This window comes from Vibrio sp. S11_S32 (genome assembly GCF_014694465.1).
GTDB classification, from domain to species: domain Bacteria; phylum Pseudomonadota; class Gammaproteobacteria; order Enterobacterales; family Vibrionaceae; genus Vibrio; species Vibrio algicola.
Genome location: NZ_JAAUWS010000008.1, coordinates 1 through 115,343, shown reverse-complemented (window position 1 = coordinate 115,343; position 115,343 = coordinate 1). Strand labels below are relative to the sequence as shown.

97 protein-coding genes and 9 tRNA genes (1 of these 106 running past the window's edge) are annotated in these 115,343 nt (G+C 43.2%); 33 read left to right on the top strand and 73 right to left on the bottom strand.

What is annotated here, in order from left to right; genetic code table 11:
* The 4 genes from bepA to HC723_RS06850 form a co-directional block, all read left to right on the top strand.
* A protein-coding gene (bepA, locus tag HC723_RS06865; RefSeq protein WP_190338598.1) for a beta-barrel assembly-enhancing protease crosses the window boundary here: on the top strand, nt 1-101 show its final stretch. It extends 1,351 nt beyond the left edge of the window; the window shows 101 of its 1,452 coding nt (coding positions 1,352-1,452); the start codon falls outside the window, past its left edge; its stop codon occupies nt 99-101.
* Between the two features lie 97 nt (nt 102-198).
* Nucleotides 199-549: an arsenate reductase (glutaredoxin) gene (gene arsC / locus HC723_RS06860; protein WP_190338597.1), complete on the top strand. Its 351-nt coding sequence runs from the start codon at nt 199-201 to the stop codon at nt 547-549.
* A complete protein-coding gene (wrbA, locus tag HC723_RS06855) occupies nt 546-1,169 on the top strand; it encodes an NAD(P)H:quinone oxidoreductase (protein ID WP_153447501.1) in 624 nt (207 codons plus the stop codon). The genes arsC and wrbA overlap by 4 nt, the downstream gene beginning before the upstream one ends.
* 179 nt (nt 1,170-1,348) lie before the next feature.
* Nucleotides 1,349-1,777 (top strand): DUF2069 domain-containing protein, encoded by a 429-nt coding sequence (locus HC723_RS06850; protein ID WP_153447502.1) that lies wholly within the window; start codon nt 1,349-1,351, stop codon nt 1,775-1,777.
* Nucleotides 1,778-2,001: 224 nt separating this feature from the next.
* On the opposite strand, the gene HC723_RS06845 is transcribed toward HC723_RS06850, so the two are convergent.
* Both HC723_RS06845 and HC723_RS06840 read right to left on the bottom strand, forming a co-directional pair.
* Nucleotides 2,002-4,080 carry a DUF4962 domain-containing protein gene (locus tag HC723_RS06845; protein WP_190338596.1) on the bottom strand — a complete coding sequence of 693 codons (2,079 nt, stop codon included), beginning with the start codon at nt 4,078-4,080 and terminating at the stop codon, nt 2,002-2,004.
* Nucleotides 4,081-4,337: 257 nt separating this feature from the next.
* The gene (locus tag HC723_RS06840; RefSeq protein ID WP_190338595.1) at nt 4,338-5,264 is read right to left on the bottom strand and encodes a LysR family transcriptional regulator; all 927 of its coding nucleotides are present in this window, start codon (nt 5,262-5,264) and stop codon (nt 4,338-4,340) included.
* Nucleotides 5,265-5,389: 125 nt separating this feature from the next.
* On the opposite strand from HC723_RS06840, the gene HC723_RS06835 reads away from it, so the two are divergent.
* From HC723_RS06835 to HC723_RS06825, 3 genes are all read left to right on the top strand, one after another.
* Complete coding sequence (locus HC723_RS06835) at nt 5,390-6,409, top strand: NADP-dependent oxidoreductase (RefSeq protein WP_153447505.1); 1,020 nt, start codon at nt 5,390-5,392, stop codon at nt 6,407-6,409.
* A 241-nt stretch (nt 6,410-6,650) separates the two neighbouring features.
* Nucleotides 6,651-7,802, top strand: coding sequence for an iron-containing alcohol dehydrogenase (locus HC723_RS06830; protein ID WP_153447506.1), 1,152 nt, complete (start codon nt 6,651-6,653; stop codon nt 7,800-7,802).
* 457 nt (nt 7,803-8,259) lie between these two features.
* A complete protein-coding gene (locus HC723_RS06825) occupies nt 8,260-8,880 on the top strand; it encodes a glutathione S-transferase family protein (RefSeq protein WP_153447507.1) in 621 nt (206 codons plus the stop codon).
* Between the two features lie 55 nt (nt 8,881-8,935).
* On the opposite strand, the gene HC723_RS06820 is transcribed toward HC723_RS06825, so the two are convergent.
* Together HC723_RS06820 and upp are read right to left on the bottom strand one after the other, a co-directional pair.
* Nucleotides 8,936-10,150 (bottom strand): DUF2066 domain-containing protein, encoded by a 1,215-nt coding sequence (locus HC723_RS06820; RefSeq protein WP_190338594.1) that lies wholly within the window; start codon nt 10,148-10,150, stop codon nt 8,936-8,938.
* Between the two features lie 210 nt (nt 10,151-10,360).
* On the bottom strand, nt 10,361-10,987 hold the full coding sequence (upp, locus tag HC723_RS06815) for a uracil phosphoribosyltransferase (RefSeq protein ID WP_153447509.1): 627 nt from the start codon (nt 10,985-10,987) through the stop codon (nt 10,361-10,363).
* A 230-nt stretch (nt 10,988-11,217) separates the two neighbouring features.
* On the opposite strand from upp, the gene purM reads away from it, so the two are divergent.
* Nucleotides 11,218-12,258, top strand: a complete 1,041-nt coding sequence (gene purM, locus HC723_RS06810) for a phosphoribosylformylglycinamidine cyclo-ligase (protein ID WP_153447510.1) — start codon at nt 11,218-11,220, stop codon at nt 12,256-12,258.
* Nucleotides 12,259-12,376: 118 nt separating this feature from the next.
* Entirely contained in the window at nt 12,377-13,033 is a 657-nt protein-coding gene (purN, locus tag HC723_RS06805; RefSeq protein WP_153447511.1) for a phosphoribosylglycinamide formyltransferase, read from the top strand.
* 261 nt (nt 13,034-13,294) lie between these two features.
* Here purN and HC723_RS06800 read toward each other — a convergent pair whose 3' ends face one another.
* Both HC723_RS06800 and lpcA read right to left on the bottom strand, forming a co-directional pair.
* On the bottom strand, nt 13,295-14,128 hold the full coding sequence (locus tag HC723_RS06800; RefSeq protein ID WP_190338593.1) for a class II glutamine amidotransferase: 834 nt from the start codon (nt 14,126-14,128) through the stop codon (nt 13,295-13,297).
* 72 nt (nt 14,129-14,200) lie between these two features.
* Nucleotides 14,201-14,782 carry a D-sedoheptulose 7-phosphate isomerase gene (lpcA, locus tag HC723_RS06795; RefSeq protein WP_153447513.1) on the bottom strand — a complete coding sequence of 194 codons (582 nt, stop codon included), beginning with the start codon at nt 14,780-14,782 and terminating at the stop codon, nt 14,201-14,203.
* 336 nt (nt 14,783-15,118) lie between these two features.
* On the opposite strand from lpcA, the gene fadE reads away from it, so the two are divergent.
* Nucleotides 15,119-17,614: an acyl-CoA dehydrogenase FadE gene (gene fadE, locus HC723_RS06790; protein ID WP_190338592.1), complete on the top strand. Its 2,496-nt coding sequence runs from the start codon at nt 15,119-15,121 to the stop codon at nt 17,612-17,614.
* A gap of 242 nt (nt 17,615-17,856) precedes the next feature.
* Here fadE and HC723_RS06785 read toward each other — a convergent pair whose 3' ends face one another.
* A complete protein-coding gene (locus HC723_RS06785) occupies nt 17,857-18,108 on the bottom strand; it encodes a DUF2999 family protein (protein WP_153447515.1) in 252 nt (83 codons plus the stop codon).
* A 53-nt stretch (nt 18,109-18,161) separates the two neighbouring features.
* Nucleotides 18,162-18,911 carry a DNA polymerase III subunit epsilon gene (gene dnaQ / locus HC723_RS06780; RefSeq protein WP_190338591.1) on the bottom strand — a complete coding sequence of 250 codons (750 nt, stop codon included), beginning with the start codon at nt 18,909-18,911 and terminating at the stop codon, nt 18,162-18,164.
* A gap of 68 nt (nt 18,912-18,979) precedes the next feature.
* On the opposite strand from dnaQ, the gene rnhA reads away from it, so the two are divergent.
* Complete coding sequence (gene rnhA, locus HC723_RS06775; RefSeq protein WP_190338603.1) at nt 18,980-19,450, top strand: ribonuclease HI; 471 nt, start codon at nt 18,980-18,982, stop codon at nt 19,448-19,450.
* Nucleotides 19,451-19,524: 74 nt separating this feature from the next.
* On the opposite strand, the gene tcdA is transcribed toward rnhA, so the two are convergent.
* Nucleotides 19,525-20,337: a tRNA cyclic N6-threonylcarbamoyladenosine(37) synthase TcdA gene (gene tcdA / locus HC723_RS06770; protein WP_153447517.1), complete on the bottom strand. Its 813-nt coding sequence runs from the start codon at nt 20,335-20,337 to the stop codon at nt 19,525-19,527.
* A gap of 119 nt (nt 20,338-20,456) precedes the next feature.
* Entirely contained in the window at nt 20,457-21,548 is a 1,092-nt protein-coding gene (mltA, locus tag HC723_RS06765) for a murein transglycosylase A (RefSeq protein ID WP_407701701.1), read from the bottom strand.
* Between the two features lie 271 nt (nt 21,549-21,819).
* On the opposite strand from mltA, the gene argA reads away from it, so the two are divergent.
* Entirely contained in the window at nt 21,820-23,151 is a 1,332-nt protein-coding gene (gene argA / locus HC723_RS06760) for an amino-acid N-acetyltransferase (RefSeq protein WP_153447518.1), read from the top strand.
* Between the two features lie 300 nt (nt 23,152-23,451).
* On the opposite strand, the gene HC723_RS06755 is transcribed toward argA, so the two are convergent.
* From HC723_RS06755 to recC, 4 genes are read right to left on the bottom strand one after another with little or no spacing between them, the layout of a single operon-like run.
* Nucleotides 23,452-23,913, bottom strand: a complete 462-nt coding sequence (locus tag HC723_RS06755) for a YhcH/YjgK/YiaL family protein (protein ID WP_153447519.1) — start codon at nt 23,911-23,913, stop codon at nt 23,452-23,454.
* Between the two features lie 15 nt (nt 23,914-23,928).
* Nucleotides 23,929-26,229 (bottom strand): exodeoxyribonuclease V subunit alpha, encoded by a 2,301-nt coding sequence (gene recD / locus HC723_RS06750; RefSeq protein WP_190338590.1) that lies wholly within the window; start codon nt 26,227-26,229, stop codon nt 23,929-23,931.
* On the bottom strand, nt 26,229-29,990 hold the full coding sequence (gene recB / locus HC723_RS06745; protein WP_190338589.1) for an exodeoxyribonuclease V subunit beta: 3,762 nt from the start codon (nt 29,988-29,990) through the stop codon (nt 26,229-26,231). Before recB ends, recD begins: the two co-directional genes overlap by 1 nt.
* Nucleotide 29,991: 1 nt before the next feature.
* The gene (gene recC, locus HC723_RS06740) at nt 29,992-33,642 is read right to left on the bottom strand and encodes an exodeoxyribonuclease V subunit gamma (RefSeq protein ID WP_190338588.1); all 3,651 of its coding nucleotides are present in this window, start codon (nt 33,640-33,642) and stop codon (nt 29,992-29,994) included.
* Nucleotides 33,643-33,849: 207 nt separating this feature from the next.
* On the opposite strand from recC, the gene HC723_RS06735 reads away from it, so the two are divergent.
* Entirely contained in the window at nt 33,850-34,746 is an 897-nt protein-coding gene (locus HC723_RS06735; RefSeq protein WP_190338587.1) for a LysR family transcriptional regulator, read from the top strand.
* Nucleotides 34,747-34,801: 55 nt separating this feature from the next.
* On the opposite strand, the gene HC723_RS06730 is transcribed toward HC723_RS06735, so the two are convergent.
* A complete protein-coding gene (locus tag HC723_RS06730) occupies nt 34,802-35,545 on the bottom strand; it encodes an alpha/beta hydrolase (RefSeq protein ID WP_190338586.1) in 744 nt (247 codons plus the stop codon).
* A 107-nt stretch (nt 35,546-35,652) separates the two neighbouring features.
* On the opposite strand from HC723_RS06730, the gene HC723_RS06725 reads away from it, so the two are divergent.
* Complete coding sequence (locus HC723_RS06725; protein ID WP_190338585.1) at nt 35,653-35,877, top strand: hypothetical protein; 225 nt, start codon at nt 35,653-35,655, stop codon at nt 35,875-35,877.
* A 55-nt stretch (nt 35,878-35,932) separates the two neighbouring features.
* On the opposite strand, the gene HC723_RS06720 is transcribed toward HC723_RS06725, so the two are convergent.
* Entirely contained in the window at nt 35,933-36,316 is a 384-nt protein-coding gene (locus HC723_RS06720) for a cytochrome b562 (RefSeq protein WP_190338584.1), read from the bottom strand.
* A 196-nt stretch (nt 36,317-36,512) separates the two neighbouring features.
* On the opposite strand from HC723_RS06720, the gene HC723_RS06715 reads away from it, so the two are divergent.
* The 8 genes from HC723_RS06715 to HC723_RS06680 all read left to right on the top strand — a co-directional run bounded on the left by HC723_RS06715 (nt 36,513) and on the right by HC723_RS06680 (nt 45,153).
* On the top strand, nt 36,513-36,815 hold the full coding sequence (locus HC723_RS06715; RefSeq protein ID WP_190338583.1) for a YebG family protein: 303 nt from the start codon (nt 36,513-36,515) through the stop codon (nt 36,813-36,815).
* A 139-nt stretch (nt 36,816-36,954) separates the two neighbouring features.
* Nucleotides 36,955-37,596, top strand: coding sequence for a MarC family protein (locus tag HC723_RS06710; protein WP_190338582.1), 642 nt, complete (start codon nt 36,955-36,957; stop codon nt 37,594-37,596).
* A 237-nt stretch (nt 37,597-37,833) separates the two neighbouring features.
* The gene (gene dapD / locus HC723_RS06705; RefSeq protein WP_153447528.1) at nt 37,834-38,865 is read left to right on the top strand and encodes a 2,3,4,5-tetrahydropyridine-2,6-dicarboxylate N-succinyltransferase; all 1,032 of its coding nucleotides are present in this window, start codon (nt 37,834-37,836) and stop codon (nt 38,863-38,865) included.
* 261 nt (nt 38,866-39,126) lie between these two features.
* Complete coding sequence (gene pncB / locus HC723_RS06700; protein WP_190338581.1) at nt 39,127-40,365, top strand: nicotinate phosphoribosyltransferase; 1,239 nt, start codon at nt 39,127-39,129, stop codon at nt 40,363-40,365.
* Between the two features lie 107 nt (nt 40,366-40,472).
* On the top strand, nt 40,473-41,684 hold the full coding sequence (locus HC723_RS06695) for a sugar diacid recognition domain-containing protein (protein WP_190338580.1): 1,212 nt from the start codon (nt 40,473-40,475) through the stop codon (nt 41,682-41,684).
* Nucleotides 41,685-41,834: 150 nt separating this feature from the next.
* The gene (locus HC723_RS06690; protein ID WP_190338579.1) at nt 41,835-42,974 is read left to right on the top strand and encodes a glycerate kinase; all 1,140 of its coding nucleotides are present in this window, start codon (nt 41,835-41,837) and stop codon (nt 42,972-42,974) included.
* 231 nt (nt 42,975-43,205) lie between these two features.
* Nucleotides 43,206-44,885 carry an AMP-binding protein gene (locus HC723_RS06685; RefSeq protein ID WP_190338578.1) on the top strand — a complete coding sequence of 560 codons (1,680 nt, stop codon included), beginning with the start codon at nt 43,206-43,208 and terminating at the stop codon, nt 44,883-44,885.
* Nucleotides 44,886-44,940: 55 nt separating this feature from the next.
* A complete protein-coding gene (locus HC723_RS06680; protein WP_153447533.1) occupies nt 44,941-45,153 on the top strand; it encodes a VF530 family protein in 213 nt (70 codons plus the stop codon).
* Nucleotides 45,154-45,306: 153 nt separating this feature from the next.
* Here the strand turns inward: HC723_RS06680 and fusA are convergent, their stop codons facing one another.
* Nucleotides 45,307-47,397, bottom strand: coding sequence for an elongation factor G (fusA, locus tag HC723_RS06675; protein ID WP_153447534.1), 2,091 nt, complete (start codon nt 47,395-47,397; stop codon nt 45,307-45,309).
* Between the two features lie 285 nt (nt 47,398-47,682).
* Here fusA and mtgA point away from each other — a divergent pair, with 285 nt between their 5' ends.
* The gene (gene mtgA / locus HC723_RS06670; protein ID WP_190338577.1) at nt 47,683-48,372 is read left to right on the top strand and encodes a monofunctional biosynthetic peptidoglycan transglycosylase; all 690 of its coding nucleotides are present in this window, start codon (nt 47,683-47,685) and stop codon (nt 48,370-48,372) included.
* 98 nt (nt 48,373-48,470) lie between these two features.
* Here the strand turns inward: mtgA and radA are convergent, their stop codons facing one another.
* Together radA and serB are read right to left on the bottom strand one after the other, a co-directional pair.
* The gene (gene radA / locus HC723_RS06665; RefSeq protein WP_190338576.1) at nt 48,471-49,853 is read right to left on the bottom strand and encodes a DNA repair protein RadA; all 1,383 of its coding nucleotides are present in this window, start codon (nt 49,851-49,853) and stop codon (nt 48,471-48,473) included.
* 88 nt (nt 49,854-49,941) lie between these two features.
* Nucleotides 49,942-50,922, bottom strand: a complete 981-nt coding sequence (serB, locus tag HC723_RS06660) for a phosphoserine phosphatase (RefSeq protein ID WP_190338575.1) — start codon at nt 50,920-50,922, stop codon at nt 49,942-49,944.
* A gap of 214 nt (nt 50,923-51,136) precedes the next feature.
* On the opposite strand from serB, the gene HC723_RS06655 reads away from it, so the two are divergent.
* A complete protein-coding gene (locus HC723_RS06655; protein WP_190338574.1) occupies nt 51,137-51,739 on the top strand; it encodes a YtjB family periplasmic protein in 603 nt (200 codons plus the stop codon).
* A gap of 167 nt (nt 51,740-51,906) precedes the next feature.
* On the opposite strand, the gene deoD is transcribed toward HC723_RS06655, so the two are convergent.
* The 12 genes from deoD to ubiT form a co-directional block, all read right to left on the bottom strand.
* Nucleotides 51,907-52,629, bottom strand: a complete 723-nt coding sequence (gene deoD / locus HC723_RS06650) for a purine-nucleoside phosphorylase (protein ID WP_153447539.1) — start codon at nt 52,627-52,629, stop codon at nt 51,907-51,909.
* Nucleotides 52,630-52,751: 122 nt separating this feature from the next.
* Nucleotides 52,752-53,972, bottom strand: coding sequence for a phosphopentomutase (deoB, locus tag HC723_RS06645; protein ID WP_153447540.1), 1,221 nt, complete (start codon nt 53,970-53,972; stop codon nt 52,752-52,754).
* 33 nt (nt 53,973-54,005) lie between these two features.
* Nucleotides 54,006-55,355 (bottom strand): thymidine phosphorylase, encoded by a 1,350-nt coding sequence (gene deoA, locus HC723_RS06640; protein WP_190338573.1) that lies wholly within the window; start codon nt 55,353-55,355, stop codon nt 54,006-54,008.
* Between the two features lie 191 nt (nt 55,356-55,546).
* Entirely contained in the window at nt 55,547-56,320 is a 774-nt protein-coding gene (gene deoC / locus HC723_RS06635; protein ID WP_190338572.1) for a deoxyribose-phosphate aldolase, read from the bottom strand.
* 437 nt (nt 56,321-56,757) lie between these two features.
* A complete protein-coding gene (locus tag HC723_RS06630) occupies nt 56,758-58,011 on the bottom strand; it encodes a NupC/NupG family nucleoside CNT transporter (RefSeq protein ID WP_190338571.1) in 1,254 nt (417 codons plus the stop codon).
* Nucleotides 58,012-58,223: 212 nt separating this feature from the next.
* A complete protein-coding gene (locus tag HC723_RS06625; protein WP_190338570.1) occupies nt 58,224-59,018 on the bottom strand; it encodes a TatD family hydrolase in 795 nt (264 codons plus the stop codon).
* Nucleotides 59,019-59,021: 3 nt separating this feature from the next.
* Complete coding sequence (locus HC723_RS06620; protein WP_446751390.1) at nt 59,022-59,252, bottom strand: hypothetical protein; 231 nt, start codon at nt 59,250-59,252, stop codon at nt 59,022-59,024.
* A 166-nt stretch (nt 59,253-59,418) separates the two neighbouring features.
* Entirely contained in the window at nt 59,419-60,999 is a 1,581-nt protein-coding gene (gene prfC, locus HC723_RS06615) for a peptide chain release factor 3 (protein WP_153447545.1), read from the bottom strand.
* Nucleotides 61,000-61,240: 241 nt separating this feature from the next.
* Entirely contained in the window at nt 61,241-61,738 is a 498-nt protein-coding gene (rimI, locus tag HC723_RS06610) for a ribosomal protein S18-alanine N-acetyltransferase (RefSeq protein ID WP_190338569.1), read from the bottom strand.
* Nucleotides 61,739-61,742: 4 nt separating this feature from the next.
* A complete protein-coding gene (locus HC723_RS06605; protein WP_225874258.1) occupies nt 61,743-62,204 on the bottom strand; it encodes a DNA polymerase III subunit psi in 462 nt (153 codons plus the stop codon).
* 188 nt (nt 62,205-62,392) lie between these two features.
* On the bottom strand, nt 62,393-62,905 hold the full coding sequence (locus HC723_RS06600) for a GNAT family N-acetyltransferase (RefSeq protein ID WP_153447547.1): 513 nt from the start codon (nt 62,903-62,905) through the stop codon (nt 62,393-62,395).
* A 187-nt stretch (nt 62,906-63,092) separates the two neighbouring features.
* Complete coding sequence (gene ubiT / locus HC723_RS06595) at nt 63,093-63,611, bottom strand: ubiquinone anaerobic biosynthesis accessory factor UbiT (RefSeq protein ID WP_153447548.1); 519 nt, start codon at nt 63,609-63,611, stop codon at nt 63,093-63,095.
* A gap of 246 nt (nt 63,612-63,857) precedes the next feature.
* Here ubiT and ubiU point away from each other — a divergent pair, with 246 nt between their 5' ends.
* Nucleotides 63,858-64,871 (top strand): ubiquinone anaerobic biosynthesis protein UbiU, encoded by a 1,014-nt coding sequence (gene ubiU, locus HC723_RS06590; RefSeq protein WP_190338568.1) that lies wholly within the window; start codon nt 63,858-63,860, stop codon nt 64,869-64,871.
* Nucleotides 64,872-64,880: 9 nt separating this feature from the next.
* The gene (locus HC723_RS06585) at nt 64,881-65,771 is read left to right on the top strand and encodes a U32 family peptidase (protein WP_446751391.1); all 891 of its coding nucleotides are present in this window, start codon (nt 64,881-64,883) and stop codon (nt 65,769-65,771) included.
* A gap of 124 nt (nt 65,772-65,895) precedes the next feature.
* Here HC723_RS06585 and nlpI read toward each other — a convergent pair whose 3' ends face one another.
* From nlpI to rlmE, 15 genes are all read right to left on the bottom strand, one after another.
* Nucleotides 65,896-66,900 carry a lipoprotein NlpI gene (gene nlpI / locus HC723_RS06580; RefSeq protein ID WP_190338567.1) on the bottom strand — a complete coding sequence of 335 codons (1,005 nt, stop codon included), beginning with the start codon at nt 66,898-66,900 and terminating at the stop codon, nt 65,896-65,898.
* Nucleotides 66,901-67,070: 170 nt separating this feature from the next.
* Nucleotides 67,071-69,185 (bottom strand): polyribonucleotide nucleotidyltransferase, encoded by a 2,115-nt coding sequence (gene pnp, locus HC723_RS06575; protein ID WP_407701676.1) that lies wholly within the window; start codon nt 69,183-69,185, stop codon nt 67,071-67,073.
* A gap of 479 nt (nt 69,186-69,664) precedes the next feature.
* Nucleotides 69,665-69,934: a 30S ribosomal protein S15 gene (gene rpsO, locus HC723_RS06570; protein ID WP_153447553.1), complete on the bottom strand. Its 270-nt coding sequence runs from the start codon at nt 69,932-69,934 to the stop codon at nt 69,665-69,667.
* Between the two features lie 138 nt (nt 69,935-70,072).
* Nucleotides 70,073-71,026, bottom strand: coding sequence for a tRNA pseudouridine(55) synthase TruB (gene truB / locus HC723_RS06565; RefSeq protein ID WP_153447554.1), 954 nt, complete (start codon nt 71,024-71,026; stop codon nt 70,073-70,075).
* Nucleotides 71,026-71,430, bottom strand: coding sequence for a 30S ribosome-binding factor RbfA (rbfA, locus tag HC723_RS06560; RefSeq protein ID WP_153448192.1), 405 nt, complete (start codon nt 71,428-71,430; stop codon nt 71,026-71,028). The genes truB and rbfA overlap by 1 nt, the downstream gene beginning before the upstream one ends.
* A 118-nt stretch (nt 71,431-71,548) precedes the next feature.
* On the bottom strand, nt 71,549-74,227 hold the full coding sequence (gene infB / locus HC723_RS06555) for a translation initiation factor IF-2 (protein ID WP_190338566.1): 2,679 nt from the start codon (nt 74,225-74,227) through the stop codon (nt 71,549-71,551).
* 21 nt (nt 74,228-74,248) lie between these two features.
* Complete coding sequence (gene nusA, locus HC723_RS06550; protein WP_153447556.1) at nt 74,249-75,736, bottom strand: transcription termination factor NusA; 1,488 nt, start codon at nt 75,734-75,736, stop codon at nt 74,249-74,251.
* 22 nt (nt 75,737-75,758) lie between these two features.
* Nucleotides 75,759-76,214, bottom strand: a complete 456-nt coding sequence (gene rimP / locus HC723_RS06545; RefSeq protein ID WP_153447557.1) for a ribosome maturation factor RimP — start codon at nt 76,212-76,214, stop codon at nt 75,759-75,761.
* Nucleotides 76,215-76,577: 363 nt separating this feature from the next.
* Nucleotides 76,578-76,654, bottom strand: a tRNA-Met gene (locus tag HC723_RS06540).
* A gap of 120 nt (nt 76,655-76,774) precedes the next feature.
* Nucleotides 76,775-76,859 (bottom strand) — tRNA-Leu (locus tag HC723_RS06535).
* Between the two features lie 30 nt (nt 76,860-76,889).
* On the bottom strand, nt 76,890-77,279 hold the full coding sequence (gene secG / locus HC723_RS06530; protein WP_153447558.1) for a preprotein translocase subunit SecG: 390 nt from the start codon (nt 77,277-77,279) through the stop codon (nt 76,890-76,892).
* Nucleotides 77,280-77,624: 345 nt separating this feature from the next.
* Nucleotides 77,625-78,962: a phosphoglucosamine mutase gene (gene glmM / locus HC723_RS06525; RefSeq protein WP_190338565.1), complete on the bottom strand. Its 1,338-nt coding sequence runs from the start codon at nt 78,960-78,962 to the stop codon at nt 77,625-77,627.
* Nucleotides 78,963-79,033: 71 nt separating this feature from the next.
* Complete coding sequence (gene folP / locus HC723_RS06520; protein ID WP_190338564.1) at nt 79,034-79,867, bottom strand: dihydropteroate synthase; 834 nt, start codon at nt 79,865-79,867, stop codon at nt 79,034-79,036.
* 99 nt (nt 79,868-79,966) lie between these two features.
* Nucleotides 79,967-81,979, bottom strand: coding sequence for an ATP-dependent zinc metalloprotease FtsH (ftsH, locus tag HC723_RS06515; protein ID WP_190338563.1), 2,013 nt, complete (start codon nt 81,977-81,979; stop codon nt 79,967-79,969).
* Between the two features lie 51 nt (nt 81,980-82,030).
* Nucleotides 82,031-82,660 carry a 23S rRNA (uridine(2552)-2'-O)-methyltransferase RlmE gene (gene rlmE, locus HC723_RS06510; RefSeq protein ID WP_153447562.1) on the bottom strand — a complete coding sequence of 210 codons (630 nt, stop codon included), beginning with the start codon at nt 82,658-82,660 and terminating at the stop codon, nt 82,031-82,033.
* Nucleotides 82,661-82,808: 148 nt separating this feature from the next.
* On the opposite strand from rlmE, the gene yhbY reads away from it, so the two are divergent.
* Nucleotides 82,809-83,105, top strand: a complete 297-nt coding sequence (yhbY, locus tag HC723_RS06505; RefSeq protein WP_153447563.1) for a ribosome assembly RNA-binding protein YhbY — start codon at nt 82,809-82,811, stop codon at nt 83,103-83,105.
* A gap of 92 nt (nt 83,106-83,197) precedes the next feature.
* Here the strand turns inward: yhbY and greA are convergent, their stop codons facing one another.
* A complete protein-coding gene (gene greA, locus HC723_RS06500; RefSeq protein WP_153447564.1) occupies nt 83,198-83,671 on the bottom strand; it encodes a transcription elongation factor GreA in 474 nt (157 codons plus the stop codon).
* 586 nt (nt 83,672-84,257) lie between these two features.
* On the opposite strand from greA, the gene HC723_RS06495 reads away from it, so the two are divergent.
* The 3 genes from HC723_RS06495 to dacB all read left to right on the top strand — a co-directional run bounded on the left by HC723_RS06495 (nt 84,258) and on the right by dacB (nt 88,177).
* The gene (locus tag HC723_RS06495; protein ID WP_190338562.1) at nt 84,258-85,301 is read left to right on the top strand and encodes a porin; all 1,044 of its coding nucleotides are present in this window, start codon (nt 84,258-84,260) and stop codon (nt 85,299-85,301) included.
* A gap of 179 nt (nt 85,302-85,480) precedes the next feature.
* Entirely contained in the window at nt 85,481-86,542 is a 1,062-nt protein-coding gene (locus HC723_RS06490; protein ID WP_190338561.1) for a porin, read from the top strand.
* 234 nt (nt 86,543-86,776) lie between these two features.
* Nucleotides 86,777-88,177 carry a serine-type D-Ala-D-Ala carboxypeptidase gene (gene dacB / locus HC723_RS06485; protein ID WP_178306466.1) on the top strand — a complete coding sequence of 467 codons (1,401 nt, stop codon included), beginning with the start codon at nt 86,777-86,779 and terminating at the stop codon, nt 88,175-88,177.
* 209 nt (nt 88,178-88,386) lie between these two features.
* On the opposite strand, the gene carB is transcribed toward dacB, so the two are convergent.
* The 8 genes from carB to ffh all read right to left on the bottom strand — a co-directional run bounded on the left by carB (nt 88,387) and on the right by ffh (nt 97,942).
* Nucleotides 88,387-91,617 carry a carbamoyl-phosphate synthase large subunit gene (carB, locus tag HC723_RS06480; RefSeq protein WP_190338560.1) on the bottom strand — a complete coding sequence of 1,077 codons (3,231 nt, stop codon included), beginning with the start codon at nt 91,615-91,617 and terminating at the stop codon, nt 88,387-88,389.
* 15 nt (nt 91,618-91,632) lie between these two features.
* Complete coding sequence (gene carA / locus HC723_RS06475; RefSeq protein ID WP_190338559.1) at nt 91,633-92,781, bottom strand: glutamine-hydrolyzing carbamoyl-phosphate synthase small subunit; 1,149 nt, start codon at nt 92,779-92,781, stop codon at nt 91,633-91,635.
* A 559-nt stretch (nt 92,782-93,340) separates the two neighbouring features.
* Complete coding sequence (dapB, locus tag HC723_RS06470) at nt 93,341-94,150, bottom strand: 4-hydroxy-tetrahydrodipicolinate reductase (protein ID WP_190338558.1); 810 nt, start codon at nt 94,148-94,150, stop codon at nt 93,341-93,343.
* A 129-nt stretch (nt 94,151-94,279) separates the two neighbouring features.
* A complete protein-coding gene (rplS, locus tag HC723_RS06465; RefSeq protein ID WP_153447570.1) occupies nt 94,280-94,633 on the bottom strand; it encodes a 50S ribosomal protein L19 in 354 nt (117 codons plus the stop codon).
* Nucleotides 94,634-94,703: 70 nt separating this feature from the next.
* Complete coding sequence (gene trmD / locus HC723_RS06460) at nt 94,704-95,453, bottom strand: tRNA (guanosine(37)-N1)-methyltransferase TrmD (protein ID WP_153447571.1); 750 nt, start codon at nt 95,451-95,453, stop codon at nt 94,704-94,706.
* A gap of 29 nt (nt 95,454-95,482) precedes the next feature.
* Nucleotides 95,483-96,016: a ribosome maturation factor RimM gene (rimM, locus tag HC723_RS06455; protein ID WP_153447572.1), complete on the bottom strand. Its 534-nt coding sequence runs from the start codon at nt 96,014-96,016 to the stop codon at nt 95,483-95,485.
* Between the two features lie 50 nt (nt 96,017-96,066).
* Nucleotides 96,067-96,315, bottom strand: coding sequence for a 30S ribosomal protein S16 (gene rpsP / locus HC723_RS06450; protein ID WP_153447573.1), 249 nt, complete (start codon nt 96,313-96,315; stop codon nt 96,067-96,069).
* A gap of 247 nt (nt 96,316-96,562) precedes the next feature.
* On the bottom strand, nt 96,563-97,942 hold the full coding sequence (gene ffh, locus HC723_RS06445; protein ID WP_153447574.1) for a signal recognition particle protein: 1,380 nt from the start codon (nt 97,940-97,942) through the stop codon (nt 96,563-96,565).
* A gap of 296 nt (nt 97,943-98,238) precedes the next feature.
* Between ffh and HC723_RS06440 the strand changes: the two genes are divergently transcribed.
* Both HC723_RS06440 and HC723_RS06435 read left to right on the top strand, forming a co-directional pair.
* Nucleotides 98,239-99,033: a cytochrome C assembly family protein gene (locus HC723_RS06440; RefSeq protein WP_190338557.1), complete on the top strand. Its 795-nt coding sequence runs from the start codon at nt 98,239-98,241 to the stop codon at nt 99,031-99,033.
* A gap of 128 nt (nt 99,034-99,161) precedes the next feature.
* Nucleotides 99,162-100,442, top strand: a complete 1,281-nt coding sequence (locus HC723_RS06435) for an HlyC/CorC family transporter (protein WP_153447576.1) — start codon at nt 99,162-99,164, stop codon at nt 100,440-100,442.
* Between the two features lie 158 nt (nt 100,443-100,600).
* On the opposite strand, the gene luxS is transcribed toward HC723_RS06435, so the two are convergent.
* The 18 genes from luxS to pncC all read right to left on the bottom strand — a co-directional run bounded on the left by luxS (nt 100,601) and on the right by pncC (nt 114,875).
* A complete protein-coding gene (gene luxS, locus HC723_RS06430) occupies nt 100,601-101,119 on the bottom strand; it encodes an S-ribosylhomocysteine lyase (RefSeq protein ID WP_153447577.1) in 519 nt (172 codons plus the stop codon).
* Between the two features lie 32 nt (nt 101,120-101,151).
* The gene (locus HC723_RS06425) at nt 101,152-101,739 is read right to left on the bottom strand and encodes a transglycosylase SLT domain-containing protein (protein WP_190338556.1); all 588 of its coding nucleotides are present in this window, start codon (nt 101,737-101,739) and stop codon (nt 101,152-101,154) included.
* 140 nt (nt 101,740-101,879) lie between these two features.
* Nucleotides 101,880-103,490 carry a glutamate--cysteine ligase gene (gene gshA / locus HC723_RS06420; RefSeq protein WP_190338555.1) on the bottom strand — a complete coding sequence of 537 codons (1,611 nt, stop codon included), beginning with the start codon at nt 103,488-103,490 and terminating at the stop codon, nt 101,880-101,882.
* A 115-nt stretch (nt 103,491-103,605) separates the two neighbouring features.
* On the bottom strand, nt 103,606-106,476 hold the full coding sequence (locus HC723_RS06415) for a M16 family metallopeptidase (RefSeq protein ID WP_190338554.1): 2,871 nt from the start codon (nt 106,474-106,476) through the stop codon (nt 103,606-103,608).
* A gap of 18 nt (nt 106,477-106,494) precedes the next feature.
* On the bottom strand, nt 106,495-106,944 hold the full coding sequence (locus HC723_RS06410; RefSeq protein WP_153447581.1) for a YqaA family protein: 450 nt from the start codon (nt 106,942-106,944) through the stop codon (nt 106,495-106,497).
* A 36-nt stretch (nt 106,945-106,980) separates the two neighbouring features.
* Complete coding sequence (locus tag HC723_RS06405; RefSeq protein WP_190338553.1) at nt 106,981-107,934, bottom strand: NADP-dependent oxidoreductase; 954 nt, start codon at nt 107,932-107,934, stop codon at nt 106,981-106,983.
* An 86-nt stretch (nt 107,935-108,020) separates the two neighbouring features.
* Nucleotides 108,021-108,097, bottom strand: a tRNA-Arg gene (locus HC723_RS06400).
* A gap of 73 nt (nt 108,098-108,170) precedes the next feature.
* A tRNA-Arg gene (locus HC723_RS06395) sits at nt 108,171-108,247 on the bottom strand.
* An 86-nt stretch (nt 108,248-108,333) separates the two neighbouring features.
* Nucleotides 108,334-108,410, bottom strand: a tRNA-Arg gene (locus HC723_RS06390).
* Nucleotides 108,411-108,501: 91 nt separating this feature from the next.
* Nucleotides 108,502-108,578: transfer RNA gene (locus tag HC723_RS06385), tRNA-Arg, on the bottom strand.
* A gap of 42 nt (nt 108,579-108,620) precedes the next feature.
* Nucleotides 108,621-108,713: transfer RNA gene (locus HC723_RS06380), tRNA-Ser, on the bottom strand.
* A gap of 22 nt (nt 108,714-108,735) precedes the next feature.
* A tRNA-Arg gene (locus tag HC723_RS06375) sits at nt 108,736-108,812 on the bottom strand.
* 80 nt (nt 108,813-108,892) lie between these two features.
* A tRNA-Ser gene (locus HC723_RS06370) sits at nt 108,893-108,985 on the bottom strand.
* 226 nt (nt 108,986-109,211) lie between these two features.
* The gene (csrA, locus tag HC723_RS06365; protein WP_153447583.1) at nt 109,212-109,415 is read right to left on the bottom strand and encodes a carbon storage regulator CsrA; all 204 of its coding nucleotides are present in this window, start codon (nt 109,413-109,415) and stop codon (nt 109,212-109,214) included.
* Between the two features lie 532 nt (nt 109,416-109,947).
* On the bottom strand, nt 109,948-112,548 hold the full coding sequence (gene alaS, locus HC723_RS06360; protein ID WP_190338552.1) for an alanine--tRNA ligase: 2,601 nt from the start codon (nt 112,546-112,548) through the stop codon (nt 109,948-109,950).
* A 122-nt stretch (nt 112,549-112,670) separates the two neighbouring features.
* Nucleotides 112,671-113,126 carry a recombination regulator RecX gene (gene recX / locus HC723_RS06355; RefSeq protein WP_190338551.1) on the bottom strand — a complete coding sequence of 152 codons (456 nt, stop codon included), beginning with the start codon at nt 113,124-113,126 and terminating at the stop codon, nt 112,671-112,673.
* 126 nt (nt 113,127-113,252) lie between these two features.
* Nucleotides 113,253-114,290 carry a recombinase RecA gene (gene recA, locus HC723_RS06350; protein ID WP_153448194.1) on the bottom strand — a complete coding sequence of 346 codons (1,038 nt, stop codon included), beginning with the start codon at nt 114,288-114,290 and terminating at the stop codon, nt 113,253-113,255.
* A gap of 99 nt (nt 114,291-114,389) precedes the next feature.
* Nucleotides 114,390-114,875, bottom strand: coding sequence for a nicotinamide-nucleotide amidase (gene pncC / locus HC723_RS06345; RefSeq protein ID WP_153448195.1), 486 nt, complete (start codon nt 114,873-114,875; stop codon nt 114,390-114,392).
* Between the two features lie 226 nt (nt 114,876-115,101).
* Between pncC and HC723_RS06340 the strand changes: the two genes are divergently transcribed.
* Entirely contained in the window at nt 115,102-115,293 is a 192-nt protein-coding gene (locus HC723_RS06340) for a hypothetical protein (protein WP_190338550.1), read from the top strand.
* Nucleotides 115,294-115,343 lie beyond the last annotated feature (50 nt).

Genomic DNA, 115,343 nt, shown 5'->3' with positions numbered 1-115,343 from the left:
CCAGTCAAATGGCCACATTAGGCAGTTTAGAACAAGCAAGATACGATGCCAGAATCGATCAATTGCGTTTTTCTCAACAACGCTTTGCTGCTTTAAAATAACGTCAATGGCACTTTAAAAGAACATTAATGTAATCCGTTAAGTTTGTTTTGCTTATGAGCATCGACATTTAACATCGCATGAATTTAAGGAATAAATATGTCTGTCACTATCTACCACAACCCACGCTGCTCAAAAAGCCGTCAAACGCTTGAATTGTTAACCGAGCAAGGTATTGAGCCACAAGTAGTCAAATACTTAGACGATACCCCAAACATAGAAGTCTTAAAAACCATTTTCCAACAATTAGGCTTAGCAAGCGTTCGCGATATGATGCGCACCAAAGAAGATGAGTATAAAGCGTTAAATTTGGGCGACAGCAAGGTCAATGATGAAGCGTTATTTGAAGCCATGCAACAACATCCAAAACTGATTGAACGCCCTATTGTTGTCAAAAATGGCCAAGCCCGTATCGGACGACCACCAGAGCAAGTGCTTGAGATTTTATGAGTACTGAACCGACCCGCATTCTGGTGCTGTATCACAGCCGACATGGCACCACTTTGCAATTGGCACGTCAAATAGCCCGTGGGGTTGAATCGGTCACAGGTTGCCAAGCGCTACTTCGCACTGTGGCAGAAATAACAAGTATAGAAAGTGAAATAGCGCCACGCGATCACACTACCAGCAGCGATCCTGTGATCAGGCTTGAAGAGTTAACCCATTGTGATGGATTAGCGTTAGGCAGTCCGGTTTGGTTTGGTAACATGAGCGCAGCAATGAAGCACTTTTGGGATAACACCACCTCATTATGGGTGTCCGGCAGTTTAATTGATAAACCAGCTTGTGTGTTTACCTCATCCTCTTCGCCTCATGGTGGACAAGAAACCACCCAGCAATCAATGATGTTACCTTTGTTTCATCATGGCATGATGGTGATGGGCTTACCATATTCTGAACCCGACTTACACACCAGTTCGCAAGGTGGCACTCCTTATGGTGCTAGTTCAATCAGTGGTGATCCTGTCAATCACGGTGGCATCAGCTTAAACACGCAAGTCAAAACACTCGCGTTTGCACAAGGACAACGTTTAGCGACGATTGCTAAACGGTTAAAAGTATTAAATTAAGTTTCTAACTAAGTGTTTCTCAGCAAGTGCTTCTAAGAATATTGTTGATTACCAAAAGACGTTTAAACCGTCCATGGGGACTTGGAAAAGAACATCCATGTTCTTTTGACACTTTTCTCCATTAACAATATCGATAGAAGCGTATTGATATAATCTTTCATAGTTATTACAAGGCAGTTATGACTCAGATTACTCACTCTCGACCGTCGCGCTATTTCGCCCTTATCAGCTACCTTTGTTTGGTAAGTTGGGTATTGGCTTGGCATGCGTTTATCTCCCCTCACCCACACATTAATTATATCGGCTTAACGGTAGCGTGGATGATCCCCTTACTTTTACCATTAATCGGCATTCTTAAAGGCAAACCCTACACCCATGCGTGGGCCAACTTTATTTTGATGTTCTATTTTCTGCACTCTTTAACAGTGTTGTATCTTGATGAAGGAGAACGCTGGTTAGGGGCAGTCGAATTGCTATTAACTTCCTTAAGCTTTGTGGCTAATATTTTATATGCTCGCCATAAAGGTAAAGCATTAGGCTTAAAACTGACGCGCTTATCGATCGTAGAAAAACAAGAAAAAGCACGTTATGAGTCTGAGATAAAGTAAGCAACACAAACAATAAAAAAGACCATCGTTAACTAAAAATAATAGTTAACGATGGTCTTTTTATTTGGAGCGATTAGATATAATACCAATTTCATTTAATATTTAATCAATTTGAATACGCCGAAAAGACGCTGAACCGTCCTTGCTCGCTTGAGAAAAGGCCATCCATGGCCTTTGACACTTTTCTATGTACTCAATTTTGAACCATCATTAAATTTATGGAATTACAACTCAATCGTTACCGTTTCGCCGTCTACCGTAAGTTCAAGCGAATTGCCGATGACTTGATGAGACACTTCAACTTGCGCACCATTGTTCTTATTAGGAACCAATAACGTTAGGATGTTGTGCTCTTTGGCCGCTTTAAATTCAACTTCAACGTGACGGTGAACTTCTAAGTCTTTAAATTCGTACGGGTCTACTTCACCAAAGCCTTCAACATTTTTAATTGAAACAATGTTATCTGGATTTTGATTGATAAAGTTAACATCTAAATGCGCTTTTTCACCACGGATAGTAAAGGATTTTTCCGCGACTTCATTAGTGAATGTAGTGTGCATCAACCAAGTCATGTCTTGCTCAGACTTCAGTGTCGCTTTGTCTTGCATCACGAATACTTTGCCTTTCACAAACCAAATTTTACGTTTGTAAGATTCTAGATCTGGCACGAAGTAAGCGTAAGAACTAGTGGCATCACCTTCAACAAATTTCACCTCTGATTCAGTGTCGAAATCGGTAATGTTGCCACCGGCTTCAATGCAGAAACGGTCTTGGTGAGCTTCGAAATTAGTATTCTTATTCTCGCCGTACTGACCTTTGCCACCAAATAACGGTAAGTTTTTAGAGAAAGTATGACGACGCCATTTAGTGTGCATATCCACACCGAAACCGCCGTAGTAACCGGTAACCGATGCTAATGTTTCACCAAAGGCATGCAGTGTGAACGCATTTTGATCCGCATGTGAGTGGCTAATCGAACCAAATGGGCTGCACTTGAAGACCATATGGATATGCTCATCACGTTCAGTCATTTTGTTGTGGAACGCCGCCCAACCCGTAATAGGGAAGACTTTCAACAATGGATCGTTTGATGGTGCTTGTTCTTCAGGAGCATCCCAAAGAATGTTGAAACGAAGATCATCATAACCAAAGTCCCACCAACCGAAGTTGTAGAATTTAGTATGCGCTTCTGTATCACGTGCTTTTAATTGATTGTAGTACCAAACGTATTCTGGTTTTTGGTTAACACCAGCGTAATGCTTAATGTTATAAGCCAATTTAAGACCAGGGAAATCACCAATGGAAGACTGATCACAAAAGCTAGCACGCTTAGAGTGAACTGGCATGCAATATAATGGGAAGTCGCCGGTGTTTTCATAGAATGTCTTATTAAACATATCAACGCCACAGTACGCTTTCAATAGATCGAATGCTTCGCCTAAGAATGCGGTTTGGGTATTCCAGTAGTCAGGACCTTCAGCCCAACCGCCATCTTCACCGCCCCATGGCGGGTAATGGACAGCGTAGTACTCTAACGCGTAAGCAATGTATTCACCGGCTTTCGGGTGATCATGGTATAGCGCAATACAAGTCGGAATAATGGCAGAAGAAATTGAACGAACACCATGGCTGTTAAGTGGGTTAGCTAATAGGTCTACCGTCACTTTCAGGTGATGCATTATTTCATCTAAACGAGTCACAAGTGCGTTACGTACGATTTCAAGCTCTTCTTCCGTGAAGTAAGCGTGTAACCAGTCATAACCCCATGCCATCGCTGCGATCACGCGGAACGCGGCTTCATCATTGTAACCACGAGAAGTCACACCATCTGGATCATAAGTCGCCAGTTTTAGGGTCCAAGCTTTCGCTTTCGCAATAATGGCTTCGTCTTCTTTCACGATACCCGCAATGGATAAGTTACGGGTTGCATTCATCGCCATTTGACAATCAACGTACATTTGACGCCAGTAAGGACGCCATAACGATGCTTTTCCTACCGTTTCTTCTGGGTAAGGTTGCGGCTCGTCGTACGGCGCTGTCTCTAAGAATTTAGCCGTAGAATTATTGAAGAAATCATCGAACATGCAAAAAGAATCATCTTGCTTCACTTTAGCTTTAAATTCTGCAAGATCTTTTGATTGAACCAAAAGACGTGGGCGTGCTTCGCTTAAGGTATCCAGAAAAGATAAATCGAAATCGCGTTTCTGAACTTCGATCGGCATTAAATCAACAAGGTTTCCTGCTGATGTGTCGTTTTCTAGCTTGATCTTCCTGATCGCATCAAGAGATTTTTGGTTGCTCATGCGGACTCTCTTATTCAATAATAAAATTTAAAAAATAGGTGATAAATACCAATTAATCTTATTGTAGTACAAAACAAGCAGGCAAGTAAAATACACCCTTCAATTTTAGATTAAAACTGTGATGATCCCCTCAACCAAGTAAGTGGGATCTACCTTCATCATTTAATTTTTTCGCATAATATGATGCGTTAAGAGGCCACTTCAAGATCTTCTCCCCTTTTACCAAGCGTAGTAATTAGATAATTACTACGCTTAGATTAGAAACAATTCCCTTCTAAGCAACGCTGAGTGATCACTTGTTGCAGTTGTTGCCGTAACCAGCGATGGGCAATATTGTTATGCTGCCTTGCATGCCACACCATATAGTAAGTGAAAGGTTGCATATCTAATGGTGGTGGCACGATCACTAAATCTAACGCTTCTGCCATGTGCGCCGCTAAACAGCCGGGTAAGGTGAGCAATAAATCCGTTTTTGCTACCGCATGAGGCGCAGCAGTAAAATGTGGCATCCGTAGTGCGACATGTCTTTTATAACCCAGCTTTGCGAGTGCCACATCAATGGTGCCGAGGTGATCGCCGCCCATGGTGATCAAAGCGTGTGAAGCTTGGCAATAACGCTCTAAGGTTAACTCTTGCCCCGCTAACGGATGATCTTTTCGCATCACGGTGACTAAACTATCTTGGCCGAGCTTTTGCGCATAGATATCGGCCGATACGGCGCCAGTCAAGCTACTAAAGCCAAGATCGGTTTCCCCCTGCGCTAACATCTCCATCAAGTTCGGTTGGCTATTTAAACATTGAATTCTCATGTTTGGCGCTTGTTCAAATAATGATTGGAACACCGGAGGCATAAACACTTGCGAGAAAAAATCCGTCATCATAAAGCTAAATTGGGTGGTCGCTTGCAGCGGATCAAATTCGGCGGGTGTTAATAAAGACTCAGCATCTTGTAATAAATAGTCTAAGCTTGTAGCAAGACTTTGCGCGCGCTCGGTAGGCAATAATCCGCCTCGACTGCGCACAAACAAAGGATCGCCAAATTGATGACGCAAACGCTGCAATGTTCGACTCATAGCAGATTGAGTCACATTTAATTGGATCGCCGCTTTGGTCACGCTGCGAGTCCGTAACAACGCTTGCAATGCCACCAGTAAATTTAAATCCACTTGATTGAGTTTTGACATTTATGATCCTAAGTCATTTCTATAATTAATTTCATGCATTAGGAATATAATACTTACCGGTCTATTATACCAACTCAAATTTACTTCCTTCTTATTGTATTTTTGCCCTAAATAACGAGGTCACCATGTCAGTAAACACTATCACCAGTCGCGGTTATGCTCTCAAGCAACGTCCAAATGGAATGCCAACACCGGACTGCTTTGAACTACAAACTGAAACCTTGCCTTCACTTTCTCAAGGTCAATTCATTATTAAAAACTTGTGGTTATCGGTTGATCCTTATATGCGTGGCCGCATGAGTGATGCTGAAAGTTACGTCCCACCATTTCAACTTGGTGAATTGATGCAAGGTTCAGCGATTGGTGAAGTCATCGAATCGCAACATCCAGACTTTAAAGTCGGTGATAAAGTCAACAGCATGCTAGGTTGGCGTGAATATGCCATTTCAAACGGCGATATGGTGCAAAAATTACCGGCAACTTCATTACCAGAGCAAAGCTTTTTAGGCGTTGCCGGCATGCCTGGTTTAACTGCTTGGGTCGGTTTAAATATCATCGGTGAAGTAAAACAAGGCGATACTGTTTTAGTGTCTGCCGCATCTGGCGCAGTCGGCAGTTTAGTTTGTCAGTTTGCAAAAATTAAAGGTTGTCGCGTGATCGGTAGTGCTGGTAGCGCCGAAAAAGTCGAGTGGTTGAAATCACTCGGTGTTGACGCGGTGATCAACTATAAAGACTACAATAACGCAGCAGAATTAGAGGCCGCATTAGCCGAACATTGTCCGAATGGCGTTGATGTTTGTTATGAAAACGTCGGGGGTGATCATTTAGAGGCCGCGTTAAATTTATTAAACCGTTACGGTAAAATGGCGGTGTGCGGAATGATTGATTTATATAATCTTTCCGATGCTAAAGCCGGTCCAAACAACTTGGCTAACATCGTTAAGAAAAGCTTAAAAATTCAAGGTTTCATCGTGTCTGATCATTGGGAGCATTACCCAAGCTATGTGGCACAATTAAGCCAATGGGCGGCAGAAGGCAAAGTCAGCTGGAAAGAAACCACTCGCCAAGGTATTGAATCAACACCCGATGCTTTCTTGGGTTTATTCAAAGGTGAGAATATCGGCAAGATGCTGATCCAACTTTAATTAGTCCTTGTATTTGAAACTGCATATTTATGAATATATGCTCATTCACCTTAATCATTTAAACAATAAATTTTATTAGTAAACGGTCTATCATTCCCCAAAGTAATTGATGTTGCAGTGCGGCGGCAAGTAAACGAAGCCCCATGAGCTTAGCTCGTCTAAGTGATTGGGGTGAGTGAACGTAACCAACAAAGCTGCAGCTTCAAGTACGAAGGGGATAATCGTTCTACAGGAGCAATACATGAACAACTTTAGTTACCAAAACACCACAGAAATTCATTTTGGCCAAGGTCAAATCGCCGCGATCGCTAACAGCATTCCAAAAGATAAAAAAATCTTAGTGACTTACGGTGGCGGTTCTATCAAAGGTAACGGTGTTTACGATCAAGTCGTTGCGGCGCTTAGCGAACATAACTGGGATGAATTTTCTGGTATTGAGCCAAACCCACAATACGACACACTAATGAAAGCGGTTGAGCGTATCCGCGCGGAAGGTTTTGACTACCTACTTGCGGTTGGTGGTGGTTCAGTAGTTGATGGCACTAAATTTATTGCCGCAGCAGTCAGCTACCAAGGCGAAGAAGAGTGGGATATCTTAGCCAAACAAGGCAAGATTGAATCAGCATTGCCATTAGGTTGCATCATGACGCTACCAGCAACCGGTTCTGAAACCAATATCGGCGCTGTGGTTACTCGCGGTAAAGAAAAATTAGCATTTATGCACCCTTCTGTGCGACCTCAGTTTGCGGTTCTTGATCCTCAAACGACGCTTAGCCTTTCTGAGCGTCAAACCTCAAACGGAGTAGTGGATGCCTTTATCCACGTAATGGAGCAATATCTAACTTACCCTGCAAACGCAAAAATCCAAGACCGTTTTGCGGAAGGTATTTTGCTGACATTGGTCGAAGAAGGTCCTAAATTAATGACCGATCTACAAGACATCGAAGCACGTACTAACGTGATGTGGGCGGCGACTCAAGCGCTAAGTGGTTTAATTGGTGTTGGTGTTCCTCAAGATTGGGCTACCCACATGATTGGTCACGAGCTAACCGGTAACTTTGGTGTGGATCATGGTCGTAGCTTAACCATTATACTTCCTGCCATTATGCAAGTATGTCGCGCAGAGAAAAAAGCGAAATTACTGCAATATGGTGAACGTGTATGGAACATTACTGAAGGATCTGATGACGCGCGTATCGATGCAATCATTACAAGAACCAAGCAGTTCTTCATTGATATGAACACGCCCGTATCATTAAGTGAAATTGACCTAACTCAAGCGGATATTGATACCGCAATGGCAAGCTTAGAAGCACACGGCATGACTAAACTTGGCGAGAATGGTTCTATCGATTTAGAGCGTTCACGTCAAATTTATCAAACTGCGCTATAAGCCAATATTACGCTTAAGCAATTAGGGGCTGTTGATCTTTCGTGTTTTTTTTTGCTGCGAATTGTTGGGTTTTTATACAAGAAAGAGGCTTTGTGGTGTAGCTGGCTACACGAAAAGCCGATGACGAAGTAGAAAAGACCAACAAACGCAGCCCGAAGGGTTCGGCTAAAAGCCTTTTACTCTTCGTTAAGTCTCATTTACTTAGAATAATTAGGCTTCAATCGACTTTCCTCGATTAAAAGGCTTTTATCTCGAACAAAATTTAATCACGAAAGATCAACAGCCCCTAATCTAACGATAAAAAATATCAAGGTCCTGATTAGCATCTAAATCTTGATTTCTCTCTTATGGTGCATGTAACGACAGTCCACTGCCAATACATCCCCTAGCACCATAAGAGAGCCTTTTTATACGCAGAGCCACGGAGAAACACCTCACATTCGACAAGGATATCACTATGATCACCCTGCATCATTTAGCTCAATCTCGCTCAAAACGTATCATTTGGTTATTAGAGGAGCTACAAGTTCCTTATGAAATTAAAGCCTATCAACGTGATCCACAAACCCACTTAGCTCCAGTTGAACTTAAACAGATCCATCCACTCGGTAAGTCTCCAGTTATTCAAGAAGATGATTTAGTATTAGCTGAATCGGGCGCAATTACTGAATACTTGGCAGAAAAATACGCCGCAAATTTGTTAGTTCCAGCTAAAAACACTCCAGAATATGCCCATTACTTACAGTGGTTGCACTTTGCTGAAAGCTCTGCTGCATTGCCTCTATTAATGCATTACTTGGTTCAAATTGACGGGAGTAAACCGCCGTTCTTGAGTGGTTACAGCCTAAAAGAATTGCATTTAATTCTTGGTTATTTAAACGATCATTTAGACAACAACACTTGGCTTGTGGGTGATCAATTTACCGCCGCCGATATCTTATTGTCTTTCATTATTGAAACCGCTTATAAACTTGAGCAACTTACCAACTACCCGGTATTACAACAATATCTGGCCGCTTTACATCAACGTCCTGCGGCAGAAAAAGCACAACAACTAGAAAAACAGCACCAGATTTAAACCCAAAAGGGAGCCATATTAAGGCTCCCTTTTGTTGAACTATCACTTCAAGCGATTACTCTTTTATATCAAACCACAACTGATTATCATCTTGCGTTGGCTGTGATGAAGGCTCTTTGGCAGGCGTTGTTTGCTTCGCATTTATTGCTGTTGCATCTGCGCTGACTCCATCAGCAACTGCCGCTTCGTTTCCTGATGATTGCTCTTGTGTTACTGACTCTTGGCTAGCATCCTGTTGTGTTAATTCATCTGAAGCGACAGGGGCTTGGATTTGAGTCAATTGCTGTTTCTTTACCGCTTCTTTTTTAAACTCTTCAACATCCGACAATAAATCAATTTTAAACACAATATTATCGCCTTGGATCTGGTGAACTTGCACAGCCGCCACACTGCTTAACCCTTTCAACATACGCTCTAAGGTAAAGAAATTTTGAGCCGAATTAATACCATTAAAATGGCCAAGTAATGAATCATCCGATGCTTGGTTTACCGCCACTTTATTTTGTTTGGCATAATAAGCACTCACTTGCACAATCGCATTATTGATACTGTCTTGAAGGGAGCCTTCGGTTGAGCCGGTGACAGGTTCACGTTGTGTAGTCGCAATTTTATTGGGTGCAATATCATGCAAAGCCCAATCAACCTGAGCGCCATCACCCATTCGGGTCACTTTAAGTACCAATACCCCATCCACTGGATAACGTTGGCTAGCTTTGGCTAACGGTTGATCAAAACTGCCCCATAGCTCGGGCGCAGTAATATGGGTCATATCATCCATATCACCTAAAGGCAGCGTGATAGGTAAACCGGCTTTTAAGCTTGAGGCTTGCAAAGGCGCGATACTATCAAGGCCAGACTGTTCCCACCCAATTTGACGCTCAAAGTTTTGATCTTCAATCACCCACACTAAAACATTATTACGTAACTGGGGCCAAAAAATAGCATGCGCTTGAGACAATAATGATTGCACTGGTTCGGGGCTAAAATCCATCACCATGCTTGGAGTGTCATCTATACTGCCCGATTCAAATTGAGCAAGGTAATCTGAAGGATCGGTGAGTGCTTTTTTTACTACCGCATTGTTAATAATCTTAGTATCGCCCGAAGCTTTAATTAATACCTGCTTTAATCCTTGCGCCCATGCCACTGTTTTGGCATTTTTCACATCCGTCATGGGTACTTCGACATGATAAATATCGACTTTCGTTTTAGCATACGCTGCTGAGCTAAACGCCAGTAAGCATAGAAAAGATGTGAGTATGTAACGCATAATAAACCTGTCAAAGATCATAATGAGACAGGATAAGCCCATCATCATTAATGAGAAAAAAAGAATTAAATACAACCGATAGTGCTGAGTCGCTTTATATTCTACTTTAATTTTAGTTAGACCGCAGTGAAAGACATAAATTCAAACATAAAAAAAGCGCCTCTATTTAGAAGCGCTTCAATAAGCTATTGAGCAGAAATAATTTTCAGATTATTGAGTACCGAAAATTTTATCACCAGCATCGCCTAAACCAGGAACGATGTAGCCTTTGTCATTCAATTTCTCATCAATCGCGGCCGTATAAAGTTCGATATCTGGGTGCGCTTTTTCTAATGCTTCCAGACCTTCTGGCGCTGCCACCAAAACCAATACTTTAATGCTCTGACAACCATGTTCTTTCAATAAGTCGATAGTTGCGATCATAGAGCCGCCAGTTGCCAGCATAGGATCAACCACTAAAGCAATACGCTCATCAATGCTAGAGGTTAACTTGTTGAAGTATGGGATTGGCTCAAGAGTTTCTTCATCACGGTAAACACCGACAACCGAAATACGCGCACTTGGCATGTGTTCTAATACACCATCCATCATGCCTAAACCAGCACGCAGAATAGGTACAACCGTTACTTTTTTGCCTTTAATCTGATCGATTTCTACTGGGCCATTCCAGCCTTCAATCGTCACTTTTTCAGTTTCAAAATCAGCGGTTGCTTCGTAAGTTAACAAGCTGCCCACTTCTGTTGCCAATTCACGGAAACGTTTAGTGCTAATGTCATTTTCACGCATCAAACCAAGTTTATGTTTCACCAGTGGGTGCATTACTTCTACAACTTTCATGTCCAACTCCATGCTTAAATTTTTACAAACGCGTTGATTATACTGCAAAGCGGTCAAATTGCATTGTTCTATCTCTATTTATTCGGTAAAAAAAGGCCATAAAAAAAACTGACGCAAACGTTTTCCTTTTCACTTCATCCCCTGTTAGAATAGCCCCGTTTTTCACCTGAAACGAAATATTTTAAAACCTATATTTTAAAGACAACCTAATTAAAGGCGAGGATTTCTCTGTGAGTGGTAACAATTCATCTCTAAGCTACAAAGACGCTGGTGTTGATATTGATGCAGGTAACGCATTAGTCGATAAAATTAAAGGTGTAGTGAAACGTACTCGTCGCCCTGAAGTAATGGGTGGCATCGGTGGTTTTGGTGCGTTATGCGAACTGCCAACCAAATACAAACAACCTCTTCTAGTATCGGGTACTGATGGTGTAGGCACAAAACTACGCTTAGCACTGGATATGAAAAAACATGACACCATTGGCATCGATTTAGTGGCCATGTGTGTCAACGACCTGATCGTACAAGGTGCAGAACCCCTCTTTTTCCTCGATTACTACGCCACTGGCAAGCTAGATATTGATACTGCGGCCGAAGTGGTTACTGGTATTGGCGAAGGTTGTATTCAAGCAGGTTGTGCATTAATCGGTGGTGAAACCGCTGAAATGCCAGGCATGTATGAAGGCGAAGATTATGACGTCGCAGGCTTTTGTGTTGGCGTAGTTGAAAAAGCGGACGTTATCGATGGCACTAAAGTCGCACCAGGTGATGCATTAATCGCAGTAGGATCGAGTGGCCCACACTCAAATGGTTACTCGTTAGTTCGCAAAATTCTTGAAGTTTCTCAAGCTGATTTAGCCGAAGACTTAAATGGCCGCACTATTGGCGAGCACTTAATTGAACCAACTAAAATTTACATCAAATCCGCCCTTAAAATGATTGCAGAGCATGACATTCATGCTATCTCACACATTACAGGTGGTGGTTTCTGGGAAAATATCCCACGCGTATTACCTGAAGGCACTAAAGCGGTGATCGATGGAAACAGTTGGCAATGGCCGGCTATCTTCTCTTGGTTACAGCAAAAAGGTAACGTTGATACCTTTGAAATGTACCGTACCTTTAACTGTGGTGTCGGCCTTATCGTGGCATTACCGCAAGACCAAGCACAAGCAGCCGTTGATTTACTCAACGCTGAAGGTGAAAACGCTTGGGTTATCGGCGCAGTGGCTACGGCTGAAGCTGGTGAAGAGCAAGTCGTTATTAACTAATCGTCGTTTTTTGGTAATAGTCGCTTTGGTTATTCAAATATGACGAGATTAGGCCCTTAGCTTTTCGGTTATTAACTGATAAAGTCTAAGGGCTTAATTTTATCTGCAAGGTTATCTCATGAAAAAGATTGTTGTTGTTATCTCAGGTTCAGGCAGTAATTTACAAGCCATCATCGATGGATGTGAATCCGGTTCAATCCAAGCGAATGTGTGCGCGGTATTTTCTAATAAACAAGATGCCTATGGTCTTGAGCGCGCTAAAAAACATGGTATTGATGGCCATTTTGTTTCCGCTCAGCCCTTTTTAAAAGCCGATGGCAAATCCGATCGCCAAGCATTTGATGCCGAGTTAATGAAACAAATCGATGCTTATCAGCCGGATGTGATTATTCTTGCCGGTTACATGCGCATTCTAAGCCGTGATTTTGTGACCCACTACTTAGGCAAAATGCTCAATATCCACCCTTCTTTGCTACCAAAATACTCGGGGCTTCATACTCACCAGCGCGCCATTGACGCCGGTGATAGTGAACACGGTACTAGCGTACATTTTGTAACCGAAGAATTAGACGGCGGGCCTGTTGTTCTGCAAGCCAAAGTACCGGTATTTGAAGATGATACCGCCGATGATCTTGCCGACCGTGTATTAGTTCAAGAGCATCATATTTACCCACTGGTGACCAAATGGTTTGTCGAGGAGCGTTTAAAAATGCAAGGCGGGCAAGCATATCTAGATGGTAAGGTGCTTGGATTACATGGCTACGCCGAAGATTAAAATCCCCCACTTAAAAATGGATCAATTTGAATGCGCCGAAAAGACGCTGTCCCATCCTTGGACGTTTGAAAAAGGCCATCCATGGCCTTTGACACTGCTCTCTGTATCCAATATTGATCCATCATAAAATGATTGCCATTGGTGTGATTCGAATCTGTAAGCCATTTATTACGCCCAAAAATACAAAAGCTCGATCACATCATGATCGAGCTTTTATTATTTTTGAGTTATCCGATCCCAAGGCTGAAACCAGAGTGCGACCTAATCACCACAAGGGGACGCTTTGGGTGCAAACGGCTGATCAATCAAATCTAAGCTGTTATCTAAAATCAGCTCACCGAATTGGAAGACACCGTATTCACTTGGTTTCATTTTGTGCCACCGTTCGTTATCGGTTAATGGCTGAGTGGCGATCACCGACACCACATCATTGGGGGTGGTTTCTTGCTGAAAATCGATGGTGACTTCTTCATCAATTAATGAGGCTTTACCAAAAGGCGCGCGGCGAGTGATCCAATGCAGATTATTGGTGCAATACATCATCACAAACTCACCATCGCTCAGCAGCATATTAAACACGCCTAATTGCTTAAGCTCATCGCAACACGCGGCGATAAATTGAAACACTTCTGGCATTTGTCTGGCATGAGGCGGCTCAGGGTATTTGTCTTCCAGTTGCTTTAATAGCCAACAAAAAGATTGCTCACTGTCGGTTTCACCAATTGGACGATGTCGCCCGGTTTGCAAATCATCATAACCACTCAACTGACCATTATGGGCAAAGGTCCAGTTTTTTCCCCATAATTCCCGGGTAAACGGATGGGTGTTTTCTAAATTCACTTCACCCCGATTAGCTTGTCGAATATGGCTGATCACTGCACAACTTTTAATCGGATAATTTTGCACCAGTTCTGCGATCTTTGAATGGCAACTCGGCTTAGGATCTTTAAAGTTTCGGCAGCCTTTGCCTTCATAAAACGTGATCCCCCAGCCATCACTATGAGGACCGGTTTTTCCACCGCGCTGGATCAAACCGGTAAAGCTAAAGCAAATATCCGTTGGTACATTAGCACTCATGCCAAGTAGTTCGCACATCCAAATTCCCTTTTATTATTATACCCGTCTGATTTTGGGTACATAAACTTAATACCTTTTCAAACTGGCGATTTAAGCTTGTTCCATTTCTTTTTCAATCAACTGGATCACGATATGAATGATCTTAATATGGATTTCTTGGATCCGATCGGCGTAACCAAAATGCGGTACACGAATTTCAATATCCGCAACACCCGCCATTTTGCCGCCGTCTTTACCCGTTAAAGCAATCGACTTCATGCCTTTGGCTTTAGCCGCTTCCATCGCCTTTAAGATGTTGGCTGAATTACCCGATGTCGACAAACCAAATACCACATCGCCTTTCGAGCCGACCGCTTCTAAATAACGAGAGAATACATGGTCATAACCAAAGTCGTTACTAACACAAGACAGATGACTTGGATCTGAAATAGCGATACCAGGATAACCTGGGCGGTTTTCACGATAGCGACCGGTGAGCTCTTCGGCAAAATGCATTGCATCGCAGTGTGAACCACCGTTACCACACGATAACACTTTGCCACCTTGCTTAAAGGAATCGGCAATCATTTTTGCTGCCGCCTCAATTTGTTGTAGGTTTTTGTCATCGCTTAAAAAAGCATTGAGTACGTCAGCCGCTTCCGCTAATTCACTTCGGATCAAATCTTGATACATATATTTCTCTCTTGTTGAATGCTCTCTTTTAGGCAAAGAGGATAGAGTTCAGCCTTTATACCCAGTCACTTTAGATACAGGCTCATTTTATTGTTATTTCTTACTATTATTAGAGTGTACCTATAAAGCTGAAAGCCTGTCGACCAAAAGTCCGCTATTTTTGTTTCAAGAAGATTTTCAGCGCTAAATAAAAATTTTTCTGCTTGAGATCACTTTTCAGATACATTGCCATTTTACATTTTATCAACAATTCCATTACAATGAACCTATCTGGTACGACCACTTTTATCATTCAGTCTAAAAAGGGTCTGCGACATCATAATAAGGAATATAACGATGACCATCTTATTCACGCTTATCCTTGCCTTTGTAGCGCTTGGTATTTGTCTCTATCACCGCCGTTCACAACGTGTCACTTTGGCAGTGATAGGGATTATTTTTGCAGCCGCCACGCTGCTGACGGGGACCACCCCAGTGTTGTTTGTTTTATACCTTATTGGCTGCGGGCTCATTGCCATCCCAGCCGTACGTCGCCGCTTGTTTAGCCAACCGGCATTACAAGTTTTCCGGAAAATTCTACCGGCGATGTCGCAAACCGAAAAAGAAGCAATTGATGCAGGTACCGTATGGTGGGAAGCCGAGCTATTTAAAGGCAAGCCTGATTGGAGCAAGCTGACCGATATTCAAGCGCCGCAATTAAGCGCTGAAGAACAAGCCTTTATTGATGGCCCAGTCAATGAAGTGTGCCGCATGACCAACGATTATGAAGTCACCCATGAACTGGCGGACTTACCACCAGAAGTATGGCAGTACCTCAAAGATCATAAATTCTTTGCCATGATCATTAAGAAAAAATACGGCGGCTTAGAATTCTCCGCTTACGCTCAATCGATTGTGCTACAAAAACTGACCGGCGTTTCAGGGGTACTCTCCTCGACCGTTGGCGTACCGAACTCTTTAGGCCCTGGCGAGTTACTTCAACATTACGGCACTACCGAGCAACAAGATCACTACTTACCTCGCCTAGCAGAAGGCAAAGAAATTCCTTGTTTTGCATTAACAAGCCCAGAAGCTGGCTCTGATGCAGGCGCCATTCCCGATTACGGCATTGTATGTAAAGGTCAATGGCAAGGCCAAGAAGTGTTAGGCATGAACCTGACTTGGAATAAACGCTACATTACCCTTGCTCCAGTGGCGACGGTACTAGGTTTGGCGTTTAAATTACAAGATCCGGATGGTTTATTAGGGCTTAAAGATGAAGCAGGCGAAACCAAGAAAGATATTGGTATCACTTGCGCCCTGATTCCAACCGATATGGAAGGCGTAAAAATAGGTCGACGCCACTTCCCACTGAACGTTCCTTTTCAAAATGGTCCCACGCAAGGCGACAATATTTTTGTGCCTTTAGATTTCATCATCGGTGGCCCAGATATGGCAGGTCAAGGATGGCGCATGCTAGTGGAATGTTTATCAGTGGGTCGTGGTATCACCTTACCTTCCAACTCAACCGGTGGTACTAAAAGCGCCGCATTGGCAACCGGGGCTTACGCTCGAATTCGCCGTCAATTTAAACAACCGATCGGACACATGGAAGGCATTGAAGAGCCACTAGCACGTCTGGCGGGTAATGCTTATATGATGGATGCTGCGAGCCAATTAACCGTTGCAGGAATTGATTTAGGCGAGAAGCCATCGGTTATCTCTGCAATTGTGAAATACCACTGTACCCATCGCGGCCAACGCTGCTTAATTGATGCTATGGATATCGCCGGCGGCAAAGGTGTGTGCTTAGGCCCTGCCAACTTCTTAGCGCGTGGTTACCAAGGTTCGCCAATCGCGGTAACGGTGGAAGGCGCGAACATTTTAACCCGTTCAATGATCATTTACGGACAAGGCGCGATCCGCTGCCACCCTTATGTACTGGCAGAAATGGATGCCGCACACTCAACTGAACGCAATGCTCTCGCCCGTTTTGATAGCGCATTATTTGGTCATATCGGCTTTAGTATGAGTAACGCCGTTCGCAGTTTATGGTTGGGTATTACCGATGGTCGCGGCTCAGACTCGCCAGTGCCAAACGATCCTAATTTTAACGGCGTAGTGCACGACCAAATCAAAGGTTATTACCAAAAACTTAACCGTTACAGTGCCAATATGGCGTTGCTATCGGATGTATCGATGGCAGTACTGGGCGGATCACTGAAACGTAAAGAGCGTTTATCGGCACGTTTAGGGGATGTATTAAGCCAATTGTACTTAAGCTCAGCCACTCTAAAACGTTTTGAAATGGAAGGTTATCAAGAATCCGATTTACCCCTGGTGCATTGGAGCGTACAAGACAGTTTGCGCCAAGCCGAAGAGGCAATAACCGAACTATTGCGTAACTTCCCATCGCGCAGTGCGGCAACTTTATTACGCGTGCTTATTTTGCCACTAGGAACCGTGCGCCGTGCGCCAAGTGATGCACTAGATAACCAAGTGGCGCAAATTCTACAAACGCCATCGGCCACTCGTTCTCGTATCGGACGTAATCAGTATCTTGAACCAAGTGAGCATAACCCAGTAGGAAAAATTGAATTGGCATTAGAAACCATTCTAAAGGCCGAGCCTATTTTCGATGCGATTTGTAAAAAAGCCGAAAAACGTCGCCCATTTACCCAATTGGATAAAGTGGCGCAACTAGGTTTAGACAACGGCTGGATCAGCGAGCAAGAAGCACAAGTACTACGCGATGCTGAGACAGTACGTTTAGAAACCATCAACGTGGATGATTTTGATCCAAGTGAGTTAATAGTAAAAAAGCCGAGTAAGCCATTGAGTCAAGTGGCTTAGAAATAGTGACATAAGCTAGAAGCTAGAAGCTAGAAAAACAAAAGCACGAAACCCTTGATGTGGTTTCGTGCTTTTTAGTATCAAGTTTCAGGATGATACCAATTCCATAAATTTAATGATGGTTCAAAATTGAGGTCAGATAAAAGTATCAAAGGCCATAGATGGTCTTTTCTCAAGCGACCAAGGACAGAGCTGCGTCTTTCGGCGTATTCAAATTGATCAAATATTCAATGGAATGGATATTACTTTTGCAATTGATCTTTCGCCGCTTCCACTTTTGAAAAATCTAAACCTAGCTCATTCACCGCTTCTTTCAGCAAGGCAGGGTTTTGCATGACTTGCGCCATTAACATTTGCAGTTGATCTTGCGGTAAACCCAATTGACTAATGGTTGCCATTGCCGCCATTGGGTTTTGAGTCATGATTTCAAACAATTCACGAATTTGCGCATCTTGGATATTGTTTTCTTTTAACATTGCAATAATTGGGTTCATTGTGGCATTACCTTTTTGGGGTTATTTTTTGGGGATTAATAGCTTTAATTGGATTAATCGTTAACAACCGTTTCACGCCATAAACAAGCGCCTTTTTTGGCTACCAAGTCTAAACGTTCTTCATGTTGTTGTTGCTCTTCTTCACTGGCTTTTAATACTCGCAAAACGCGATCGGCCGATACACGGCGAATGGTTTCACCCACCCCGCCGTCTTTAGACTGACCCGCATTAAATTGCATGCTGGTTTGTCCGCCGGTCATCAGTAAATAAACGTCGGCTAGAATTTCGGCATCGAGTAACGCGCCGTGCAAAGTACGATGCGAGTTATCGATACCGTAACGATCACATAAAATGTCGAGATTATTTCGTTTTCCAGGGAAGATTTTTTTCGCCATTGCCAAGGTATCGGTAACCTTGCACAATTCTGCGGTTTTCTCATTGCTGCCATTGAGTTTGAATTCATAATCCATAAATCCGGTATCAAAGGGCGCATTGTGAGCAACTAATTCAGCGCCACGGATAAACTCAATAAATTCTTGATGGATCGCTTTATATTGTGGTTTATCGACCAAGAATTCATCGGTGATACCATGCACCCCAATGGCTTCAGGATCACTTTGACGATCCGGTTTAATGTAGCAATGGAAATGACGACCCGTCAGTTTACGATCAATAATTTCAACCGCACCAATTTCAATGATCCGGTGGCCCATATAAACCGGCCCACCTTCGCGGTTCATACCCGTGGTTTCGGTATCCAGAACAATGATGCGGTCATGAGATGAATTGGTACTGGTATTCATAATAAACTCTGTGTCAGACTATGAGGGTTTTAAGCCCCAGATAAAAATTAAGGTCACTATAGCAAATGATAACGAAATACGTTGAGATTTTCACTGATGGTTCTTGTTTAGGCAACCCCGGCCCTGGCGGTTATGGCATTGTGCTGCGCTATAAAGAACAAGAAAAATATTTATCTGAAGGTTTTCAACTGACCACCAATAACCGCATGGAAATGATGGCGGCGGTGGTAGCGTTAAAATCACTCAAAGAGCCCTGCAAAGTAACGCTTACCACCGACAGTCAATATGTGCGTAAAGGCATTACTGAGTGGATCCACGGCTGGAAAAAAAGAAACTGGCAAACCGCGGCCAAAAAACCGGTTAAAAATGTCGATTTATGGAAAGCATTAGATGCTGAAACCGCCCGCCATGAGGTTGAGTGGAAATGGGTCAAAGGCCATGCGGGTCATCGAGAAAATGAAATCTGTGATGATATTGCGCGTGCCGCCGCCGAATCGCCAACTACTGAAGATACTGGCTTTGAGCCGAGTGATAAGTAGTAAAGCTTAGTTCCGAGGACGCTTCACTCGAGCTCCGAAGAGCAAAAGACGATTAAGCTCCTCGGCTCTCGTGGCTAGTTTTTAGCTTTAGCTTTTAACAAGATTTTTTCTACAATCCTTGCCACTGCGACAAAACCAAAGCTGGCGGTTACTACGGTTGCTGCGCCAAAGCCACTGGCACAATCCATACGTTTAGGCCCTTCGGCGGTGGATTTCACCCCGCACACACTGCCATCAGGTTGTGGGTATTTTAATTGTTCGGTTGAAAACACACAATCAATGCCAAATTTACGCTGCGGATTTTTGCTAAAATTATGCAAACGACGCAAGGTGTCTTTCAATTTTTTGGCTAATGGGTCTTGCACCGTTTTGGATAAATCCGCCACTTTGATTTGAGTCGGATCAACTTGTCCACCCGCACCACCAATCGTGATCACTTTAATTTTATTACTGCGGCAATAAGCGAGTAAGGCCGCTTTTGGTTTTAAGCTATCAATCGCATCTAATACGTAATCAAATTCTTTAGAGATATACTCAGCAGTGTTATCTGGGGTGATAAAATCATCGATTAACGTCACTTCACATTCAGGATTAATTAGCCTGACACGTTCAGCCATCACTTCAATTTTGCTTTGCCCAACCGTGCCAGTCATTGCATGGATTTGACGGTTAATATTGGTGACACACACATCATCCATATCGATAAGGGTGAGATGCCCAATCCCCGTTCTAGCTAAGGCTTCCACCGCCCACGAACCCACGCCACCAATCCCGATCACACACACATGCGCCGCGCGTAAAATATCCACTTCACTATGACCATACAAACGGCGAGTACCACCAAAACGTTGGTTATAACTGTCTGATGCGGGTTGTTGTGTGTTCATAGGTAAGCCTTTGTGAGTCTAACGGAGCGCAAGCACCAATAAAAAAAGAGCGCGCATTATACCTCAAAATCCGAGGCGAAATGCACACTCTTATACAAAACATCAACTGGGTAGAATAATTAATTCTTTGGCAGTGCTAATGGCGGCGCGGTTAAATCTAATTTCCACACTCGACCAAAATGACGGTAATGACCCGCCGCAATGCCAGCGCGAGCGCCCATGCCATGATACAAATCTAAATGGCCACCTTTGACAGCCCCGCCGGTATCTAACACGATCATCAATTTCATGATATGCACCCCAGTCCATTTGCCGTTAGCGTCCAATAATGGCACTTCGGCAAGGATTGGGGTTCCCATAGGAAAAATACTGCGATCGCCGGCAACCGATGCCATTGGCAATAACGGTATACCGGCTGAACCGGCCACTCTTGCACCCGGCTGGCGATCAAAGAAGACATACGATGGATTTTGCTCCAGCAACTCTTTTACCGTGTCAGGATCGTTTTTAGCTACCCAATCTTTAATTGCTTTCATCGACATTTTTTCTTTAGGAATAATATCGCGCTCGATCAATATTCGTCCAATACTGACATAAGGATGGTTATTTTTTCCGGCGTAAGCAAAGTAATCTAAGGTGTCATCATCGGCGTAATGGACAAAGCCGCTGCCCTGCACTTCCATTAAAAATGGGTCGATCATGTTAGAGGCGTAGCCTAATTCCAATCCTTTCCCCTCTAAAGCGCCGTCATAAACTTGCGCCCTAGTTGGACACACGGCACCACATTCAGGTTTGCCATAAACGGGGTATTTAAATAAATGATCTGGGGTATGACGCATTTCAATCACAGGCGAGAAATAACCGGTAAATAAGATATTGCCTTTTTTATCAGCGCCGCCTAGTTGATCAAAATTCACCCCATATTTGGCTAACTCGTTAGGATCGCCACTTTCTTGTGCCCACACATTTAATTGCGCGTATAAATTATGATATTTCGCTTTTAAAGAGGGGGATTTTTTCTCGACTTCCGCAGCTTGAGCGGCAAAGGTAGTGTAATCGCGCGCGGCGGTTGAATCGACTTTATCTTCAGCGGTTAACGTGGCCGACAAAGACCCATCTAAATATTGCTGTCCTCGCTCGGTTGGACTGGCACACCCCACCATTAAAATTGCGCCGCCACAGGCCAAGGTCAGTTGAGAATAACGCTTCACTGTCGACCAAGCAGGCAAACTAGACAATGAAGAAAATATTGAGAATAGAGACACGAGATAATCACCATAAAAGGGGTTAAGAGAGAGTTTCGAGCAGCATGACAAAAATAACCAAAAGGCACAAGCAAGATGAACAGTTAAGACACATCTCTCAACATTTTATTTGGTTTATGGCACAGTGTATTACGATCAATATTATAAAATAACCATTGCACCACAATGAATAATTAGTCATTATTTTAATATAAGTAATCATGGAAGGTTGTATAGAATGCGCAGTACTGCATTAGTGAAAGGATTTCGTCAATCCGCCCCTTACGTTAACGCTCATCGTGGTAAAACCATGGTAATCATGCTCGGTGGAGAAGCCTTTACCGATAGCAATTTTGACAACATCATCAACGACATCGCTTTGCTGCACAGCTTAGGAGTCCGAATTGTGTTGGTGTATGGCGCGCGTCCTCAGATTAATGCCAATTTAGCCAAACATCAATGTGAATCGTCTTATCATAAAGGCGTTCGTATCACCAATGAAAATGCGCTCGGCATGGCGATGCAAGCGGCGGGACAATTACAACTTGCCATCACTGCCCGCTTATCGATGAGTTTGCGTAATACGCCAATGCAAGGCACTCAACTGAATGTCGCCAGTGGTAATTTTATCATTGCCCAGCCGCTGGGAGTGGATGATGGTATCGATTATTGTCATAGCGGCAAAGTTCGCCGTATTGATCACGCCGCCATTAATCGCATGTTAGATATGGGCTCGATCGTGCTACTCGGCCCTATCGCCAGTTCGGTCACCGGAGAAAGCTTTAACTTAATGTACGAAGATGTGGCTACTCAAGTTGCCATTCGTCTTAAAGCTTATAAACTGATCGGATTTTGCTCAGAGCAAGGCATTCTTGATAACGAAAACCACGTGATCCCCGAATTATTCCCAACGTGCGCCGAAAAAATCGTTCAAGACATTGAAGCGCAACATGACACCGAAAATGGCCACTCCAGCGGTACATTTCGTTTTTTACGTGGCGCGATCAGTGCCTGTCGTGCCGGCGTGCCTCGCTGTCACTTAGTCAGTTACAAAGCTGATGGTGCGCTGCTGCAAGAGTTGTTCTCCTTTGATGGGATTGGTACTCAAATCGTCATGGCCAGCGCTGAACAAACTCGTAATGCTGACATTCACGATATTGGCGGGATCTTAGATCTGATCCACCCTTTAGAAGAACAAGGCATTTTAGTGCGTCGTTCGCGTGAACAACTTGAACAAGAAATTTATCAATTTACCATTATCGAAAAAGACAGCCTGATCATAGGCTGTGCCGCCCTCTATCCTTATATCGACGATAAAATGGCAGAAATGGCGTGCGTGGCCATTCATCCTGATTACCGAGATGGCGATCGCGGCGCACTATTGCTCAATCACATGCGTCAACAAGCCAAGCAAAAAGGGATCACGAAACTGTTTGTCCTCACCACTCACAGTTTGCACTGGTTTAGAGAACAAGGCTTTGAGGAAGTTGGGGTGGAATCGCTACCAATGGCAAAACAAGGTTTATATAACTATCAACGTAAATCAAAAATTTTGGTATTGAAGGTTTGAACTGAAGCGCGGGATGCGAGGACGCTACGCTCGGGTTGCGGGTAAATTTCATAAATTTAATGACCGATCAAGATTGAGTACAGAGAAAAGTGTAAAAGGCCATGGATGGCCTTTTCTCAAGCATCCAAGGATGGGACAGCGTCTTTTCGGCGTATTCAATTGATCCGATAATCACCTCAAAAAAAACGCTTCGCACCAGATCAAAGTTACCTCAGTAAAGGCTTTGATCTCGCAGCGAAGCGTTTTCGGTTTTTGCTTTTAACTTTTCGGCTCTCGATACCAGACTCTCGGTTCTCTAGCCTAAATCATACTCTTATGCACTTTTACCACGATTTTTTTGATCGCCATTGGCTCGCGCGTCGCGCATTGTGGTCGATGTGATTCACCCGGATAGAAAATAATAAAGTCATTCGCACGCAAGGAAATATAACTCTCATTACCGACTTCATTAAACAGCAGCACATCATTGGTGTACTCCGGCTTATCTAACAATGGCTGAGGCGTTTCAATTGAATAACCAAACGTTTCTTCTCCTTCAAGTAGAAGTTGGATATCAAGATAATCACGGTGAATTTCTGTTTTTCGCAACTCTTTTGGCTCGGTTTCTGGTGTCATCAGTACACAAAAAACGTTGTCGCCATCAATATTATAACGACCGGTTTCTTCATGATTTGCCGCAATTGTCAGTGCTTGCTCAAGATAATTTAAAAAATGAGCCGGTAGAAAACTCCACTCCAAACGTTTTACATTTCCAAAATACATAGGCTATTGTCCATTCTAATTTTTTATTAATTTTTCACTCAAACCACTGGTACGCTTGGTTTTAATGGTAACACCTTGCGCCAAAACCTGTGGATTGGCGAATAAATCTAAGCGAGATTTAGCTCGTGTAACGCCAGTATAAATTAATTCGCGCGTTAGAATAGGGTTTAATTTCACAGGTAGAAGCAAAACAGTATGCTCAAATTCACTGCCTTGCGATTTATGGATCGTCATCGCAAAAGCCAATTGATGGGATGGGATCCGACTAGGCAGGATGCCTTTTATTCGACCATCTGGCATTTCAAAATACACTCGCAGTCTTGCCACCTCTTCCGATTCATCCAGTAAACACATCCCAATATCCCCATTATGCAAACCTAACGAGGCATCATTTTGGCTGATCATAATCGGTTTACCGACATACCATTGTGCATTATCTATCGGCTGAATAAGGCGCTTTTGAGTCAGCGCTTTTTCAATTGCATCGTTCATGCCTTGTACCCCAAACTCCCCGTCACGCACTGCGCACAATAAACGAGTCGAGGCAAAAGCATTGAGAACATCACGAGCCTTTTGCTCCATCTCAGTTTTGCTTTTCTCACTGACGCCACCGGATAAACCATTACAATACGCTTGGAAACCTTGCACCAATAAAGCCAACAATTGAGGGCGAATTTGCTTTTGGGTTAATGGGGCATCTGCAATACTAGTGCTGGCTTGGCCATCCGCAGCAGACACTGCCGTATCGGGGTAAAACGGATGCAACGTAATATCATTAAAACCTTGTTGCCAAGTGCGTTGCATTTGTTGTGCATCGCCAGCGTTCATCGCTTTGGCTAATTGACCAATGCCAGAGCGGGCATGGAAACGATAACTCTTTTGCAGCATGCATAAACTGTCGGCAATCGAACTGCCTTGAGTGGCACATGGCAGAGTGTCGAACTGGGTTAATGTCGCCAGTGTGTGCAAATAATTAGCTTGGTATCCCACCTCAGAAAATCGGCAAATATCCCCTAAAATGGCCCCCGCTTCTACCGACGACAGTTGATCTTTATCACCCAATAAGATTAATCTCGCCTGTTTTGGTAGTGCTTCGAGTAATCGGAACATCATAGGCAAATCGACCATTGAGGCTTCATCGACCACTAAAATATCCACATGCAATGGATTAGTACGGTTATATTTATACGCTACGGTGTTGGGTCTTGCGCCTAACAAGCGATGAATGGTACTAGATTGGGCTGGCAATAACGCTTTCACTTGAGGCGCAATCGGCAGTTGATCGATAGCATTGCCAATGGATTCGGTTAAACGCGCGGCCGCTTTTCCGGTTGGCGCCACCAGCTTAATGGTAGGAACCTTCACTTGAGTTGGATCGGACTCGCCCAGCGATTGCTCAATCAAGGCGGCCAATAATTTCGCTACCGTGGTGGTTTTTCCGGTACCTGGGCCACCTGAGATCACCGCAAAACGACGGGTTAATGCTACCGCCGCCGCCACTTTTTGCCAATTTAGACACACCGATTGCGGCACTAAGAAGTCTAAAACCTGTAGATCATCCACCGTTTTAGCTTGAGTTAGCGCGGTATCAATTGCCGCCCAATCAAGAGTCGTTTCAGATGCCATTCTATCAAGTTGTACATCCAACATTTCACACACCCATTGCTGGCGCTGAATTTGACTGGATAACGTATCGCAAAGCTTATCCCATAAATAACCATAATCGCGCGCAAACAAGCGATTTAAGGTTTGAGTGAGTTGCTTAATTTGTAATGAGCTTAAGGCCAACGGTTCGGCGCGTTGACGCAATTGCTCTGCCACTTGACTTTCGTATTGCCAATACCGATTTAAGTAAATACGGCGATTTTCCAACACCAAAGGTTGCGGCGCACTGCTGCCAAGGTCGGCTAATTTTGGATCGAGTGTCACTAATAATGAATCGCGACAAACTTGCTGCCAGTCACACGATTTAAGCGATTCGAGCCACTCACCATAATCTTGCTGTAACTTTGGTTGGCGCTTAAATAAGAAACGCAGCGATAGGCTTTCAAACAAATCCCATTCATCCAGATTAAGGCAAATATGGCCACGACCAAACTCATAACTCACCATACAGGCCAGTAATGCCATCGATTCTGCATGGGTGGTGCGGCTCCCTGTCACCACTAAATTGGGCACTTGTGGTTGAGATAAAAGCTGTTGTTGATACACCCAGCCACCTAATTGCACATCAATGGCTCGTAATAGACCATCGGTTTGCAACGCTTGCATAAAGCTGAGTGCGCGGTTAGCATTTTCTTGAATTTGAGTCTCCATTAGAAAAGCTCTCCTTGTTGTTGGCCTTCATCTTTATCAATGCTGTTTTTATCGGTGCTAGGTTTATTTATGTCAGATGAAACATCGGCGATCAGTGCATCTAATTCGGTCAAAAAAGCCAAACTTGGACGAGTATTAAACACGCCATGAGGTTGAGCCTTAACCTCTAATGGATCCGGTTTTGAGAACCCGCGTAAGAAAACATAATACACTCCGCCAAAATGCTGCTGATAATCATAATTGGCTAAACGACTGCGCAAGTAACGATGCAGTGCCAGCGAATAGATTTGATATTGCAGATCATAACGATGATCGAGCATGGCATTTTCCAATTGGTGTTGTTGATAATCATGATAACGATCGCCCAAATGATTGGATTTCCAGTCAAGCACGTAATACTTTCCTTGATGCTCAAACACCAAATCAATAAAGCCTTTCAACATACCTTGCACCGGAAAGAAACCTAAATCTTGCGCTTGGGCAGAAAGCGGATCATGTTGATGAAGGATGTTATTCAGCGGCATGGCCGATAACGCTTCAATAGGCAATAAAAACTCCATTTCAACCAAACGTTGCGCTGGCAATAAGCCCGATAAACACAAATCTTGCCCGTCTAATGGCGTGTTGAGCACGTTATCAACCATGGTTTGCAACGTTGGCAACCATTCAAGCGGGTAATCTTCTTGCTTTAATAACGCTTCAATTTGCGCGGTATTGTCAGCGCTGGTCGCCGCTTGGGTAAATTCAATATTTTCAAACACACTATGCAAGAAAGTGCCAGGACGAGCGCCACGCGGAAAGGCAAACATCGACCAAGGATCGGCTTCAATCTGCGCCTGTGCATCATTAGGATCATCGAGATCCCAATCCCCATAGGCATCGGATTGAACCCATTGACTATCGAGCACCGCATCGCTATCAATTGGTTTGTCTAAATCCACCGCAACATCAAATTCCGCTGATTGATGAGTATCGCTAGTATGAGCATGAGATTGCTTAATCAAGCTTGAATAACTGGTCATGTGCCAGCGGCGGTCAATACGCGCTTTCAATTGTAGCGCTTGATAATCCGTAATTTTACTTGGTTGGGGAATATATGGACTGGCTGGGGTATCTGGCAGTGCATCACAAATCGTCACCGCTGGCACTTTGCCTGCCAATTCAGCACAAGCGTCACTCAAACCACTTGGGTCTAATGTCTCATGATGTTGCAATAAATAGCCGAGCGCACTTTTTTCGCTGCTCGATACTTTGCCATTGCCTTTTTTAATCGAGGTCACGCCAATAAACAAGCCATACACAGCGCGAGTTAAGCCAACATACAATAAGCGCAAATCTTCGGCTAAGCGTTCTTTTTCTGCCAGTTCCAACCCCTCTTCAGGTTTGGATAAATCGAGCATGGTTATTTGGGCTTCATCGTCGTGGTATTTCGCCACACTGCTTGCGCGGTAGTTCATCACAAACGGCATAAATACCAAGTCATATTCCAAGCCTTTGGATTTATGAATGGTGATGATCTGCACCAAGTTACGCTCCGATTCCAAACGTTGCACTTGATCGCCCGCGCCATCATCGTGCTGTTCAATATTATCGGCTAACCAACGGATCAACGCGCTTTCACCATCGAGTTCTAAGCTGGCTTGTTGCGTCAGTTCGGCTAAATGCAACAGATCGGTCAGTTTACGTTCGCCGTCATGATCCTTATCGGCACCATCACTGGCTTTTGCTAACAAACGTTCGGCAATATGACGTTGCGTTAATACCGCGCGGATCAAAGGTAATACACCACGTTTTAACCAGATCTGTTGATAGTTTTCAAATTCATTCACGATCGTTTCCCACGCATTTTCATCAGTGTTAAAACTATCGAGTTGTCCCATGCTCAAATCAAATAAATCACTGGCCAAAATAGCGCGCAGCGAACCGGCATCACTTGGATTGAGCGCGGCCGTTAATAAGCGCAATACATCTTTTGCCACCACGCTATCAAACACACTGTCACGATTAGACAAATACACACTGGCAATGCCTTGCTGTGACAGCGCTTGTTTGACTTGTTTGGCTTCGCGTCCGGTGCGCACTAATACTGCAATATCACTGGCTTGAATGGCGTGAGGCTGGCCTTTTTTATCATTAAAGACCCCATTACCTTGTTGCGCCGCCGATAAAATATGATTGATTTGATAGGCGGTGGCATTGGCCATTTCAGCGGTGTAATCATCGGCTTTCACTGGCGCGCCATCATCACTTTTATGCAGCCAAACATTGAGTGCGGGTTGCGGTTGCCCATTGAGGCTCCAATGCATAAGATCGGCTTTGGGGCTGGCATTGACCGGTAAAAATGGAATGTCATCGTTATAAATAAATGGGTATTGATCAAATTCAAAGATGCCATTCACTCCCTCAATGACCGCTTGGCTAGAGCGCCAGTTGGTGTCTAAGGTGTAGTGAGCACTAACTTCATTGCGAGCTTGAATATAAGTAAAAATATCCGCGCCACGGAAGCCATAAATCGCCTGTTTAGGATCGCCAATCATAAACAAACCACATTGGGAGTGCTCAAGATAAATACGGCTAAAGATTCGGTATTGCAATGGATCGGTATCTTGGAATTCATCGATCATGGCAACGGGAAATAATTGGCGAATACGTTCGGTTAATAGCCCTTGTTCATCGCTTTCAATCGCACCACCAAGCTGACTTAATAAATCATCAAATGATAACCAACTATGGGCTTTTTTCGCTTCCAGCAACATTTTTCGACATTGGGTAATGGCGCGATATTTGAAGAACAAGCCAAAGTCTGGTTGGTTATCAAGTAGCTCATCAATCGCAGTAAAAACCTCATGGGTAGCCACTGGCGATTTTTTGGTTTTGTCGTTGATTCTTTGCTGAGAAAACTTCTCTACATGCTCATGGATAAAACCACTTCGGTCTTGGCTTTGCGCCCAATCGGATACTTGCGCCACCCAATTAGGCAAGTTGCGCGAACTGTAAGAACGTTTATCGACCGCAGACTCACTGATCACATCATTAAAGTTCTCTTTAGCATCGCGCCATAATTGCTTCACCTTATCAATCCGTTTAAGATTTTCTTGCAACAACAGATCTAAATCCACTTTGGGATCGGTGCTCATATCATTAGGAAAAGTTAACGCTTCACCAGATAAATAATTTGAAATCTCATGCAATAAATCTTGCGGGGATGACCACACTTGGCTGACTTTTATGGTTAAATCGGCCGACATCGGATAAAAAGTGCGACGCCAATAGTCACTCACCACTTGCAGTTTTAATTGGCTTTCATCGGTGAGTAATTCATTTTGGAAACGACTGCCCGATTCAAAGGCATTTTGGGTCAGCATCCGTTGGCAAAAACCATGAATAGTAAAAATGGCCGCTTCATCCATTTGGCGTTCCGCTTGCAGTAAAATTGCCACCGCACTTTGGTGATCGGTCACCTCGTCCAATAGCCGACAGATAATAGCATCGTCACTCTCGCCGCGACTAAACGCGATGCGGGCTTCATGAATACGGCTGCGAATACGACCGCGCAATTCCATTGTTGCCGCTTCGGTAAAGGTCACCACCAAAATCTGATCAACGCTTAATGGTTGCTCATGAGCGCTTTTACCGCCATGACCCAGCAATAAACGCAAATATAACGCCGCAATGGTGAAGGTTTTTCCGGTTCCAGCAGAGGCTTCAATTAAGCGCGCACCATGCAAAGGAAACGTCATACTATTAAGTGATTGCGTCATATTATTGTTTCCCTGTTTGGTCTGAAACTGCCACGGTTTTATCAAGCATAGGTTTTAACACCGCCTCACCACGTTGTAATAATTCAGCTCCCAACTCTGGCGTCCATTGCTTCCAAATTCGTTGAATATAATCGTTACTGCCTTCGCCGGCAAAGCTGTAACTGTCTTGGAAAACTTTCGCCATCGCTTTAATTGCTTTTTCTTTATCACTTTCTTTCGTAAACCCAAACCAAGTCGAATTATTTTGACTCCAATCGGATTTTTCATACCCTACTTCGACTCCAGCCATGGCGGTTTTTGGCACAAAGCATAACGGCGCATTTAAGCCTTGGTAGTAATACCTCACTAATTCGGTGAGTAAATCTAAAGCCATATTTTGCTCAAGAGCTTGAAACTGAAAGTGTTGCAAACCTTGTTTATTCAGCCCCAACAGTTCGCTGGTTTGACACGCGCCACTGGCATTCATGCACAGATGTTCTAACCAGCACCCCAGCATATTAACGCCATGTATTGAGCCGGTGCGGTAGCGAACCAAACTGGTTTTATTTGAAGTAGCGGCGTCTGAAGTAGCATCGTCTGAAGTAACATCGGGAGCTGAGTGTCGATAAAGACCATTCAACCAGCCGCTGATTTTAAGTGGGTAAACCACCCCATCAAGCTCAATCGTAAGGCTAAGATTGATTTCAATGTCCGGTTGCAACTGCGCAGTTAACTGAGTTAATGGCGGGATCAGTTGTTCGACCTTATTGATCAATTGCGTCGAAGTTAACTGGCCAAACTGGGCCAAGGGTAATTTCCCTTGCGCGCTTTGTTCCCCAATCACCTGCTGAGCTATCGAGCTAAAATCGTGGTTTGGATCGCCATTAACTCGCGCTGCCAACCATGCGCTAAGTAAGTGTTCACTAATCTGGTACGACTCTAAACCATTCAGGTTAAACGGTTCATCATCACTGCAATTGGATAATGCTTCACTGCCATCAAAATACGCTTTTAAACGTTGATTGAAGAAGTACTTAACCGGCAAGCGCCAAAAACGTTGTAACTCTTGCAGTTCAAGTGAATACACCCCAAGGTGGTCCGGTTCAAGTTGTTTGATGTAAGGTTCTAACTCCGCTGGCGCTTCATTATCTCTTGAATTATCAATGCCATCCGCCACGTCAATTGAACGTGCCACCGGAAGCCACTCTTTGGCATAACTGGCAATGGCGGGATCGTAGTCGTTATCGTGTGCATTGCCGGTAGCAAACACACTGGGGCTAAAGGGCACCAGCGGATGATAATGGGTGATCGTGTTTATAAGCGCCACACCAGAATCATCACTTGGTAAGTGCTCACTACCAATTAAGGCATAGTTTTGTTGGCAGTATTCCAATAACTCCGCCACCAGCACCGATGGCTCTTTGGCGCTGTTATCTTGGATCGAGCGCCCTGCGTAACTGATGTATAAATTGTTTTGCGCCGATTGCAGGGCTTCTAAAAACAAATAGCGATCATCATCTCGGCGCGAACGGTCACCTGCGCGAGTTCGCCCTGCGATCAAATCAAAACTTTCAGGATTGACACTGCGTGGATACAAACCATCATTCATGCCTAACAAGCACACAGTTTTAAAGGGGATCGAGCGCATTGGCATCAAGGTACAAAAGTTCACTTGTCCAGCTAAAAAGCGCTGACTGACACGCGAACTGGAGAGGTGATCTTGTAAATATTGCTCTAGTACTTGCGGTGAAATCGCATCGGTAACGCCGGCATCGCTTAATTGTTGCTGTAACTGCTGCAAACAAGCGCGAATCGACGCCAACACGCTTTCGCCTTCTAAGTCGACCGAGAAGAAATCCTCTAACAGTTTAAATAAGGTATGTTGCCAATTGTCAAAGGATTGAGTTTGTAGCAATTGGTCGCGATAATACTGCAAACGGCGCACAAATTCGGCTAATTTACCGGCAAGCTCCGCATCCATGCCTTGGGCTTCATCAAAGGGTGCGATATCCCCTTCGACACCATGAAATAATCCTGATTGCTCAGAAATCGCATACCCCATCAACATCCGTTCGATACCGAATAACCAAGTGTTGTGTTTTTGATTCGGCAATTCAAACTGTTGTGCGGTTTTCTCATCTAATCCCCACCGGATCCCCACTTGCTCAACCCAATTAGTCACTCGTTCAAATTGCTGTGGTTCAATCCCAAATCGCGCCATCACCGCCGGCACTTCTAGCAGTTGTAAAATTTCGGATGCTTGGCAACGCTGTTTTGGCAACGTTAATAAAGCCATAAACGCTTGCAGAATAGGATTTTCTTGATCGGCGCTGCGATCGGAAATCGAATAAGGAATAAAACGCTCATTGGGCGCATTGCCAAACACTGCCTGAATGGCATGACTGTAGGCATTAATATCCGCCACCATCACGATAATATCGCGCGGTTTTAAACTAGGGTCGGCATCAAACATGGCCAATAATCGATCATGTAACACTTCTACTTCGCGCATCGGGCTATGACAAACATGCAATTGCAGCGAATGGTCGCCCAACGCTATAACGGGTTTGTGCTCACTATCGTTTAGTTTTTGATCGTCTTGATGTTCGCGTAATTCTAAGATATCGGCTTGAATACAATGCAGTAAACTTTGCGACTCAATATCGACAAACGCGTCGATTTCATTGGCTTCCAGTTGAGACAGCAAATACAGATTATCGCGCCCAAGTTTGCCCATAGAAGCCAATAAACTATTGCCTACCGCCTCTTCCGTATGCAGTTGTTGCCATTCTGGTTGAGCATTTTGTTCAATGCTTCCTTTCAATTGTTCGGTGGCTTCACCTAACTCAGACTGATTATGCAACCAACGCATTTTTTGCCGATTTTTCGCCGCCAACTTGGCCAGATATTTACGGTCTTTCACATCGCCCCAGTAATAACGACAAGGATTGGTAAACATTAAATGTACATCAATATGCTGGCCAAGAGCATGCAGCGCATCCATATATCGAGGGGGTAGCGCGGTAATACCAAACACAAATAAACGCGGTGGTAATCCTTGTGGCGTTTCCAGCATAGATTCTAATGTATCAATGAAATGATCATAGAGATTGGCTCGATGATAAGGTGATTGATCGAGCGCCACGGTTTGATCGTACAAAGCTTGCCATAAAATAGGTTGCCATGGATGCTCATCGCCGAGCTCTTCCACCACCTCACCCGCTTCCCAAGTGGCGATCCATTCAGGGCGATAAACTAAATAACCATCGAAAGTGTCGGCAATTTTCTCGGCTAATTGATAGCGTTTGGATTGGTCATCATCGTCTTGCAGGTACTGTTTAAGTGGCGAAAATTCGGCTAGTTCTAATTGCTGCGGCAACAGTTGCATTAATTTCCAGGTCATCGCTTCTTTATTAAAAGCGCTGCGCTTTGGAACATCAGTCAGCACCTTGGTAAACATTTCCCAAATAAAGGTCGCCGGTAGCGGAAAGGTTAAGTTGGCTGCCACACCAAACTCTTGCGCCATTTCCATTTTTAACCATTGTGACATGCCTGGGCTTTGCACCAAGATTTGCTCTGAATCGAACGGATTTTGCAGTGGATTTAAACGAATCAATTCCACTAATAATGATTTAAGCACATCAACTTGGTTGGAATGGTAAATAGTAAACACAAGGCACCTGACAATAATTTTGGAGGGATGGTAAAAGACTATCACAAAAGCCATTTTTCACCCTATAGGCATTTGATAAATCGAACATTACAATCTTAAAACCCCATCATCACAAAATAAGGTAATTCATTTCCCACCATCAATACACGCGTGTAAGATAGGCCGATTGTTAGTTTCAAAGCCAATGCCTCATTACCCAGGACAAATATGAACATCACACTGAAACAACTCAAAGTATTCGCCACCATCACCCAACATAAAACCTTGACGGTGTCGGCTGAAAAGTTGTTCTTATCCAAAGCAGCAGTCAGTTTGTCTTTAGCAGAATTAGAGCGTCAACTCGGCCACTCATTATTTGATCGGGTCAATAATCGCTTAGTATTAAACCAAGAAGGTAAACGACTGTTGCCTCTTGCTGATGAGTTATTGCACCGCACCGAGGATATTGGCAGCTTATTCCAAGCCAACGATGCCTTAAACGGTGAACTAAAAGTTGGCGCGAGTGACACCATTGGCAACCAAGTGGCACCGTATTTATTACGCGATTTTCGTCTGCAAACTCAACATCATCACCAAGGTTTATTTATTTCGAATACCGCGCTGATTTGCCAAAAGCTCATGGATTATCAGCTTGATATTGGCTTGGTCGAAGGGAAAGTTCAGTCCGATCAATTGATCATGCAAGAATGGGGACAAGATGAAATGTGCGTCGTGTGCTCGCCCGATCACCCACTGGCTCAGCAAAGCAATTTACGCATTAGCGATTTAGAATCAAGTGAATGGTTATTACGAGAACCCGGCTCCGGCACGCGAGAATTCTTCCTACGCACCATCGCGCCAAGACTAGAGAATTGGCATGAGGCATTTCAACTTAATACCACCGAAGCCATTTTAAATTCTACCACCGCCAACCTAGGCTTAGCCTGTTTATCTCGTCTGGCGGCGCAATCAGCCATTAACAGTAAACGAGTCATAGAGATCCCACTACCATTAGATATGACCCGCCGATTTTGGTTATTAGTGCATAAAGAAAAATACCAAAGCCCACTATTAAAAACATTCATTGGTTTTTGCTCTGACTGGAAACTGCCAAAGCATGGTTAGTGGAGTAAAACCAATGAGAGCCAACTTAACGTTAGCTCTCACTTGATTACAGATCTTATTTTGCACTCGTCTGTGCGCTGTTATGCGCGACAAATTCACCAATAAGCTGGTAGGTGGTTTGCACTTCTTTTGGAACAAGATTTTGGATCATCAAATACGCATGTGTCACGGTTGGAAAATGCTGATGTTGAAGTGGAACTCCAGCGGCTTTTAAACGCGCAGCATAAGCAAAATCTTCATCACGCAGCGGATCAAGCCCACCGGTAAACAACAACACTTTTGGATAAGCCTTGGTTATTGGCATATATAATGGCGAGTGCTCACGACGATCTTCTTTATTTTGAAAATACTGATCGAAGTACCAACTGATCTTAGTTTCATCTAATAATTTACCGGTGCCATTTTCTTTTAATGAAGGCCAAGCAAGGGTGTAATCCAAGCTAGGGTAAATTAAAACAAGTTGGTTAATAAATCCGGCATGTGAGGTTTGAAATTCCGCCGCTAGAGTCGCACTAAAAGCACCACCACCACTGTCGCCAGCTAAGGTTAGATTATGCTGATAGGCGATATGTTGGCTGTCTAACAAAGAGTATGTTTGCAGTAAAACGGCGCGCGCATCATTCAAACCCGCTGGGTAAGGATTTTCTGGCGCAAGACGATAATCGACCGCCACCACAATGTCACCCGTTGCCAATGCCAAATTGCGAGCGATAGGATCATACACACCGACCGAACCGCTAAGATGCCCGCCGCCATGAATAAAGAAAAGCACACCTGGCTTAGTCGCTTTATTGCTCAATGGCTTATGATAGATACGCGCAGGGATACGTCAGCCATTGGTATTCACATCCACATTAACAATATCAAGATTGCCTTTTGGCGTTGGGGTATAGGCTTTCGTTAAGCTTGCCAACCCTTCGCGCGAACTCAATGCGTCATAATGAGGTGTTGGTCACAACGGAACTTGACTCAGGTAAATTGATTGCGCTACTTCAACCTTATACCCGCAGTGAATTTGAATTCAGCTTGTATTACCAACCAAGATATAAAATGCCACTGCGAGTACGAGAATTTAAAGACTATTTAATTAAGCGCACTAAAGAGTTAAAAACCGACGTATTTTCTGTTTGAACCGTGTGTTTTCATTATCTCGTTATTGGAGGTACTTTCAGCTAAAAGATAGCTTTTAACCGAACAATTTACTCCAAATACTTGGGTTGCGCTTATCATGGTATTCAATTCTAAGCTCATCAACTTGGCGTAATTGTTGTTTCGCTTGATCAAGTTCCCCTGCTTTTAGGCTCGTTTCTACATTCTCCAACGTAACCGTTAATTTATTGAAACCTTCCAAGTACAAGTCTTGCTTTTCTGGTGGATAAGCACCTAACTTCGCTTTATCAATCAACTCAGTCAGGTTGGTCACTGGTACTTGCATCTCACTGATAGTTTGCGCTTCAGCAGCATGCTTGAATTCGAATTTCATTTCTTTCATCGTCGCTTTCAGATCCGATCCGGCAGCATAAACATTGGCGCTAACCAATAAGGCAATAAACGGGATTAACTTTTTCATAGCACAACTTTATTAAGTGTTTGAATAGTGATGAAAGTGTAACCAAAGGCGCGCTTTGGACACAAGCATAACTTGTATACGAGGTGTTACGAGGTGAACAGAAGCCGAAGCTCCCTCCTCAACCTTACTGGACAATCAGCTTAAAAAACTGTATAAAAACCCAGTCGAAATAAACTTACATAATACGGGGATAACCATGGCTGTAATCGTCAAGTACGTGGTGGAACGCAACGGAGAAGAGAAGATGACTTTTACTTCTAAAGCTGAAGCTGACGCTTATGACAAAATGTTAGATATGGCGGATGAGCTATTTACTTTGTTAGAAACCAGCAAACTTATCGAAGATGACGCACAAAAAGAAGAATTGTCGCTTTATCTGGCTCAAAACAAAGAAGAAGTCCTTTACGCGCTTGGTGCTAAACGTAAACCAACACCAAAGAAAGCGGTAAAAGCAGTCCCAGAGACTGATGAAGAAAGCGATGACGCAGATGCGGCTTAGTTTTTCCCTGATCTGATTTAAAGTACATAAAGGCAATAATCGCAAACGCGGTTGTTGCCTTTTTTATTGCCGAAGTAATTGAAGTTAACGCGCAGAAGGATTAGTGTTGATGCAATTAGAAAATTAAAAAGGCATTAAAATGAAAGAGTTAATCATTCATATTTTAACCGTATTTATGGGCTTTTTTGCCATCATGAACCCTATCGCAAATACGCCGATTTTTTTAGGCTTAACTAAAGGTGATGATAGAGCGACCACCAAGTCGGTGGCATTACGATCCACTTTCCTCGCGTTTATTATTATTACCATTTTCGCCATCAGTGGTAAGGTCATTTTCGATATCTTTGGTATTACCTTATACGCCTTACGCATTACCGGCGGGATCTTGGTATTTTTAATTGGTTTTCACATGCTGCAAGGCAAGTCGCCAGCCGATAAACCGCAAACTAAAGATGTTGATATAGAAGCACAAAAAAAAGCCGCTTTGGGCTTAGCGATTACCCCCCTTGCAATGCCTCTTTTGGCCGGTCCCGGCACCATAGCAACCGCGATGAACTTCGCCGCTTCTGGTGGCATAACCCAACTGGTCACCACCATTATTTCTTTTGGGCTACTGTGTATTTTAACCTATTTCTTATTTGTGTTTGGCGAGCGATTTGTCAAAGCGATTGGTCCAAGTGCATTGGATGTGGTCACTCGAATGATGGGTTTAATTTTGGCGGTTATCGGTATGCAAATGCTGATTGAAGGTATTGAGCAAGCATTCAAAGCGTTCACTTAAGCTGACTTATAGCTTCACGCCTTCATGGTTTATCCAATGAGAAGGCTGAATATTGAAGGCTAATCGCTAAATACTGCGATTAGCTTTTTTATTGTCTGCCTCAATTAATTACATTATTTTCACTTCAAGCCTTTTCACTGCGCGGCGCAATCATTATGATTGAACTAACAGTTTTACATTCAATCAGTCGATTCAATCAACTTGATACCAATTATTTTATATGGAGAAACATCTTAAATGGCTAATTTCGCACTTGCCTTCGGCACCGCAACTAAAAACCGTGATGGCAAAATCATCGAAGCATTCTTCCCAAGCCCAGTAATCAATCCATCCGATACTTTGGTCGCGGCGATTTCTCAAGTGACTGGTTACAAGCAAGGCAACCAAGCGATTGAGATCACTCCTGAAATCGCATCAGAATTGGCAACCGCTTTTGCAGCTCAAGGTGATATTGCCAATGCCGATTTTGCTGAAAAAGCAACGCAATCATCAGCGCCATTAGTGCTCGTTATTTTAGCCACCGATGAGCAGCCAACGTCGGTTGCTGAAGGCTTCTTAAAACTGCAACTTATTTCTCATCGTTTAGCTAAGCCACACGGCATTGTACTGGATGGTATTTTTGGCCTGCTGCACAACATTGCTTGGACTAACCAAGGTCCTATCGATTTACCTGAACTTGCGGCGCGTCAAATTGATGCTCGCCTAAAAGGTGAAGTGATCACGGTCGATTGCGTGGATAAATTCCCTAAAATGGTGGACTACATTGTTCCAACAGGAGTGCGTATTGCCGATACTTCTCGTGTTCGTCTTGGCGCGCATGTGGGTGAAGGTACAACGGTTATGCATGAAGGTTTCATTAACTTCAATGCAGGTACTACTGGGGTAAGCATGGTTGAAGGTCGAATCTCTGCTGGCGTGATGGTTGGCGAAGGCTCTGATATCGGTGGCGGCGCGTCTATCATGGGTACGCTTTCTGGTGGCGGTAAAGTGGTGATCAAGATTGGCGAAAACAGCCTGCTTGGCGCTAACGCAGGTCTTGGTTTCCCAATGGGCGATCGCTGTACCATTGAATCTGGTCTCTACATTACCGCTGGTACTAAAGTAACCATGCTTGATGCCTCTGGCAATGAAGTTGAAGTGGCAAAAGCACGCGATCTTGCTGGTAAACCTGATCTTTTATTCCGTCGCAATTCAGTGACAGGTAAGATTGAATGCCTCACCAATAAGTCAGCGGTTGAGCTTAACAGTGAGCTACACAGCAATAACTAATTGATGGTATTTATCCTTTTAGGTTGTGATAGCTAAAAAGCTCAACACTTAAAAACATGAACCCGCTAGTTAATTGAAATCCCAGAATTTATCTGGGATTTTTTGTATCTAAACCAAGGGGAACCTATCATGACCCAAAAGCTTTTAGATCATAGCAGGCCAAATAGTTTTAGTACTCAAAAATAACGTAATAGTGAGAATCTTTCCCATACGCCCCGTTGTCAGGTAAAATAGCCAGATTATTGTAATTTGAATTATGCTATGACTATTTCTCACTCTGCGATCCAATCGACACAAACCACCCCGACCCTTGCTGAAGATGCGAGTGTAGGCTCAGTTATTATCGACTCACTGCTTGATACCGATGCCTATAAACTGCATATGCAACAAGCGGTTTTTCATCAATATCCGAATGTTGATGTGGTGGCCGAGTTTCATTGTCGTAGCCAAGAAGACTTAAGCGCATTACTCGAACCACTAAAAGCTCAAATTATCGCCTTATGCCAATTACGCTTCACCGCACCTGAGTTAGATTACCTTGCATCATTACCTTTTTATCAAGCCGATTATCTGGCGTATTTGGCGCAATTTCAGCTCAGTGAAGATACCATTGAGGTCTGCGTGCAAGCAGGACAACTCAAGGTCAAGTTAAGCGGCAAATGGTTGGATGTGATTTTATGGGAAGTGCCATTACTGGCGATCATCAGTGAATTACGTTTGCAACTAAAATACCCTGATATTCAAGTCAGTGATGCGGTGACTCACTTAAAGCACAAGCTTGCCCTCTTTAATCAACAGCCAAACATTTCTGATTTCAATTTAATTGATTTTGGTACGCGTCGCCGTTTTTCTAAAGCAGTACAAGACGCGATTGTAAGTGAGCTGATTGAGCACTGCCCGCAATTTACCGGCACATCAAATTATGCGCTGGCGTATAAATACAATATTCCTGCAGTCGGCACTCAAGCGCATGAATGGTTCCAAGCACATCAGCAACTCTGCGCTGTTTTGGCCAATTCACAGCAAATGGCATTAAGCTCATGGTTAAAAGAATACCCCAACACGCTTGGGCTGGCGTTAACCGACTGCATCACTATGGATGCATTTTTGCGTGATTTTAACGCGGACTTCTCGCATCAATTTATCGGTTTGCGTCATGATAGTGGTGATCCAATCGCATGGGGCGAGAAAGCAATTCGTCATTACCAAACGCTAGGCATTGATCCAACCACCAAAGTCTTAGTCTTTTCTGATGGTCTATCGCTTGAAAAAGCCACCGAAATCTACACTCACTTTGTTGGGCGTATTCAAACCAGTTTCGGCATTGGCACTAAGCTGACCTGCGATATCCCAAATGTCGATAGCTTAAACATCGTATTAAAGCTGACCGCTTGCCAAGGCAAACCTGTGGCTAAGATTTCCGATGAACCTGGCAAAAGTATGTGTCGCGACGAAGCTTATTTACAGCAGTTAAAAAAAGCATTTAAGCTGGCATCGTAATTGTGCAAGCTCACAATTAACTCTAAATCACAACTTATCATCTCATCACTGACAAAGCGCTCTTTCTAAGATAATCTCAATGCAGGTTATCTTAGTAGGACGCTCTCATGCCGCTTAACAATCTTTCCACCACTCAGTTACTTTCGAATCGTTCACTGACAAATCAATCTCTAGAGACACATTTAGCGCAGCAAATCGTTGACCGTACGATGGCGATCATTAACACCAATATTAATGTGATGGATAACACAGGTCGAATTATCTCAAGTGGTGATCCTAGCCGTATTGGGCAATTACATGATGGGGCATTATTAGCGATTCAGCATGATGACACGGTGGAGGTGAGCCAATCTGATCATGATAGCGAACACACCCTAAAAGGGGTTAAAGCTGGAATAAATCTATTGCTTAAACACCAACAAAAAATCGTTGGTGTGGTTGGGATCACCGGCGATCCCGAGCAAATCCGCACCTACGCTAAGCTGGTTAAAATGACAGCTGAAATGTTGATTGAACATTCATTTTTGGTCGAGCAATTACAGTGGGATAAACGCCATATCGAGGAATTTATTTCTTTATTGATAACCAATCAACTGGATCAAGAACAATTAAACTTATGGGCGAATAGACTGCAATTGGATCTTTCTCAACCAAGAATTGCTATGCTGATCGAGCTTGATAAAGACATTGACGCTAATGACTTTAGTTCGATTAAACAAGCGGTTAATTCGCTTGAAAATCCCACTAAAAATAATTTAATGGCGGTCACGTCTACTAATCAAATCGTGGTACTGGCGCCTTGCCATATAAAAAAGGGTCAAAGGGTTCCTGCGACTGAGAGTAAAAAAATAGACCGACTATTAATCCAACTTAAACGCCAAGGCATCCATCACTTACATATCGCCCTCGGACAGTTTTTTACCAATTTTAATCATATCCATTTGTCTTATCAAAGTGCCTTGCAAGTTCTCGCCAGTGGGAAAAATAAAGATCCACAACAAGCCAAATATCTATTTGATGAATTTCGTTTGCCGGTACTGTTATCGCCTTTAGCGCAGCAATGGCAAGGTGAGCAACTCAGCCAAGCTGTAGCGAGCTTAAAGCAACAAGATAAGTCAGGACAATTACTTAAAACCTTGCACGCACTGTTCGAGCATCAAGGTAATTTAAAAGCTTGCGCTGAAAGTCTGTTTATTCACCGTAACACTCTGCGTTATCGCCTCGATAAAATTGAATCGATCACTCATATTTCACCGCATAATTTTACCGGATTGGTTGAATTGTATATTTCGTCACAGCTAATAGAGGTAACAGCATAAATTGGGGCATGAACTCGACTTCGCATTCTTATTGTTCATTTGCACAGTTTTTGACATTTCACCGCTTGTAATATTTGGCACTATCGCTAAAGGATTTATCCATACTTGCTGCCATAATAAAACCTTCATAACAGGGTAAAGGACATCAAAATGAAAATTGTTATCGCCCCCGATTCATTTAAAGAAAGTTTAACCGCCAAGCAAGTGTGCCAAGCCATTGAAGATGGTCTGCGCCGTGTGTGGCCTCAAGCCGAATATGTACAAGTTCCTGTTGCCGATGGCGGCGAAGGAACCGTGCAATCTTTAATTGATGCCACTCAAGGTGAGTTGATCGAACTTAGTGTAACTGGCCCATTAAAAATGCCAGTTGAGGCTTTTTATGGACGACTTGGTGGAGATAACCAATCAACCGCAATTATCGAAATGGCGGCTGCCAGCGGGTTACACCATGTTAAATCTGAACAGCGCGATCCTAAACTCACCACCAGCTTTGGCACTGGAGAGTTGATTTTGCATGCACTCAATAGTGGCGTGACAAAATTAATCTTAGGCCTAGGCGGCAGCGCCACTAATGATGGTGGTATGGGAATGCTAGAAGCTCTAGGAGTGCGTTTTTTAGATGAGGCCCAACAACCCATTGCAGGTAATGGTATTGGCTTAACTCAAATAAAAACGATTGATATCAGTGGCCTTGATGCGCGTTTAGCCAATTGTGACATTGAGATCGCGTGTGATGTGGATAATCCATTATGCGGCGAAGATGGCGCAACCGTCACTTTTGGTCAGCAAAAAGGCGCCAGTGCACAAGACACTCAGCTACTTGATCAAGCGCTCAGTCATTACGCTGATTTAATCGAGCAACAACTGGGAAAATCAGTAAAAGACATCCAAGGTGCTGGCGCGGCTGGCGGCTTAGGGGCGGCCTTCCTCTGCTTTACTTCTGCCACTTTAAAGCCAGGTATCGAAATCGTATTAGCAACATTAAACATCGACACTCAGTTAAAAGGTAGCGATTTAGTCATTACAGGTGAAGGCCGAATCGATTGGCAAAGTGCTCATGGTAAGACCCCAGTCGGAGTCGCCAAAGCCGCGAAACGCTATGATATCCCTGTGATTGCATTGGCGGGTTGTTTAGGTGATAACTATCAAGAAGTGTATGACTACGGTATTGACGCGGTCTTTGCCGCCATTCCTCGCCCGTTAGACCTAGCCACCGCTTTTGCCGAGGCTGAAATCAACATGGCGAACTTAGCCGAGAATGTGGCACGGGTTTGGCAAGTTAGCCGGTAGTTAAACCAGCACCACAAAACAACAGCCATAATCGAATTAACCTGATTAACCAAATCAGTTGAACCAATTGAATCAATTAAATGCAACACATCACACCGACATAAATATTTACACAGTAAGCGGCTACTGCGATCACAAATATCAACTGGTTGGACCTTTGTCTTATTGTGCTTTGCTAATTATCACGCTACAAATGTTAATATTATGTAAAAACAACCACAAGGTGTGATTATGAGCTCAAGCTTAGAGATGGATTTCAATACGTTAAGCATGCCGCACGAAAAGGTATTAGAGTGGGCACAACAGCGTCCAAACGAAATTTATTTATCGCAACCAATTGATCGAAAAATGAAAACCTTCACTTATTTTGAAGTGGTCGATCAAGCCTTAAGTTTAGTCACAGCATTACAAGGATTAGGTTTCCAGCCACGAGATAAAATCGCCCTCATTTCAAAAAACTGCGCCGAGTGGTTTATTTGTGATTTAGCCTTAATGCTGGGTGACTATGTGAGTGTACCGATTTTCCCAACTGCAGGCGGAGAAACGATTGAACATTGCTTAACCCATAGTGAAGCCAAAGCGGTGATTGTGGGTAAATTAGACGACAATCAAGCCACGGTTGAAGTGTTAGCGGCTCATCCTGAAATAGTGTCAATAAGTTTACCGTATACCAATGTTCCCACTTGTCAGCATGAATATTCTGTTTTAGTTGAAAGCCATCAGCCAAGCACAGAGAGACCCAATCACCGTACTGACACCTTGATGTCGCTGGTATATACCTCGGGCACCTCTGGCCTGCCGAAAGGCGCAATGCTCACTTATGGCGGCTTTGCGTGGAGTGCGCATAACATTAGCAACCATATCGGACTCGAAAACGACGATAAATTGTTATCTTACCTTCCTTTGGCCCATATTACCGAGCGAGTGTATATCCTAGGCTCGTCAATGATTGGTGGCGTGCCGACGGGGTTTGTCGAGAGCTTAGATACCTTTATTGATGATGTTAAAAACCAGCAACCTACTTTGTTTATCTCGGTGCCACGTTTATGGACGCTATTCCAACAACGTATTTTAGATAAAATGCCACAACGTAAGTTAAACATTTTACTGGCGATCCCGTTTATTAACTCTATCGTTAAAAAGAAAATCGCCACCGGTTTAGGCCTAGATAAAGCGCGAGTACTTGGCTGTGGCTCTGCGCCAATTTCACCTGCGTTGTTAGACTGGTATCACAAGGTTGGCATGAATATCACCGAAGCATGGGGCATGACCGAAACCTTTGCTTATAGCACCATTAACTATCCATTTAGAGCCGATAAAATTGGCACCGTTGGCCCAGCAGGTCCTGGGGTAGAAATACAAATTGCCAGCGATCAAGAAATCATGGTGCGTGGTCATGGATTATTTGCCGGTTATTACAAGAATGATCAAGCGACTCAAGAAAGTTTTGATGACAATGGTTGGCTACACACTGGTGATATTGGCAGTTTGGATGATGAAGGCTTCTTATCCATTGAAGGGCGTAAAAAAGATACCTTCAAAACCGCTAAAGGCAAGTTTGTTTCCCCTGTTCCGATTGAGAAAAAAATCTTTGAACATTCGCGAGTCGAAATGATGTGTTTAATTGGATTGGGCTTACCCGCGCCAATTTTACTGGTGATCCCGCACGCCTTTAAACACTTTGATCGCGATCGTTATGAGCGAAAGACCAAAAAGATCATTGCTCAAATTAACCAAGATTTAGAATCCCATGCCAAAATCAAAGGCGTGTTAATGATCAAAGAACCTTGGTCGATTGAAAATAATATCTTAACCCCAACCTTAAAAATCAAACGTCATGTGCTAGAGAAAAAATATCATGATGTTGGTGCTAACTGGCCAAGTGATAAATTTGTGGTGTGGGAGGAATGAGTCTAAGGCCAGATTGCTATATACTGGCCATAGTTCAATTACCTTTAGGCTTATTATGTCGCAAAACAACAACCCACTACACGGTATAACTCTTGAAAAATTACTCACTGAATTAGTGGAGCATTACGGTTGGGAGCAATTAGGACAGATGGTTAACATTCGCTGTTTTACTTCCGATCCGAGTATCAAATCGAGTTTGAAATTTTTGCGTAAAACCGAATGGGCGCGCGTGAAGGTTGAGAATATTTATATTGGACTTAAAGGGTAATACTTCGTACGAAAAGATCTGGTTAGCTCCAATTATTGATGACAAAAAGCGCCAGTAATCAGTAACCAGTAACCAGTAACCAAATTTAAGACATAAAAAAACCCGCTATCACTAGCGGGTTTTTATTTAAGCTTTAAAAGTGACTAATAAGAATTACTTCTTCTCAGCTTCTTTGCGTGCTTTAACGTCAGCAATTACTTGCTCTGCTACGTTGCTTGGACATGGTGAGTAGTTAGCGAATTCCATAGAGAATTGGCCACGACCAGATGTCATTGTACGTAGAGAACCGATGTAACCGAACATTTCAGAAAGCGGTACGTCTGCCTTGATGCGAACGCCTGTAACGCCAGCTTCTTGGTCTTTGATCATGCCACGACGACGGTTAAGGTCACCGATAACATCACCAACGTGATCTTCAGGAGTGAACACATCAACTGCCATGATAGGCTCAAGAAGTTGAGCACCAGCTTTAGGCATAGATTGACGGAATGCACCTTTCGCTGCAATTTCAAATGCTACTGCAGATGAATCGACTGCGTGGAAGCCACCATCGAATAGTTCAACTTCAACGTCTAGAGTTGGGAAGCCCGCTAGAACACCGTTGTCCATCATGCCAGCAAAACCTTTCTCGATTGCAGGCCAGAATTCTTTAGGAACGTTACCGCCCACAACAGAAGATTTGAACGTAAAGCCAGAGTTTTGCTCACCCGGCTTGATACGGTAGTCGATTTTACCAAATTGACCAGAACCACCAGATTGTTTCTTGTGCGTGTAGCTATCTTCAATTGCTTGAGTAATAGTTTCACGGTAAGCAACTTGTGGTTGACCAACAATAAGGTCTACGCCGTAAGTACGCTTCAAGATGTCTACTTTGATGTCTAAGTGAAGCTCACCCATACCTTTAAGGATGGTTTCGCCTGTTTCTTCATCAGTTTCAACTTGGAATGATGGATCTTCTGCAACCATTTTACCGATAGCGATACCCATTTTCTCAGAACCGCCTTTATCTTTAGGCTGTACAGCAATCGAGATTACTGGAGTTGGGAATACCATTGGTTCTAGAGTTACTTGGTGCTTAGGATCACAAAGAGTGTGACCAGTTTGCACGTTCTTCATACCAACGATAGCGATGATATCGCCCGCTTGTGCTGAAGTAAGCTCTTTACGATCATCCGCTTGCATCTCAACCATACGGCCAACACGCTCTGTTTTACCAGTGAATGAGTTCATGATGGTGTCGCCTTTGTTCAATTTACCAGAGTAAATACGAACGAAAGTTAACGCGCCAAAACGGTCATCCATGATTTTGAATGCAAGTGCTTTGAATGTTTCATCAGCAGACACGATAGCGTGCTCGCCATTTTCGTTGCCTTCTTCATCCATTAGAGGTTGTGGATCAACTTCAGTTGGAGCTGGTAGGTAATCTACAACAGCATCAAGTACTAGTTGCATACCTTTGTTCTTAAATGCAGAACCACAGTATGTTGGGAAGAACGCTAGGTCACGAGTACCTTTACGGATACAACGCTTGATTTCTTCTTCAGAAGGTTCTTCACCTTCCATGTAAGCCATCATTAGGTCGTCGTCTTGCTCAACAGCAGTTTCGATCATTTCTTCACGGTATTGCTCTACATCGTCAACCATGTCCGCAGGAACATCTTCAACAGTGTAGTTTTCTGGTAGACCAGTTTCGTCCCAGATGTATGCTTTACGAGAAAGAACGTCTACAACGCCTTTAAAGTCATCTTCAATACCGATTGGTAGAGTCATGATAAGTGGAGTAGCACCAAGTACTTTCTTCACTTGCTCTGTAACACGGTAGAAATCTGCACCCATACGGTCCAGTTTGTTTACGAAAATGATACGTGCAACTTCAGATTCGTTAGCGTAACGCCAGTTAGTTTCTGACTGAGGCTCAACACCACCAGAACCACAGAATACACCAACACCGCCATCAAGAACTTTAAGAGAACGATATACTTCAACAGTGAAGTCAACGTGTCCAGGAGTATCGATAACGTTAAAACGGTGGTCTTTCCAGAAACAACTTACTGCTGCTGACTGGATAGTAATTCCGCGCTCAGCTTCTTGTTCCATGAAGTCAGTAGTTGATTCGCCATCATGTACTTCACCCGTTTTGTGGATAGTACCTGTTAGCTTAAGGATACGCTCAGTTGTGGTTGTTTTACCCGCATCAACGTGGGCAAAAATACCAATGTTTCTGTATTTTGATAAGTCAGTCATTGTCTTACTCTATTAATAGGATATAAAGTTCGCGCAGAGTATAACACAATCTGTCAAGACTGATATCCCCTGTGCACATTTGCATAAAAAATCTTTTTCTTCGCTTGTATCAAGCGGCTAAATCTTGGTGATTAATACTGATTTTTGATACGTTCTCTCTATTTACGTCTTGATTGTTACAGCTTGAATATCACCAACTTACAATATCTGCTATGGTTTATCTCACCGAACAATGGATGTTGTGAACGCATTTTAAGCAAAAATAAAAAAAGCGAAAGGATTAGCATGAGAAAATGGATAAAAAAATGGCTATTACGTCTAATTATTGGTTTTATCGGCTTATCTATACTCATTACGCTGCCATTACGTTGGGTAAATCCGGTACTTTGGAGTTGGCAATTACAGCGTGAATTCGCGCCACCTAAAAATCATCAACCTCAGCCAGCAGCAAAATGGGTCACAATTGATGCTATTTCTCCTTATATGCAACTCGCGGTAATCGCATCCGAAGATCAACACTTCCCTAATCATCACGGCATTGATTTTGAATCCACTACCAAAGCGGTGGAAGATATCATTACTGGCGAACGTCGACGTGGTGCCAGCACTATCACTCAACAAACAGTAAAAAATTTATTTTTATGGCCAGGTGAGAGTTTAGTTCGTAAAGGGATTGAAGCTTGGTTAAGTGTGTTGGTTGAACTCGAGTGGAACAAGCCGCGCATTCTCGAGATTTATTTAAACTTAGCCGAATTTGGTCCGAGTATTTTCGGAGTGCAAGCGGCTAGCCAACATTTTTTCGGTATTAATGCCAACCAACTTTCTGCCACACAAGCAGCGCGACTGGCGGCGGTATTACCTAATCCCTACTTATTTAAAGTCAACCAACCCACGCCATACCAATGGCAACGCATGAGTTGGATTGAAACTCAAATGAATCAACTTGGCTTAGGTTATCTAAAAGAAATGAAATAATACCAAGCCATAAATTTAATGATCGTTCAAAATTGAGCAAATATTAAATGGAATTGGTATAAGAGATCACACGCCATGCTCCCTGAACAATAGAACACTTAAAGCTCATCAAAAGCGTCAATGGCTTCTGAGAGTTTTTTTACCCCGTGGATTTGCATGCCCGCAATACCGCCTTTAGGCATATTGGCAGCTGGCACAATCGCGCGTTTAAAGCCGTGCTTATGTGCTTCCATTAAGCGCTCTTGGCCACTTGGCACTGGGCGAATTTCTCCCGCTAAGCCGACTTCGCCAAACACCACCACATCTTTGGGTAATGGCCTATCTTTAAAGCTCGAAAGCAACGCCATCAACAATGCTAAATCGGCGCTGGTTTCAGCAACTTTAACCCCACCAACCACATTGATAAAGACATCTTGATCGGCCATTTGTAAGCCGCCATGTTTATGTAATACCGCCAACAGCATTGATAATCGATTTTGATCTAAGCCTACCGCTACTCGGCGCGGATTGGCTAATTGCGAATAATCCACCAGCGCTTGGATCTCAACCAGAAGTGGACGGGTACCTTCCCACACGACCATCACCGAACTGCCTGAGGTTTCTTCATCGCCGCGCGATAAGAAAATCGCCGATGGATTACTGACTTCTTTTAAGCCTTGCCCTGTCATAGCAAATACGCCCAGTTCATTCACCGCACCAAAACGGTTTTTATGACTGCGTAATGTTCTAAAGCGACTGTCCGCGCCACCATCGAGCAATACTGAACAATCGATAATATGTTCTAATACTTTAGGCCCGGCGAGTGTGCCATCTTTGGTCACATGCCCGACTAAAAATACTGCCACATTATTTTGTTTGGCATAACGGGTTAAGGTGGTGGCCGATTCCCGCACTTGAGACACACTGCCTGGTGAAGATTGCACGTCTGCTACATGCATCACTTGGATCGAATCGATCACGATGATCTTAGGTTGTTCTTTTTCGGCTATTTGGCAAATCTTATCTACGCTGGTTTCTGACAGCATTTTTAAATGATCTTTTGGTAACCCCAAACGGGACGCGCGCATTGCTACTTGCTGCAGCGACTCTTCGCCAGTGACATATAATGTGGGCATTTGCGCGGCTAAACGACACACGGTTTGCAACAATAAAGTACTTTTACCTGCGCCAGGATTACCACCGATCAAAACCGCCGACCCAGGTACAATGCCGCCACCTAAGACTCGATCAAACTCTTTAAAGCCGGTCGATACCCGTGGCACTTCTTGTAAGTCAATTTCAGATAAATTTTGAACTTGAGATTCAGTGTTGCCACCGGCATAACCCGATAAACGTTCATTACGCGCCACTTGCGGTGAGGCGGCCAGTCGTACTTCGGTAATGGTGTTCCATGCTCCGCAAGCACTACACTGCCCTTGCCAACGTGGAAAATCTGCTCCGCAGTCATTACACACATAAGCGCGTTTTGCTTTATTCGCCATCAAGTTCTCTCAATTTTCAATCATTTAATGGAAAAAGGCAGAACGATTAAGCCCTGCCTTTGTTTGAAGTTTTAAACTTGCACTAATTCTACGGGATCGCTTTCCAGCTGACACGTTTTTGTTTAATTAATGCCGCGGATAAGATACATACGATACCGCCAAGACCGGCATATCTGACTACCGTTTGTGCTTGTTGTTCAACTTTGGGTTTAGCGTGATACGCCACCCCTAAGCCTGCGGTTGCCATCATGACTAAGTCATTGGCCCCATCACCAACGGCAATGGTATTATGCGCTTCAACATCATATTCATCGGCGAGACTCACCAAAATATCGGCTTTGGTTTGCGCCGAAACCACATCGCCTAATACTTGTCCGGTTAGCTTACCATCGACAATTTCAAGCGTATTGGATTGAGCGAAATCTAGTCCTAATACTGATTTAAGATGATCGGAGAAATAGGTAAAGCCACCGGATGCAATCGCGGTTTTCCAACCCAGTAAGCTTAAGGTATTAATCAACTCTTCTAACTCTGGCATAAACGGTAATGTCAAACGTACTTGCTCAAGAATTGATTCATTCGCGCCCGCTAATGCGCCGACTCGCTCACGCAAACTGGCTTCAAAATCTAATTCCCCTTGCATTGCCCGTTCGGTAATGGCTGACACTTGTTCACCAACACCTGCCAATTTAGCGATCTCATCAATACATTCAATTTGAATCGCGGTGGAATCCATATCCATCACAATTAAACCGGGTTTATGCAATTCAGGGAGTACCGTGACCGGCGCACAGTCGAGCTTCATACCATGCACAAATTCCATCAACTCTGGCGAGAACTCACCAGACATCAACACCACTTCGTAGCGCCCCACTTTCCAAGCATCCAGCACCGCATGTTCAACACCGGTAAAAGTATCAATGGCATCAAAATACTCAGGTGGTAAATACTCACCAAACACGATCCATTGCGAGTTCACTTTGGCTAAACTGCTGTGAATTTGAGTTTCAGGAAAGCGCTTTTGCAGTGAGATATTACGCTGTATCTTTAATTTTTTTACGACATCCATGTTTCATATCCTTATTTAACTGCCTCCAAGTTACCCTATTGCAAATTAGTTATGCAAGTATTTCACTCACTCAAATGATAAATCTCTTGTTTCTAACCTGTTTTCACTAGGTAACTTCAAGCAGCTACTTGAATTCGCTTGGGTATATTACTTTCAGAAAATCCCAGACTTCAGTTATACTTATCAATAGTGCTATTTATCGGTTAAGGTCTCTATGCAAACCTCTTTATTTTCATGGCGTGTTTTTTTGCGTTTATTGGCGATTGTACTGCTCAGCGGTCTGTTTGCTTACACCATTATAAACAGCTTTGTGATCAGTCGAGATAATGAACGAATTCAAAATCATCAACTTGATACTTTGACTAACCTACTCATTTCTCAAGCGGCGATGTCGGCCAGCGATCTTATTGTCAATGATGAGCAAGATGCGTTATTAAAATTAACCAATCAAATTTCAGCCGAACCTTTAGTGCATGATGCAACCATTTATAACTCAGAAGGCATTCGCTTAGCCGCCAGCGACGATGCAAAATCGGTACGAGAAACTTTAGGCTTAGATACCCCACTTCAAAGCTCTAACATTGGCCGCGAACAATTGGTCGAACCTATTTTTAACGACCACAATGCAATTGGCTTTATCCGCATTACTTTTGAGAAAGGTTTAGTGACCGCTATTTCAGACCATCGTTACCGCAATAGTGATCATTTAATGTATTTGATGCTTATCATCAGTTTCTTTAGTGGCGGTTTACTGTGTTTGCTACTGATTTACAAGCCTAAAGACAATATCGAAAATATCTTATTGAAAGATTTGTAGTACCGATTCCATTTACTATTTGAATAGCCGAGTTCTGATCACCCAATGACTCAAATTGTTATAACTCTCTTGATTACGCGCTAACAAAAAACTCCAATCGCATCAGCCATTGGAGTTTTTTTAGTTACCGCTTAGCATTAGATTCACAATGCTATTTAAACGATAGATTAAGCGTCTTTATCGCCTAAAATCACAGAGTCTAGTGCGATATGGATCATTTCGTTAAACGTGGTTGCACGCTCATCAGATGTTGTTTGCTCACCCGATTTAATGTGATCCGATACCGTACAAATTGCGACTGCTTTTGCGCCGTATTCTGCCGCTGCACCATAGATGCCCGCCGCTTCCATTTCAACACCTAGGATGTCATATTTGTCCATAACGGTGAACATGTCTGGATCTGGAGTGTAGAATAAATCAGCAGAGAAAAGGTTACCCACTTTCACGTTAATGCCACGCGCTTTCGCCGCTTCTTCGGCATTTTTTACCATGTGGTAATCCGCAATCGCTGCAAAATCGTGATCTTTAAAGCGCATACGGTTCACTTTAGAGTCAGTACATGCGCCCATGCCAATCACAACATCACGCAATTTAATGCTATCGCTTACTGCGCCACAGCTGCCCACTCGAATAATTTTTTTCACGCCGAAATCTTTAAACAACTCAGTGACATAGATAGAGCAAGAAGCAATACCCATACCATGACCCATTACTGAGACTTTACGACCTTGGTAAGTACCAGTGTAACCAAGCATGTTACGAACATTACAAACTTGAACCGCACCATCCAAGAAGTTTTCTGCGATGTATTGGGCGCGTAGCGGATCGCCAGGCATCAATACTACGTCTGCAAAGTCACCCATTTCAGCATTAATATGTGGAGTTGCCATGTTGTTTTCCTTTATTAGTTTTCGTTCACTGCTCATTTTAAAGCAGTAATTAAAATAATTATTCTGTTTATATCGTCGTCTCAGGGATGACGACGATTATATTTCGAGTTTTTCGTTCTTGCTTACAAAAACGACTTGCCGTAATCCATATCAGAAGTATCAAAATACTTCGCTAGGCTTTGACCAATATCGGCAAAAGTATCACGACGACCTAAAGAGCCGGCTGGGATCTTAGGTCCTGATACTAACACTGGAATATGTTCACGCGTATGATCACTACCCGGCCAGGTTGGATCGCAACCATGGTCGGCGGTTAAGATCAGAATATCGTCTTCTTTTAGCAGTGCTTGAATTTCTGGTAAGCGCTTGTCGAAGTATTCCAATGCGGCAGCATAACCTGCCACATCACGGCGGTGACCGTAAGAAGAATCAAAATCAACGAAGTTAGTAAATACGATGGTGTTATCACCGGCACGTTTTACTTGCTCAAGCGTGGCATCAAATAATGCTTCTAGGCCGGTGGCTTTGAATTTTTGCGTAATACCACAGCCAGCATAAATATCAGAGATCTTACCGATAGAGACCACTTCACCATTTTTTTCGTCGACTAATTTTTGCAATATTGTCGGCGCTGGCGGCTCAAGTGATAAATCATGACGATTACCAGTACGAGCAAACTCACCCGCTTTAGCGCCAATAAATGGACGCGCAATAACACGGCCAATATTATAAGGTTCTAGCTCTTCACGAACAATCTCGCACAGCTCAAGTAAGTTATCTAAGCCGTAGGTTTCTTCATGGCAAGCAATTTGGAAAACAGAATCTGCCGAAGTATAAAAGATCGGCCAACCGCTTTTCATGTGCTCTTCACCAAGCTCATCAAGAATAACCGTACCCGATGAATGGCAGTTACCAAGATAACCAGGCAGCTTTGCGCGTTTTACGATGCTATCAAGTAACTCTTGAGGAAAGCTATTGGTTTTATCGCTAAAATAGCCCCAATCAAACAATACTGGCACACCTGCAATTTCCCAGTGACCAGACGGGGTATCTTTACCCGAAGATAACTCGGCAGCATGGGCATAAGCGCCAGTGATCACGGCATCTTCATCTAGACCAATTGGGAATTTTCCGGTTGATTCTTGCCCCGCTTTTCCTAAGCCTAACTTCGATAAATTTGGCAGCTGCAATGGGCCGCTACGCAAATCATTATCTGCTAGGCCTTGGCTGCATTGTTCTGCGATGTGGCCGAGAGTATCTGCGCCAACATCACCAAATTTATCTGCATCTTGCGAAGCACCGACTCCAAAAGAGTCCAGTACTAGAATTATTGCACGTTTCATAATTAGCTCTCCTACCAAGCACGCAAGATCATATTACAGATCTTGTGCTCGAATTTGACGATAAATATTCGGTGTTTGTTGATAAGTGTCATTTGAAACCGTGATCGCTTGCTGCAATTCATCAGCAGCTTGTTGCCACTGCTCTTCATTGCGAGCATGGATCATTGCCAGTGGCGTTGCTTCATTAGCGGTTTCACCTAAACGAATAAACTGCTCAAAACCAACCGCATAATCAATCTCATCACTAGCCACTCGACGACCACCACCCATCGATACTACCGCCATACCAATCGCGCGAGTATCCATCGCAGTAACCGTACCAGATTGCTTAGCGTAAACCGGTTTTACAATCTCGGCTTTTGGTAAGTATGCATCATAGTTTTCAACAAAATCTTTCGGACCACCTAAGCCTGAAACCATTTTGCCAAAGCATTTGGCTGCGCTACCGTCATCGAGTACCGCTTGTAATTTGGTATGAGCTTGCTCAGTCTCATCCGCCAATTTACCAAGCACTAACATTTCTGCGCATAGAGTCATGGTGACATCGAGTAAACGAGGATTACGCACTTCACCGCGAGAGTTTTTCTCACCAGTTAAGAACTGCACCGCTTCACGCACTTCAACTGCATTACCTGCCGATGAGGCCAACACTTGGTTCATATCGGTAAGAATAGCGGTGGTTTGAGTCCCAGCGCCATTGGCGACAGCAACAATAGATTGTGCTAGCTCTTCTGAGGCTTCATAGGTTGGCATAAATGCACCAGAACCCACTTTGACATCCATCACTAATGAATCTAAGCCTGCAGCTAATTTTTTCGATAAAATAGACGCGGTGATCAAAGAGATATTATCGACCGTTGCCGTAATATCACGAGTGGCATAAACACGTTTATCGGCTGGCGCTAAATCACCAGTTTGACCAATAATTGCCACCCCCGCCTCTTTGGTTACGCTGCCAAACAGTTCATTATTTGGCATAATATTGTAACCAGGAATAGATTCTAATTTGTCTAACGTGCCGCCAGTATGACCAAGGCCACGCCCTGAAATCATAGGAACAAAGCCACCACAAGCTGCGACCATTGCGCCAAGCATTAAAGAGGTCACATCGCCCACGCCACCCGTTGAATGTTTATCAACAATCGGGCCAGAGAAATTCATATGTGACCAATCAATCACCATACCTGAATCGCGCATCGCACAGGTCAGTGCAATTCGCTCGGGCATCGTCATTTCATTAAAAAAGATGGTCATCGCAAACGCAGCAATTTGACCTTCTGAAACAGTGTCATTGGCTACGCCCTGAATGAAAAAATTGATTTCTTCAGTGGTGAGCACTTCACCATCACGTTTTTTTCGAATAATTTCTTGAGGTAAAAACATCACAACCTGCCTGCTTGTTTATCTGAACGATATTTATTTGTTCAATTCAGCAATAATATTTCATGGCGAAAAAGAACAAAGATAACCTAACCCTAACAATCAGGTTATCTCGATATACCCGGCTGACTTAAATATCTAACTTAAAGATGTCGCTTAGGTATAGACAGCATTACATTCTCAAAACAAAGAGATTAGTAACCGCCTTCCGCCGCTTTCTCGCCTTCACCTAAAGTGTTTAGCAAGTTAGCTAATAAGCTTGAAGCGCCAAAACGGTAATGCATGTTATCGGCCCAATCTGCGCCTAAAATACGATCCGCCATAGCAAGGTAAGCTTGTGCATCTTCTGCAGTGCGAACGCCACCAGCTGGTTTAAAACCAACAGTTTTCGCCACACCCATATCCGCAATCACCTGCAGCATAATTTCAGCCGATTCTGGCGTTGCATTCACTGGCACTTTACCCGTTGAAGTTTTGATAAAGTTCGCACCAGCTTCAATTGAAAGTTGTGAAGCACGTTTGATCAAGGCTTCTTCTTTTAGCTCGCCGGTTTCAATGATCACTTTTAGTAATACATCGCCACATGCAGCTTTACATTGCTTCACTAATTCAAAACCAGTTTTTTCATCACCGGCAATTAGAGTGCGGTATGGGAAAACCACATCCACTTCATCGGCGCCGTAAGCGATCGCCGCTTTGGTTTCTGCTACTGCAATATCAATGTCATCGTTGCCGTGTGGGAAGTTAGTGACGGTTGCAATACGGATTTCAGGAGTGCCTTGTTCGCGTAGAGTTTTCTTCGCAATAGGGATAAAACGTGGGTAAATACAAATGGCGGCAGTGTTGCCAACCGGTGATTTTGCATTCTTGCATAAAGCAATCACCTTCTCATCCGTATCGTCTTCATTCAACGTAGTGAGATCCATTAATTTTAGTGCACGTAAAGCTGCTGCTTGTAAATCGTTCATTTCTATCTCCGATTGGTAAATTATATCGATTAAGCTTTGATCAATGTTGTTTTCAAGTTTAGCTCATTAATCAAAACTGATTGGGGATTCCCCCTAATAAATAGTATGAAATGAACGGACTTGGTTCCTTGAAGACTTAATGCCAGAAACACTCGGCATTAATTGCAATCCTTGTCACCGCACAACCTAGTTCAATAGGCTGTATACCCAAATAACTTAGGTATATACACATCTTGTGTAGTCATATTAATTATACTGATTAAATTGGCGTTATCTGTTTTCTGATGTAACGCAAACGGTTTGTATCTCAAAAAAAATGTTAAATCAATCACATTTTTTTTTAGAGTGGAAATTTATTGTTGTTGTTGCTTAAAAACAAAAAACCGCAGCTATGTGAATAGCTGCGGCTTAGTTTTATTTTCTAGCGTCTATATCAATTACATGGTTTGTAATGTGATAAAGAAACCAGCAATAGTTGCTGCCATTAAGTTAGATAATGTACCAGCAAGGATTGCTTTCATACCCATCTGTGCAATTTCAGAACGACGTTCTGGTGCAAGACCACCCAGACCACCTAGTAAAATCGCAATTGAAGAAAGGTTAGCAAAACCACACAATGCAAAAGAAATGATGGCTTTGGTTTTCTCATCAAGAATAACCGCTGCGCCTTCTTTTAGGTATGGGGCAAAGTTAGAGTAAGCCACAAATTCATTCAAGATGGTTTTCTGACCAATAAATGAACCTGCAATTGTTGCTTCACTCCAAGGAACACCAATCAACCATGCAACAGGTGCAAAGATGTAACCTAAAATAAGTTCTAGAGTTAAGTTTTGAATACCAAACCAACCACCAATCCCACCAAGCATACCGTTAAGCAGTGCAATCAAGCCGATGAAAGCAAGTAGCATTGCACCAACGTTTAGGGCTAGAGATAAACCAGCTGATGCGCCAACAGCTGCAGCATCGATTACGTTAGCAGGCTTGTCGTCATCAAGAACATCTTCATCACCCAATTGATCAATTGGTGTTTCAGTTTCTGGCTTGATGATTTTAGCAAACAGTAAACCACCAGGAGCGGCCATAAATGATGCTGCGATTAGGTAAGACAGTGGCACACCCATTGCTGCGTAACCCGCCATAACACCACCAGCAACCGAAGCTAAACCACCACACATTACTGCGAATAGTTCAGATTGAGTCATCTTAGGGACAAAAGGACGAACCACTAACGGTGCTTCTGTTTGGCCAACAAAAATGTTTGCTGTGGCTGACATAGATTCTGCGCGAGAAGTACCTAGGGCTTTTTGTAAACCACCACCTAGAAGTTTGATAACGATCTGCATAACACCAATGTTATATAACACTGAAATTAACGCAGAGAAGAAGATGATAGTAGGCAAAACTTTAAAGGCAAAAATGAAGCCAACACCATCAACAGAGAAGTTTACTAGGTTGCCAAAAAGGAACCCAATACCTTCATTACCAAAGTCGTATACATGCTGTACGCCATTCGTCATTGAGGCTAAAACATCACGCCCCCAAGGAACATAAAGTACAAATGCACCTAGACAGAATTGAATGACAAATGCGCCACCCACGGTTCTTAAATTAATTGCTTTTCGGTTGTCAGAAAATAGAACTGCTACTGCTAGCAAAAAGATCATTCCGACGATACTCATAACCAGGCTCATGGTATATGACTTCCTTATAGTAAGTTAAAGTGTATTTCAAGGTGGAGCTCTAAAGAGAGGGCGATTATACGCTGACATCCCGTAACAAAGTAATACCCTAATCTCATTTATTAATGTAAATATAATGAAAAACACAAATGTTCGTGACTTAGATCACTTAAACAATAATTAACACAGGGCAAACGGTTGCTTTTTATTCACTATTTCTATCTTTACAAACAAAATAAGTGGTGACTATTTAACCAAAGTTGTTTTTCGAGCTGTTTTTTATTTTCTAATCGCAACTCAACAAGCGCTTTAAAAACCAATTTTAGCTGCGTAGGATGATTGTTTTCACCTTGAAATCCATCTAATGGCATATCCGGCGCATCGGTTTCGAGCAACAAAAACGATAACGGAAGTCGTGAAATAACATCGCGTGTTTTGCTGGCTCGTGGGTAACTGATCACCCCACCCACTCCGATATAAAAACCGAGTTTGATGTACTCCATTGCTTGCTGATAACTGCCGCTAAAAGCATGAATAACGCCGCCCTTTTTGGGTTGGTGTTTACGCAGAATTTTCACCACCTGATCATGTGCTTTACGTGCGTGAATTATCAATGGTAATTCAAATTCTATCGCCAATAAAACCTGGGCTTCAAATAACTGATATTGCTTATCGAGCTTCTCGGGTGTGAGCCATTGCTCTTCCAGCCTCAAGTCTAGTCCACACTCTCCAATTGCGACACACTTGCTACTGCGACAAGATAACGATTGCTTTAGCTTTAAAATCGCATCATCGCCATGTTGAGCCATAAAATACGGATGAAGCCCCAAAGCGTAGTATAAAGAGGGAAATTGTGATGAAAGGTTTGCGAGTTTCGACCAGTTAGATTCACCAATCGCAGGAATAATGATTTTAGTCACGCCCGCTTGCTGAGCAATATCAAGGTGATGTTGGGTATCATCAAAGGCAGAAAAATCAAAATGGCAATGCGTATCGACCAAGCACGAGGAGTCAGTCATTTTCTAAGCTTTAAAGTTTGGTGTAACGGGATGGTGTTGGGCAGGTGCCTGATAGGTTTTGTCTGCTGGTGTTTTTTGATGGATAGGATCGGCTTTATAAGCGCAACAGCTGCGTTTATGCTCTGGAGTTAAACCCAATTCCTCACACCAAGCATCGTAACGAGCAAGGTAAGTTTTACATTGTTGTTTCCATCGCCCCAAAGCGTTAAATATTTTAAAACCAGAACACCACATAGCCACTCCTTTTACTGTCATTGAGGTGAGTGATTTCAGTATAGCCTCAAGACGGCGATAAATAAAAACCGCTTAAGCAATATAGATAATCAAAACTATCTAAATCACTACAGCGGTCATTTAACTTTATTCTAAGAACGAATTACGTCCGTTTCAGCTTTCGCTCTTAGTGCTCGCGTGTTGCTCTAAAGTTCACTTCAGGGAAGCGCTCTTTGGCCAGGTTCAAATTGACCATGGTCGGGGCAACATACGATAGATTATCGCCGCCATCTAATGCGAGGTTCGTTTGGTTTTTACGCTTAAATTCATCCAGTTTTTTCTCGTCATTACATTCGATCCAACGCGCGGTTGCCACATTTACGCCTTCATAAATCGCTTCCACGTTATATTCAGATTTTAAACGCGCCACTACCACATCAAACTGCAACACACCTACCGCGCCAACAATCAGATCATTATTTTGTAATGGACGGAATACTTGCACCGCGCCTTCTTCTGAAAGCTGTACCAAACCTTTAAGCAATTGCTTTTGTTTAAGCGGATCACGCAGACGAATACGACGGAATAATTCTGGCGCAAAGTTAGGGATACCAGCAAACTTCAATGCTTCGCCTTGAGTAAAGGTATCACCAATTTGAATGGTGCCATGGTTATGCAAACCAATAATATCGCCTGCATACGCATGTTCGGCGCGAGTACGGTCACCTGCCATAAAGGTCACGGCATCGGAAATGCTGACAGTTTTACCACTGCGAACATGGTTCATCTTCATGCCTTGGCTGTAAGTGCCCGACACAATACGCATGAAAGCAATACGGTCACGGTGCTTTGGATCCATGTTAGCTTGGATTTTAAACACAAAACCTGAGAATTTTTCTTCTGTCGCTTCAACTTTACGCTGATTGGCTTCACGCGCCATTGGCGATGGTGCCCACTCGGTTAAACCAGAAAGCATGTGGTCAACACCAAAGTTACCCAAAGCGGTACCAAAATAAACAGGGGTTAACTCTCCCGCTAAGAAAAGCTCTTGGTCGTATTCATTTGAAGCGCCAATCACAAGCTCAAGTTCATCGCGTAAATTCGCCGCCAGATCTTCACCTATTGCGCTATCTAATTCCGGGTTATCTAACCCTTTAATGATGCGCTCTTCTTGAATGGTATGACCTTGACCCGTAGCGTATAAAATCGTTTCATCGCGATGAATATGGTAAACACCTTTAAACTCTTTACCACTGCCGATTGGCCATGATATTGGTGCACAAGCCATATTCAATTCGTTTTCAACTTCGTCTAACAACTCCATTGGATCACGAATATCACGGTCACATTTGTTCATAAAGGTTACGATCGGCGTATCACGTAGACGAGTGACTTCCATCAATTTACGCGTACGGTCTTCGACACCTTTCGCCGCATCAATCACCATCAAGCATGAATCGACAGCGGTTAATGTACGGTAAGTATCTTCCGAGAAATCTTCGTGCCCAGGAGTATCGAGTAGATTAACCAAGCAGTTGTTAAAAGGAAACTGCATGACCGAAGTGGTTACCGAAATACCACGTTCCTTTTCCATTTCCATCCAATCTGATTTGGCATGTTGCTTAGAACCGCGTCCTTTTACCGTACCGGCTGTTTGGATCGCGTTTCCGAATAACAATACTTTTTCAGTAATGGTGGTTTTACCCGCATCGGGGTGAGAGATGATCGCAAACGTGCGACGCTTGCCAACTTCAGAAAGGAAAGACATAAGTGCAGTAAACCTTATAAACAGTTTGTCTATTGCCGTATATCACGACAACAAAATAATGGAGTGACTAAAATAGTTCGAGTTTCCTGCTACTAAATCTGCTTGGAAACCAAAAAAGTCAGATGGGGCGAATTATACGCAAAATTGGTGATAACTCTAGCCGTATAAAATCAACAAGAGCAGAAATAGCAAAAAAGCCCTCAATACCGATATTCAGGGCTTCATTCTAAGAGATAAGACATTAACCAAAAGGATTGAAATCCTCATCCAATAACAGATTCATAATAATCGCGTCTTCTTTGCCATGTTTGGTGGTAGTGGATGGATAATAATTGATTCGGCGATCCATCTCATTAAACCCCAGCATTTCATAAAGATGATACGCGCTTTTATTGCTTGCACGTACTTCTAACCAAATACTTTCGGCTGCTGCTTGTTCGCTGTGCTTGATTAAGTGTTCTACCAAAGCGCGCCCGTAACCTTTACCTTGCTGTCTCGGATCCACCGCAATAGTAAGCAGAGTCACCTCGCCCACCACATTTTGACTGTACACATAGCCCACAAGTTGCTCATTCACCCACAAACCAAACTGATGTTTTGATGAATTAGCGCTGTTTTGATGCGACAGATCGCGGATCATACTTTCCGACCAAGGATGACTATGCGCTTGTTGTTCAATCGCCCATACAGCATCAAGATGTTCGGCAGTAATCGCAATCGGAGTTGGAATTTGAGTCATAAAATCACTTTTGGTAAGAGCAAATTTGTTGCCACAGTTGGCGACGATGGGAAATATCGGTAGGAATATCCGCCAGAGACACTGAATTTAGCACTTGCAGCCCCTCAACTGAAAACTCAAGCGCTTGGCTTTTTGTCTCAGTATCCGTTTCAGTTTCAGTACCGCAAAACCACACCCAAGTTAACTGATGCTGATTAATTTGTGATAATTGCGTTGGCGTCACATGCAGGGCTTGATCAAGGTTGAGTTTCATACTAGCCAGCACTTTGGCAAATAGCGCCGTATCTTGCCCTTGCGGAATAGACTCAGCCACCAGCAATAATACGCACGTTGGTGGCAGCGAAAAACCACTGCTTTGAAAACCTTGCAAACGCTCAGGGTGAGACACTTCCCACACATCAATGCCGATCTCTTGCAGTTTTTGCCGCTCGATTAATTGTTCCATTTGCTTTGAATCGCTAGTCACACATTCACTCATATTTTGTTCGTACTTTATACGCGTTAGAATTCGATATCAGCCCAGATCTATTGATATTATTGATGGAGAAAAGTGTCAAAGAACATGGATGTTCTTTCTCAAGTGTCCATGGATGGTTTAAACGTCTTTTCGCAATCAACAATATTGATTAGATACGGTATAAGCAACTTAGAGAATTATCCATTAAATTCAGGGCTGTATTCGACCAACCCAGCTTTACTGGTAAAACAATCTTCAATCAGTTGCAGTACTTGAAATGCACCGGCTTGATATTCTGGCATCGAGTTATAAATAGACACCAACCCCATTGGTTCTCCATCTTGAAAACCAAAACGGGCGTAGTAGTTAGGATCGCCTAAGACCACACAAGCGGAATAGCCAAGCTCATATAACGAATCAAAACCGTACTTGATCAGTTGTTCTGCAATGCCTTGCTTGCGATATTGTGGATGCACCGCAACTGGCGCTAAACCTTGCCAACCAAAATCTTCACCATCTAAGGTCACAGGGGTAAATAATGCATGACCGATCACTTGCCCTTCATCACTACAAGCCACTACCGATAAAGTAAAACGACTGTTTTCGCGTAATGCACGAACCAGTTTGGCTTCATCTTTGCTTGGAAACGCGTTTTTTAACAATGAATCGATAGTAAGAATATCGGCTGGAGCTTCTGTTCTAATTTGCATAATCACCTCTATATTTAAGCTGCGATTGTACTCTTAATGATTAAAAAATCGTAATTTAATCGACAATGGCAGTAAAAAAGAGAGAGATTGACCATCAAGATAAAAAACGGCCCCTTAAAGTTATCACCTCAAAGGACCAGAACAAAGGATTGAAGAAAAGGAGCAGACTAGTTTGAAATGGGGGCATTTAAGCGGTGGTGATCTGCTTTTGGCTTTCTTGCGGCTGTAAGCCTTTTTGCACAAATTCAGCTAGTTGCATTAAAGCGTAAGTCAGCGGTTTAGGCAGTGAATCTAAATCGATGCTATCCATTAAGTTTTTCACTTCCAACCCAAGTTCGGTGTCGCCTTCAATTTTCAAACGACGTTGGAAGAACAAGGTATCGGGATCTTCTTTACGACCAGCAATTAAAATTAAGTCATTTAAACAACCCGAAAAACTCGCATCTTCAGTTTGCGAGCCGTCAGAGACGATAAGTTTGTCATCTTGAAAGCTGATCATCCAAGACAGATTCAGATCACTGATCTCAACTTTTAACCAACGATCTTGTAAGAATTCAAAATCACCATCTTCTAATGCTTCATGGAATACTTGTTGTAGTGCTTCCAATAGCACTTTACTTTGTAGACGCTGTGGTAAAAATTGAACCGGTTTTTTTAATACACGCGCCGCATTGGCAACCATGTGAGAACGAATAGCTGAAAACATAATAACTCCCTCAATATATCAGCTTACTGTAATCCAGATTAAAAAAGCTTCTCTGAGTTAAATCAATAAATGTAGATTTAATGTTATAAATACCCACTAATTGCTTAGTTCCTACCCCTTTGTGACACTTTTTTACAAAATGTGCAGGCCAAGCGTTATTGATCGCTGCAAACCTGCCTTATATCAATTTCCTATCATGCAAACTGCCTAAAATACGGTATAAATTCAGAATATAAGGTTTAAGGGATGGAACTTCTTTGCCCTGCTGGCAATTTACCAGCGCTCAAAACCGCCATAGATTGTGGCGCCGATGCGGTTTACATTGGCTTTAAAGATGACACCAATGCGCGTCATTTTGCCGGACTCAACTTTAGCGGCAAAAAACTCGATAAAGCGGTTCAATATGTGCATGACAACAATAAAAAAATTCATATCGCGTTAAATACTTTTGCTCACCCTAATGGCTTCAGCCGCTGGACTGATGCGGTCGATCAAGCTGCCGCGCTTGGAGTGGATGCCTTAATCGTGGCCGATATTGCGCTGCTCGAATACGCCTCGACTCAATACCCTGAAATGGAATTGCATTTATCTGTGCAAGCCTCGGCAACCAATAGCGCCGCTGTGGCGTTTTATGCCAACAATTTCAATGTAAAACGTGTGGTTCTGCCACGAGTACTATCGATTCATCAAGTCAAACAACTGTCGCGCAGTATTCCTAGCAATGTTGAACTTGAAGTATTTGCCTTTGGTAGCTTGTGCATCATGGCGGAGGGACGTTGTTACTTATCGTCTTATATGACGGGCGAATCGCCAAATACGGTGGGCGCTTGTTCACCAGCCAAACATGTTCGCTGGCAAGAAACCGATTCAGGATTAGAAACCCGTTTAAGCGATATTTTGATCGACAAATACTCTCAAGGTGAGAACGCGGGCTACCCTACGCTTTGCAAAGGCCGCTTTGATATTAACATTACCGGTCAAAAGCAGCGTTATCATGTACTCGAAGAACCGACCAGTTTAAATACCCTATCTATGCTGCCTGAGTTATTTGCCGCCAATGTGGCCTCAGTTAAAATTGAAGGTCGCCAACGCAGTCCTGCCTATGTAGAGCAAGTCACCCGAACTTGGCGCGCGGCGATTGATCGCTATCAAGCCAATCCTGAAGGCTATACGGTTGAACCACAATGGGACGCAGCCTTAGCTAATGTCTCTGAAGGAACGCAAACAACTCTAGGTGCTTATCACCGTAAATGGCAGTAAGGAATAATGATGAACTCACCACAACCGCTTAAATACTCGCTTGGTCCTTTATTGTATTTCTGGGCTAAAAACGATGTCGAGGATTTTTATCAACAAGCGAAAAACAGCCCTGCTGATATTATTTATTTAGGGGAAAGTGTTTGCTCTAAGCGCCGTGAAATTAAGCCAAAAGATTGGTTTGAGATCGCCAAAGATTTAGCCGATGGTGGCAAACAAGTCGTGCTCTCCACTATGGCATTATTAGAAGCGCCGAGCGAAGTCAATATCATGAAGAAGTATGTCGATAACGGTGACTTTGCGATTGAAGCCAACGATGTATCCGGTATTCAATTGGCATCAGAGGCGAAAGTGCCCTTTATCGTCGGCCCTGCGGTCAATACTTATAATGCACACACCCTTAAACTCTTTGCCAAACAAGGTATGATCCGCTGGTGTATGCCAGTTGAATTATCGCGTGATTGGCTGATCAACGTGCTGGCGCAATGTGACGAATTGGGCATTCGCGATCAATTTGAAGTGGAAGTGTTCAGCCATGGTTATTTGCCACTCGCTTATTCTGCTCGCTGCTTTACTGCTCGAGCTGAAAATAAAGCCAAAGATGATTGCGAGACGTGCTGCATTAAATATCCAACCGGTATTCAAGTCGCCAGCCAAGAAGGGCAAGAGGTGTTTAACTTAAATGGCATTCAAACCCAGTCAGGTTATTGCTATAACTTGGGTAATGATCTGGTTGGTATGCAAGGGGTCGTTGATGTGGTGCGTTTAAGCCCGCTGGGCATCAATACCTTATCGACATTGGCGCAATTTAAAGCCAATGAACAAGGCCTGTCACCGCTTAGTATTGAATCGCGTGAATGCAATGGCTATTGGCATAAATTAGCCGGCCTTGCCCAAGCTTAATTTTCTCTTATTTAAATACCAAGCACAAAAAAGAGGACGCGATGTCCTCTTTTTTATGGATAAACCACCCGTCATTGCGTACCTAAGCGAAGACGATACGAGCTCTCGCTTTTATTCTTTCACATTAAGAACGCAATGCTGGAGTCGAAGTGGCTTTTGGCAATAATCTGCTTTCATCACTCGACTTTGGGGTGTTGACAGGCTCTTCTGCCTTACTTTTATCATCGCTGCTGGATGTTGGGGCTTGGGCTTTTTGTTGCTGTTCTTGCAAGGTTTTAAAAATACGCCCCAATTCTAAGAAGGCATATTTGTGCTCAGAGAACTCATATACATTCATTGATAACGATAATTTATACAAAGCAATTGCGTTGGCGTAGTTGCCTTCATATTGATTACGCTTCGCCAAATAGAAATAAATTTCGGTAAGCTTTTGAGCAAGTTCAACGTTATCACGAGTACTCAGCGCCACCGCTTGCAATACGTCTTTCTCTGATTCTTTGTTCAGAGTAAGACCGACTAATTGCCAACCCCATTGTTGATCTTTATTGTCATAACGCTGGGTTAATGCATCAGTGGCTTTTTTAGCATCGACTTCGCGCTCCATGTAATACAGCCACAAAGCGCGATAAGGATCATTTGGTGCTTTATTATAGTTACTGGTCATATCTTGGATAGCGAGATCAAAACGGTCAGCGTAATACAAAGCAATCGCACGATTTCGCTCGGCATATTCGTTGGTTGGATCAAGCTCTAAACTCGAATCAAACGCATCGAAGGCGGAATCGTAATCACTCATTTGAGTAAAGTAGACCCCTATCATATTAAACACTTCAGGTTGCTTTGGATCTAACTTTAGCGAGCGTTCATAATCTAAACGCGCTAAATCTGCCAAGCCGACACTGTCTAAATATTGGCCTCGCTGAGCAAACATTTTGGCACGAGTCTCATTAGTGACACCTTTACGTAGTACTAATTGATTTAAGCGTGAAATTTGCACTTCTTGTTGAATAGAAGGCTGAAGAGGCACCGCTAATGGTGGTGATGACCAAGTCGAACTAGACTTACCACTGTTAGCACAACCCGCGAGTAAAAAAACGGCAATAAGCCCTAAGCATTTAAAATATTTCACTAATTGAGTACTCCTTTACGGTACAGTCTCTTTATATGCAATATACACGTAGTTTAGTTATCGCACTACCTTAGCTTAGTCGTTGTGGGCAAACTTAGATAAAAAAAGAGGAGCCTCAATGGGCTCCTCATTATTATTTCACTTTCTCATTAAAGAGAAGCAAGCATCAATTACTCGGCAGCAGGTTCTGCTGGAGTAGTCGTTTGCTCTACCGCTTCTTTCATACTTAGACGAACGCGACCTTGGCGATCAATCTCTAGTACTTTAACTTGAACTTCTTGACCTTCAGATAGGTAATCAGACACTTTCTCGATACGCTTATCGGCGATTTGAGAGATGTGTACTAGACCATCTTTACCAGGAAGAATGGTAACGAATGCACCAAAGTCAGCTAGACGAGCAACCTTACCTGGGTAAATACGACCGACTTCAACTTCAGCAGTGATTTCTTCGATGCGACGGATCGCTTCTTTCGCTGCTTTGCCTTCAGTTGCGGCAATTTTGATAGTACCGTCGTCATCGATTTCGATGGTCGTGCCGGTTTCTTCAGTCAGTGCACGGATCACAGCGCCACCTTTACCGATCACGTCTTTGATTTTCTCAGAGCTGATCTTCATGGTGTAGATGCGTGGAGCAAATTCAGAAATCTCTTCACGAGCACCAGAAATCGCTTCATCCATTACAGAAAGGATGTGCTTACGTGCGCCTTGTGCTTGGTTAAGCGCAATTTGCATGATTTCTTTAGTGATACCTTCGATTTTGATATCCATTTGCAAAGCAGTGATACCGTCGTTAGTACCGGCTACTTTAAAGTCCATGTCACCTAGGTGGTCTTCGTCGCCAAGGATGTCAGAAAGAACAACGAACTCTTCGCCTTCTTTAACTAGACCCATTGCGATACCCGCAACAGACGCTTTAATTGGAACACCAGCATCCATAAGCGCAAGAGAAGTACCACATACCGATGCCATTGAAGACGAGCCGTTTGATTCAGTAATTTCTGAAACAACACGCACTGTGTATGGGAATTCTTCAACTGAAGGCATTACCGCAGCAATACCACGTTTTGCTAGTTTACCGTGGCCGATTTCACGACGCTTAGGAGAACCAACGAAACCAGTTTCGCCTACACAGTATGGAGGGAAGTTATAGTGTAGAAGGAAGTTGTCTTTCTTCTCACCTAATAGGCTGTCGATGATTTGTGCATCACGTTGTGTACCAAGCGTAGCCGTAACCAATGCTTGAGTTTCACCACGAGTAAACAAAGAAGAACCGTGAGTACGTGGAAGAACGCCAGTACGAACATCAAGTGCACGAACCATGTCTTTTTCACGACCATCGATACGTGGGCTACCGGCAATGATGCGGCTACGTACGATGTTTTTCTCAAGATCGTGGAAGATGGCGTGAATTTCTTTCGTGTTCAATTCAGCATCTTCAGCTAATAGTTTTTCTGTTACTTCAGCACTGATTTCATGGATGCGATCATAACGCGCCAATTTCTCAGTGATTTGGTAAGCTTCTGTTACTTGAGCTGATGCTAACTCAGCGATTTTAGTTTTTAAGTCTGTGTTTTCAGCAGGTGCTTCCCAATTCCAAGAAGGAGTAGCAACTTCAGCCGCAAACTCATTGATCGCATTGATAACAACTTGTTGTTGGTCGTGACCGTAAACAACAGCCGCTAGCATTTCTTCTTCAGATAGGTTGTCAGCTTCTGACTCAACCATTAATACCGCGCCTTCAGTACCAGAAACCACTAGGTCTAGTTTAGAAGACTCAAGCTCAGTTTGGCTTGGGTTAAGTACGAGTTCACCATTGATGTGACCAACACGCGCCGCACCGATAGGACCATTGAATGGTGCACCAGAGATAGCAAGAGCAGCAGACGTTGCGATCATAGTGATCATGTCTGGTTGGATATCAGGGTTTACAGAAACAACCGTTGCAATAACTTGAACTTCGTTTTTGAATGCTGATGGGAAAAGCGGACGAATTGGACGGTCGATTAGACGAGCCGTTAATGTTTCGCCTTCAGAAGGACGACCTTCGCGCTTGAAGAAACCACCAGGGATTTTACCAGCAGCGTAAGTACGCTCTTGGTAGTTTACCGTTAATGGGAAAAAGTCTTGACCTGGTACTGCATCTTTCTTAGCAACAACAGAAACAAATACAGAGGTGTCATCCATGCTAGCCATAACAGCAGCAGTAGCTTGGCGAGCCATTACGCCCGTTTCTAGAGTAACGGTATGGTTACCGTACTGGAATTTTTTTACGATTGCTTTCACGTAAAGATCCTTAAATAAGAAAATATAAAGTAATTTTTGCTGTGAGATTTATTACCAATCGCGACTAATAGCAGGTTTTTCTGTTATTGCTTGGTTAAGGATAAGCCTTAACCACAAGCGCCTCAGATAAACTGAGATAGAAAAAAGCTGTTATTAGTCGCGACCTTCATGGTCGACATCGGTGACGGTAAGTCAATCTACAGCGGTTTGTTTGCTGTTTCATCGCCAATTAAGACCGATAAAAAGTAAAAACAAACGAGGCATAGTATAAACCAGATGAGTGTAAATGTCTTATTTCAGAACGCAGAATATCCCTATCAAATGTCGGAAATGTCTGTTTGCTCAAATTGCAGCCACAAAAAAAGGAGCCGAGGCTCCTTTTTATCCAGTATCTGTTTCTTCATTTCAACTAATGGGAACCAAAAGTGTTCAATTAACTAACAAATACTTTTAATCTGGGTATTAAACCAAACGACGAATTAACGACGTAGGCCAAGACGCTTGATTAGTGATTGGTAACGCTCTAGGTTCTTACCTTTAAGGTAGTCTAGAAGTTTACGACGGCTAGAAACCATACGTAAAAGACCGCGACGGCTGTGGTGATCGTGTTTGTGATCAGCAAAGTGACCTTGTAGGTGGTTAATAGAAGCAGTAAGTAGTGCTACTTGTACTTCTGGTGAACCTGTATCGCCTTCAGCTTGTGCGTATTCTGCAACGATTGCTGCTTTAGTTTCTGCATTCAGAGACATAATCTCTCCTAAATAAGAGTTAATTTATAAAAATGTGATAGCCAATCTCTGATTCAGCCATCACGCGAACGGCGAATTATAGGGGAAGCGATAAATAAGAGCAAGGGTAATTTACCCATACCACCATTATTGCTTCTTTTATTCCGCCACAGCTTCGGTTCTAAACACAACCAAGCGTTTTGGTGCCACGCGGCCATCATCATCAATGTTAGCAATACCAATAAAGGTATGTTCATCACCCATCGTCATGCGAACCACACCTTCAGTTGGTGCGCCAGCAATTTGCACCTGCTGACCTTGTTGAACGATGCTCGCCATACTAAGCGGCATATTCACTTCTGGCAGATCGACAACCGCAGTATCCATAGGGAGCAGCAGTTGATCCAATACGCTGTGAGGCTCTACGCCTTGCTCTTGGGCTTGTTCGATCATCGCTTGAAGTTGTTCTAGCGTGACCATTTTCTCTGCCGGATAATGCGACACCCCAATACGACGTAAATAAGTCACATGGGCGCCACAACCAAGCATTTCGCCTAAGTCATCGGTGATGGTTCGAATGTAAGTGCCTTTTGAACAATGCACTTCCATTTCCACTTCATTACCATCAAAACGGATCAGGTTTATTTCAAATACCGTGATCTTACGAGATTCACGCGGAACCTCAATGCCTTGACGGGCATATTCATACAAAGGCTTACCTTGGTATTTTAATGCTGAGAACATCGAAGGAATTTGATCTGTGGTACCACGAAATTTCGCAATGCAACGCTCAAGTAAACCACGGTCAACTTTCACTTCACGGGTTTGAACCACTTCACCATCAGAATCTGAGGTATCAGTACGTTCACCCAACTTTGCCACCACGCGATAACGTTTATCCGAATCAAGTAAGAACTGTGAGAACTTAGTCGCTTCACCAAGGCAAATCGGCAACATACCCGTCGCCAAAGGATCAAGCGCACCAGTATGACCTGCTTTTTCAGCAAAAAACATGCGCTTTACTTTTTGGAGCGCATCATTGGAGCTGATACTAGTCGGCTTATCGAGTAATAAAACGCCATCAATAGGACGACCACGACGTCTACGAGCCATTACTCTTCTCCTTCGTCCTCATCACGACCGGCGTCTTTTTTACGTCGATTGTCATCACTGACCACTTCACTAACCAAGTTAGAAAGGCGCATACCTTCGGTCAATGTATTATCGTAAACGAAACGAACTTCAGGTGTTAAACGTAAACGAACACGTTTCCCTAAAGCCATACGAATAGACACTTCGTGTTCTTTTAATGCTTCTAAGCATGATTCTGGTGTTTGCTCGCCGATACAAAAGAAAGTAACGAATACTTTGGCATAAGCCAGATCACGAGTCACTTCAACGTCTGAAATGGTCACCATTCCGATACGTGAATCACGAACATCACGCTGTAGGATAGAAGCGAGTTCTTTTTGTAATTGTTGTGCAACGCGTTGTGCACGACTGAATTCTTTAGCCATATCTTTTCTCACATCTGCACGTTCAAATGAGAACGTCGTAACAGAAAGAATGGGGAGCAAAAGCTCCCCATGGTGTTTTATTGCTTATACCCTAATTACTTTGGGTATCATTTGTTAATTAATCAAGCGTACGCTTAATTTCAACAATTTCGAATACTTCGATTTGGTCACCAGCGCGAACATCATTGTAGTTCTTAACACCGATACCACATTCGTAGCCGTTACGAACTTCTTGTACGTCATCTTTAAAGCGACGTAGTGATTCTAGTTCACCTTCATAAATAACGATGTTATCACGAAGAACGCGGATTGGGTTACTACGCTTAATCAAGCCTTCTGTAACCATACAACCTGCGATTGCACCTAGTTTAGGTGATTTGAACACATCACGAACTTCAGCAAGACCAATGATTTCTTGTCTAAATTCTGGAGCAAGCATGCCGCCCATCGCTTGTTTCACTTCGTCAATCAATTGGTAAATGATTGAGTAGTAACGTAGATCTAGGCTTTCGTTTTCAACAGTGCGGCGAGCAGAAGCATCAGCACGGACGTTGAAACCAAGTAAGATAGCGTTAGAAGCTGCTGCCAATACCGCGTCAGTTTCAGTAATACCACCGACACCCGAACCTACGATGTTCACTTTCACTTCTTCAGTTGAAAGTTTACGTAGTGAATCAGCAATCGCTTCTACTGAACCTTGAACGTCTGCTTTAAGCACAACGTTAAGCTCAGCAACTTCACCCGCTTCCATGTTAGAGAACATGTTTTCAAGTTTCGATTTTTGCTGACGAGCCAGTTTAACATCACGGAATTTACCTTGACGATAGTTCGCTACTTCACGCGCTTTACGCTCATCACGAACGACAGTTGCTTCATCACCTGAAGCCGGAACACCAGAAAGACCTAAGATTTCTACCGGAATAGAAGGACCTGCTGTCTCGATGTCTTTACCGTTTTCATCGCGCATTGCACGAATACGGCCGTACTCTTGACCACAAAGAACGATATCACCTTTATGTAAAGTACCCGCTTGTACTAGAACGGTAGCAACTGGACCACGACCTTTATCAAGGCGAGATTCAACCACAACACCAGAAGCCATACCATCGGTTACTGCTTTAAGCTCAAGAACTTCAGATTGAAGTAAGATAGCTTCAAGTAGACCATCGATGTTTGTACCCACTTTGGCTGAAATGTGAACGAACATGTTTTCGCCGCCCCATTCTTCAGGAATAACGTCGTATTGAGCAAGCTCATTTTTAACGTTATCTGGGTTCGCGCCTTCTTTATCGATTTTGTTTACCGCAATAATCAATGGAACGCTCGCCGCTTTCGCGTGCTGAATCGCTTCGATTGTTTGTGGCATAACACCATCATCGGCTGCAACAACAAGAACAACGATATCAGTCGCTTGAGCACCACGAGCACGCATTGAAGTAAATGCGGCGTGTCCTGGAGTATCCAAGAAGGTGATCATGCCATTGTCAGTTTCAACGTGGTATGCACCAATGTGCTGGGTAATGCCACCCGCTTCACCAGAGGCTACACGGCTACGACGGATGTAATCCAGTGTCGAGGTTTTACCATGGTCAACGTGACCCATGATGGTCACAACAGGGGCACGAGATACGGCTTCAGTGCTGTCATCACGATCAGAAAGAATCGCTTCTTCTAATTCGTTTTCTTTACGTAGGATAACCTTGTGACCCATTTCTTCAGCAACAAGCGCTGCTGTTTCTTGGTCAATCACTTGGTTGATGGTTGCCATTGCGCCCATCTTCATCATCGTTTTGATGACTTCAGTCCCTTTTACTGACATTTTGTTTGCCAGTTCAGAAACCACGATAGTTTCACCAATCACAACATCCGATTTTGCAACGGTTGCTGATTTATCAAAACCATGCTGCATTGAAGTTGGTTTAGCCAATTTACCTTTACGATTATTGCGTCCACCACGAGCGTTACGGCCATTGTTGCCGCCGCGATCATCTTCTTTTTTCGCTGGTTTTTTCTTTTTACGACGACTTGCTTCGCTGCGACGGTCAGCTTCATCTTCAGCTTCACGTGCGTGTTGGTTAGTCGTTACATGGTAATCAGCATTTTCAGATTCTTTTTTCTTCTTCTCTTCTTCTGACCAACGAGCACCGTTTTCTTCTGCAAGTTTACGCGCTTCTTCAACCAGTTTCTGAGCTTCTGCTTCTGCTTTACGCTGAGCTTCTTCATCTTGACGACGCTTCAATGATTCAGCTTCTTGTTTCGCTGCATCATTTTTCACTTTTTCTTCAGATGATTGCTTAGGCGCTGCTGCTTTTGTTTCTTTCGCTTTATCTGCTGCTTCTTGCTTCAATTTATCTTCCGCTTCACGTTTAACTTTTGCTTCAGCTTTTGCTGCTGCGTCTTGTTTGGCTTTTGCTTCTGCCGCAAGTTTTGCTGCGTCTTCTGCTTCACGAGTTGCTTGAGCTTCTGCTGCTTGTTTCGCTTCTTCATCTACAGCAGTGCGCTTCACATAGGTGCGTTTTTTGCGGACTTCAACTTGCACTTCTTTATTTTTACCGCCGCCAGCAGGAACATTTAATGTGCTTTTGGTCTTACGTTGAAGTGTCAGGCGTGTTGGCTCAGAGTCGCCTGAGTTATCGCCATGTTCTTTTTTAAGATGCATTAAAAGCGTTTGCTTTTCTGCCGCAGTTACATTGTCGGCGCTGGTTTTTTTCATACCAGCATCAGCAAGTTGTTCTACTAGGCGTTCAACTGGTGTACCAATCTCTTCGCTCAGTGCTTTCACTGTCAATTCTGTCATAGTGCTTTCTCCTTGCTGAAATTATTCTTCGTCGCCAAACCAGCAAATGTTACGAGCAGCCATAATAAGCTCTCCCGCACGTTCTGCGCTTAGGCCTTCGATTTCTTCTAAATCGTCAGTACCTTGGTCGGCTAAATCTTCTAAAGTTACGATGCCTTGAGCGGCAAATTTAAACGCGAGTTCACGTTCAAGCCCTTCAAGTGCAAGTAGGTCTTCAGCAGGTTCTAGACCTTCATAAGATTCTTCTTGAACTAGTGCAAGAGTGGTCAATGCATTTTTAGCACGCTCACGTAGTTCTTCTACTAATTCTTCTTCAAGACCATCGACTTCTAAAAGCTCGTTAATTGGTACATAAGCAATTTCTTCTAGAGTAGAGAAACCTTCTTCAACCAATAACTCAGCAAAGTCTTGTTCGATGTCTAAATGCTTCATGAAGTTTTCGATAGCCGCTACCGATTCTTCTTGGTGCTTCTTGTTCAAATCAGCAACCGTCATAACATTAAGATCCCAACCAGTTAGTTGAGACGCTAGACGTACGTTTTGACCACTACGGCCAATCGCTTGTGCTAGGTTATCGGCTTCTACTGCGATATCCATTGAGTGGGTATCTTCATCAACGATGATTGAAGCAACATCGGCAGGTGCCATTGCATTGATAACGAATTGAGCAGGATTATCATCCCACAATACGATATCGATACGCTCACCACCAAGCTCACTTGATACGGCTTGTACACGTGCGCCACGCATACCAACACAAGCACCAACAGGATCAATACGACGATCATTTGATTTCACGGCAATTTTAGCGCGTGAACCAGGATCGCGAGCCGCGGCTTTCAATTCAATTAACTCTTCGCCAATTTCTGGCACTTCAATGCGGAAAAGCTCAATCAGCATTTCAGATTTAGAACGAGTTAGGAATAACTGGAAACCACGTGCTTCTGGTTTAACTGCATATAACAGACCACGAACACGGTCACCAGGACGTAGGTTTTCGCGCGGTAATTGGTCTTCACGTAGAATCACAGACTCTGCATGGTTGCCCAAATCAACGATAACCGCATCACGGTTGGCTTTTTTAACCACACCAGTTACCAACTCACCTTCATTGTCGATGAACTGTTCTACGATTTGAGCACGCTCAGCTTCACGTACTTTTTGTACGATAACTTGTTTGGCAGTTTGGGTAGTAATACGGTCAAATGTTACTGACTCCATATCATCTTCCACGTAATCGCCAAGCTCTAATGATTCGTCATCATATTGCGCCGCTTCAATTGAAATTTCTTTGGTTGGAAATTCAACTTCAGCAACCACTAACCAGCGACGTAATGTCTCAAAGTTACCGGTTTTACGGTCGATCTCGACACGAACTTCGATTTCGTGTGCACTTTTTTTCTTCGTTGCTGTGGCTAGAGCGATCTCTAACGCTTCAAAAATACGCTCACGCGGAACTGCTTTTTCATTAGAAACAGCTTCAACAACCGCTAAAATTTCTCTGTTCATTTATGTTCTCGCCTCTTCAGACTTAAAATTTTGGTATCAGGTTAGCTTTAGAGATATTACTCAAAGCGAATTGTTCAGGTTTACCATCAACGATAACAGTTACGATTTCGCCTTCAATGGCTGAAATCACCCCTTTCCACTTACGACGATTATTGACCGCCATTTTAAGTACCACGTTCACATCGTGATCAATGAACTGCTGATAATGAGCAGGCTTAAACAGTGGACGTTCTAAACCTGGTGATGAAACTTCTAAGTTGTAAGCGACGGTGATTGGATCTTCAACATCCATTACCGCGCTGACTTGACGACTTACTTCGGCGCAGTCTTCAACATTAATACCATTTTCATGGTCAATAAAGATCCGTAGTGCTGAGTGCTCACCCGCACGGATAAACTCTAAACCTACTAATTCGTAACCTGACGCAGCAACAGGTGCATCAAGTAATTCCATTAATTGTTTTTCTAAGCCAGTCATTTATATCTCCGGAAAAAAAACGGTGCAATAAAGTCAAAAACAGGATTGCCAGAAACAAAAAAAGGGCATTCAGCCCATTTCAAATATTACATAAAATCTGATTTATCACTATTTTTCAATCACTTAACAAAAAAAGCAATCATAAAAAATAATGTACAGATAATAAAAAACCCCGATAGTCGGGGTTTTTTATTGCTGGACCCTGATTATCACTAAGCTAAAGTCTAGCTTAGCTTGCAATTAAATCGAAATTCAATTGCAAATCGGACCCAAAAAATAAGGGTAATAAAGTAGTTTTAAAAACAACCTTTTCACCACTGCTTATAAAAGAACGGCTCATGAGCTTATCTTTTATAAAAAAGTTGGTTGCGGGAGCAGGATTTGAACCTACGACCTTCGGGTTATGAGCCCGACGAGCTACCAAACTGCTCCATCCCGCGTCCGTTGCATTATTTAAAGTATAATGCCACTTTCGTTTACTTATAAAAAAGCAAACTCAAAACTCATTTCAATACGAGGTATTATACATCGACATTGATTTTTTACAAGTTTTGTAATTATGGTGCCGAGAGGGGGACTTGAACCCCCACACCCTAAGGCACTAGCACCTCATGCTAGCGTGTCTACCAATTTCACCATCTCGGCATAAATTCTTTCAGCTTTTAAGCTTCAGTATTACTTAGAAGTTTCTGGTTCGCTCTGCACTGGAGCGGCTGGAACTTCATCAGTATTTACTTTTTTCACAGTATCTGTTTTTGTTGCTGCTTTAGTATCTGTCGCGTCAACACTTTGCTCAATACCTGCACTTGGTGCAACCCATTGTGAATCATGTTTAACAGTAGACATGTGACCAAGCACTAAACTGATAATGAAGAATACAGTTGCTAATACTGCTGTTGAACGGGTAAGGAAATTACCTGAGCCACCAGAGCCAAATACAGTATTTGATGCTCCAGCCCCGAACGAAGCTCCCATATCTGCGCCTTTACCTTGTTGAATCAACACTAGGCCAATTACACCAAGTGAAGCGACAAGATAAATCACAAGTAGAACATTTAATAACATTTTTCCACCTATGTGTTTGAATTCCAGAGTTGAGTTGGCAACACCAACAACAACGCACCTCCCTAATGAGGCGCAGTGATACTAACCAAACCTTAAGGCAGTGACAAGCGAAAAATCACAAAATCACACAACTTCCGACTCAAACGCTCAAAAAACTCGCAAAACATAATTTTGAGCTAAATTAATCAACATAACCTCTACCAATAAACAGCAAACAATAAGGCGTGAGTAACATTTTAATCACGCCTTATTTGCTCAAGCGGCATTGTTCTCGATCGTTTGATTGTAGCTAGTTTGACTCTGATTGCCTGATTCTAGTTACTTTGACCCTATCAGCATTAAACTCTAGCAGCTTTTTTTCACTTGCTCGGCAATAGCGAGCGCACTGTTTTTCACTAATTCAGCGTCTTCACCTTCGACCATCACGCGGATAAGCGGTTCAGTGCCTGATTTGCGTAACAATACCCGACCTTTATCACCCAATTGTGCTTCAACTTGCGTGACGGCATCTTTAACCGCTTGAGTGTCTAGTGGATCGTTATTGCCCGCAAAGCGAATATTTTCGAGCACTTGTGGGTAAAGCGTCATACCTGATGCTAACGCGTTCAATGATAATTCACTGCCTACTACAGAGGCTAAGACTTGCAGCGCCGCCACAATGGCATCACCGGTGGTCACCTTATCCAACAAAATGACATGGCCAGAGTTCTCAGCGCCAATCTTCCAGCCTTTTTCCAGCAGCTGTTCCATTACATAACGGTCGCCAACTTTCGATCGCACAAATGGAATACCCAGTTGTTTTAGGCCATTTTCCATTCCAAGGTTGGTCATTAGTGTACCAACAACGCCACCTTTCAGTTCTCCACGGCGCAGCGCATCGCGAGCAATAATGTAGGCTATTTGGTCGCCATCGACTTTATTACCAAATTCATCCACCATGATGATACGGTCGCCATCACCATCAAATCCTAATCCTAAATCGGCTTTTTCTTCTAGCACTTTAGCTTGTAGAGCGAGAGTATCAGTGGCACCAACTTGGTCATTGATATTTAAACCATTTGGCTGGCAACCTATTGCAATCACTTCTGCGCCAAGTTCTTTAAACACGCTAGGGGCAATATGATAAGTCGCACCATGAGCACAATCGATCACAATTTTAAGTTTAGATAAGCTCAACTCATTTGGGAAAGTACTTTTACAAAATTCAATATAACGACCAGCCGCATCAACCAGACGTTTGGCTTTACCTAATTGGGCTGACTCAACGCATTCGATATCTTTTTCTAATTCAGCTTCAATGGCAAGCTCAATATCATCAGGCAGTTTGGTGCCTTCAGCGGAAAAGAATTTAATTCCGTTGTCGTAGTACGGGTTATGCGAAGCGGAAATCACGATCCCCGCTTCTGCACGAAACGTTTGGGTAAGATAAGCAACGGCTGGCGTTGGCATCGGCCCTAAAAATGTCGCTTGAAGGCCTGCGGCTGCAAGACCAGCTTCTAATGCTGATTCAAGCATATAACCCGAAATACGAGTATCTTTACCAATAATCACTTGTTTGGTGCCTTGCTTGGCTAATACACGCCCTGCCGCCCAACCTAGTTTTAAAATAAAATCCGGTGTAATTGGAAATTGGCCGACTTTGCCACGTACCCCATCGGTACCAAAATATTTTCTTTCAGACATGTGTTTACCCTTCTTCAGCAAGAATATTGAGAGCATGATGAATGTGGCGTTATATTAAAAACCTATGCTCTCTAATTTAAATTTGATTGTGTTGCTTTTAATACTTTAAGCGCATCTTGTGTGGCCGCTACATCGTGAACTCTAATGATCTGCGCGCCTTGTTGTGCCGCAAGTATGGCACACGCGACGCTACCAATCATAGACTCAGAGGTCGGTTTATTTAATAACTTTGAGATCATCGATTTACGCGACATTCCGGCGAGCACGGGCAAACCAAATTGATGAAACTGTTCCAGATTGGCAAGCAGATGGTAATTATGCGCCACTGTTTTGCCAAAACCAAAGCCAGGATCGAGAATAATATTCTCACGCTCAATGCCGGCCTCTAAACAGCTATCGATACGTTGTTCTAAGAAGTGACAGACCTCGTGCAATACATCTTGGTATTCAGGGTTGTGCTGCATCGTTCGCGGCTGGCCTTGCATGTGCATAATACAAACGGGGATATTGGCTTGTGCAATTAACGCTAACGCGCCATCATCTTGTAGCGCGCGAATGTCATTAATAATATCCACTCCAGCGTCAATGCCTGCCGCCATCACCTCTGTCTTATTGGTATCAAGTGAGATCCACACATCAAAGTTAGCTCGGATCGCTTTTATCAATGGGATAACACGAGCTAACTCATCTGCCACAGAAACTTCAGCCGCGCCCGGACGGGTGGACTCGCCGCCAATATCGATGATCGTCGCCCCCGCCGCAAGCATAGATTTAACATGCTCAATCGCCGCGTCAAGATGGTTAAATTTACCGCCATCAGAAAAAGAATCTGGAGTGACATTTAAGATGCCCATAATTTGAGGCTGGGTTAAATCGAGTTGTTTATTTTTATAGATCAGTTTCATGGCTGAATTCATTTTATAAAAACGGAAAGGATTATTGTCGTGAGTATAAATCGAAAAAAGCCCTGACAGTATCAGGGCTTTAATGGGTTAAGCATTAACTTAAGAGTCTTTATCTTTTGACTCTGGCTGGTCTGCATCAGAAGCCTCATTGGCATCCTCTGCGTCTTCTGCTTTTACCGAATCTGACTCGTCTGAAGATTTCGCGTCTTGTTGTGGCGCGGCCTCTTGTTTATCGATATCAGGTTTAGCGGTTGATGGTTTATCCGCTGTTGCTTTAGGACTCTCATCGCCCCATCCTTGTGGTGCACGGATGGTTTCGCTACGATTCATCAAATCATCAATTTGACCAGCATCAATGGTTTCATATTTCATCAATGCATCTTTCATTGCATGCATGATATCCATATTATCTTCCAAGATCTGCTTAGCTCGGTCGTAGTTACGGTCAATCAAGGTTCTAATTTCTTGGTCAATCAAACGTACGGTTTCATCAGAAACTTGCTTGGCTTGAGACATACCGCGTCCCATAAAGACTTCACCTTCTTCTTCTGCGTACAGAAGTGGACCAAGTTTGTCCGAGAAACCCCATTGGGTCACCATTTTACGGGCAATATCGGTGGCACGTTCAATATCGTTTGATGCGCCAGTCGAGACTTTATCTTCACCATAAATCAGTTCTTCAGCCAGACGACCGCCATATAAGCTAGAGATCATAGACTCTAAGTGCTGGCGATTCATGCTGACGCGATCTTGTTCTGGTAGATACATGGTCACACCCAACGCACGTCCACGTGGAATGATCGATACTTTATAAACCGGATCATGTTCTGGGACTAAACGTCCGACAATCGCGTGTCCAGCTTCATGGTAAGCAGTTGAAGCTTTTGTATCTTCGGTTAACACCATTGAACGGCGCTCTGCACCCATCATGATCTTATCTTTAGCCAATTCAAACTCGACCATAGACACATTACGTTTATTACCACGGGCTGCAAATAATGCAGCTTCGTTGACTAAGTTAGCCAAATCAGCACCAGAGAAACCTGGCGTACCACGGGCAATCAACGAAGGTTCAATGCCGTCACCTAGAGGGACTTTACGCATGTGAACTTTTAAGATTTGCTCACGACCACGAACATCAGGTAATCCAACCACAACTTGACGGTCAAAACGACCAGGACGCAACAAGGCTGCATCCAGTACGTCAGGACGGTTAGTCGCTGCGATCACGATCACGCCTTCATTACCTTCAAAGCCATCCATCTCAACTAGCATTTGGTTTAGTGTTTGCTCACGTTCATCGTGACCACCACCAACACCTGCGCCACGTTGACGACCGACTGCATCGATTTCATCGATAAAGATAATACATGGTGAAGCTTTCTTTGCTTGCTCGAACATGTCACGCACACGAGATGCACCGACACCGACAAACATTTCAACGAAGTCAGAACCCGAAATAGTAAAGAATGGTACTTTTGCTTCACCTGCAATGGCTTTCGCCAGCAATGTTTTACCGGTACCTGGAGGCCCGACTAACAAAACACCGGTTGGGATCTTACCACCGAGTTTTTGAAAACGGCTTGGATCACGTAGGTAATCCACCAATTCTTTAACGTCTTCTTTTGCTTCGTCACAACCGGCAACATCAGCAAAGGTTGTTTTAATTTGGTCTTCGCCCATCATGCGGGCTTTGCTCTTACCAAATGACATTGCGCCTTTACCACCGCCGCCGCCACCTTGCATTTGGCGCATGAAGAAGATCCACACCCCAATCAGTAAGATCATTGGGAACCAAGAAATGAAGATAGTACTCAGCAGACTTTGCTGCTCAGGTGGCGTACCAGTCACTTTCACGTTCTCATTGATCAGATCATCAAGAAGTTTGTTATCGTACACAGGCATGTACGTCACATTACGAGAGTTATCAGTACGGACAAAGGTAATTTCTTGATCCTTGAACTTTGCTTCTCGGACTTGGCCTTGACCAACGTCTTTTACAAAGGATGTGTAATCAATTGCTTTTCCGTTACTGTCCCCAGGCCCAAAGCTCTGGAAAACTGACATCAAAACTACGGCGATTACTAGCCATAAAATTAAATTTTTTGCCATGTCACTCAAGGTGTCAGCCTCTCGGTTCACTAATTTGAAAAAAATAGAGTACTACAGTTTATAGCCTGTAGCCACAATGTATACCTCACGAGAACGAGCACGCGAAGAATCTGGTTTTCTTATTTTTACGTTTTTAAACATGTCTCTTACATCTTTAACGTACTGATCAAAGCCTTCGCCTTGGAATACCTTAACGACAAAGCTACCATCAGGAGCTAGAACTTGTCGACACATATCCAATGCCAATTCGACCAAATACATCGCTCGTGGCTGGTCTACCGCCTGATTTCCGCTCATATTGGGCGCCATATCAGACATCACCACATCGACCATATCAGGCTGAATACGCTCTAATAACGCTTCTAGTACAGCATCTTCACGGAAGTCACCCTGCAAGAAACTGACCCCAGCAATTGAATCCATAGATAAAATGTCACAAGCTATGACTTGGCCTGAATCCCCCACAACACCAACCGCATATTGTGACCAACCACCAGGCGCTGCGCCTAAATCGACCACCGTCATTCCCGGTTTGATTAATTTATCTTTATCTTGAATCTCTTCAATTTTAAAGATAGCTCGCGAGCGGTAACCTTTTTTCTGCGCTTCAGCGACATATTTATCACCAAAGTGCTCTTGCAACCAACGGCCCGAGCTTGCGGACACTTTTTTCTTACTCATTTTAACCCTAATACTTAACAAACGGCTTCTATTTATCGGTAAAAAGAACGCGATATCGACAGAAACTATTCAGAATAGATAGTCTTCCCGAATAGATGGCGTTAAAATAGAACTTTTCAACCCTAACACAACAAAAAATGGCCGAACAATGAATCTAAGCACCAAACAAAAGCAGCACTTAAAAGGACTAGCTCACAGTTTAAAACCTGTAGTGCTAATGGGCGCAAATGGATTAACTGAAGCTGTTCTTGCAGAAATTGAACTTGCTCTTAACCATCATGAGCTAATCAAAATCAAAGTAGCCTCTGAAGACAGAGAAACTAAGCAATTGATTATAGACGCGATTGTTCGAGAAACAAAAGCAGAAAAAGTACAAACTATCGGTAAAGTACTGGTTTTATTCCGTCAATCTGAACAACGTAAAATCGAGATCCCACGTAAGTAACGGATATTCAGATAAAAAGGAACAAAAAAGGCCACAGTTGATGTGGCCTTTTTTATTTGATTCTTTTACAGATATTTACACTAATAAAAAAATTAAATGTAATCGACTGCAATAATTTCAAGATCTTTATCACCACCGGGGGTTGAGATCACAACTTCATCGCCATCCATCTTACCGATTAAACCACGGGCAATTGGTGAACTGACTGAAATTTTACCCAGTTTAATGTTCGCTTCATCATCACCGACGATTTGATATTTCACTTCTTTATCCGTGTCCATATCCAATAACGTCACAGTGGTCCCAAAGATCACTTTGCCTGTGTTATCCATTTTGCTGACATCAATCACTTGTGCAACCGACAGTTTGTATTCGATGTCGCGGATCTGCGCTTCACAAATACCTTGCTCTTCACGCGCGGCATGATATTCAGCATTTTCTTTTAAGTCACCTAATTCGCGCGCTTCTGCAATTGCTTGTGAAATAAGAGGGCGACGTTTTAGTAATAATTCTAATTCGACTTTCAGAGCTTGTTCACCGCTCGCAGTCATTGGCACTTTTTCCATGATATATCTCACTCCATCGCTAAAGCTTGGAAACTAGATAGTTTGGAGACTAAATAGCTTAGACAATAAAACCCCACTCAACGAAGTTGCTGAGTAGGTAGTGGTTAATTTGATATTAAGTTTTCACAGTGTAGTTAAAGTTATTAGCAAGGTCACGCGAAAACTCACATTCGAGCATTGCTTTGTGGTTTAACTGCTGTTCAGTTAACACTAAATCAAAACGGAGCGATTAAAAACAGCACAGAAAAAACAAACCTCAACCATTAGAAAGATAAAAAAAACTAAAACACACCTCCAGATTCATTCTCAACGGAACTTTTTAAATACCCTATAGAAACAAAGCATTAGACACATAATATTCAACAAACCCAGTTAGAAATGCCTATCTTTTACTAAGTTTTATAATTTTTGACTATCCGTTCAGTGCGCTTTCAGAGTAAAAATGTACTAGTAAAGCATCTCGGTGCTTATACACTACGCTAAAACATAGCGGTTATCGTGCATTATTTATACGCACAATAATGGAAAGAGTGCAGCCAGTCAGAGCGCTCCTTTAATTTATGGAAAAACACTTAGGATTATTCAAATGAAAAAGACACTAATTGCTTTAGCAGTGGCCGCTGCAGCAGTATCTTCAGTCGCATCAGCAGCAACTATTTATAAAGACGACACTTCAACTCTAAGCATGGGTGGACGTGTTGAAGTTCGTGCAAACTTTTCTGATGCAAACAAATCAGATGCTGACGATAATAAATTTGAAGATAAATCACGTGTTCGTCTAAATATTGGCGGTGAGCAAGAACTAAATGAAGATGTTTCTTTTATTGGTTTTACTGAATTTGAAGTAACAGAAAAGGCAGATCCAGTAGCTAACGATGTACAGGCGAATACTCGCTACATGTATGTTGGTGTGCAGTCAAAAACTTACGGTACGTTAACTTACGGTCACCAAGATAATGCATTCACTTACCTAACTAACTTTACCGATATGGCTGAAGTGTACTCTGGTAGCATCAATGAATACAATGCAGCGACTTCTGACCGTGCCAATAACGTTTTACGTTATGCTTTCAACGCTGACAAACTAACCATTCAAGCTAGTGTACAGGCCGATTCTGATTCAGATGGCACGCCAGTCACTCAAAATGCTGACGGTTACGGTATCATTGCTTCTTACGCATTTACTGACTCATTAGAAGCCGGCCTTGGTTACGCATCATCTGACGCTAACTCTACTGGCGATGACCAAATTGGTACTGGTGACAACAACACTTACACTGCAGCACTTAAGTACTCAAACAACGGTTTGTACTTAGCAGCCACCTATGAAGGCGGTACTGTTTCGACTAAAAACGGTTCTAACCACGAATCTGATTTCAATGCTGCCGATGCTTACGCTGGATACACCTTTGGTGATAACAACGTAAACATGACATACAACTACTACAATGCTGACGAAGATTCATTTGATGCTCTTAATCTAAACAATGTTGCGATTGAGTACGCTCGTTACTTCGGTAATGCAACAGTATACGGTGCATACAACTTCAACTTATTATCAGACAGTGATGCTGCAACAAACTCACAAACTGATGATGAATTCCAAGTTGGTTTCCGTTACGCATTCTAATCTAACGCTCTTATTGAGATCTTAGATTAATAAATTGAACGCCTACTGATTTTCAGTGGGCGTTTTTTTATGCCTTGCGCCCAACAATATTAACCTGCACCATTACTTCTTACTCCATAACCGCTATGATTAACTTATAAAAATCATACTTGTAAAAACGACACTTGAAACGGAATTTCATGAAAATAACATCTACCTTATTGACAATAATCGGCGGTTTACTTACCTCTATCCCCTTGCTGACTTCTGCGGCCGATATATATAAAACCGATGCTGCCAGTGTGTCATTAACCGGTCGCGCCGAAGCTCGCATGCAAATCATCGATGGTAAAGTTGACGATCAAAGTCGAATTCGCATGAATATTATGGGTAAGACCATGATCAATAGCAGCATGTATGCAATCGGAGATTGGGAAGGTGAATTTCAAACCAGTCAAAATGGTGGCACTGATATCAGTAACGATGACGGTGGTGGAACGTTCAATACCCGCTACGCTTATGCTGGATTAGGCGGTAACTTTGGTGAAGTAACTTATGGCGAGAATGATGGTGCACTGGGGATCTTAACCGATTTTACCGACATCATGGCCTATCACGGCAATAATGCTGCTTATAAGATTTCGGTCGCCGACCGCACCGACAACATGCTGACTTACCAAGGTCAATATGATCACTATATTTTAAAAGCCTCTTACCGCTTTGCCGATAGCAGCGTGCAAGAAAATAAGCTCAATCCTGAAGATAATAAAATGATCGACAATGACCAAGATGGTTATTCGGTCTCAGTTACCTATACCCTTGGTGATACCGGCGTTATGTTGGGCGCAGGTTACGCCGATCAAGCCGATGAAAATGAAGCCATGTTAACTGCGTCATACACCTTAAATGATTGGTACATTGCCACTAACGTAGTTAAAGGCGATAAATATCTCTCTACCTTACTCTATCCGGCGACGCTCGACGCATACGACAGTTTAGGTTATGAATTTGCTACCTCCTACACCTTAGGAAAAACCGTCTTCACTGCCACATACAATAATTTAGATATGGACACCGATGATAGCGGTATTGGCTCCCATGCTGGCGATGTCAGCGATCTGGCCTTTGATGTCAGTTATTATTTCGTGCCTAATTTTCGTGCTTATGCCTCTTATAATTTCAATTTATTAAGCTCGGGACATGGGGTTAGCTACGTGGAAGCGGAAGATGATATCGCACTAGGCATGCGTTACGATTTTTAATTCCAATTCGAACTACAAGCTTTCTATCCATATTGTTGATAACGAAAAGTGTCAAAGGAATAAGGATGTTCTTTTTCAAGTGCCCACGGATGGCTCAAACGTCTTTTCAAAATAAACAATATTGATTTAGAATTTTATCAATATTTCAAACACCTACTGATATCAGTCGGTGTTTTTGTTTATACTGGCTGTTGTTGTTTTACCCGCTGCTCTGTGTACTTAAAGGATGTCGTTATGCGCCACACCACACTGTTATCCACTCTCGCCTTCAGTAGCCTTTTACTTTCCGTGGCCAGTTTTAGCCAAACACTTCCCAGTCAAAAAGCCCTACCCGCAGGCACTCAAATTGGCATTATAGTTCAGCCGAGCCAAGGAAAAACCACCAGCAGCAAAGCTGAACAGTTATTCCCACCCGCCAGCACCTTAAAGCTTGTCACCACCTTAGCGGCCAAGTTCGAACTGGGTGATGACTTTACCTTTAAAACCACACTGGCGCGTCACAATGACGATATTATCGTGCGTTTTAACGGTGATCCTAGTTTTACTAGCCAAGATCTCAGCTCACTATTACAAGACAGTAAAATCACCAGTATTAAGGGCGATATTATTCTCGACCAAAGCACGTTTACTGGCTACGAGAAAGGGGTTGGCTGGCCATGGGATATATTGGGAGTGTGTTACAGCACCGTATCAAGTGCGATCACCTTAAATGGTAACTGTGTGATGGCGTCAATTTATACCAATGCCGATGGCTCAACCCGTGTGTTCACACCCAAACACCAACCAGTATCAGTCACCACAGTGGCAAAAGCGGTCACATCTGAACAGCAAAAAGAGCAATATTGCGATCTCGATTTATCTGCCAACATTAATAATCAATACCAACTTTCCGGTTGTTTAGCCAAGCAAGACAAACCGCTACCGCTTAATTTCGCCGTTCAAAATCCATTTCGATATAGTGCGGCAGTGTTAAAGCAATTATTGGTTAAAAATAACATTGGTTTTAATGGCAAAATTAAGCTGGCTACCGAGCCTCAAGCAAGCGGTGATATCCTTGCCGAGCATCAATCTAAACCTCTACCAGTGTTGTTAGCTCACATGCTTAAACGCTCAGATAACTTGTACGCCAATAATTTATCCAAAGCGATTGGCGCGCATTATTTCAAGCAAGCAGGTTCATTTAGAAATGGTACCGAAGCGATCAAACGGATCTTAAAACAGCAAGCCAATATCGATTTAACTGGCGCAATATTAGAAGATGGTTCGGGCTTATCACGTAATAATCGTGTTACGCCAACTCAGCTTCTGGCGGTACTGAATTACATTAAAGCTCATGATAACGAGTTAAATATTATTTCATTAATGCCGACCTCGGGTATTAATGGCACCTTGCAATACCGCCAGAGCATGCGTAAAGATCCGGTCAAAGGCAATATCATCGCCAAAAGTGGGTCGTTATTTGCCACCCATAATATGGCTGGATTTGTGCTGGATAAAAACGGTAAACCGAGTACCACCTTTGTGCAACTGGTAACCGATTATTACCCAGATCCAGAGCAAAAAGGGACGCCGCCACTCACAACATTTGAGCGTTCGTTCTACCAAGGCATGATTGAGCAAGTGCAAGGTAATTAATTATCCCACTCCAGTAACTTTATGACCGATAAAGATTGGATGCAGCGAAAAGTATAAAAGGCCATTGACGACCTTTTCCAAGTGCCCATGGATGGTTTAAACGTCTTTTCATAATGAATAATATTGATTAGAAAATTAATGATCTGCGGACGCAAAAAAGGCTACCGAATTTATCACTCGGTAGCCTTTTATTATGGGAGTTTAGATCATTACGCTAGTGATTCACTCACTTGCTGATGCAACTCTTGTAATGAAGTCACTGTTTTGCGGTTATCTTCACTGTGCGCCATACAAGTGGCAAATGCGGCGTTCAAAGTGGTGGTGTAATTCACTTTTTCTTGCAGTGCGCCACGGCGTAGAACTTTAGAATCTTCAATTGCTTGACGACCTGCTGCAGTGTTAATGATGTAGGTGTATTCATTATTCTTAATACGGTCAAGAATATGAGGGCGACCTTCATGCACTTTATTCACCAAGCGAGGGTTAATGCCCGCTTCACCTAGAACAACCGCGGTACCGTGAGTGGCATCAAGTTGGTAACCAAGTTCGATTAACTGCTTAGCCACTTCAACCACACGTTTTTTGTCTTCTTCGCGCACAGAAAGCAGCGCACGACCACCTTCAGGGTAAATATTACCAATGCCAAGCTCGGCTTTAGCAAACGCTTGAGCGAAGGTTTTACCAACACCCATCACTTCACCAGTTGAGCGCATTTCTGGGCCTAACAGCGGATCCACACCTGGGAATTTATTGAACGGTAGCACCACTTCTTTAACTGAGAAGTACGGTGGAATAATCTCTTTCGTAAAGCCTTGTGCTGCTAGAGACTGCCCAGCCATCACTCGTGCGGCAATTTTCGCCACTGGAGCGCCGGTTGCTTTTGACACAAATGGAACCGTACGGGCTGCACGTGGGTTCACTTCAATCAAGTACACCTTGTTGTCTTTAACCGCAAACTGAGTATTCATTAAGCCGCGAACACCAAGCTCGAACGCCAGTTTCTCAACTTGCTCACGCATCACATCTTGAATTTCTTTGCTTAAAGTATAAGCTGGTAGAGAACAGGCTGAGTCACCAGAGTGAACCCCCGCTTGCTCGATGTGCTCCATGATGCCAGCAATGACCACTTGCTCACCATCACAAATGGCATCTACATCCACTTCTACTGCATCATCTAAGAACAAATCCAGTAGAACCGGAGACTCATTCGATACGCTCACCGCTTCATTAAAGTAGCGACGTAAGTCTTGCTCATCATAAACGATTTCCATCGCACGGCCACCTAGAACATAAGATGGACGAACCACTAACGGATAACCAATTTCACGCGACTTCTCAATCGCTTGTTCCATGGTTGTTACCGTTGCGTTTTGTGGTTGCAATAACTCTAAACGGTCAACAGCCGTCTGGAAACGTTCACGGTCTTCGGCGCGGTCAATCGCATCAGGACTGGTACCAATCACAGGCACGCCAGCCGCTTCTAAAGCGCGAGCCAATTTAAGTGGTGTTTGACCACCGTATTGAACAATCACACCTTTTGGCTTTTCAATGCGAACGATTTCGAGTACATCTTCCAATGTAACGGGTTCGAAGTATAAACGGTCTGAAGTATCGTAATCGGTTGATACGGTTTCAGGGTTACAGTTCACCATGATGGTTTCGTAACCGTCTTCACGTAATGCTAGTGACGCATGAACACAGCAGTAATCAAATTCAATACCTTGGCCAATACGGTTTGGACCACCACCCAAAATCATGATCTTGTCACGATCGGTTGGGTTGGCTTCACATTCTTCATCGTACGATGAGTACATGTAAGCCGTATCTGATGAGAATTCAGCCGCGCAAGTATCAACACGCTTGTACACTGGGTGAATATCATATTGGTCACGAGCGCGACGAATTTCACTTTCAGCCACACCTAAAATTGTCGCTAGACGCGCATCGGCAAAACCTTTGCGTTTTAAGTTGCGTAGCACATCTTCATTTAAACCCGCAAAACCACCAGCTTTTACTTTGTTTTCAAGTAGCACTAAATCTTCAATTTGAACTAAGAACCAGCGATCAACGTTGGTTAAGTTGAATACGCCGTCAACCGACATACCAGCACGGAAAGCATCGGCGATGTACCAAATACGGTCACAACCAGCTTCTTTCAGTTCTTGGCGGATTTTAGTTAATGCATCAGGGGCATCTAAATCAACCATTTCATCAAAACCATTGCGACCCACTTCTAGGCCACGTAATGCTTTTTGCAGTGATTCTTGTTGGTTACGACCAATCGCCATCACTTCACCCACTGACTTCATTTGAGTGGTTAGACGGTCATTAGAGCCAGCAAATTTCTCAAAGTTGAAACGAGGGATCTTAGTCACAACGTAATCGATGGTAGGTTCAAATGAAGCTGGAGTCGCGCCGCCGGTGATGTCATTCATCAGTTCATCAAGGGTGTAACCAATCGCCAATTTGGCGGCGATTTTAGCAATCGGGAAACCGGTCGCTTTTGATGCTAATGCCGAAGAACGAGATACGCGTGGGTTCATTTCGATGATAACCATGCGGCCATCTTCAGGGTTAATACCAAACTGAACGTTAGAACCACCAGTTTCAACCCCAATTTCACGTAACACCGCTAAAGACGCGTTACGCATTAATTGGAATTCTTTATCGGTTAGCGTTTGCGCCGGAGCGACAGTAATTGAGTCACCGGTATGAATGCCCATCGCATCGAAGTTTTCAATGGTACAAACGATGATGCAGTTGTCTGCTTTATCGCGTACCACTTCCATTTCGTATTCTTTCCAACCAATTAAAGACTCATCGATCAGCAATTCATTGGTTGGCGATAAGTCTAAACCACGGCGACAAATCTCTTCAAATTCTTCTTTATTGTAGGCGATACCACCACCCGTTCCGCCCATAGTAAATGAAGGACGGATGATGCACGGATAGCCAACCATTTCTTGAACTTTGTAAGCTTCTTCCATGGTTTTTGCCGTATCGGCACGTGGACATTCAAGACCAATGGATTTCATCGCTTTATCAAAACGAGAGCGGTCTTCCGCTTTATCAATCGCATCGGCCGTTGCGCCAATCATTTCCACACCGAACTCTTCAAGTACGCCGTGCTTTTCAAGATCAAGCGCACAGTTCAATGCCGTTTGTCCGCCCATGGTAGGCAGAACGGCATCTGGACGCTCTTTTTCAATAATGTTACGAACCACTTCCCAGTGAATTGGCTCGATATAAGTTGCATCGGCCATTTCAGGGTCGGTCATAATAGTGGCAGGGTTCGAGTTCACCAGAATGACTCGGTAGCCTTCTTCACGCAGTGCTTTACAAGCTTGTGCGCCAGAGTAATCAAATTCACAGGCTTGGCCGATAACGATTGGGCCAGCACCTAAAATCAGAACACTTTTAATGTCAGTACGTTTTGGCATTGCTACTACTCCGAATTAAGCTTGCTTGTGTGATTTTATAAGATCGATGAAGTGATTAAACAGCGGCGCCGCATCGTGTGGACCTGGGCTTGCTTCTGGGTGACCTTGGAAGCTAAACGCTGGTTTGTCCGTGCGGTGAATACCTTGCAACGAACCATCAAATAATGATTTATGCGTGGCGCGCAAAGTGGCTGGTAAAGTAGCTTCATCAGCGGCAAAGCCATGGTTTTGAGAAGTGATCATCACCACATCTCGATCAATGTCTTTTACTGGGTGATTTGCACCATGATGACCAAATTTCATTTTGATGGTTTTCGCACCAGAAGCTAATGCTAGGATTTGATGCCCCAAGCAAATACCAAAGATAGGTAAACCTTTATCTAAGAAAACCTTGGTCGCTTCAATCGCGTAAGTACAAGGTTCAGGGTCACCAGGGCCATTTGATAAAAAGATACCATCAGGATTTAACGCTAAGACCTCTTCAGCTGAAGTTTCAGCGGGTACCACAGTTAAGCGACAACCACGGTCAACTAACATGCGCAGAATATTGCGTTTTGCGCCAAAATCGTAAGCCACAACATGGAAAGGCAATTCTGAATCGGCTTTTGCTTCAGGCAAACCACCGGTTAGAGTCCAAGAACCTTGTTTCCAAGAATACGCTTCTTTGGTTGACACCACTTTGGCTAAGTCCATACCTTTAAGGCCTGGGAATTCTTTCGCTTTCGCCAGTGCCAGAGCTTCATCAAAATTGCCGTTTTTAGCACATACGATGCAAGCATTTTGAGCACCTTTCTCACGTAGAATACGCGTTAATTTACGCGTATCAATATCAGCGATACCGACAATATTTTGAGATTTAAGATAATCAGAGAGAGTTTGTTCACTGCGGAAGTTGGAAGCCATTAGCGGAAGATCACGGATAACTAAGCCTTGAGCATGAATTGCTGAAGATTCTTCATCTTCTGAGTTAGTTCCGGTGTTGCCAATATGGGGGTAAGTAAGGGTAACAATTTGCTGCGAATAAGAAGGATCAGTGAGAATTTCTTGATACCCCGTCATCGAGGTATTAAAAACAACTTCGCCAACGGCTGAACCATCTGCTCCAATGGATTGACCGCGGAACACTGTCCCATCTTCTAGGACTAACAGTGCTGAATTATTCAAGACAACCTCCAGAATAAATATTCAAAATAAATACATAAGCTTTCGCTTTCTTCTTACTAAATACCCCAATTAAGGAATTTAGATAAATTGGCGCTATTCTAGAGATGTGAAGCTAAGCTGTCAACATCAACCAAAAAAGAAAGTACTTGTTTGAGACGGTTTAGCGATTAAATTTTTCTAACACGGTAAAATTCCATCTTTAACTGTCATTATTAGCCATTTTATAGTCACTTACTAAGCGTTATTGTTTATTCAGTGTTCGACCACCTTGCTAACAATCTGATCGACAGTTTAGGTGAAAAAAATGCGCATTTAGTAATAAAAATAAAGGTTACATAACAAAAACAACCTAAAGTAAGCATAATAAGCACCAAACCAAGCTAGATTAGCCCAATAAACCCACCAAATGAAAATGCCAAAACCAATTAGTTTAGGTTCTGGCATCATTTATTTGCTGCAAGGTGCGTGTAAAAAGTGAATATTTGCTCAAAATTCACTTTTTATGCAATCGTTTACCAAATCGTTTGCTTTTTGGTTACCAATAAGCGAATAAAGTGACTTACGATTCGCTTAATCCCAGTACATCTTGCATGTTATAAAAACCGGACGTCTTTTGATTTAACCAAACCGCGGCTTTAATCGCGCCATTGGCAAAGGTCATACGGTCACTGGCTTTATGGGTGATCTCCAATCGCTCACCAATATCAGCAAACATGGCGGTGTGCTCACCCACAATATCTCCGGCGCGCAGTGTGGCAAAACCGATCTCATCTTTTGTACGCTCTCCGGTGATCCCTTCGCGCGCATAAACCGCGACATCACTTAAATTATTGCCCATCGCACCGGCAATTGCTTCGCCCATTCCTAAAGCGGTGCCGGATGGTGCATCTACTTTGTGGCGATGATGCGCTTCCACAATTTCGATATCACAATAATCCCCCATTACTTTGGCGGCTTGCTCAAGTAATTTGAACATAACATTAACGCCAACGCTGTAGTTTGGTGCCATCACGATCGCGACCTGTTGGGCGGCTTGAGCAATGATTTGTTTTTCTTGTTCAGAGAAACCGGTAGTGCCAATCACTATCTTTTTGCCATGTTGTTTACATAACTCAATATTGGCAAGCGTGCTCACTGGGGCGGTAAAATCGACAATTACATCAAACTGTTCAATCGCATTAGCAAGATCGTCCACTAATACCACATCAAATTTACTTTCACTGCATAGTTCGCCAATATCAACCCCGATCAGTGATGACTCTGCTCTTTCCGATCCGGCACCAACTTGAGCGGCTGGGTTAATATGAGTGGCTTTAACTAAGTTACGTCCCATTCGACCAGCGGCACCTGCGATAGCAATACGAACCATGATGTGTCTCTCCCTTGATTAGCTTTATCTAAAGTATGTTGGCAATGTAGCCTGTTTGATAATAGATGAAAAGCAAAAAAAAACGGGCCCCAGATGGGACCCGTTTTATTTATTAGAACGCAAAGCGCGTTACTTTTTAGTCAACTTCTCTTTGATACGAGCTGACTTACCAGAACGCTCACGTAGGTAGTACAACTTGGCACGACGTACTGCACCACGACGTTTAACTTCAATGCTACTAACAATTGGAGAGTGAGTTTGGAAAGCACGCTCAACACCTTCACCGTTCGAGATTTTACGAACTGTGAATGCAGAGTGAAGACCACGGTTACGCTTAGCGATAACTACGCCTTCAAATGCTTGTAGACGCTCACGGTCGCCTTCTTTAACTTTAACCTGAACCACAACTGTATCACCAGGTGCGAATGCAGGGATGTCTTGTTTTAGTTGCTCATCTTCAAGAGCTTTAATGATATTACTCATTTTTCTATATCCTAGATTAAACTGATACTAAATATAATAGGTTATTGCTTTGCCTTTCATTGGTTTACTTTCACTCTTTAACAAGTGATTGCTCTTTAATGAACTGCCCCAGCAATTGTTCCTGTTCGTCAGTCAGAGCTAGGTTTTCCAGAAGCTCTGGTCTTCTCAGCCAAGTACGGCCCAGCGATTGTTTTAATCGCCAGCGACGAATTTCCTCATGATTTCCCGACTTCAGTACCAAAGGCACCTCTTGTCCGTCTAATACATCAGGACGTGTATAGTGTGGGCAATCCAACAAGCCATTAGCAAAAGAATCTTCTTCTGCCGACGCAAAATCTCCAAGTACCCCCGGAACAAACCGAGAAACAGAATCAATTAACGTCATGGCTGGGATTTCCCCGCCCGTCATTACAAAATCCCCAATTGACCATTCTTCGTCAACATAAGATTGAATAATGCGTTCATCTACCCCTTCGTAGCGGCCACAAATAAAAATCAGATTCTCGTTTGTTGCCAACTCTTCGACTCCTTGTTGATCGAGTTTTCGACCTTGAGGAGAGAGATAAATCACTTTCGCCTTTTTCGGTGAGGCTTGTTTGGCGGTTTCGATAGCATCGCGCAAAGGCTGAACCATCATTAACATGCCAGGACCACCACCGTAAGGTCTGTCATCAACAGTGTGATGTTTATCATGAGTGAAATCGCGAGGATTCCAAACATTTAATGATAAAAGACCTTTTTTTACCGCTTGACCTGTAACACCAAAGTCAGAAACTGCTCGGAACATGTCGGGAAACAGGCTAATTATGCCAATCCACATAGCGTTACTCGCTTCTTCTGCTTAGGTATTTAGAATCCAGGATCCCAGTCAACTTCGATCCGTTGAGCTTCGCGATCAACATTTTTGATCACTTGCTCTTCAAGGTACGGGATTAATCGTTCCTTTTGGCCAAAGGCATCTTTAAGATTAGCTTTGACTACCAATACATCGTTTGAGCCCGTTTCCATTAGGTCTGTGACCTCACCAAGGTGGTAACCTTTAGTGGTGTAAACTTGCATGCCAAACAATTCACGCCAGTAGAATTCTTCTTCTGACAGGGCTGGTAATACAACAGGGTCAATTAGGATTTCAACGTTGGCATACGGTTGTGCATCTTCACGCACATCGACACCCGCTAGTTTGCAAACATAACCACTGTTATGACGCTTCCAGCTTTCAACGTTAAGCTCGACTATTTTTCCCTTTTGGTTAATAAACCAAGGTGCATAATCAAAAATACTTTCGCCGTTGTCGGTATAGGAAAAAACTTTAAGCCAACCACGAATGCCGTAAGAAGAACCAAGCTTACCTACAACAATTTTTTCGTTTTTTTGTTCACTCATTGTTTTTACCTTTCACCAAACAACTTAATTTTGTGTGCATTAAATTAGTATTAAGCCGCTTTTTGAGCGTCTTTAACTAGTTTAGCAACACGGTCAGATAAAGATGCGCCTTGACCAACCCAATGGTTTACGCGATCTAGGTCTAAACGAAGACCTTCTTCTTGACCTTGAGCCGTAGGGTTGAAGAAACCTACGTTTTCAATGTAACGGCCAGTTGATACAAAACGGCTGTCTGCTACAACAACTTGGTAAAATGGGCGTTTTTTCGCGCCGTGACGTGCCAAACGAATGGTAACCATATCGTCCTCTTTTTGCTTTCTCAAAAAATAAATTAGCCCCAAACAATGTCTTTTAGTTCCCTTAGAGCGATAAACGCACTGGTAAACTAAAAAATGACTTGGGGCCTCGTGCCAAAATAAAGCCCCCGAATTTTACTCTTATTGAGTGTCAATGCAAGGGCTTTAGATATCTTTCTATGATTTCGTGATTAAATCATTGTTTGTGATGGGCTTCACGTTATTGTGAACCGCTTATTTGTACTCGATTCTAGCGACCAAAACCACCCATGCCGCCCATTCCACCGCCACCCATCATGCCTTGCATTCCGCGCATCATGCCTTTCATGCCACCTTTTTGCATTTTTTTCATCATTTTCTGCATTTGGGTGAATTGTTTCAGCATACGGTTTACATCTTGCACTTGAGTACCAGAACCCGCTGCAATACGTTTTTTGCGTGAGCCTTTGATAAGCTCAGGGTGCTGGCGTTCTTTCATCGTCATGGAGCTGATCATCGCTTCCATTTGACTGAACATTTTGTCATCGACTTTATCTTTTACGTTGGCCGGTAAGTTACCCATGCCTGGCAGTTTATTCATCATGCCAGCCATGCCGCCCATGTTTTGCATTTGTCCAAGCTGCTCACGAAAATCTTCTAGGTCGAAGCCTTTCTTCTGCTTGAACTTCTTAGCCATTTTTTCTGCTTTGGCTTTATCAACATTCTTTTCTAAATCTTCAATTAAAGAAAGAACATCACCCATGCCTAAAATACGAGAAGCAACACGCTCAGGGTGGAATGCTTCTAGTGCATCGGTTTTTTCGCCAACACCTAAGAATTTAATCGGCTTACCCGTGACATGGCGAACTGATAATGCCGCACCACCACGCGCATCACCATCGACTTTGGTCAAGATAACACCGGTTAATGGCAGCGTATCACCAAAGGCTTTCGCGGTATTGGCTGCATCTTGACCTGTCATGGCATCAACCACGAACAAGGTTTCGACTGGCGTAATCGCATTATGCAGCGCTTTGATCTCACCCATCATTTCTTCATCGATGGCTAAGCGACCGGCAGTATCGAGGATCACAACATCATAGAATTTCTTCTTGGCGTGATCGATCGCAGCATTGGCAATATCAATCGGCTTTTGATCGGCGCTCGATGGGAAGAAGTCGGTGCCAACTTCGGTGGCTAACATTTCAAGCTGTTTGATCGCCGCAGGGCGGTAAACATCGGCAGAAACGACTAAGACTTTTTTCTTATCACGCTCGGTTAATAATTTTGCCAACTTACCAACACTGGTGGTTTTACCCGCACCTTGTAAACCGGCCATTAAAATCACAGCTGGCGGCTGCGCGGCAAGATTTAGCGCTTCATTTGATTCACCCATGACAGATTCAAGTTCGGCTTGTACGATCTTGATGAACTCTTGCCCTGGAGTCAGTGATTTAGAAACTTCAATTCCAACCGCACGTTCTTTAATTTGCTTTATAAAGTCACGTACAACCGGTAATGCTACGTCAGCTTCAAGTAACGCCATGCGAACTTCACGCAGCGTTTCTTTAATATTATCTTCTGTTAGTCGACCTTTACCGCTGATGTTTTTCAGCGTACTGGATAGTCGTTCCGTTAAATTATCAAACATAGTTAAACCTAAAATCCTGTACCTTTGATTGACAAGGTATGGTTGCCACAAATGGCTCAATGTCACAATATTGCCACAGTATAGCGAGTGAGCGTTTATCTTTCACTGAATTTTCTATTGCGGGGAGGCTTTTCTTTAAATATTGGCTTTATTTTTTATCAATGGCGCGGGTTGTCCTGATTATTACCACCACAATGAGGTTCAGACCAAATTTTACTCACCAACTAAAAGCATTGATGGCTCTAGCTTCAAGAGAGGGTTATAATCAATCCATATTCAATCAAAAAATGAGAACTATGGAACACTTGCTTTCAATTATTGCAGCACTCTTATATTGCTCGGCAATTAGCATGATTATACCTGGATTGGTACAGAGTACTGGCATCAAAATCAAACTGGTCTTCGTTTTAGCGGCGCTAGCGATAACCACTCACGGCTGGTTACTCAGTGATCTTATTTTAAATCCTTATGGGCAGAATTTCAGTATTCTCAATGTCGCCTCATTAATTAGCTTTATTGTATGCCTCACGCTGAGCTTGGCTATGCTAAAAACTCGTTTATGGTTTTTGCTGCCAGTAGTATATAGCTTTGCGGTGATAAACCTCTTAGCCGCTACTTTTCTACCTAGCACCTTCTTGACCCATTTCGATGGCAAAGTAGAATTACTCCTTCATATTACGATTGCACTTTTTGCTTATTCCACCTTATCTATTGGCGCTTTATATGCCCTGCAATTGGCTTGGCTTGATCATAAACTTAAAGCAAAGAAAGCCTTAACCATTAACCCTAACCTACCGCCACTGATGATGGTTGAAAGGCACCTATTTAAAATCATCTTAATTGGTACGCTGTTACTCACTGCAACACTATTAACTGGCGCTATCTATATTAAAGAGATGTTTGACCCTGAAAATGCCCACAAAGCGGTGCTGTCTTTTATTGCTTGGGTACTGTATTGCATTTTATTGTGGGGGCATTATCGTCAAGGTTGGCGCGGTAAAAAAGTGTTGTGGCTGTCAATTAGCGGAACCACATTACTGACTCTTGCCTATTTCGGTAGTCGCTTTGTGCGTGAAATAATTTTAAACTAATTAATTGCAATCCAATATCCGATACAGTTGACATCAATTTTAGATTTCGTCATAACTGTCTATTCTCTACTAACGGCATATAAATATTAAATGCCACTAACGTTTAACTACCAAAGGAAAACCTAAGTTTGGGTGATATATCAACGGGGCTGCTGTTTGCTCTACTGGCAATACTGATTCTAATTTCCGCCTATTTCTCGAGTTCAGAAACCGGCATGATGTCACTCAACCGCTATCGCTTACGCCATTTAGCCAACCAAGGCCATAAAGGGGCAAAACGTGTTGAAGCATTATTATCACGTCCTGATCGCCTGATTGGTCTTATCTTAATTGGTAATAACCTAGTTAATATCTTGGCCTCTGCCATTGCCACAATTATTGGTATGCGTTTGTATGGTGACTACGGCGTGGCGATTGCCACTGGTGTATTGACCTTAGTGATTCTAGTATTTGCTGAAGTGACGCCGAAAACCTTAGCCGCTTTGTATCCAGAAAAAGTGTCCTACGCGAGTAGCCTTATTCTGCGTATATTGATGAAGCTTATGGCCCCATTGGTTATCTTTGTCAATCTCATTACCAATGGTTTACTGCGTATGCTAGGGGTTAAACCTGAAGAATCGGCGGGTGAGCAACTAAGCTCCGACGAATTGCGTACGGTGGTCAATGAAGCCGGCAGCCTGATCCCTCGTCGTCACCAAGATATGCTAATTTCTATTTTGGATTTAGAACATGTCACCGTAAACGATATCATGGTGCCACGTAACGAAATAACCGGTATCGATATCAATGATGACTGGAAATCAATTGTACGCCAGCTGACTCACTCCGCCCATGGTCGCGTCGTGCTATATCGAGATCAAATTGATGAAGTAGTGGGGATGCTACGCCTGCGCCAAGCTTACCGTTTGATGCTTGAAAAAAATGAATTCAATAAAGAAACCCTATTACGCGCAGCCGATGAAGTGTATTTCATTCCTGAAGCCACACCACTGAATGTTCAACTCTTAAAATTCCAGCGAAATAAAGAACGTATTGGCATGATCGTCGATGAATATGGCGACATTATTGGTCTTATTACTTTAGAAGATATTTTAGAAGAGATTGTTGGTGAGTTTACCACCTCAATGTCTCCAAGCTTAGCGGAGGAAATCACCCCACAAAGTGATGGTAGCTATTTGATGGAAGGCAGCGCTAATATTCGCGATATCAATAAAGGCTTAAACTGGAAATTACCCACCGATGCTCGAACCTTAAACGGTTTATTGTTAGAGCACCTGCAAGATATACCAGAGAGCTATCTTAGCCTTGATATTGCCGGCCATAAGATGGAATTGATTGAAATGGCGGAAAACAAAATCAAGCTGGTTAAAGTGTACCCAGCTAAAAAGAAAGCCAAAAAGAAACATTAATCTCACCGAGCACTGGCTGGCAGTAGAATGACAGACAAATAAAAACGAGAAATCGCATAAGCTATTTCTCGTTTTTTTATTTTATTAAAAAGACAGACTAAATTATACCAATTCCATAAATTTAATGACCGTTCAAATTGATCAAATATTAAATGGAATTAATCGACTTTCAGCTCTTGCAGCATAGAGTCAGGTAACGCCAGTTCATCATTTTTATTGACTTGGATACCCGCCGCAATAATATCTTTGGCGATCTGTTGCGCTTCTTCTAAAGAATGCATTGAATAAGTACCACACTGGTATTCATTCAATTCAGGGATCTTGTTTTGATCGGCCACATTGAGTACATCTTGCATTGCTGCTAACCAAGCGTCAGCCACTTGTTGCTCACTCGGCGTGCCAATTAAGCTCATGTAGAAACCAGTACGACAACCCATAGGGGAAATATCGATGATCTCCACCTCTGAACCATTTAGTTGATTACGCATAAAGCCAGCATACAAATGCTCTAACGTATGGATGCCTTTTTCCGATAAAATATCTTTATTAGGAATACAAAAACGTAAATCAAAGACGGTAATCGTATCACCCTTTGGCGTGGTCATTGTCTTGGCTACACGTACCGCAGGCGCTTGCATACGAGTGTGGTCAACGGTAAAACTATCAAGTAAAGGCATTACTGCTCTCTCCTATTAGGTACATAAGTAAATCAGAACCAGCTGCGGTTATCTTCTAATTCCGCTCGGCATTTTTTGAGCTGTCCTGCATAAATTTTTGATGTTTTTTCTACTTTACGTGCAATTTTCATCAAGGCGGGATTACGACTGTAAGTTTTACGTTTAAAACCACCACGACCTTCATGATAAGCAAGATATTGGCTGTAAGCATCCCATTTAGAAATACCTAGTTCTTTTTGGCTTCCTGTCATATACCAACCAATAAAGTCTATCGCGTCATCAAAGTCATCGCGTGAAGTCCAAGAACTGACTTGATCTTGATATTCATACCAAACAGGATCTTGCGCTTGCGCGTAACCATAAGCACTACTAACTCTTCCCCAAGGAATAAAGCCTAGTGCATAGTAACGAGGCGGCTTAGCTTCTCCTCTAAATGAGCTTTCTTGCTTCATAAACGCCATCGATATCTGAATAGGCACGCCCCACTCATCTTGGCTATCAAGAGCATCTTCATACCAGTCTGGATACTGACGGAAAATTTCACAAATATTACTTTGGTTACTCGGCGGCGCGGTGGCACAGCCGGATAACCACAAAACATTGAATAGAACTAAAACCATGCTTATTTTTTTAACATAGCTTCTTCTTATGACATAGCTTCTTCTTATGACATTGTTTCTTTTTTTGACACAGTTTGCCGCTTTAAGAGTAAATAACTGCAATGTTAGGCATCCTATGGCTGTGGCTTAAATTAAGGTCATTAACGCAAGTAAGAGAAATATTCCGCTAAGAAATCATCAAAGCTTAACGTGTCGGCAGCTTCAATTTCAGCTTGGGCTAACTTTGAACGCTGCGCTTCATTTTCCATCATACTTTGTTTATACACTTTATATTCATGGTTCAATAAATCTAAACGGTATTGTTCGCCCAATCGAGTACCGAATTTACCTATCCCTCCGGCCGATTTAATTTCAGCCAGTAATTGCCCAGAAATGGTTTTCTCCGGATCATCAATCCATTCACTTAGCTCATCGCATACATCTTGATATTGAGTATTGCCATGCGCTTTGTCCATTTCAATCGCAATATCTCTAAGCTGGCTGAAAATTTCATGCCCCCAAACTTGCATCGGCTTTGACTCTTGTCCGCTGCACAATTTAAAGGCAAGATCCGGCTTGCGTCCTTCTAAAATAATAGTTGTCCAGTTGCTACGCCAGCACGCAATATCTTCTTTTTTCATTGGTGCCGATTCTTTTAACGCACACCAAGCGACAAATAAATCTAAAAAGAGAACCTGCTGCTTGCTCACACCAATAGGAGAAAATGGATTCACATCTAATGAGCGAACTTCAATGTATTCTACTCCAGCACGCTTTAATGCGCATGACGGTTTTTCGCCATCTTCTGCAACACGTTTTGGGCGAATGGGCGCATAAAGCTCATTTTCAATTTGCAGCACATTACTGTTTAGTTGGCGGTGCTCACCATCGACTTTCACGCCAAGCTTTGAGAATTTATCCGACGGCTTATGCATCGCATCATGCAAACCCAGTAAATAATCCTCTAAGCTATTAAAAGTAATATTCAGATCGCCTTGCGCACTGTTGGTATAGCCTAAATCACTTAAACGCAATGCAGTGGCGTGCGGTAGGTATAAGGTTTTACCTATGGTGTCAAAATCGATCCCAGTGTCACGCCCTTTCACAAAAGACGAGCATAAGGCTGGAGAGGCACCAAATAAATACGGGATGATCCAGCCATAACGGTAATAGTTGCGGATCAGGTGAAAATAGCCTTCTGACTTACTATCTACTCGCTGATCTTGATTTTGCTGGCCATACAAGCTGTCCCAGAAACTCTCAGGGAAAGAGAAGTTAAAGTGAACGCCAGAAATAATTTGCATTAAGCTGCCGTAACGTTGATTTAAACCTTTACGGTATAGGTTCTTCATTCGTCCTGAATTTGAACTGCCGTATTCCGCCAACGGGATCGAATCATCGCTACTGACAAAACATGGCATCGACATTGGCCATAATTTTTCAGTGCGCATTTTAGTCATTGAAAAATGATGGATATCGGTCAACTGGTTTAATAGTGTATCGACGTTATGAGAAACTGGGGTAATGAATTCGAGTAATGACTCTGAGAAATCGGTAGTGATCCATTTATTAGTCAGTGCTGAACCTAGCCCAGCAGGATGTGGAGTTAAAGCCAATTGGTCATTACTGTCATAGCGTAAAGCTTCACGCTCTATTCCGCGTCCAAACTGCTTGAAAGTTTTTGGGTTGTTAGCAACTTGTTGAAGGCGTGCAGAAAAATCAGTCAAAATAGCGCTCACTTGTGTTATTTGGGATCCAAGTAGGATAGTCATTCTTGCTAACAATTGCCATGACAAAGCTTGAAAGCAAACATAAAAACCATAAACCGTTAGTCTGCTGATTAACGGTTTAGGTTTAAGCTTCTTGTTATGTTGTTATGTTTGGGCGTTAACGACTAACTTCAAGTTTTTTAATCGCAATGCCTAACTTTTTCAGTTGTGGCTCTATGGTTTTAACATCGCCAACCACAATGATTTGATAATCTTTCGGGTTAAACCATTGAGCCGCTTGTTTATTCAAAGTATTCAAACTCACGCTGCTGACTAAATGAGCCTGCTTGGCTATAAAGTCTGGTTGCAATGAATAATCCACCATGGTCGAGAGCAAACCGGCTTTTTGGGCGGGGGTTTCGTAATTAAGCGCATCTTGTTGGCCTACCGCTAAGCGCATAAAGTCTAGCTCTGGTTCGGTCATACCATCTTTACTATAGTGTTGCATTTCTTTGATGAACTCATGAATAGAAGCGCCAGTGGAATCGGCACGCACTTGGGCGCTAAAGACGATCACTCCGGTTTCTTTTCCGCCATAAGCTCCGCCGCTTGCCCCATAAGTAAAGCCTTTATCTTCTCTTAGGTTCTGATTAATTCGACTATTAAAGTTACCGGCTAAATTATAATTCGCCAGTTGGGTTAAAAATAGATCACCGGTGGCATCAAAAGTCATCCCAGTGCGAACTAAGCGAATAATACTTTGCGGTGCATTGGGCTGATCAACCAAATAAATACTTTGTTTACTTGGCTCTGAGTATTTCCCTGCTGCTGGTTTCATTGGCGCGGTTTGAGAAGGTGTGCCTGCTACGCGAGATAAAAAGGCCAGATCTTGTTTCATTTGATCTTGAGTGCGATCACCCACCACAATCACATTGGCATTTTTCACCGCATAATGGGTTTGATAAAACTGCTTAACTTGATCGAGCGTGATGCTGTTAATTGATGCTAATGAGCCTTCGTTATCACGGCTATACAAAGATCCTTTATACAAAACATCTCGAGTCGCTTGAGAGGCAGCCCAAGACGGTTTTTGATGTGAATAAATCAAACTTTGTAGCGTCTGGTTTTTTAAACGAGCAAAATCGCTGTCATTAAAGGCCGGTTTAAACAGCATTTCATTAGCAAGATCTAAGGTTGCCTGCACATTTTTACTCAGTGAGGTAATGATCAAGCTTGCATGCTCAGTGCCAGCGCTAAAACTAATGCTGCTGCCAAGTTTATCGAGCTCTTGCTGCAGTGCTTCGCTGGTATGCAGTGTGGTTCCTTCTCCCAGCATATCGGCCGTTAACCCTGCCAGTCCTTCTTGACCAAGGTTGACATAACGATTGCCGGCAGGAAAATCAACTTTAATCACCACGGTTGGCGTTTCACTTGAAACCGTCCCTAATACTGGCACGCCATTGGCAAGATCAAATTGATACAGGCTTGGCATGGTCGCGCTGACGGCAGCAGTAGTGGCCGGCATGATTGAGCGATCAAAGTTATCTTTGGGTTCGCGCACATCAAGTTGGGCATCGGTAATTTTTGGGTAAACCGGCAACTCACGTTTCTCTGGCGTAAAGTTGACTGGGCGTGCCGCTAAGTCCGTTTTACCTTTTGGCACCACACTTAATGCCACTTTGGGCTTATCGGCCACAAATTGATTAAATACCTTCATCACTGAATCTGGCGTCACTTGGCGCAGTTGCTCAAGTTCAAGTTGCAATCGATCGGGTTGATCATAATAAGTTTGATTGGCGGCTAATTGCGACACTTTGCCACTGACACTTTGCAATGCGTAAACGGTCCCCGCTTCTGCTTGCCCCATAATGGCATCTAATTGATCTTGTTTAACCCCATCGGTTTTAAACTCGCTCAAAATATTCATGACGTCATCATAAATCGGCTTTAAGTTGCCTTTATCACCGGCATCCCCCATCGCATAAATATATAAAGTACACGATAATTCACCACAGTCTTGGAACGCGCCTGCGTCTATCGCTTTTTGCGGTTTAACCAGTTTTTGATACAAGATACTGTTTTTACCATCGCCCAAAATAGAGGCTAAAGCATCCACGGAGGCTTCTGACTTATCACCACGATATTTGGTTGGAAACGCCATCATCAACATAGGTTGACGGATGCGATCTTGCAGCGTAATAAAGCGATCGCTTGGCAATGTGACTGGTTGCTTTGCGGCATCAACCACAGCCGGTCCTTTTGGCACTGAACCAAAGTACTTATTCACCCACTGCAGTGTTTGTTCTTTATCGATATCACCACCGATGGTTAATACTGCATTGTTAGGACCATACCAACGCAAAAAGAATGCTTTGAGATCATTAACATCGACTCGGTCTAAATCGCTCACATAACCGATGGTTTGCCAAGCATAAGGGTGAGTTTGAGGGTATAACGCTTCGCCAATTCTTTCGTACACTAAACCATAAGGACGATTATCGTAATTTTGACCACGTTCGTTTTTCACTGTATCACGTTGAATTTCAAATTTACGCTGCGATACCGCGTTAACTAAAAAGCCCATACGATCGGACTCGAGCCACAACATCTTCTCAAGTTGATTTGATGGGACCGTTTCAAAATAATTGGTACGGTCACGGTTGGTGGTGCCATTTAATGAACCACCGGCTTCGGTGACGATTTTAAAGTGTTGCTGATCGCCGACATGCTCAGAGCCTTGGAACATCATGTGCTCAAAGAAATGGGCGAAGCCTGAACGGCCAATTTTTTCACGCGCCGAACCCACATGATATGTCACATCAACATGCACTAGAGGATCGGAGTGATCAGGAGATAAAATAACGGTTAATCCATTATCTAAACGATATTTTGAATAGGGAATTTCAGCTTTACCCGCAGTAGGATGCTGGGTTTCAACAAATGAAACACCTTGCGGAAGTGCCACATCAGGCGTGGTCGAGATGGTGCTTTTTTGCGAGGAACAAGCAGAAAGTAATAAAGCTCCCACTAGTAAGGCGATTTTTTTCATGTGTATTCATCCCTGAGACTAAAGTAAACCTTGAAAAACCAAAGCTATGAAAGCATAACGTAATCCTTTACCGATACCAATAGCCAAACATGAGAACCACACATTCATACGCAGCCATCCTGCCACCACACACAGCGGATCGCCGACGATAGGCATCCAGCTCATCAAGAGTGCCCAATAACCGTAACGCTCAATCCAAGCCAGTACTCGTTGCTGTTGCACTTGTTTAGACGCTCGATTAGGCAGTAACCGGCCTAAGGCGTAATTGGTCATCCCACCTAATGTGTTTCCCAGTGTGGCAATCAACACAATATGAGGCCAACCAAAACGCTGCAAACTGAGCGCCGCATACACGCTGACTTCTGAACTGCCGGGCAAAAGTGTGGCACTAAAAAAGCCAGAAAAGAACACAAACCACAAGGGCTGACTGGCAAAAACAGCCTGTAACCAATGGTAGAATTCCGCCATTGGTTAGCACCGACCTAGTACGTTATCGACCACCGATTAGGCTTGCATATTAAGTAAGATCTTACCGCGTGCATGACCTTGTTCAACTTTATGGTGCGCTTGAACGACGTCTTGATATGGGAAGATTTTTTCAATTTTAATTTTGATCATTCCGGCACTGATCAAGTGTAATAGCTCTTCTAACTGTGTGATATCCGGTTCAACTAGCATCCCCATACCAATTAAGCCTAATTCATTGGCTTTTTCACACACGAATGAAGAGGTAATCGTTGGTACTGTGACCACTCGACTACCAGGACGTAAACAACACAGTGCATCAATGGCTTGTTCGCCGCCCACTAAATCGATCAACACATCGACATCATTCAGGTTTTTCTGCCAATCGGGTTGAGTGTAGTCAATTGCGGTTGCGCCGAGCGCGGTAACATAATCAATATTGTCCGTTCCGCATGTCGCATAAACTTGGGTTTTGGCTGCCACCGCAATTTGAGTGGCAATATGCCCCACTCCGCCAGCGCCAGCTAAAATCAAGATTTTTTCTTTCGGTTGGATTTTTGCTTTTTCTAATGCTTGAGCCGCGGTTTGCCCTGCCAGTGGGATAGCAGCAGCAGATTCAAGTGAAATATCTTCCGGCATTAAAGCCAATTCAGACTCAGGCACACAGACATACTGGCTATAACCGCCAGCGCGTAATGGAAAGCCGATAAAGCCCGACACGTTATCGTTTAAATTAAACTTTAAGCATCCAGCCCCTTGCTTAACGATAGAGCCTGAAACGTCGTAACCAGGTACCCAAGGAAGGTTATTTTTATTATGTTGCGCCGCCCAACCTAAACCTGCACGAGTTTTGACATCAATTGGATTCACCGCAGCAAAAGCTACTTTGACCAATACTTCACCCGCTTGAGGTTGAGGCTGCTCTGACTGTTGGAAAGCCAACAACTCAGCATCGCCGAATTGATTGATAATAATTTGAGTATTTGAAGACATCGCTTGTCGTCCTTAACATTTATGTTTCTATTTTTTATTGAGCATACAGCAAAAAGCCCCACACAAAAGTGCAGGGCTTCAAAATATGGTGCGCGCGGGAGGATTCGAACCTCCGACCGCCTGGTTCGTAGCCAGGTACTCTATCCAGCTGAGCTACGCGCGCACTAATTCTTTCTAATTTTCTGCTCGTTTTTCGTTTGAAATAAATCCAACGATATAAACCAACATTGTTAATATGGTGCGCGCGGGAGGATTCGAACCTCCGACCGCCTGGTTCGTAGCCAGGTACTCTATCCAGCTGAGCTACGCGCGCACTGTTATCTTTTCAGATATTTTATTTTGGCAGGTAATACATTTAAAATGTAATGCCTTTAAAGTATCAATATTTCAAATTGCAAATGGTGCGCGCGGGAGGATTCGAACCTCCGACCGCCTGGTTCGTAGCCAGGTACTCTATCCAGCTGAGCTACGCGCGCATCGTATTTTGCATTTAAAACATTTTACTTATCGCTTTAACTTAATGCTAAAGCTTAACTAATTGATGCTACCCAATTAGGCTTGAAATAATGGTGCGCGCGGGAGGATTCGAACCTCCGACCGCCTGGTTCGTAGCCAGGTACTCTATCCAGCTGAGCTACGCGCGCATCGTATTTTATTTCAAATTAAAATAGTCGAAACTAAATTAATGGTGGAGAAGGAGGGATTCGAACCCTCGATACGGCTATAAACCATATACTCCCTTAGCAGGGGAGCGCCTTCGGCCTCTCGGCCACTTCTCCACTTTTTGTTACTCTTCAGAAGTGGTGCGCGCGGGAGGATTCGAACCTCCGACCGCCTGGTTCGTAGCCAGGTACTCTATCCAGCTGAGCTACGCGCGCATCGATTTCTGATTGTCCTATTACTAGAACTTCCTTAACGATAGTTTTGGTGCAAATCAAAACGTTTAAGAATTCAAGAATGGTGGAGAGGGAGGGATTCGAACCCTCGATACGGCTACAAACCATATACTCCCTTAGCAGGGGAGCGCCTTCGGCCTCTCGGCCACCTCTCCAACGTCTTGAGGAGGCACATATTACGATTTACCAAAAATATGTCAAACATTTTCTTGGTAAAATTTGTTAAAAACCGTCTAACCGGACAGTATTTCACCAACCCTGTTAATTTATGAGCGCTTCATCGCTAAACCTTAGCTATTTTTCGCAAATAATCACAATGTTATATCGCTATAAAAAACAAAGGCCAGCACAGAGGCTGACCTATCTTCAAACTATACAGTACTAAACATTACCCGATGGGGCTGCTGCAACACCTGTATCTTTTTCTGCTTGAATGCGCATGTAAATTTCTTCACGGTGAACAGACACTTCTTTCGGTGCATTAACGCCGATGCGAACCTGATTCCCTTTTACGCCCAAAACGGTAACTGTGACTTCATCACCGATCATTAATGTTTCACCGACTCGGCGAGTTAAAATTAGCATTGTATGCTCCTTGAGTAATCTCTATTTATTATCGTTAATAGCGCTATTATCTATTAAAAGCTGTCCTTGGGTAAATATCTGGATGTAAAAATATCATTAAAAGATGTAAGCAAACGACCGTTGCTATATCGGTATTATATTTACAAGTGATAGTTACCATTTGTTTCATGCTAATCAATACAATCAAACACCACCGTGATTAACATAACCACTCACACTGATTAACTTTCATCATTTTCAACTGCTTAGTATAGGCATTGTTATAGCGGTAAGCTAGGATTTCTAATCCTTAAAGATCGATAGCCTTTAGACACTATGACCAATTTTATATCTAAACACTAGTGATACTGTTTCATTTGCCACGTTACATCTGATGTATGCTGATTTATGTCTACCTGCTCACATTGTTTTGATCAAAAAAAACGACCCTGAAGATCAGCGTCGCTTTTTATTGATTTACCTTAACTGGCGACATAGAGCAACTACACCCTATCACACTCTCGGTAAGAGCTTATTTTAGCGCTAGCTCTTTTTATAGCTTCTCATTGATCCAGGCTTCAGCTTCAACCAGTGCTTGTGGTAGCGCAGATGCATCGGTACCGCCGGCTTGCGCCATATCAGGACGACCACCACCTTTACCACCGACTTGCTGAGCGACAAAGTTGACCAACTCACCCGCTTTAACTTTGCCGATAAGATCTTTAGTGACACCAGCAATTAAACCGACTTTACCATCGGCTACGTTGCCTAATAAGATCACGCCACTGCCGACTTGGTTTTTCAATTCATCAACCATGCCGCGCAATGCTTTATTATCCGCGCCATCAAGTTGGCTGATCAACACTTTGATACCAGAAATTTCTTTCACTTGGCTAATTAAGCTCGCACCCGCTTGTGAGGCTAACTTATCTTTAAGCTGCTGAATCTCTTTCTCTAGCTGTTTGGTTTTGCTAATGCCGTCGGCCACTTTTTGCTCATATTGAGCTTGTTGGCTTTCAATGGCATCGAGCGCTGCCTCACCGGTCACGGCTTCAATACGGCGAACACCGGCCGCGATACCACTTTCTGATGTTATTTTAAATAAACCAATATCACCGGTGTTAGCCGCGTGAATACCGCCACATAATTCAGTTGAAAAATCGCCCATAGATAATACGCGAACTTGGTCATCGTATTTTTCGCCGAACAATGCCATCGCGCCTTTTTGTTTGGCGGCAGCAATATCCATTACATTGGTTTCAACATTGTGGTTATAACGAACTTGCTGATTGACAATACGCTCGACTTCACGCAACTCTGCCGCGGTTACCGCTTCTAGGTGTGAAAAGTCAAAACGTAGATTTTCAGCGCGAACCAATGAACCTTTTTGAGTCACATGTTCGCCCAGAACTTGACGCAATGCCGCGTGCAGTAAGTGAGTCGCTGAGTGGTTTAGTGTAATCGCGTTACGACGCAGTGCATCCACTTGTGTTTGAACTGCATCCCCTGTCGCCATGACACCGGCGGTTAATTTACCGTGGTGTGCAATCGCATTACCCAGTTTGTGGGTATCCATCACTTCAAATACGCCAGACTCAGTAGTGATCACACCGGCATCACCACATTGACCACCAGATTCAGCGTAAAATGGCGTTTGCGCTAAGATCACAATCGCATCGGTGCCTGCGCTAATATTTTCTGCAGTTTCACCTTCAACAAAGATTTCATTCACAACCGACGCGCCAAGCACATCGCTATAACCTAGGAATTCAGTATCAAGATCTGTTTTGATCACTTTATTGTAATCGGTACCAAACTGCCCAGCTTCACGAGCTCGAGCACGTTGCGCTTCCATCGCTTTTTCAAAACCGGCCTCATCAATGGTGACATTACGCTCACGCGCCACATCATTGGTTAAATCGGCAGGGAAACCATAAGTGTCATAAAGTTTAAACACCGTTTCGCCATCAAGCACGGTCACATCTTTTAATTCATCAATCGCTTCATTTAAAATCGTCATGCCGCGATCTAGGGTGCGAGCAAAGTTTTCTTCTTCGATTCGCAGGATTTTCTCAACCATTGGTTGTTGTTTTTTAAGCTCTTCGCCAGCACTGCCCATCACGTCAATTAATGCGGTGACCAACTTGTAGAAGAATGCACCTTGTGCGCCCAGTTTATTACCATGACGCACTGCGCGGCGAATAATGCGGCGTAACACATAGCCGCGACCTTCGTTAGATGGCATCACACCATCCACAATTAAGAAGGCACATGAGCGAATATGATCCGCCACTACGCGTAATGATTGGTTGCCTAAATCTTCGCTGCCAATCACTTTCGCGGCAGCTTTGATTAATGCTTGGAATACGTCAATCTCATAGTTAGAGTGCACGCCCTGCATAATGGCAGATATACGCTCGATCCCCATACCGGTATCTACCGACGGTTTTGGTAACGGTTCCATGGTGCCATCTGCTTGACGGTTGAACTGCATGAATACGTTATTCCAGATCTCGATAAAACGGTCACCATCTTCTTCAGGTGTTCCCGGACGGCCACCCCAAATGTGCTCACCGTGATCGTAGAAGATTTCAGTACAAGGACCACAAGGACCGGTGTCGCCCATCTGCCAGAAGTTATCTGACTCGTAAGCTTTGCCGCCTTTTTTGTCGCCAATGCGCACAATGCGATCAGCCGGAATACCAATGTCTTTATTCCAAATATCAAACGCTTCATCATCGGTTTGGTAAACCGTCACCAATAATTTCTCTTGTGGCAGTTGTAGAACTTCGGTTAAGAATTCCCAAGCAAACGCAATCGCATCATTTTTGAAGTAGTCACCAAAACTGAAGTTACCTAACATTTCAAAGAAAGTATGGTGACGAGCCGTAAAGCCGACGTTTTCTAAATCGTTGTGCTTACCACCGGCGCGTACACAACGTTGCGATGTGGTCGCTCGGGTGTAGCTGCGTTTTTCAGCGCCAAGAAAACAATCTTTAAACTGATTCATACCGGCATTGGTAAATAATAATGTCGGATCATTAGCAGGAACTAATGAAGAACTATCAACAATTTGGTGCCCTTTGCTTTCAAAGAACGATAGGAACGCGCGGCGTACCTCGTCGGTGCTCATGAATTTGGTGCGAGTAGTCATGTAATTCTTCCGGGAAATATTCGAGATAAAAATTTGTCGATATTGTAAAGGATGACGGGAGTTTAGTAAAATAGGAAGGTGTAATAATCTAGCGCCATACCTCAAGCTGTGGCCGTAAAAGCTTATTTAAATTCAGACAACGCGTAACTAATTTGCTCAAAGGTATAGCCGCGATACTGTAAAAACCGGATCTGTTTGGCATAGGCTTTTTGATCGACCGCTTTGACGCCTTTAAATTTTTTTTCCGCGCATTCTTTTGCCAGTTCAAACCAATCTTGTGGCTCTTGCTCTAACGCTTGTTCAATCACATCATCCGCGACTTGCTTCATATTCAACGCTTGGCGAATTCGTCTTTCGCCATGACCTTTGTAGACATGTTGGCGTACTTGGCTTTTGGCGTAACGTAGATCATCCATCCAACCATTTTGTTGGCAATAAGCAATCGCAGCATCAATCTCGGCGGTTTCAAACTCTTTCATTTGCAGTTTTTGCTTTAACTCAAATTCGCCATGATCACGACGGCTTAATAATTGCACCACCACATCTTTGGCAGAAAGTTTTGATTTTGAACGGAACATATAAAACCTTTTATTATCGCGACTGTTTTTACGATTCTGCTAATAGCTACCGATACTAAAAAGCCCTGAATTAACAGGGCTTCAAATTCTAGTCAGAACATTGACTCAACATCATCGAAAGCTAAGTTACTCTTCCGTATCCAGCTCTTCGACTTCTGCCGTCTCCTCGAGTACCGCAGGAGTTAACAATAGTTCACGCAACTTAGTATCAATTTCTAATGCGATTTCAGGATGCTCACGCAGATAGTTGCAAGAGTTTGCTTTACCTTGACCAATCTTATCGCCTTTATAGCTGTACCAAGCACCGGCTTTTTCAACTAGCTTATTCTTCACGCCAAGATCAACCAACTCACCTTCGCGGTTAAAACCTTTGCCGTATAGGATTTGAGTTTCCGCTTGCTTAAACGGCGCTGCAATTTTGTTTTTAACCACTTTGATGCGGGTTTCATTACCCACGACTTCGTCGCCATCTTTGATCGCGCCAGTACGACGAATATCTAAACGAACAGAAGCGTAGAATTTAAGCGCATTACCACCCGTCGTGGTTTCTGGGCTGCCGAACATCACACCAATCTTCATACGAATTTGGTTAATGAAGATCGCCATACAGTTTGATTGCTTAAGGTTACCGGTTAGCTTACGCATGGCTTGAGAAAGCATACGCGCTTGTAAACCCATGTGGCTGTCACCCATTTCGCCTTCAATTTCAGCTTTTGGTGTTAATGCGGCTACTGAGTCAATAACCAAAACATCAATCGCACCAGAGCGAGCTAAAGCATCACAAATTTCAAGCGCTTGCTCACCCGTATCAGGCTGAGAAACAAGCAGGTCATTAATGTTAACCCCTAGTTTTTGAGCGTAGATTGGGTCAAGAGCATGCTCGGCATCGATGAAGGCACAAGTTTTACCAACACGTTGCGCTGCGGCAATTAATTCAAGAGTCAGCGTTGTTTTACCTGAACTCTCTGGGCCGTATACTTCAACGATACGTCCCATTGGTAAGCCACCAGCACCCAATGCGATATCTAACGCTAGAGAGCCAGTAGAAATGGTTTCCACATCCATGGTACGGTTATCACCCAATTTCATAATTGAGCCTTTACCAAATTGCTTTTCGATTTGGCCTAGTGCCGCCGCGAGTGCTTTTTGTTTATTGTCGTCCAGTTGCTTCGCCATTTTTTACTTTCCTTTGATTCGTTATATGTTTTTATTATACTGTTGATTCATACAGTGTCCATAGCTGTGTGCAATTTTTTTCAGTCTTTATAAATCGAGCATTGCTTCTAATTTCTTTAATGCGTGTGAACAGGCTTGGATCCGAATGTCTTCACGGTCACCATTAAAGACAACGGTTTCAAAATTAATTGGTTTTGAATTTAATTGCCAAGCAAAGCAAACGGTCCCTACCGGTTTATCCTCACTGCCACCACTAGGGCCAGCAATGCCACTGACTGAAATAGAACAAGTTCCATTGGAATGTTGCAGTGCGCCAGTAGCCATTTCTTGCACTGTTTGTTCACTGACCGCGCCATAGTGCTCTAATGTTTCTGGCTTCACGCCGAGCATTTCCATTTTTGCGTCATTACTGTAAGTGACAAAACTGCGATCAAACCAAGCCGAACTGCCCGCCACTTCGGTGATCACATAAGCAATTCCACCACCGGTACAAGATTCTGCCGTCACCAACACTTGGGATTGTTGCTTTAATTTGATCCCGACACGCTTACTTAATACTTGTAACTCTGCCAATGTCATTGCCTTTCCCTTCTTACTTTAGGTTCTGATTGGATAATTTAAATCGATCATGCACGTTTTAAATTGATCCGTCTCTATTTTGTGAACTGTCTTAACTTTTGTTGTTTCTTTCAGGTTAACAATCACACAACTGAGACATTAACATCTCAATAACAAAGCATCGTTCTATACTCTTTCATCTCGATTGTTATTCGCTGCTAGAAAATAAGGATGTAGACTAATGAAACGAACAATGATGAAACCAATCTTTATCAAATCCATCGCTAAAAAAGCCTTAATTACATTATCACTTGCCATATCACTGCCGGTATTCGCGGCAAGTTATACCATAGGAACGGCTTTGTTGCGTAATTCAAATTTAGAGGTGACAACACTAGAATGGTATTATTTCAATCAATTCGGTAAGTTTTAGGCATACCTAGCCCTGTTAGTTTATTTAAAGCTTTGATCATTGCGTAAGCT

Coding starts and splice junctions, on each gene's coding strand:
- fadE (WP_190338592.1), top strand. CDS start 15,119: ATGACCATCTTATTCACGCTTATCCTTGCCTTTGTAGCGCTTGGTATT.
- prfC (WP_153447545.1), bottom strand. CDS start 60,999: ATGTCTTTCCTTTCTGAAGTTGGCAAGCGTCGCACGTTTGCGATCATC.
- rimI (WP_190338569.1), bottom strand. CDS start 61,738: ATGACTCAAATTCCAACTCCGATTGCGATTACTGCCGAACATCTTGAT.
- infB (WP_190338566.1), bottom strand. CDS start 74,227: ATGACAGAATTGACAGTGAAAGCACTGAGCGAAGAGATTGGTACACCA.
- ftsH (WP_190338563.1), bottom strand. CDS start 81,979: ATGGCAAAAAATTTAATTTTATGGCTAGTAATCGCCGTAGTTTTGATG.
- HC723_RS06825 (WP_153447507.1), top strand. CDS start 8,260: ATGATCACCCTGCATCATTTAGCTCAATCTCGCTCAAAACGTATCATT.
- HC723_RS06620 (WP_446751390.1), bottom strand. CDS start 59,252: ATGTGGTGTTCTGGTTTTAAAATATTTAACGCTTTGGGGCGATGGAAA.
- rplS (WP_153447570.1), bottom strand. CDS start 94,633: ATGAGTAATATCATTAAAGCTCTTGAAGATGAGCAACTAAAACAAGAC.
- HC723_RS06495 (WP_190338562.1), top strand. CDS start 84,258: ATGAAAAAGACACTAATTGCTTTAGCAGTGGCCGCTGCAGCAGTATCT.
- HC723_RS06720 (WP_190338584.1), bottom strand. CDS start 36,316: ATGAAAAAGTTAATCCCGTTTATTGCCTTATTGGTTAGCGCCAATGTT.
- ubiT (WP_153447548.1), bottom strand. CDS start 63,611: ATGTTTTCAGCTATTCGTTCTCACATGGTTGCCAATGCGGCGCGTGTA.
- deoA (WP_190338573.1), bottom strand. CDS start 55,355: ATGTTTTTACCTCAAGAAATTATTCGAAAAAAACGTGATGGTGAAGTG.
- dapB (WP_190338558.1), bottom strand. CDS start 94,150: ATGGTTCGTATTGCTATCGCAGGTGCCGCTGGTCGAATGGGACGTAAC.
- HC723_RS06845 (WP_190338596.1), bottom strand. CDS start 4,080: ATGAGCAACCAAAAATCTCTTGATGCGATCAGGAAGATCAAGCTAGAA.
- purN (WP_153447511.1), top strand. CDS start 12,377: ATGAAAAAGATTGTTGTTGTTATCTCAGGTTCAGGCAGTAATTTACAA.
- yhbY (WP_153447563.1), top strand. CDS start 82,809: ATGAATCTAAGCACCAAACAAAAGCAGCACTTAAAAGGACTAGCTCAC.
- trmD (WP_153447571.1), bottom strand. CDS start 95,453: ATGTGGATTGGCATAATTAGCCTGTTTCCCGACATGTTCCGAGCAGTT.
- dacB (WP_178306466.1), top strand. CDS start 86,777: ATGCGCCACACCACACTGTTATCCACTCTCGCCTTCAGTAGCCTTTTA.
- mtgA (WP_190338577.1), top strand. CDS start 47,683: ATGAGAAAATGGATAAAAAAATGGCTATTACGTCTAATTATTGGTTTT.
- folP (WP_190338564.1), bottom strand. CDS start 79,867: ATGAAACTGATCTATAAAAATAAACAACTCGATTTAACCCAGCCTCAA.
- arsC (WP_190338597.1), top strand. CDS start 199: ATGTCTGTCACTATCTACCACAACCCACGCTGCTCAAAAAGCCGTCAA.
- ffh (WP_153447574.1), bottom strand. CDS start 97,942: ATGTTTGATAATTTAACGGAACGACTATCCAGTACGCTGAAAAACATC.
- argA (WP_153447518.1), top strand. CDS start 21,820: ATGCGCAGTACTGCATTAGTGAAAGGATTTCGTCAATCCGCCCCTTAC.
- HC723_RS06685 (WP_190338578.1), top strand. CDS start 43,206: ATGAGCTCAAGCTTAGAGATGGATTTCAATACGTTAAGCATGCCGCAC.
- wrbA (WP_153447501.1), top strand. CDS start 546: ATGAGTACTGAACCGACCCGCATTCTGGTGCTGTATCACAGCCGACAT.
- HC723_RS06755 (WP_153447519.1), bottom strand. CDS start 23,913: ATGTATTTTGGAAATGTAAAACGTTTGGAGTGGAGTTTTCTACCGGCT.
- HC723_RS06820 (WP_190338594.1), bottom strand. CDS start 10,150: ATGCGTTACATACTCACATCTTTTCTATGCTTACTGGCGTTTAGCTCA.
- HC723_RS06425 (WP_190338556.1), bottom strand. CDS start 101,739: ATGGTTTTAGTTCTATTCAATGTTTTGTGGTTATCCGGCTGTGCCACC.
- pncB (WP_190338581.1), top strand. CDS start 39,127: ATGACTATTTCTCACTCTGCGATCCAATCGACACAAACCACCCCGACC.
- HC723_RS06410 (WP_153447581.1), bottom strand. CDS start 106,944: ATGGCGGAATTCTACCATTGGTTACAGGCTGTTTTTGCCAGTCAGCCC.
- HC723_RS06835 (WP_153447505.1), top strand. CDS start 5,390: ATGTCAGTAAACACTATCACCAGTCGCGGTTATGCTCTCAAGCAACGT.
- deoD (WP_153447539.1), bottom strand. CDS start 52,629: ATGGCAACTCCACATATTAATGCTGAAATGGGTGACTTTGCAGACGTA.
- tcdA (WP_153447517.1), bottom strand. CDS start 20,337: ATGAACACACAACAACCCGCATCAGACAGTTATAACCAACGTTTTGGT.
- HC723_RS06415 (WP_190338554.1), bottom strand. CDS start 106,476: ATGAAAAAAATCGCCTTACTAGTGGGAGCTTTATTACTTTCTGCTTGT.
- csrA (WP_153447583.1), bottom strand. CDS start 109,415: ATGCTAATTTTAACTCGCCGAGTCGGTGAAACATTAATGATCGGTGAT.
- HC723_RS06630 (WP_190338571.1), bottom strand. CDS start 58,011: ATGAGCCTGGTTATGAGTATCGTCGGAATGATCTTTTTGCTAGCAGTA.
- rimP (WP_153447557.1), bottom strand. CDS start 76,214: ATGACTGGCTTAGAAAAACAATTAATGGAATTACTTGATGCACCTGTT.
- radA (WP_190338576.1), bottom strand. CDS start 49,853: ATGGCGAATAAAGCAAAACGCGCTTATGTGTGTAATGACTGCGGAGCA.
- truB (WP_153447554.1), bottom strand. CDS start 71,026: ATGGCTCGTAGACGTCGTGGTCGTCCTATTGATGGCGTTTTATTACTC.
- dnaQ (WP_190338591.1), bottom strand. CDS start 18,911: ATGAATACCAGTACCAATTCATCTCATGACCGCATCATTGTTCTGGAT.
- fusA (WP_153447534.1), bottom strand. CDS start 47,397: ATGACTGACTTATCAAAATACAGAAACATTGGTATTTTTGCCCACGTT.
- upp (WP_153447509.1), bottom strand. CDS start 10,987: ATGAAAGTTGTAGAAGTAATGCACCCACTGGTGAAACATAAACTTGGT.
- HC723_RS06585 (WP_446751391.1), top strand. CDS start 64,881: ATGAACTCACCACAACCGCTTAAATACTCGCTTGGTCCTTTATTGTAT.
- luxS (WP_153447577.1), bottom strand. CDS start 101,119: ATGCCTTTACTTGATAGTTTTACCGTTGACCACACTCGTATGCAAGCG.
- HC723_RS06440 (WP_190338557.1), top strand. CDS start 98,239: ATGGAACACTTGCTTTCAATTATTGCAGCACTCTTATATTGCTCGGCA.
- recD (WP_190338590.1), bottom strand. CDS start 26,229: ATGGAGACTCAAATTCAAGAAAATGCTAACCGCGCACTCAGCTTTATG.
- glmM (WP_190338565.1), bottom strand. CDS start 78,962: ATGTCTGAAAGAAAATATTTTGGTACCGATGGGGTACGTGGCAAAGTC.
- alaS (WP_190338552.1), bottom strand. CDS start 112,548: ATGACTACTCGCACCAAATTCATGAGCACCGACGAGGTACGCCGCGCG.
- deoC (WP_190338572.1), bottom strand. CDS start 56,320: ATGAACGATTTACAAGCAGCAGCTTTACGTGCACTAAAATTAATGGAT.
- dapD (WP_153447528.1), top strand. CDS start 37,834: ATGGCTAATTTCGCACTTGCCTTCGGCACCGCAACTAAAAACCGTGAT.
- HC723_RS06625 (WP_190338570.1), bottom strand. CDS start 59,018: ATGACTGACTCCTCGTGCTTGGTCGATACGCATTGCCATTTTGATTTT.
- HC723_RS06680 (WP_153447533.1), top strand. CDS start 44,941: ATGTCGCAAAACAACAACCCACTACACGGTATAACTCTTGAAAAATTA.
- nusA (WP_153447556.1), bottom strand. CDS start 75,736: ATGAACAGAGAAATTTTAGCGGTTGTTGAAGCTGTTTCTAATGAAAAA.
- rimM (WP_153447572.1), bottom strand. CDS start 96,016: ATGAGTGAACAAAAAAACGAAAAAATTGTTGTAGGTAAGCTTGGTTCT.
- HC723_RS06490 (WP_190338561.1), top strand. CDS start 85,481: ATGAAAATAACATCTACCTTATTGACAATAATCGGCGGTTTACTTACC.
- HC723_RS06710 (WP_190338582.1), top strand. CDS start 36,955: ATGAAAGAGTTAATCATTCATATTTTAACCGTATTTATGGGCTTTTTT.
- gshA (WP_190338555.1), bottom strand. CDS start 103,490: ATGACTATCCTACTTGGATCCCAAATAACACAAGTGAGCGCTATTTTG.
- HC723_RS06340 (WP_190338550.1), top strand. CDS start 115,102: ATGAAACGAACAATGATGAAACCAATCTTTATCAAATCCATCGCTAAA.
- rlmE (WP_153447562.1), bottom strand. CDS start 82,660: ATGAGTAAGAAAAAAGTGTCCGCAAGCTCGGGCCGTTGGTTGCAAGAG.
- HC723_RS06405 (WP_190338553.1), bottom strand. CDS start 107,934: ATGTCTTCAAATACTCAAATTATTATCAATCAATTCGGCGATGCTGAG.
- HC723_RS06695 (WP_190338580.1), top strand. CDS start 40,473: ATGCCGCTTAACAATCTTTCCACCACTCAGTTACTTTCGAATCGTTCA.
- rbfA (WP_153448192.1), bottom strand. CDS start 71,430: ATGGCTAAAGAATTCAGTCGTGCACAACGCGTTGCACAACAATTACAA.
- ubiU (WP_190338568.1), top strand. CDS start 63,858: ATGGAACTTCTTTGCCCTGCTGGCAATTTACCAGCGCTCAAAACCGCC.
- lpcA (WP_153447513.1), bottom strand. CDS start 14,782: ATGTATCAAGATTTGATCCGAAGTGAATTAGCGGAAGCGGCTGACGTA.
- HC723_RS06785 (WP_153447515.1), bottom strand. CDS start 18,108: ATGAACCCAATTATTGCAATGTTAAAAGAAAACAATATCCAAGATGCG.
- serB (WP_190338575.1), bottom strand. CDS start 50,922: ATGGATGTCGTAAAAAAATTAAAGATACAGCGTAATATCTCACTGCAA.
- HC723_RS06715 (WP_190338583.1), top strand. CDS start 36,513: ATGGCTGTAATCGTCAAGTACGTGGTGGAACGCAACGGAGAAGAGAAG.
- HC723_RS06655 (WP_190338574.1), top strand. CDS start 51,137: ATGCAAACCTCTTTATTTTCATGGCGTGTTTTTTTGCGTTTATTGGCG.
- secG (WP_153447558.1), bottom strand. CDS start 77,279: ATGTTATTAAATGTTCTACTTGTGATTTATCTTGTCGCTTCACTTGGT.
- recX (WP_190338551.1), bottom strand. CDS start 113,126: ATGTTCCGTTCAAAATCAAAACTTTCTGCCAAAGATGTGGTGGTGCAA.
- HC723_RS06830 (WP_153447506.1), top strand. CDS start 6,651: ATGAACAACTTTAGTTACCAAAACACCACAGAAATTCATTTTGGCCAA.
- HC723_RS06735 (WP_190338587.1), top strand. CDS start 33,850: ATGAACATCACACTGAAACAACTCAAAGTATTCGCCACCATCACCCAA.
- rpsP (WP_153447573.1), bottom strand. CDS start 96,315: ATGGTTACCATTCGTTTGGCACGTCACGGCGCGAAAAAACGCCCATTT.
- HC723_RS06840 (WP_190338595.1), bottom strand. CDS start 5,264: ATGTCAAAACTCAATCAAGTGGATTTAAATTTACTGGTGGCATTGCAA.
- greA (WP_153447564.1), bottom strand. CDS start 83,671: ATGGAAAAAGTGCCAATGACTGCGAGCGGTGAACAAGCTCTGAAAGTC.
- deoB (WP_153447540.1), bottom strand. CDS start 53,972: ATGAAACGTGCAATAATTCTAGTACTGGACTCTTTTGGAGTCGGTGCT.
- carB (WP_190338560.1), bottom strand. CDS start 91,617: ATGCCAAAACGTACTGACATTAAAAGTGTTCTGATTTTAGGTGCTGGC.
- rpsO (WP_153447553.1), bottom strand. CDS start 69,934: ATGTCTCTGAATGCAGAAACTAAAGCAGCAATCGTTGCAGAATACGCA.
- HC723_RS06850 (WP_153447502.1), top strand. CDS start 1,349: ATGACTCAGATTACTCACTCTCGACCGTCGCGCTATTTCGCCCTTATC.
- HC723_RS06800 (WP_190338593.1), bottom strand. CDS start 14,128: ATGTGCGAACTACTTGGCATGAGTGCTAATGTACCAACGGATATTTGC.
- HC723_RS06600 (WP_153447547.1), bottom strand. CDS start 62,905: ATGCAAATTAGAACAGAAGCTCCAGCCGATATTCTTACTATCGATTCA.
- HC723_RS06690 (WP_190338579.1), top strand. CDS start 41,835: ATGAAAATTGTTATCGCCCCCGATTCATTTAAAGAAAGTTTAACCGCC.
- recB (WP_190338589.1), bottom strand. CDS start 29,990: ATGACGCAATCACTTAATAGTATGACGTTTCCTTTGCATGGTGCGCGC.